General features: G+C 41.6%; 79 protein-coding genes and 1 riboswitch (1 of these 80 cut by a window edge). Of the genes, 32 read left to right on the forward strand and 47 right to left on the reverse strand.

Annotated features, from left to right (window positions below):
* The 5 genes from QUD85_RS09615 to QUD85_RS09635 all read right to left on the reverse strand — a co-directional run.
* Positions 1-1363: the 5' portion of a right-handed parallel beta-helix repeat-containing protein gene (locus QUD85_RS09615; protein WP_093328366.1), read on the reverse strand. 323 nt of this gene lie to the left of the window's left edge; the window shows 1363 of its 1686 coding nt (coding positions 1-1363); it begins with the start codon at positions 1361-1363; its stop codon lies beyond the left edge, outside the window.
* 114 nt (positions 1364-1477) lie between these two features.
* Positions 1478-2845 carry an MFS transporter gene (locus QUD85_RS09620; RefSeq protein ID WP_093328365.1) on the reverse strand — a complete coding sequence of 456 codons (1368 nt, stop codon included), beginning with the start codon at positions 2843-2845 and terminating at the stop codon, positions 1478-1480.
* 22 nt (positions 2846-2867) lie between these two features.
* A complete protein-coding gene (locus tag QUD85_RS09625; RefSeq protein ID WP_093328363.1) occupies positions 2868-3872 on the reverse strand; it encodes a LacI family DNA-binding transcriptional regulator in 1005 nt (334 codons plus the stop codon).
* A gap of 170 nt (positions 3873-4042) precedes the next feature.
* Entirely contained in the window at positions 4043-6514 is a 2472-nt protein-coding gene (locus QUD85_RS09630) for a sugar-binding domain-containing protein (protein WP_093328362.1), read from the reverse strand.
* Between the two features lie 193 nt (positions 6515-6707).
* The gene (locus QUD85_RS09635) at positions 6708-9653 is read right to left on the reverse strand and encodes a TonB-dependent receptor (protein WP_177168855.1); all 2946 of its coding nucleotides are present in this window, start codon (positions 9651-9653) and stop codon (positions 6708-6710) included.
* A gap of 418 nt (positions 9654-10071) precedes the next feature.
* Between QUD85_RS09635 and QUD85_RS09640 the strand changes: the two genes are divergently transcribed.
* The 3 genes from QUD85_RS09640 (at position 10072) to QUD85_RS09650 (ending at position 15177) form a co-directional block, all read left to right on the forward strand.
* Positions 10072-11976: a sulfatase family protein gene (locus tag QUD85_RS09640; protein WP_093328359.1), complete on the forward strand. Its 1905-nt coding sequence runs from the start codon at positions 10072-10074 to the stop codon at positions 11974-11976.
* 150 nt (positions 11977-12126) lie between these two features.
* A complete protein-coding gene (locus QUD85_RS09645) occupies positions 12127-13782 on the forward strand; it encodes an FG-GAP repeat domain-containing protein (RefSeq protein WP_177168854.1) in 1656 nt (551 codons plus the stop codon).
* Between the two features lie 42 nt (positions 13783-13824).
* Positions 13825-15177, forward strand: coding sequence for an MATE family efflux transporter (locus tag QUD85_RS09650; protein ID WP_093328356.1), 1353 nt, complete (start codon positions 13825-13827; stop codon positions 15175-15177).
* Between the two features lie 21 nt (positions 15178-15198).
* Here the strand turns inward: QUD85_RS09650 and QUD85_RS09655 are convergent, their stop codons facing one another.
* Positions 15199-16080, reverse strand: coding sequence for an ATP-grasp domain-containing protein (locus tag QUD85_RS09655; protein WP_093328355.1), 882 nt, complete (start codon positions 16078-16080; stop codon positions 15199-15201).
* 256 nt (positions 16081-16336) lie between these two features.
* On the opposite strand from QUD85_RS09655, the gene QUD85_RS09660 reads away from it, so the two are divergent.
* Positions 16337-17242 (forward strand): hypothetical protein, encoded by a 906-nt coding sequence (locus QUD85_RS09660; protein WP_093328353.1) that lies wholly within the window; start codon positions 16337-16339, stop codon positions 17240-17242.
* A 62-nt stretch (positions 17243-17304) separates the two neighbouring features.
* On the forward strand, positions 17305-18744 hold the full coding sequence (sbcB, locus tag QUD85_RS09665; protein WP_093328352.1) for an exodeoxyribonuclease I: 1440 nt from the start codon (positions 17305-17307) through the stop codon (positions 18742-18744).
* Positions 18745-18761: 17 nt separating this feature from the next.
* Here sbcB and QUD85_RS09670 read toward each other — a convergent pair whose 3' ends face one another.
* Both QUD85_RS09670 and QUD85_RS09675 read right to left on the reverse strand, forming a co-directional pair.
* Complete coding sequence (locus tag QUD85_RS09670) at positions 18762-19625, reverse strand: NAD(P)-dependent oxidoreductase (RefSeq protein ID WP_245732075.1); 864 nt, start codon at positions 19623-19625, stop codon at positions 18762-18764.
* 53 nt (positions 19626-19678) lie between these two features.
* The gene (locus QUD85_RS09675) at positions 19679-20233 is read right to left on the reverse strand and encodes a transposase (RefSeq protein ID WP_093328349.1); all 555 of its coding nucleotides are present in this window, start codon (positions 20231-20233) and stop codon (positions 19679-19681) included.
* A 149-nt stretch (positions 20234-20382) separates the two neighbouring features.
* Between QUD85_RS09675 and QUD85_RS09680 the strand changes: the two genes are divergently transcribed.
* Positions 20383-20865 carry a glutathione peroxidase gene (locus QUD85_RS09680; RefSeq protein ID WP_093328347.1) on the forward strand — a complete coding sequence of 161 codons (483 nt, stop codon included), beginning with the start codon at positions 20383-20385 and terminating at the stop codon, positions 20863-20865.
* A gap of 27 nt (positions 20866-20892) precedes the next feature.
* Here QUD85_RS09680 and lysC read toward each other — a convergent pair whose 3' ends face one another.
* On the reverse strand, positions 20893-22239 hold the full coding sequence (lysC, locus tag QUD85_RS09685; protein WP_093328346.1) for a lysine-sensitive aspartokinase 3: 1347 nt from the start codon (positions 22237-22239) through the stop codon (positions 20893-20895).
* 162 nt (positions 22240-22401) lie between these two features.
* A riboswitch (Lysine riboswitch) is annotated at positions 22402-22586 on the reverse strand.
* Positions 22587-23087: 501 nt separating this feature from the next.
* The gene (locus QUD85_RS09690; protein ID WP_093328344.1) at positions 23088-23591 is read right to left on the reverse strand and encodes an energy transducer TonB; all 504 of its coding nucleotides are present in this window, start codon (positions 23589-23591) and stop codon (positions 23088-23090) included.
* A 210-nt stretch (positions 23592-23801) separates the two neighbouring features.
* On the opposite strand from QUD85_RS09690, the gene QUD85_RS09695 reads away from it, so the two are divergent.
* A complete protein-coding gene (locus QUD85_RS09695) occupies positions 23802-24518 on the forward strand; it encodes an ElyC/SanA/YdcF family protein (RefSeq protein WP_245732074.1) in 717 nt (238 codons plus the stop codon).
* Between the two features lie 8 nt (positions 24519-24526).
* Here the strand turns inward: QUD85_RS09695 and QUD85_RS09700 are convergent, their stop codons facing one another.
* Together QUD85_RS09700 and QUD85_RS09705 are read right to left on the reverse strand one after the other, a co-directional pair.
* Positions 24527-25285, reverse strand: coding sequence for a Nif3-like dinuclear metal center hexameric protein (locus QUD85_RS09700; protein WP_093328341.1), 759 nt, complete (start codon positions 25283-25285; stop codon positions 24527-24529).
* Between the two features lie 20 nt (positions 25286-25305).
* On the reverse strand, positions 25306-26046 hold the full coding sequence (locus QUD85_RS09705; protein ID WP_245732073.1) for a class I SAM-dependent methyltransferase: 741 nt from the start codon (positions 26044-26046) through the stop codon (positions 25306-25308).
* Positions 26047-26142: 96 nt separating this feature from the next.
* On the opposite strand from QUD85_RS09705, the gene gloB reads away from it, so the two are divergent.
* The 3 genes from gloB (at position 26143) to QUD85_RS09720 (ending at position 29035) form a co-directional block, all read left to right on the forward strand.
* The gene (gene gloB / locus QUD85_RS09710; RefSeq protein ID WP_093328340.1) at positions 26143-26952 is read left to right on the forward strand and encodes a hydroxyacylglutathione hydrolase; all 810 of its coding nucleotides are present in this window, start codon (positions 26143-26145) and stop codon (positions 26950-26952) included.
* Between the two features lie 101 nt (positions 26953-27053).
* Positions 27054-28676 carry a lytic transglycosylase gene (locus tag QUD85_RS09715; RefSeq protein WP_286218667.1) on the forward strand — a complete coding sequence of 541 codons (1623 nt, stop codon included), beginning with the start codon at positions 27054-27056 and terminating at the stop codon, positions 28674-28676.
* A gap of 29 nt (positions 28677-28705) precedes the next feature.
* Positions 28706-29035, forward strand: coding sequence for a hypothetical protein (locus QUD85_RS09720; RefSeq protein ID WP_093328338.1), 330 nt, complete (start codon positions 28706-28708; stop codon positions 29033-29035).
* A 70-nt stretch (positions 29036-29105) separates the two neighbouring features.
* On the opposite strand, the gene ligA is transcribed toward QUD85_RS09720, so the two are convergent.
* Genes ligA through smc form a run of 3 tightly spaced genes read right to left on the reverse strand, consistent with a single transcriptional unit; the run spans position 29106 to position 35775 of the window.
* Positions 29106-31154, reverse strand: a complete 2049-nt coding sequence (ligA, locus tag QUD85_RS09725) for an NAD-dependent DNA ligase LigA (RefSeq protein WP_093328336.1) — start codon at positions 31152-31154, stop codon at positions 29106-29108.
* Positions 31155-31204: 50 nt separating this feature from the next.
* Entirely contained in the window at positions 31205-32272 is a 1068-nt protein-coding gene (gene zipA / locus QUD85_RS09730; protein ID WP_093328335.1) for a cell division protein ZipA, read from the reverse strand.
* An 11-nt stretch (positions 32273-32283) separates the two neighbouring features.
* Positions 32284-35775, reverse strand: a complete 3492-nt coding sequence (gene smc, locus QUD85_RS09735; RefSeq protein WP_093328333.1) for a chromosome segregation protein SMC — start codon at positions 35773-35775, stop codon at positions 32284-32286.
* 204 nt (positions 35776-35979) lie between these two features.
* On the opposite strand from smc, the gene cysZ reads away from it, so the two are divergent.
* From cysZ to QUD85_RS09755, 4 genes are all read left to right on the forward strand, one after another.
* Positions 35980-36726 carry a sulfate transporter CysZ gene (gene cysZ, locus QUD85_RS09740; RefSeq protein ID WP_093328332.1) on the forward strand — a complete coding sequence of 249 codons (747 nt, stop codon included), beginning with the start codon at positions 35980-35982 and terminating at the stop codon, positions 36724-36726.
* Between the two features lie 199 nt (positions 36727-36925).
* On the forward strand, positions 36926-37330 hold the full coding sequence (locus QUD85_RS09745; protein ID WP_143047927.1) for a hypothetical protein: 405 nt from the start codon (positions 36926-36928) through the stop codon (positions 37328-37330).
* Between the two features lie 163 nt (positions 37331-37493).
* Complete coding sequence (locus tag QUD85_RS09750; RefSeq protein ID WP_093328328.1) at positions 37494-40100, forward strand: ATP-binding protein; 2607 nt, start codon at positions 37494-37496, stop codon at positions 40098-40100.
* 11 nt (positions 40101-40111) lie between these two features.
* A complete protein-coding gene (locus QUD85_RS09755) occupies positions 40112-41017 on the forward strand; it encodes a mechanosensitive ion channel family protein (RefSeq protein WP_218139581.1) in 906 nt (301 codons plus the stop codon).
* A 27-nt stretch (positions 41018-41044) separates the two neighbouring features.
* Here QUD85_RS09755 and ggt read toward each other — a convergent pair whose 3' ends face one another.
* A complete protein-coding gene (gene ggt, locus QUD85_RS09760; protein ID WP_093328327.1) occupies positions 41045-42799 on the reverse strand; it encodes a gamma-glutamyltransferase in 1755 nt (584 codons plus the stop codon).
* 6 nt (positions 42800-42805) lie between these two features.
* The gene (locus tag QUD85_RS09765; RefSeq protein WP_093328325.1) at positions 42806-43387 is read right to left on the reverse strand and encodes a tRNA-uridine aminocarboxypropyltransferase; all 582 of its coding nucleotides are present in this window, start codon (positions 43385-43387) and stop codon (positions 42806-42808) included.
* A gap of 149 nt (positions 43388-43536) precedes the next feature.
* Here QUD85_RS09765 and rrtA point away from each other — a divergent pair, with 149 nt between their 5' ends.
* Positions 43537-44148, forward strand: a complete 612-nt coding sequence (gene rrtA / locus QUD85_RS09770; protein ID WP_245732072.1) for a rhombosortase — start codon at positions 43537-43539, stop codon at positions 44146-44148.
* 49 nt (positions 44149-44197) lie between these two features.
* On the opposite strand, the gene QUD85_RS09775 is transcribed toward rrtA, so the two are convergent.
* Positions 44198-46651, reverse strand: a complete 2454-nt coding sequence (locus QUD85_RS09775) for a S9 family peptidase (RefSeq protein WP_093328324.1) — start codon at positions 46649-46651, stop codon at positions 44198-44200.
* Positions 46652-46911: 260 nt separating this feature from the next.
* Here QUD85_RS09775 and QUD85_RS09780 point away from each other — a divergent pair, with 260 nt between their 5' ends.
* The 3 genes from QUD85_RS09780 to QUD85_RS09790 are packed head-to-tail and all read left to right on the forward strand — an operon-like array spanning position 46912 to position 51034.
* Complete coding sequence (locus QUD85_RS09780; protein WP_093328322.1) at positions 46912-49137, forward strand: YgiQ family radical SAM protein; 2226 nt, start codon at positions 46912-46914, stop codon at positions 49135-49137.
* Between the two features lie 3 nt (positions 49138-49140).
* Positions 49141-49413, forward strand: a complete 273-nt coding sequence (locus QUD85_RS09785; protein ID WP_093328321.1) for a TMEM165/GDT1 family protein — start codon at positions 49141-49143, stop codon at positions 49411-49413.
* Between the two features lie 31 nt (positions 49414-49444).
* Complete coding sequence (locus tag QUD85_RS09790; protein ID WP_093328319.1) at positions 49445-51034, forward strand: ABC-F family ATPase; 1590 nt, start codon at positions 49445-49447, stop codon at positions 51032-51034.
* A gap of 16 nt (positions 51035-51050) precedes the next feature.
* Here QUD85_RS09790 and QUD85_RS09795 read toward each other — a convergent pair whose 3' ends face one another.
* The 16 genes from QUD85_RS09795 to QUD85_RS09870 form a co-directional block, all read right to left on the reverse strand.
* Positions 51051-51785 (reverse strand): DNA alkylation repair protein, encoded by a 735-nt coding sequence (locus QUD85_RS09795; RefSeq protein WP_093328318.1) that lies wholly within the window; start codon positions 51783-51785, stop codon positions 51051-51053.
* On the reverse strand, positions 51772-52227 hold the full coding sequence (locus QUD85_RS09800) for a hypothetical protein (protein WP_093328316.1): 456 nt from the start codon (positions 52225-52227) through the stop codon (positions 51772-51774). Before QUD85_RS09800 ends, QUD85_RS09795 begins: the two co-directional genes overlap by 14 nt.
* Before the next feature lie 77 nt (positions 52228-52304).
* Complete coding sequence (gene pyrD, locus QUD85_RS09805) at positions 52305-53315, reverse strand: quinone-dependent dihydroorotate dehydrogenase (RefSeq protein ID WP_093328315.1); 1011 nt, start codon at positions 53313-53315, stop codon at positions 52305-52307.
* A gap of 51 nt (positions 53316-53366) precedes the next feature.
* Positions 53367-58205 (reverse strand): NAD-glutamate dehydrogenase, encoded by a 4839-nt coding sequence (locus tag QUD85_RS09810; RefSeq protein ID WP_093328313.1) that lies wholly within the window; start codon positions 58203-58205, stop codon positions 53367-53369.
* 307 nt (positions 58206-58512) lie between these two features.
* On the reverse strand, positions 58513-60831 hold the full coding sequence (locus QUD85_RS09815; RefSeq protein ID WP_093328311.1) for an efflux RND transporter permease subunit: 2319 nt from the start codon (positions 60829-60831) through the stop codon (positions 58513-58515).
* A gap of 4 nt (positions 60832-60835) precedes the next feature.
* Complete coding sequence (locus tag QUD85_RS09820; RefSeq protein WP_093328310.1) at positions 60836-61846, reverse strand: WD40/YVTN/BNR-like repeat-containing protein; 1011 nt, start codon at positions 61844-61846, stop codon at positions 60836-60838.
* 206 nt (positions 61847-62052) lie between these two features.
* A complete protein-coding gene (locus QUD85_RS09825) occupies positions 62053-63414 on the reverse strand; it encodes a DUF1329 domain-containing protein (RefSeq protein ID WP_093328308.1) in 1362 nt (453 codons plus the stop codon).
* Between the two features lie 21 nt (positions 63415-63435).
* Positions 63436-65511 carry a DUF1302 domain-containing protein gene (locus tag QUD85_RS09830; protein WP_093328306.1) on the reverse strand — a complete coding sequence of 692 codons (2076 nt, stop codon included), beginning with the start codon at positions 65509-65511 and terminating at the stop codon, positions 63436-63438.
* Positions 65512-65952: 441 nt separating this feature from the next.
* Entirely contained in the window at positions 65953-68517 is a 2565-nt protein-coding gene (gene pepN, locus QUD85_RS09835; RefSeq protein WP_093328305.1) for an aminopeptidase N, read from the reverse strand.
* A 47-nt stretch (positions 68518-68564) separates the two neighbouring features.
* The gene (gene nhaC / locus QUD85_RS09840) at positions 68565-70025 is read right to left on the reverse strand and encodes a Na+/H+ antiporter NhaC (RefSeq protein WP_093328303.1); all 1461 of its coding nucleotides are present in this window, start codon (positions 70023-70025) and stop codon (positions 68565-68567) included.
* A 64-nt stretch (positions 70026-70089) separates the two neighbouring features.
* Complete coding sequence (gene prc / locus QUD85_RS09845) at positions 70090-72123, reverse strand: carboxy terminal-processing peptidase (protein ID WP_093328301.1); 2034 nt, start codon at positions 72121-72123, stop codon at positions 70090-70092.
* Positions 72124-72137: 14 nt separating this feature from the next.
* Positions 72138-72782: an RNA chaperone ProQ gene (proQ, locus tag QUD85_RS09850; RefSeq protein WP_093328300.1), complete on the reverse strand. Its 645-nt coding sequence runs from the start codon at positions 72780-72782 to the stop codon at positions 72138-72140.
* A gap of 19 nt (positions 72783-72801) precedes the next feature.
* Entirely contained in the window at positions 72802-73083 is a 282-nt protein-coding gene (locus tag QUD85_RS09855; protein WP_093328298.1) for a hypothetical protein, read from the reverse strand.
* A 1-nt stretch (position 73084) separates the two neighbouring features.
* Positions 73085-73543, reverse strand: a complete 459-nt coding sequence (locus QUD85_RS09860) for a GAF domain-containing protein (RefSeq protein ID WP_093328296.1) — start codon at positions 73541-73543, stop codon at positions 73085-73087.
* Between the two features lie 120 nt (positions 73544-73663).
* Positions 73664-74716 (reverse strand): aldose epimerase family protein, encoded by a 1053-nt coding sequence (locus QUD85_RS09865; RefSeq protein WP_093328295.1) that lies wholly within the window; start codon positions 74714-74716, stop codon positions 73664-73666.
* A gap of 18 nt (positions 74717-74734) precedes the next feature.
* Positions 74735-75427, reverse strand: coding sequence for an SIR2 family NAD-dependent protein deacylase (locus tag QUD85_RS09870; RefSeq protein ID WP_093328294.1), 693 nt, complete (start codon positions 75425-75427; stop codon positions 74735-74737).
* 170 nt (positions 75428-75597) lie between these two features.
* Between QUD85_RS09870 and QUD85_RS09875 the strand changes: the two genes are divergently transcribed.
* The 4 genes from QUD85_RS09875 to QUD85_RS09890 all read left to right on the forward strand — a co-directional run bounded on the left by QUD85_RS09875 (position 75598) and on the right by QUD85_RS09890 (position 78331).
* A complete protein-coding gene (locus tag QUD85_RS09875) occupies positions 75598-76299 on the forward strand; it encodes a CoA transferase subunit A (RefSeq protein ID WP_093328293.1) in 702 nt (233 codons plus the stop codon).
* Positions 76300-76302: 3 nt separating this feature from the next.
* A complete protein-coding gene (locus QUD85_RS09880; RefSeq protein ID WP_093328291.1) occupies positions 76303-76959 on the forward strand; it encodes a CoA transferase subunit B in 657 nt (218 codons plus the stop codon).
* Between the two features lie 103 nt (positions 76960-77062).
* Positions 77063-77848 carry a hypothetical protein gene (locus tag QUD85_RS09885; RefSeq protein WP_093328289.1) on the forward strand — a complete coding sequence of 262 codons (786 nt, stop codon included), beginning with the start codon at positions 77063-77065 and terminating at the stop codon, positions 77846-77848.
* A gap of 156 nt (positions 77849-78004) precedes the next feature.
* On the forward strand, positions 78005-78331 hold the full coding sequence (locus QUD85_RS09890) for a hypothetical protein (RefSeq protein WP_143047926.1): 327 nt from the start codon (positions 78005-78007) through the stop codon (positions 78329-78331).
* Positions 78332-78356: 25 nt separating this feature from the next.
* On the opposite strand, the gene QUD85_RS09895 is transcribed toward QUD85_RS09890, so the two are convergent.
* Positions 78357-78896: an NADPH-dependent FMN reductase gene (locus tag QUD85_RS09895; RefSeq protein ID WP_093328286.1), complete on the reverse strand. Its 540-nt coding sequence runs from the start codon at positions 78894-78896 to the stop codon at positions 78357-78359.
* A gap of 109 nt (positions 78897-79005) precedes the next feature.
* Between QUD85_RS09895 and QUD85_RS09900 the strand changes: the two genes are divergently transcribed.
* The 3 genes from QUD85_RS09900 to QUD85_RS09910 all read left to right on the forward strand — a co-directional run bounded on the left by QUD85_RS09900 (position 79006) and on the right by QUD85_RS09910 (position 83367).
* Entirely contained in the window at positions 79006-79890 is an 885-nt protein-coding gene (locus QUD85_RS09900; RefSeq protein WP_093328285.1) for a LysR family transcriptional regulator, read from the forward strand.
* Positions 79891-80026: 136 nt separating this feature from the next.
* Positions 80027-82057, forward strand: coding sequence for a glycoside hydrolase family 97 protein (locus QUD85_RS09905; protein WP_093328388.1), 2031 nt, complete (start codon positions 80027-80029; stop codon positions 82055-82057).
* A gap of 284 nt (positions 82058-82341) precedes the next feature.
* Positions 82342-83367, forward strand: a complete 1026-nt coding sequence (locus QUD85_RS09910) for a LacI family DNA-binding transcriptional regulator (protein WP_093328283.1) — start codon at positions 82342-82344, stop codon at positions 83365-83367.
* Positions 83368-83609: 242 nt separating this feature from the next.
* Here the strand turns inward: QUD85_RS09910 and QUD85_RS09915 are convergent, their stop codons facing one another.
* Positions 83610-85061 carry an MFS transporter gene (locus QUD85_RS09915; protein ID WP_093328282.1) on the reverse strand — a complete coding sequence of 484 codons (1452 nt, stop codon included), beginning with the start codon at positions 85059-85061 and terminating at the stop codon, positions 83610-83612.
* Positions 85062-85122: 61 nt separating this feature from the next.
* Positions 85123-86745: an alpha-glucosidase family protein gene (locus QUD85_RS09920; RefSeq protein WP_093328280.1), complete on the reverse strand. Its 1623-nt coding sequence runs from the start codon at positions 86743-86745 to the stop codon at positions 85123-85125.
* A gap of 274 nt (positions 86746-87019) precedes the next feature.
* Here QUD85_RS09920 and QUD85_RS09925 point away from each other — a divergent pair, with 274 nt between their 5' ends.
* Positions 87020-88768 carry an alpha-amylase family glycosyl hydrolase gene (locus tag QUD85_RS09925; RefSeq protein ID WP_093328278.1) on the forward strand — a complete coding sequence of 583 codons (1749 nt, stop codon included), beginning with the start codon at positions 87020-87022 and terminating at the stop codon, positions 88766-88768.
* A gap of 54 nt (positions 88769-88822) precedes the next feature.
* On the opposite strand, the gene QUD85_RS09930 is transcribed toward QUD85_RS09925, so the two are convergent.
* Together QUD85_RS09930 and QUD85_RS09935 are read right to left on the reverse strand one after the other, a co-directional pair.
* Positions 88823-90313 carry a tryptophan halogenase family protein gene (locus QUD85_RS09930; RefSeq protein ID WP_093328277.1) on the reverse strand — a complete coding sequence of 497 codons (1491 nt, stop codon included), beginning with the start codon at positions 90311-90313 and terminating at the stop codon, positions 88823-88825.
* A gap of 109 nt (positions 90314-90422) precedes the next feature.
* Positions 90423-93221, reverse strand: coding sequence for a TonB-dependent receptor (locus QUD85_RS09935; protein WP_093328275.1), 2799 nt, complete (start codon positions 93219-93221; stop codon positions 90423-90425).
* A gap of 413 nt (positions 93222-93634) precedes the next feature.
* Here QUD85_RS09935 and pulA point away from each other — a divergent pair, with 413 nt between their 5' ends.
* Complete coding sequence (gene pulA, locus QUD85_RS09940) at positions 93635-96322, forward strand: pullulanase-type alpha-1,6-glucosidase (protein ID WP_177168853.1); 2688 nt, start codon at positions 93635-93637, stop codon at positions 96320-96322.
* Here pulA and QUD85_RS09945 read toward each other — a convergent pair.
* Positions 96315-98588 (reverse strand): reprolysin-like metallopeptidase, encoded by a 2274-nt coding sequence (locus tag QUD85_RS09945; RefSeq protein ID WP_177168852.1) that lies wholly within the window; start codon positions 98586-98588, stop codon positions 96315-96317. The genes pulA and QUD85_RS09945 overlap by 8 nt on opposite strands.
* Positions 98589-98656: 68 nt before the next feature.
* Positions 98657-101749, reverse strand: coding sequence for a reprolysin-like metallopeptidase (locus tag QUD85_RS09950; RefSeq protein WP_093328271.1), 3093 nt, complete (start codon positions 101747-101749; stop codon positions 98657-98659).
* A 570-nt stretch (positions 101750-102319) separates the two neighbouring features.
* Between QUD85_RS09950 and QUD85_RS09955 the strand changes: the two genes are divergently transcribed.
* Positions 102320-103717 carry a sugar porter family MFS transporter gene (locus QUD85_RS09955; RefSeq protein WP_093328269.1) on the forward strand — a complete coding sequence of 466 codons (1398 nt, stop codon included), beginning with the start codon at positions 102320-102322 and terminating at the stop codon, positions 103715-103717.
* 27 nt (positions 103718-103744) lie between these two features.
* Here the strand turns inward: QUD85_RS09955 and QUD85_RS09960 are convergent, their stop codons facing one another.
* The gene (locus tag QUD85_RS09960; RefSeq protein ID WP_093328268.1) at positions 103745-105580 is read right to left on the reverse strand and encodes a M1 family metallopeptidase; all 1836 of its coding nucleotides are present in this window, start codon (positions 105578-105580) and stop codon (positions 103745-103747) included.
* Between the two features lie 221 nt (positions 105581-105801).
* On the opposite strand from QUD85_RS09960, the gene rnt reads away from it, so the two are divergent.
* A complete protein-coding gene (gene rnt, locus QUD85_RS09965; RefSeq protein WP_093328266.1) occupies positions 105802-106479 on the forward strand; it encodes a ribonuclease T in 678 nt (225 codons plus the stop codon).
* 5 nt (positions 106480-106484) lie between these two features.
* Here the strand turns inward: rnt and QUD85_RS09970 are convergent, their stop codons facing one another.
* The 3 genes from QUD85_RS09970 to QUD85_RS09980 form a co-directional block, all read right to left on the reverse strand.
* Entirely contained in the window at positions 106485-106850 is a 366-nt protein-coding gene (locus QUD85_RS09970) for a hypothetical protein (protein ID WP_093328265.1), read from the reverse strand.
* 136 nt (positions 106851-106986) lie between these two features.
* Positions 106987-107592 (reverse strand): peroxiredoxin, encoded by a 606-nt coding sequence (locus QUD85_RS09975; RefSeq protein WP_093328263.1) that lies wholly within the window; start codon positions 107590-107592, stop codon positions 106987-106989.
* 84 nt (positions 107593-107676) lie between these two features.
* Positions 107677-108015 (reverse strand): Grx4 family monothiol glutaredoxin, encoded by a 339-nt coding sequence (locus QUD85_RS09980; RefSeq protein ID WP_093328262.1) that lies wholly within the window; start codon positions 108013-108015, stop codon positions 107677-107679.
* 297 nt (positions 108016-108312) lie between these two features.
* Here QUD85_RS09980 and sodB point away from each other — a divergent pair, with 297 nt between their 5' ends.
* Complete coding sequence (sodB, locus tag QUD85_RS09985) at positions 108313-108894, forward strand: superoxide dismutase [Fe] (protein WP_093328260.1); 582 nt, start codon at positions 108313-108315, stop codon at positions 108892-108894.
* A gap of 85 nt (positions 108895-108979) precedes the next feature.
* On the opposite strand, the gene fadR is transcribed toward sodB, so the two are convergent.
* On the reverse strand, positions 108980-109693 hold the full coding sequence (fadR, locus tag QUD85_RS09990) for a fatty acid metabolism transcriptional regulator FadR (RefSeq protein ID WP_093328259.1): 714 nt from the start codon (positions 109691-109693) through the stop codon (positions 108980-108982).
* Positions 109694-109916: 223 nt separating this feature from the next.
* Here fadR and nhaB point away from each other — a divergent pair, with 223 nt between their 5' ends.
* Positions 109917-111512, forward strand: coding sequence for a sodium/proton antiporter NhaB (gene nhaB, locus QUD85_RS09995; RefSeq protein WP_093328257.1), 1596 nt, complete (start codon positions 109917-109919; stop codon positions 111510-111512).
* 22 nt (positions 111513-111534) lie between these two features.
* A complete protein-coding gene (gene dsbB / locus QUD85_RS10000) occupies positions 111535-112050 on the forward strand; it encodes a disulfide bond formation protein DsbB (protein ID WP_093328256.1) in 516 nt (171 codons plus the stop codon).
* A gap of 76 nt (positions 112051-112126) precedes the next feature.
* Here dsbB and QUD85_RS10005 read toward each other — a convergent pair whose 3' ends face one another.
* Complete coding sequence (locus QUD85_RS10005) at positions 112127-115111, reverse strand: TonB-dependent receptor (RefSeq protein ID WP_093328254.1); 2985 nt, start codon at positions 115109-115111, stop codon at positions 112127-112129.
* Between the last annotated feature and the right edge of the window lie 232 nt (positions 115112-115343).

The following is a 115343-nucleotide window of genomic DNA, read 5'->3' on the forward strand; positions in this document are numbered from 1 at the left end:
CTGGTACATACTGATCGCCTTTGACTAGCTGACTGTCGCCCATAATATGAAAGATGTTGTTTGCAATAAGCGCGCCTTCCGCAACTTTTGTGACAGCTATTTTTGCCGTGATTTCGCTATCAACAAAAATGGTGTTGTTGTATATGTAGCTATTGTAGGGACCATGCCTTTTACGTGGCTTTCGCTTATTACCGATTTTTTCTGAACCGACAAAGCCGCTAAACCAAAACGTTTTACCCTCTTGAAAGGCAACGCCTTTTTCCTTAACACGATGACCGTCGTTAACGCTGACGTTGTATCGGTAGGTATTGTTAAAGTTATTACCCAGTATTTCGATAAAGCCACCAGCATTGTTAGCCGAAAGGTTGTATTGAACAATCACATTACTGCAGTTGAAATCGATATGAAAACCGGCTGAATCTCCCGGCCCATTAGCGTTTAAAAATTGATTGTGCTCGACAATAATATTGTCACTACCCCAGGTCCACATTCCGCTACCTCGCGCCCAATTTCGACTGTCTTGCGCGCTGCCAGAGCTATCTACGATATTATGTTTGACCTTTGCACCAGCGACACCGCCCATTTGCATGCCGGGACCGCCAGTATGGATAACGCGATTGTTATCAAGCAACACATTAGTGATATTTCGTTTACCACTAAACTTAATACCTGTATGCCCTACCGCTTGTACTTGGCTATTAGAGACTGAAATATTCGTCAGTAGCGTTTGTGGCAGACTGATAAAGTAAATACCAAAGCCGTATGCTTCGGTTCCATTAGCCGTTACTGTTTCTTGATAAGAACGCTGATAACCTTCATCTTTGGCATAGATGTTGGTTACTTTGACTTTATTCATGTGAATCTGAGCGTATTCACCTGCGTCACTTGTAATTACGGCTATACCAACTCGCATGTTAGGCTTTTTGGCCTTTCTCATCTTTTTTAATAATTGAGCAGGCAAAACAATATCGCCACCACCGTTTGCGGTTATTGATAGGTTTTCGACAATAATATGATCGCTATCAGCCAATAAAATTCCAGCAAACTCGCCTTTAGCATTGATTGTCGCAGGAGTCGCTGAAGATGTAGTCTCATAGGAAGAGATAACAATAGGCTTTTCGATAGTGCCAGAAACGTTATAGAGGCTAATAGAGCCTTTAAATGTTTGACCCGCTGCAAGCAGAATCTGATCGCCTGCAGAAATTTTTGCCGAAGTTAACCGAGCAAGTGATTGCCAAGGCTGGCTTGGTTCTGTGCCGAGATTATCATCACTGCCCTGCTGACTATTAATATAATAATTTGTTGCATCGACAGATATCGAAAAAGTGATAACTAAGAGCGCTACTAGCTGTCGTATATACATGAATTTGTCGTTTTATTTTTATGCATTTTTAACAGATTCTACACAATCAAAAACAAAAAGGAAAACGTTTTCCCAAATTTAACAAAAATACCCTATTATCGATTTATTTAGTAATTAATGAAGGTGTAAATGCTGATACTTTTCACGGTACCGAGCAATTAAAAACAAAGCGATTAAGGCAGGAATAACTGTGCCAAGAGAAAGTATAATCTTCATGCAATACAGTGCGTCTAGTGGTTGAGCGGCTCCTAAATTAGCATCAAAACCAATACCATTTAAACTCAAGCCTGTTATTAGTAATGCAAACACAATCGAAAAGGTTAAAACCATATGATGCAGCGCTGCAAAACCACCCGCTCTGCCTGTAGTTTTATGCTTTTCGTCATTGTCACTGGCCTGGGCTATTAACGCAGGAATGATAATCGTCATTGAACTCCAAATGGCAGAACAAAAAATGGGGTCTAAGATAATTAACCAAGTATTGCCTTTTTCGTAAATGAACCATTTTACAATGCCGCCGATAGCGGTTAATACAAAGATAACTTGTAAGGCATTTAACTTGCCATAGCGACGAGATAGCAGCGAAACGATAGGGATGTAGATTGCCGCCGAAATAGCATAGGCGGTAGATAATACAGCTTTCCATACCGTGCCCTGTGCAATATCACCTTCAAACATAAGATAGACTAGCACATAGTAGTCCATTTTAGCGGCATAAGCAGCAATACCGACTTGCAGAAAGATGATAAGACATACAAGTTTCATCAGAGGGACTTCTATGATTTGCTTAAACGTAGTGAGCATTGATGTTTTAATGTCGTCACTTTTGTTCAAGTCTACTTTTCTATCCGGAATAACTAAGGCAGGAATGATACCCATGAGGGTAATAATAAATATAGCTACAGACCATCCAACAACTTTTACACCCAAGTAAATACTGCCAAACAAAGCGAGTGCAGCCAACGGGTAAAGCCACTGGCTAGAAAAAGAGGCCAGTTTGATAAAATAACTATTGATTTCCATGACCTTGATGCGTTGCTCATGGTCAGACGTAATTTCATAACTCAGCGAAGTTAACGGCACATTGTAGAAACACACACAACAATGAAAGAGCACAGATAAGCACAAAAAATAAGAAAATTGACTGGTTGACGTCCAATCCTGAGGAACCATCCATATTAAGCCAAACAGCACAGCAGATAAGATAGCAAAGGCAAAAATAAACGGTTTACGTCTACCGAAGCGGCTTTCACAATTATCAGAAAGTTTACCCACTACAGGTGATAATATAGTAGATACAAAGAGTGGCACCATAAGGGCGAAATTAAACAGTACAGGGTCGACGCCAAGCGTCATTTGATAAAATGGGATGGCAAGAATTTCGGCCGCCTTCTCCATATAAAACAACGCAAATATACCGCAGCCTAAAGCTAGCTTTTGCTTAAGAGACGGTATCGCTGTTGTTTCTGTGGTATTGCTCAATCTGTTCTGGTCTTTTTTTGGATCAAGCCAGCTTGATCACAGAATCGCGCGTGACTAAATGCGGAATAAACAAATGTGTTCTTCCCGCTTCCTTTTGATTTTCCGATAGTTCTATCGCTAAGTTTGCTGCGTATTGCGCCATTTCTTCAATCGGGTAATGCATCGTTGTTAACTGCGGCAAACAAGCCTTTGCAATCAATAAATCATCAAAACCAATAACTGACACATCTTCTGGCACTTTTAATCCATTGGCGCTAAGCTCATGTACTGCACCTACCGCCATATTGTCGTTATATACAAGCAATGCAGAAAACGTATGTTTGCGCGCAAGTAACGCTTTAACAGCACCTCTACCACCATCCATATCAGCAGTTTGCGCACCGACCAGTAGGTCTTCATTTAGCGGAAACCCTGCTGTTGAAAGTGCTGTTCGAATACCTTCTAACCTAACGATTGCATCTGGGTTTTGATCTTCACGGGTGACAACAGCAATGTTCTCATGGCCATTAGCTAGTAAAAATTTGGTTGCTTCTTGCGCACCTAAATTATTATCCAACCATACGCAGCGATGTGCTAGCTGTGGAATCAAACGATTGATAAATACCAAACCAGGGATTTTTTCAGCTAACTCTATCAACTGTTCGTTTGAGCAATGAATACTATGAAAGACGATTGCGGTACAACGATGTTGCAATAATGAATCAATAGCATCTAATTCCGCTTGTTCGTCGGCTAACGCATTACTAATGAGGACTTTAAAATGATTATCTTTAGTAGATTCTTCTGCCCCGCGTGCCAGCGCACCGAAAAAAGGCATGGAAACTTGCGGAATAACGATACCAAGAGAGTCTGATTTTTTACTGACCAAAGCTTGCGCATTAATATTAGGTTTATACCCTAAGTCATCGATGACCTTTTGCACTCTAGCACGGCATGCTTTGCCAACCTTGCCTTGTTTTCTCACTACGCGAGATACGGTTGAAGTAGATACGCCAGCAACGCGGGCAACGTCCTTAATAGTTACCATAAGTTTTCCTTGAATGCCCGAGACAAGCTCAAACAATTAAATGATTAAAGCCCTGATGATTATAGGGAAATTAATAATGTCAACGTTACCATTATTATTTCCCTTTTACCAGCCATGATAGCTCTTTAAATGCTTTATACCACTAAAGTACCAAGGCTAAGACAACCCAGTTATTTGCTACTTGATATAACGACTGTATCTTGTGATAAGTCTTTACTTTTCACGGTGACAACTATGTCACCGGGCATGTCAGTTGTCTGAATCAAGGCAAGGGCTTTACCCATAAACGCTTTTCTATTTCTAGCTTTATGAGGTTCAAGATCGAGTATGTCACCATTTTCAACACCTAGCAGGGTTGCAGGACCACTGACTTCAATTTCAAATCGATGATCGGCTTCTGGCAACATCACACCTTTTTCATCAACAATTTCTAAGGTTAAACGTACAATGTCACGTTGATTAGCCGTTACACTCTCTCTGTTTGCAGTTATCGACACAGCATGCGCTTTCTGCGCTGTATTTAACGCCTTTGTTACTATCGTTTTGCCGTTGCTCTTCGCCACAACTTTAAGTTCACCTGGCTGATAAGGCACCAACCAAACCAGTTGCATATCGTCAGTCATAGTTTTCTCGCCCAACGATTCACCATTTAAAAACAGCTCTGCCGATTGTTGATTGGTGTATACAACAACGGGGATTACCGTGCCCTCTTTACCGTGATGTGTCCAATGCGGGTCTAGGTGGACCATTGGCTCAGTCGACCATTGACTTTGATACAGGTAGTAAGGCCCTTTTTCAAAACCTGCCAAATCAATGACACCAAAGTTCGCCGTTCTTGCTGGCCAGCCAAATGATTCACCTAAGTAATCAAATGCTGTCCACCGAAACGTACCCAATAGATAAGGCAACTTGCGCGCTAGTTTAATTTCATCACGAATTGGCATTCTTACCACAGAGTTATCAAACGATGAACCATACGCCGTTGGTACATCCGGAAAGACTTCGTTTTCCGTTAAATTTGGAATTTTATATACTTTGCTTTTAATACGATTCCATTTTTTCATTGGCTCGTGCTTTTCCCACGGCGCAGGAAAATCGCGTACTCGGTAGCTAGTTTTTGTTCTGTAAACACCTCTGGTATGAATGGTATGCGTCATTTCGGTACCAATTACAGGCGTATTAGGGTTTTTACGATGGAATTTTTGAATCGCCCCTTTAAACTCGCCATGGCCATTGAAACCAGCAATGGTTAAGTGCCCGCCTGCATAACCTCTACCTTGAGTGATAGGTCTTGTATCATCTATAGACTTAGCAAAATCCACCATAATTTTTTGTTGCTCTGGCGTATAGTTAGGTACTTCGTTTCCTACCGACCACATAATGATACTTGGATGGTTACGATCGCGACGCATAAAGTCGGTTAAATCTTTTTGCCACCATTTATCAAAATATAAACCATAGTCATATTTCGCTTTTGCTTGCCACCAACCATCAAATGCTTCATTCATTACCATAAAGCCCATTTCATCAGCCATACGATAGAACTCAGGAGAAAATGGGTTATGCGTTGTTCTAATGGCATTAACACCCATTTCTTTTAACATTTTCAGGCGGTATTCAAGCTCATCTTCAGGTACGGCAGCGCCTACTGGACCAGCATCGTGATGCATGCTTATGCCTTGCAACTCGACTGCTTGACCATTTAACAAGAACCCTTTGTCCGCCGTAAATTCTATACTTCTAAAACCTGTTTTTGTTCGTTTAAGATCAACAATATTGTCACCACTTAATACGGTGGATTGCACTGTATACAAGTAAGGTGAATTAGGAGACCACAATTGTGGAACTTGAACCGTGGTTAGTTGCTCAACTGTTTCTGTTTTGCCAGCAGCAACAATAATATCAGATGACGTTGAAGCAACTCTGCGATGCTCAGCATCTAATACATCCGTCTGCAGAACAAAGCGTTGGTTTTTATCGCTGTCATTAAAAATTTCGGTAGACACATTCACCGCCGCAGATTCTTTATCTACGTTTTCACTTCTAACAAAAACACCATCTTTAGGAATATGAATTTTGTTAACCGTAGTGAGCCATACATGTCTATAAATACCAGAGCCCGTATACCAACGGCCGCTCGGTGCTAAGCTATTATCTACCTTAACGGCAATTATATTGTCGCCCTGTACAAGATAGTCTGAAATGTCATAGCTAAAACTTATGTAACCATAAGGACGCTTACCCAAATAGTGACCATTTATCCAAACTTCACTATTCATATAGACGCCATCAAACTCTATAAATACCGCCTTGTCTTGCCATTGAGATTGCCACTCTATGTGTTTGCGATACCAACCAGTACCCGTTGGCAAAAAGCCCCCCGCAATCCCTGCAGGATGATTTTCATCATATTTTCCTTCTATTGACCAATCGTGCGGTAAGTTAAGTTGTCGCCATTCGCTATCATCATATTTAGGTAAATTCGCGTTTTCTGCGTCACCTAATTTGAACTTCCAATCAAAATCGATATTTGATTTCGTGCGAACAGTTTCAGAGTCAATAAAAGTTGATTTACTTGTAGCTTGGAGTGGCAACGTTACCACTAAAAGAAAAAAAAGCTTTACGATGATTTTATTAAACATATTTCATTCTTATTTGCTGTTATTTGCAGGTACTGCGATAAATCGAAATACCCGATTGTGTAGCAATTTACTGCGTTGGTAACTGACGTATACCAAGAAAAGGGCCTTAAAAAAGCTCTAGAGAAAACGGGAACATTCTAAAGAGCTTGAAGATAAAACCGGTGGGAAATTATTCCCACCGAGTCATTTCGCGTTAGAAATTAACGCGTACACCAGCATAGTAGCTAATACCACGAGCACTTTGTTGGGCAACAAAATCTGTTGCAGCAAAGCCTAGATGGTCACCTGATAGATACCCTTTAGTTTGAGTTTCATCAAGTAAGTTACTTGCTTGGGCAAAGACAGTAACGCTTGGAATAATCTTGTATCGAATATTCATGCTCAAGTTTTTACTTGGCCATTGCGTAAAGTAGCTTTGTCCGTCACGCGTTGCTTGGTAGCTTTGTTGGTTCAAGTTAATACGTGCAGAGAAACTTTTGCCAATATCATAAGTTAACGCAACGTTATAGGTGCTATCGATCCAACCTAAAGGTTGATACCAAATTTCCGTAGGGATGGTTAATGGGTTGTCGCCTGGGTTACGAATATTGTAATCCTGATGAGCACCATGGAAAAAGTCCATGTAGTTACCCGATAACGCTAGACCTTTAAGATAATCTGAAATAAAACCTAGATCTTGACGGAAAGAGAATTCCCAACCTTTAACATTACCGCCTTCGCCTTTAACCTCAGAGGTAACCGGCATAGAAATTGGGTAGCCTTCGCTATCCACTGCACCCTCTACAGGAATATAGTTAGCACCCGTTTGATACAAACCATCTAAATCTTTATAGAATCCTGCAATCGCATAGTAATCCCACTGTGTAGGATAGTATTCAAATGAGACATCTACTTGATTTGAGATAATAGGATCTAAGTATGGGTTACCTGCATCGGCAAGCGTCTTAGATTGCAAATTAACTTCAGTATCGAATTCTTGGTCACTGTTACTTTTCAGTTTCAATGCATTGTTCACATCACCCAAACTTGGACGAATCATTGCTTGACCAGCACCAATTCTAATAAAGAATTCATCTGCAGGAATGATGTTCACATTAAGCGATGGTAATACGCCTGAATAGTCGTGCGTACTAGTAACAAAGTCAGCACCTTCACCAACTATTAGCTGGAATGTACCAGGAATTGGTTCCCCTGTTTCATCGTTGATTTTTTCTTGAACGATGAATTCACTTTGGTAACTTGTTGATTCAAGCTCTGTTGAGTAATAGCGTAAACCGAATGTACCGTTGTAGTAGTCACCTGCGAAGGCGAGTTGTACATAGGCTGCATCAGTATTTTCTTCCAACTCATAGCTTGCGAATCTATCTTCGTCAGAAATTGTTCTGTTAGCAAAAAATTCAGGCATTGAACCAATGATGTCACCAACATCTACATAGTATAAATCACTAAAGCCCTGAATATACTCAAGCTTTCTGTAGTTCTCGTCTTTCAGCTTGGTCGCTAACGCGTTGAAGTCGAGGTGACCAAACGCATCTGCCCATTCTTCATCCGTCATCGTACGGTTTTTAGGGTTCTTACTATACTTTTCGCTATCATCAAGATGATCTTTTGTGTTTTGAGAACGTCTATAACCAAATTTAATCTGATGTAGTGGTCCTAAATCGACATCCCAGATAAAGTCTAACTTAACCGCTGATACCGCGCTTTCCATGAAGTTTTGGCTATTATTAACACTATGAAAATCAAAGTTGCTTGGATCGCCCAAGTTGTTTTCCAAAATACGTTGATTGATAGCATTACGATCCGGATCATAGGCTGTACCAGTAAAGTCAGCACCCAAATAGTAAAGGCCATAGTTTGACGTATTAGCGTCAAACGCAATGTAATGATCAGCCGCGTCGTCTATGTTACCTGACGCGGTTCTGTAACTGTAAAAACGATCTGCCGCCGAGTGCGCAATATCAAGCTCGGCTCTAAAGTCTTCCGTAATTTGATAGGCAAAGTTGATACCAAACACATCCGTTTTATCGTTATTTAGAACGCTGCCGTCCCACTTACCCATACCACCGCCAGGCTTGCGAACAACACCACTCATTAAAAAGTTATCGTCTGATACGTCAACTTCGTCTTGAGGCACTAACCAATCAACGCCCCAAAAGGTTGGAACCGATAAGGTAAGTACATTTTGTTTATAATCGTATTCAGACGTTAGGTAGTCAGCAGAAATTAACAAATCATCAGTTAATTGCCACTGCGCAGCTGCAAAGATAGCATCTTGTTCAATGGTAAATTTCTTTGAGTTCAATACCGATGCTGTACTTGCGTATTCACCAACTCCATCACCATTTCTGTCTGGTAACCATGCATGATTACCAACCACTTTATCGCCATTTTTGATGCCTTCTAGGTAACGAATGTCATCACGAAATGCTGCGCCGACAGAAAAAGCAAAATCATCACCGATATGCTGGCTAATCATACCATCGATATTGGTACCATATTTGTCGCCTTCGGTAATATCTTTGTACAAAGAGTTACTGTTAACTGTTGCTGAGAACGTTCTCACATTCTTGTCAACTTCCAGAGGTTTAAACGTCTCCATGTTTACATGACCAGAGATACCACCTTCTAAACCATCTGCCCTAGCTGTCTTGTATACTTGTGCTCTACGAATACTTGCTGATGGATACAAACTTAAGTTAACTGAGCGAGAACCGAATGAACTTACTACCTCACGGTTATTTAATGTGGTTAACGTATATGCACCACCCATACCACGAACAGAAACGGTATTACTACGGCCGTTATCTTGGTTACCTGTTACACCTGTCAAACGCTCTAACGATTCGGCGATACTTTGGTCAGGCAACACACCAATTTCTTCAGCTGATAAGTTGTCAGAAATGCTATTTGCAAACTTTTTCATGTTGATGGCCGCAACTTCACTTGAACGCATACCACCTACAGTAATGACTTCAATTTCAGCTTTCTTTTTTTCAGCTTCTTTAGCAGCTTCTTTTTCTTTTGCCGATTGAGGCTTTTGGATTTCAGCTTCTTCTGATTCTGCAGCGAACGCAATCGATGGTAATTGCACAGATAATGCCGCTAAGAGAGCTAAACTAATTTTGGACTTGTTCATAATTCCCCGCCAGGTTTCGTCACATATACTTATTGTTTTTGAGTTTTGATTTATTCTTGTAAATATTTCCTGCGATCGTAAAAGCATCCACTTCTACTAGGGACAACGTTACCACCTGAATAATAAACATTCAACAATGTTTATCGATAAATCTCATTTATTCTAGTTTGCACACTATGTAATAGCATCTAATTTACAACTTAAGTTGTTGTTTTTATATGTTTTTATTTAGCCAATTTAAAAACATTAAAAAAATTCAAAATTTTAGGATAACGTTTTTCCTATTGTTGTGATAATGTTGAAAATAAGATACACAAACAAAGCAAGCAAACCATTCGCTTTTGCACCGTTTTATTTAGTACTTAACTGGCAAATGATAAGTACATAAGCACATAACTAGATATTTAGGCATCACCACATGATGAGCATGCAACGAACAACATACTATATTTCTCTTATACTAACCGTAGCGATTTTGTTAATTAGTAACCAGGCAATCGCCTCTAATACAAAGCAGCCAAATATTTTGTGGATCATCTCTGAGGACAACTCGAAGCATTTTCTTAAACTATATGACGAACAAGGCGCTTCAATGCCGGCTATTGAAGCCCTAGCAAAGCAGGGCTTAGTATTTGAAAATGCCTTTGCCAATTCGCCAGTATGCTCAACTGCTAGAACAACGTTAGCAACAGGCTTTTACGGTACAGAATTAGGCACCAACAATCACAGAGGACTGGAAAGGGTCAAGCTTCCAGCCAGTATTGTACCGGTAAGCAAAGTACTGTCAGAACATGGTTATTTTACGTCAAACAACGTGAAGACTGATTATAACTTTCTTGGTGATCAAGAATTCTGGGACGCGTTATCAAATAAATCAGATTGGCGAGGTAGAGAAACAGGCCAGCCGTTTTTTCACGTGCAAACGTTCGGCATTACCCATGAAGGAAAACTCCATTTCCCTGAAAAAGCTGTAACTAAGCAGAAAACGCGTCACAATCCGAGCGATATTGAACTTCCACCTTACCTTCCTGATACTGAACTATTAAAATATACCTATGCCAGATCGTTAGATAATCATTTAAAAGCTAACGCTCAAATCACACAACTACTAGCCAAACTGCAGCAAGATGGAGAGCTAGAGAATACTTTCATATTCTACTTTGGTGACCACGGTGGTGTGTTACCTCGCAGTAAAGGCTATGTTTTTGAAACCGGGTTAAGCGTGCCTCTTGTAGTAAGAATTCCTAAGAATTTTACGCATTTGGTTGATGCGAGTCTGACTAGCGGCAACACACACGTAGATGGGATAGTTAGTTTTATTGATTTCGCCCCTACAATTTTAACACTTGCGGGCATAGATAAGGCGCAGCACTATCCTGGTAAAGCGTTTTTGAGTGAAAGCATATCGCTTAAGGAGCTTAACAAAAGAGACGAGGTATATGCGCAAGCTGACAGATTCGACGAAAAATCGGATTTCGTCAGAAGTGTTCGTAAAGGTAAATTTAAGTATGTGCGCCATTACCAGCCGTATTATCCAGATGGATTAGAAAACTACTATCGATACAAGCAACAAGCCTACAAACAATGGCGAGATCTTTATCAATCGGGTGAACTAAATCAGCAACAATCAGCGTTTTTCGAACCTAAAACCGCTGAAGCACTTTACGATTTACAAACAGACCCTTATGAAACAAACAATCTAGCAACTTCCGCGCAATACCAGAATCAGCTCAAAAAAATGCGTGAGCTATTGAAGAAACATCAGTCGACCTACCCAGATTTAGGCTTTATGGCTGAATCTCGCGTTGTTGCAGAAACCTTTTCAAAAACACCTTATGACTTTGGGCAGCAACATCATCAAGACTTAATTTCTATGTCGGATATAGCTGACCTGCAATTACTCTCTTTTGCTGAGGCCCAAGACGAATTAGTGCAGTACTTAAATAGTAATAACAGTGACTTTGCCTATAGAGCGCTTATTAGTGCCACAAGTTTTGGTGATAAAGCAAAAGGGCTGTTGCCTCAGGTGAAAAACTTGCTTAGCCGCTCGAACAGTATTGCGGTAAAAGGGCGAGCAATTGAATTTATTTCTATGGTAGGTAATGAAGACATTACACAAACATTTTACGACGTGTATGCGCAAGCACAAAAGCCATTAGAAAAAGTTGAGCTGTTAAACATCGCCACACTGTTGAAAGAACAAAGGCAAGTCAAATTCGTAAGATCTAAAGCTATCAAAATCCCTGAAAAAAGTGACAACAGACAGAACAATAAAATGCATGTTTGGTTAACAAACCGCTGGACTTACCTAACCGCAGGTTAACAATAGATTTATTCCGCGTTGAAATATGATCTTTTTCATCCCTAGTTTTGAGATCTATTTTTACGCGGGATTTCCTTCTCCTCGCAGATAATTCTCATTAAATTTGAACTAAACTATATAAACCTGTTTCAATACTTGTTGAGTTTGAATTTGAAATTAAATGCATCTTTCGTCGCTCTTATTGCGATCTTACTAGCGAGTTATGCAAGCCTACGTGCATTTGACGACAATAAACCCGATAGCATTGTAAACACGAATAATAGCAATGCGATTGGAGGGCTAAGATTAGAAAGAAACTTACTCGTTGAACAAGAAATTAATGCCATTATTTCTCAGTGGTTTGATGATGAACTTGAACGCCAAGGAGGCAAGTTCAAATCGCATGGTTGGTGGCCATGGGGCGTCAATGGCTTTGACTATGATAATGACGGCGACATTGATCTGTACCTGTCACATCACGGGAAACCTGGTGGAAAGCTATTGACCAACCTTTTGCAACAAAAAGGCGCACTTTCCTTTAAACCATTCCCACAAATACGTTTACCTGGTGCCGATGACAACCCCGAATTTTTCGACTTTAATGGTGACGGCTTTTTGGATATTGCTGGCCTATCAGATGAAGCAAAAGCCCCCTACTTGTTTAACCTGCAAGGGCAAGCATTTGAGCGAAAGACGCAACACACATTGAGGCCTCTTTCACGGTTTAATCAACTGACAGATTTTAATCAAGATGGTTTCTTAGACATCGATGGCGGTCGCAAAGGCAAATGGCTTTATATTCCTAGTGAACAACGTTTTAAACGCGACAAAACACCGCAAACAGCACAAATATCTGATCTTCCAACAGACTACCAAGACTTTGCCGCTAAACGGAAAAAGGCGAGTAGTAAAAATCGATTTCTAACCATCAATTATCTTGTTCATGCGCAAGTGTATCGCAAGCAATTATATAACCACCAAGCACCGCTCGATCTCAATCATGACGGACACACGGATATACTGATCAATGGCGCTGGTAGTTATGGCGGCGAATACCATTCAACTGTATTGGCTTATACGCCAAATGGATACGTAAAGGCCAACAAGCGCCTTAAACTGCCAGACAATGCGCTGATTATTTACGTCGGTGATATTAACTTAGATGGTCGACAAGACGTACTTATGGCAGGCGACAATGGTGGCCTTTTTATCAACTCCCCTACTGGATTTATAGAAAAACGAAATGGTCTATCCAAATTTATTTCAAGGCGAGCACCTTATGCTATTCGTGCTTTTGCTGTTGATTTTGACCTAGATAAAGATCCTGATTTTGTTCTAAACAATCCAAGAAAACGAGAAACAGAAATATATGAAAATCTAGGCAACGGTGATTTTAAGCGTATTTTTAAAAGCTTTTCTTGGGAAGCAAATGCTATTTGGATAACCGACATAAATAACGACAGTATGTATGATGTGATCATTGGCGGCGCGGGTAAACAATTTAAAAAGTCGGTCGCGGTGCTCGTTAATCAATCGAAAGCCAAAGGCAATTTTCTCACCTTATATCCAAGAGCTTCTTTTCCCAATTTATACGCCGTTAATGTGCTCATGAAAGTTGCCTGTAACGATACAACGCTAATGCGAGAACCATACTGGCATGGAGCGCCATTGATATTTTCAATTGGCAGTAGCAGCCAATGCGATGTCGAAATAGATTATGGCAACAACCAAATCGTTACCTTTGACAAGTTGAAAGCAAATCAAACATACACCTTGTACCAGAATCAAAAGAAAGTCGTTGGATATCAACCAGCTCATAGCGAATAGGTGTTATAATTAACTGCACTTTCCATTCACAAGAATAATTCCTTGAACAAAACCAATGCATCCATCGCCGATCGTAGCCTGTTTAGTTTAACGTGGCCGATTTTTATCGACTTGTTTTTTGTCTTTATGGTCAATATAGCCGACGCGTGGTTTTTAAGTAGGATCTCAGACGCGGCGGCTGCTTCTGTAGGCGCAATTATGCCTATTCTAGGTATTGCATTCTCTGTATATAGCACGCTTTATCAAGCCGGCAGTGGCGTGGCGTCACAACGAATTGGCGCCAATGATCACAAAAAACTGTCGCGCACTTATGGCGTAATCATGCAGTTAGCAATTGGTTTCGGTCTTGCCATGTCATTGTTCTTCTATTTTGGCGCTAGTTTCTTTGCCAACGTTATGGGCCTTGAGGCTGAAATGAATACCATGGCAAGCATCTATATGAGCACATTAGGCCTTGGTAGTTGGTTGCTGGCATTGCGCTTCGCCGCAGCGGCGATTTTAGCATCGCAGGGTAAAACCCATTGGAATATGTGGTCTACGGCGCTAATGTCGGTGATTAACATCGCCTTAAATTACGTGTTGATAGATGGCAAATATGGTTTCCCTGCTCTTGGCGTACAAGGTATAGCGATTGCTTCTGTAACGGCATGGGGGATTAGCTTTTTATTTAGTCTTGCCGTGATTTTATGGGGACAAAAGATACGCGTAAATATTCCTTGGAGTTTACCTAAGTTTACGGATATGGCTCGCCCGATTATGCGCATCGCCTCGCCAGCAGTAATAGAGCCTTTGTCTTGGAATTTCACGCAAATTATCATGACAGCGATGGTTGTTACTATGGGTGAAGTGGCATTGGCCACCCGTATTTATGCATTTAACCTATTATTCACCGCAATTTTATACTGCGTAGCCATTTCCGGTGGTGTACAAATCAAAGTCGCCTTCTTTGTGGGTGGCGGGCGTTTTGAAGAAGCGCATAAAGCGCTCATTTCAGGGCTAAAAATAGCAATCGTTGGCGTAATTGTTTTTATGTCTACGATGATCTTAATCTCCGACCAACTGTTTTCAATATTTACCGACAATAAAGCAATTTGGGCGTTAGGTGCGAGTGTGCTTATGATCGCCTTTATTGGTGAAATCGGTCGGGCATCTAATCTCATTGTAGGTGCAGCGTTGCGCTCCAGTGGAGACTCAAAGTATATCTCGGTTTATGGTTTTACTATGATGTGGTTTGTAGCGCTGCCGATGACCTACATCTTTGGTATCTGGATGGGATTAGGTTTGATAGGAATATGGCTTGGCACCTCAATTGACGAATGTATTCGAGGCACCATTAACTACCGCCGTTGGCTTTCGAAAAAATGGCAAGATAAAGGCGTTTATGCGCAACAATAGTTGCGCAAAACTATTACCTAGCTAGCTAATGTTATGCATGGTTTGCATACGTTTATCAAACGCCTGCGCAAATCTTTTAGCCGATTGCTCGTCCATATTAAAGTATAGTGATGGTTCGATGAGTTCGGCTTCCATCATTGCAAAACAATCCCCCATTCGCACGAAATCAAGGCGAGCATATGCCAAGGATTCACTTATTTGTGCTAGCGCGTGAGACGCCTGTTGCTTTAGTTTCGCTTCAGGCGAAACTGAGGCCAAACTACCGCCATGCTCCTCTTGTACTCTAAAATCATTTTTCTTTGGCGTTTTCAAAATGGTATGACTGTATTCACCATTAAAATAGAAGCAGGAATACTCACCCTCTTCTACCACGTTTTTGACAAATGGTTGCACCATGAAATCACGAGCTGCGAACGTTTCAGACAACGCCGTTGAAGACTGTTCAAACAAACCTTTAGTGAGTCTAAACGTATTATCTGCATTTGCACTAACACATGGTTTAACCACGATTTCATCAACGTTAAAGTGAGTAAAAGCTTGTGCTATTGCATCTTTATTGTATTCGTCGAACCACAGCGTAGGTACAATATTTACACCTTTTTGCTGCAAGTCTTTTAGGTATTTCTTATTAATATTCCACGTTACAATATTAAGGCTATTTTCTAACTTAGCGTTACTTTCCTCTATCCGTTGCAGCGTATCCATAAAGGCATCCGCGTCATCTTGATAATCCCAAGGCGAGCGAATCAGTACCACGTCAAAATCATTCCAATTAACGGATTGATCGCGCCAAGGTACTTCACTAACTTGCCAACCAAGTGCTGTTAAATGAGGATAAAAAAGCTCGTCGTATACTTCAAATTCGTCGAGATTCTCCATGGTTAAAATCGCGCAACGCTTCATTGTTTTACCTTAACTTGTTGTAGTGTGGCGATTTTAGAGGGAATTTTCATTGAAAGAAAGGGGGAAATGGGTCAAAACTACTGACCCAGGGGAAATGTCCCGCATTTTGGCCGAAGCGAGCATATTTTCTGTGCTTTGACACACAGCCGTATTATTTACGCCTAGCTCCTTATGAAAGATCACTTTAATTCAAAAATTGGCAAAATCTCAACGTTTTACTAGCTTTAAAGTATCAAGCAAGGATGCGGAGGCCCTGATGCGTCATCTCAACATAGTAGTTTTCTCACTTACTTTAACTTTGTTATCAGTTCAAAGCTTGGCTGAAGAAGAACGCGAAATAAAACTTCAATCGTTTGAACCGAATACGATAGGCATAAACTATACTCGTGACGAAGCATTCATCGATGTGCTGTTATCACAAATGTACCCTATGTTTCATTCTGGCATATACAGTGAAGACAATAGCCACGGCCTGTACTTTGCAGTATCGGTAAGATTTGGTTTCTACTGGGGAACACGCGACTCATCGCCGGTGATAGGCAAACGATTTAATCCAGAAATGTTCTATCGATTCTGGTTGGGAAAACAAGATCACTATATAGACGCAACCTTTGGGCATGAATCAAACGGGCAAAGTATTAACTCCGAACAAGCATACTTGCAAGCACAACAAGACTTAGATGAGCCCGAACATGCCATAGACTATATTAGCCGCGGTTATGACTATGTTGGTACTCGTTATTTTTATGAGCATAAAAATGCCTTCAATATTAACTTTGATGTTAGCCACATGGTCAATTTACGATACTTTTTAGAGGATGGACCACTACAGGGAGAAATTGAACAATACTATCCGTTTGAAGATCAACATAATCAACTCGAAATACGACAAGTGAACGGCATATTTTATCAAGCGCGGCTATCGAGTTTTGCCAGTGAAACATTTCGCGACCTTAAAATTAACATCAACTATATAACAGGCTATAAAAACCCGTTTAAATACAACACCGTTGAACTTGAATTAACTAAAGGCATATTTGACGATATTCCCATCACCTTATTCTTTAGAACAGGATACAACAGCGATTTGGCACATTTTTACGTGCAAGATAATTCTTATGGTATCAAGTTAGAACTTAAAACCTTTTTAGATGAAATCTAGATCATAGGTTTTAGCGCTAAATCATGATAAATTAAGCGCAAAATAAAAATGATTTTTGCCTGATGACAACAAACCAACCCACCATCTTGTGGCACGATTATGAAACTTGGGGTGTCAGCCCGAAGTTTGATAAGCCTTCTCAATTTGCCGGTATTCGCACAGATTATGATTTAAACATTATTGGCGAACCTGAAGTGTTTTATTGTAAGCCGCCAGCTGACTACTTGCCTCATCCGGAAGCTGCATTGGTAACAGGTATTACCCCTCAAAAAGCATTAAATGAAGGGCTAACAGAAGCAGAATTTGCAACGCGTATTCATCAGTTAATGTCTCAGCCAAATACCTGTGTCGCAGGGTACAATAGTATCCGCTTTGACGATGAAGTATCTCGCTATCTATTCTATCGTAATTTTTATGATCCTTATGCGCGCGAATGGCAAAATGGTAATAGCCGTTGGGATATTATTGATATGGTAAGGGCATGCTATGCCTTAAGACCAGAGGGAATCAATTGGCCTGAAACAGAGGAAGGTAAGGTCAGTTTTAGACTAGAGTTACTAACCCAGGCAAACGGCATCAGTCACGAAGCTGCTCACGACGCAATGAGCGATGTATATGCAACTATTGCAATGGCTAAGCTGATCAAAGAAAAACAACCCAAGTTATATGATTTCATTTTTAACCTAAGAGACAAAAAAGAAGTTAATAAACACATTGACGTATACAACTTAACGCCGATTGTACATACGACATCTCGCATTCCTTCAACACATGGTTGCACCTCATGGTTTGCGCCAATAAGTTATCATCCGAGTAATAAAAATGCGTATATAGCGGTTGATCTTGCGTACGATCCTTCACCGTTAATAGACCTAGATGCTGAACAAATAAAAACGCGACTTTATACAAGGCGCAGTGAGCTTGCCGAAGGTGAACTGCCTGTTGCGGTTAAGTTAATTCATGCCAATAAATGCCCTGTGGTTGCGCCAGCTAAAACGCTTTTACCAGAAAACGCGGCGCGCTTAGATATAGACAGAGAAAAGTGTTTAGCGCACCTTGAGCTGTTAAAAGAGCATGCTTCTGAAATCCGTGAAAAGCTTGTCGAAGTATTTAATGAGCGATACGACGAAGATGTAGAGGTGGATGCTGAACACGCATTGTATAGTGGCGGTTTCATATCCAATACCGACAAAGCGCAAATGGATATTTTACATCAGATCCCTGTTGAACAATTAGCAACTCACCCTTTTCAATTTACCGAAGCGAGATTTGAAACCATGTTGTTCCGCTACAGGGCGCGCAACTTTCCTTTGACGTTAACGAGCGAAGAACAAATGAAGTGGCAACAGTATTGTCAGCAAAAAATGCAGTTTGGCGAAAAGGGTGCCCTCACGGTCGACGAATACATGCTTAAGATTGAGAACATGGCGTATGAACATGAAGGCAACGAAAAGAAGATGGCAATCTTAAAAGCGCTTGCCAGCTACGTAGGGGCTAACTAAAACGTTTAGCTGCTCGATTACGATTTGAATCGAGCGATTAAACTAGAGGTATCCCAGCGATTGCCGCCCATTTTCTGTATTTCACTATAATAGCTATCAACCAGTTGAGTGACAGGCAGTGCAACATCATGCTTTTTCGCTTCTTCAAAGGCGATAGCTAGATCTTTTCTCATCCAGTCGACGGCAAAACCAAAATCATATTCACCGGCAAACATGGTTTGATAACGATTTTCCATTTGCCATGACCCTGCTGCTCCTTTACTGATCGTATCGACGAGTTTCTTAGGATCTAAACCGACTTTTTCAGCAAACGAAAAACCCTCCGCCAAGCCCTGCACTAACCCAGCTATGCAAATCTGATTAACCATTTTGGCGAGTTGTCCGCTACCTACAATGCCCATTAATTGGCTAAATCTTGCGTAAGCATCCATAACAGGTTTAACGCGCTCGAAGGTGGCTTCATCACCACCTACCATAATTGTTAAAACACCGTTTTCTGCACCTGCTTGGCCGCCAGATACTGGCGCATCTAGAAAACCGATAGATTGCGCAGCACATTTATCTGCTAACTCTTTAGCAAGTTCAGCTGACGCTGTTGTATGGTCTACTAGCACTGCACCTTCCGACGCACCAGCAAGTATACCTTGGTCTCCGTAAACAACACTTCTGACATCATCATCATTACCAACACAGCAAAAGATAATGTCTGCATTTTCCGCAGCCTCTCGCGGCGTATCAACCGCCTGACCACCATATTGCTGTGCCCAACGCTGTGCTTTTTCTTTTGTGCGGTTATACACCGTCACATCATGACCTGCGTTGACTAAATGCCCTGCCATTGGATACCCCATGACACCTAACCCTACAAATGCTAATCTCATCATCTATCCCAATATTTGGGGTCAGAACATGTTCTGACCCCAATTTTCAATAATTATTGCTCAATACCTTGCTTAACAAAGTCGCGATAACTTGTGCGGCGACGTTCGCTATTTTTAGACAGCCTAGTATATACATCGTGGGGATTACATAAACTAGAATTTTTTCCTAACCCGTTCACAACATAGCTAGACCATTGGTAATGTTCGGGCAATTGTACAATGTTTGCACGCACCGGATTCAACTCAATGTAGCGATAGAGCTCAAGTAAATACTCTTCCTGCTCGACTGCAAAAGACTTAAAACGTCCTTCCCACAATGTTCCTGTTCTTTCATGCATGTAATTGAAATACCTAACATATCTTCTGCCAATCGATTGCATCATTTTACTGATTGCTTGTTCATTTTTAGCAGTACAAAGTATGTGTACGTGGTTTGGCATAAGTACCCACGCATGAATCTCAACATGCTCAATAGATGAATAAACCTTTAGGTAATTCAGGTAAGTGACAAAGTCTTGTGGACGCATAAAACAGCGTTGTCGATTGTTGCCACGTTGAATAATGTGCTGCGGTACACCTGGGGTGATGTTGCGAAGTGATCTCGCCATAAGTTTCCTCCTTGAAACAGTTGAACTTGTTTAAGCATAGTCCATTTTTAATGGTTGGGGTCAGAACATGTTCTGACCCCAAATATTTGTGGGATTACTGATCCAATTGAGCTACATTGAACGTACATTTTTCATTTTTTGAGGAAGATATGAGTCAATCCATCTATCAGTTTTCCGCCAAGAACTACAAGGGCGAAGACGTTGCATTAGAAAAGTTTGCAGACAAAGTATTACTTATCGTTAATACGGCAAGTGCATGTGGTTTTACGCCACAGTATGAAGGCTTACAAAATCTTTACGCAGAGCTTCAAGACAAAGGCCTTGAGGTGTTGGCATTTCCTTGTAATCAGTTTGGTAAACAAGAAAAAGGTAGCAACGAAGAAATCGCCTCGTTTTGTGACTTAAATTTCCATATTACCTTTCCACTGTTTGAAAAAATTGATGTCAATGGTGACAACGCACATCCTCTTTACAAATACCTGAAACAAGAAGCTAAAGGTGTGCTAGGCAGTGAAAAGATAAAATGGAATTTTACTAAGTTTTTAGTGGATAAGTCTGGCAAGGTGGTAAAACGTTACGGCTCGATAACAAAGCCAGAAGCTATTAAAGCTGACATCGAAAAATTACTATAAAAAAGGCGACTATTGTCGCCTTTTTCTTTAAACAAACAAGGTGTCGTGGAGCTTCTCGACGACGCCGTTGGCCGCTTGCTCTGGCACAAGAAAGCAGACATTATTCGGGCTCGCACCATGGCAAATCATACGAATAACCGTATCTTCCACCTTATCAAAAATTTGCTCACCTAAATCACTGGTTTGATGCAGGTTATTGCCAATTACGGCCACTAACGATAAACCGTGCTCAACAGAAACCTCACACAACTGTTCTAACTCTTTAACCACAGTGGAATTGATTAATGCTTGTGTCGAACCGGTTGGATTATCAAAGGTTAAAGCAACACTAATTTCACTTGTGGTGATCAAGTCTACACTCAGCTCATGCTTGGCAAGAATGGCAAATACCTTCGCCAAAAAACCGCTCGCATGTAACATCGCAGGGCTTTTTACTGTCACTAAGGTTTGTTCTCTGCGAAGCGCAATAGAACGATATGTTGGATTTGATGCTACCGTTTGTTGTATGCGTGTGCCGCCTCTTTCAGGTTCTTTAGAAGAGCCTACAAATACTGGGATATTACAACGCATCGCCGGAATCAACGTTGCAGGGTGCAATATCTTTGCGCCAAATGTTGCCATTTCCGCCGCTTCGCCAAAACTAATTTCGTCTATCGCTCGAGCTTGTGCGGTAATGCGAGGATCTGTCGTAAAAATACCGACTACATCCGTCCATATTGCTAAATTATCTGCGTTTAACGCTTCTGCAAGTAATGCTGCACTGTAGTCTGAGCCGCCACGCCCAAGCGTAGTGGTATTGCCGAGGCCATCTCTACCAATAAAACCCTGTGTAACTACAACTTTATCTGCAAGCTTTGGCAACAATTTCTGTTGCGCTTGTGTCGCTAGTAGATCAACCTCTACCACTGCTTTACCGTACAAGCTATTCGTAGCCATGACATCACGCACATCAAACCTTTCGCCATCAACACCTACCGAGCGCAACACTTGGGTGAATAGCAATGAACTCATTTGTTCACCGAAACTCATAATTGCGTCCGCTGTTTGGCCTGTGTGCTGCATAGATTGTTGTGAAGCAAGCTCGGCAAGTTCAGTCAATAATGCCTCGATTTGGCCCAGCAATTTCTGTGGTTGCTCTAATTGCTCGATAATATTGACCTGAATGGCTTTGATTTCTGCAATGATTTGCTCACGCTCTTGCGTTGAAACGTTTTCTTGGCTTAAGCGTACAAGATGGTTGGTCACACCTGCGCTCGCTGACACAACAACGACGCGAGTTTCAGGTCTGTTTTTAACAATATTGGCACAACGCAACATCGCTTGATGATCTGCGACACTGGTTCCACCAAATTTAGCGACGGTAAGCTGACTCATTAAGCCACCCCCAAAAGCTGAAAAATACAATTACGGCTACTTAAACCCGCATTTAAAGTAAAAAACATAAAAGTCTCCCTATATGCTAACGTGCATAAGACAAATAAGGAAGAGCATGACTGATAAGGTGCGCTGACAATAGAAAAGGTGCAACAAACATTTTCAGCCAGAAGCCCTCCACCTTGCTCTTTTGATTAGAGCGGTGACAGCCCCAAGGATTCAGCCTTGGCGACCGAAACTCAACATCCACTGGGTTAAGTTCCTCGGCATTAGTCCCCCTCTGCAACCTGCATAGAAATAGTGGTTTCTTCAGTTGCATACCTGGCTAATGCACCTCTTCTGGTGCCTTGGTTAATTTTTAATACATTAACCGAAAAGCGGCGTTATTTAACCGTATCTATTGAACAAATGCAATAACTTATCTGCACTGTTAACTATTTTTTTGTTATAAGCGCTGTTTTTCTATGTTTTTACTCATACAGTTTATAAAACATTAGGCTTATAAGGCGATGTAGGCCAACCATAGTTTTACATTTATTTACTATAATACATAAATTAAAGCACAAAGTACGAAAAAACAGGTAATTTTATTTTGACTATTAATGAATTCGTAGTAAGGTAGGGTTGATTGATATTTACTCAGTAGTAACGTTTAAGAAAGGACTAATCAAATGCGTTTGAGTACATTACTAAGGCACTTTTTGTGGTTTTTCGTGTTATGCGTTGTATTTGCCGCCGCAAGTTAACATGTATCAGTAGCCTAGAGCGCTAATCAACTGCGCCACTAATTGCTATAAAAAACGGGCAAATCAAGCGATTCTAATTTACCCGTTATCATTCATTACTCACTAATGACTAAATACTTCATCACTCGCTCTTTTTTGAGCCGCAGTGTCTCTTAGTTTAGCCACGCAATAATTAGTTAACGCTTTATTACTTCTTCCCTTGTGCTGTTTGGTCGAAAATTCAAACTGAACAGAGGTTAAAACAGGTTTGTAATCCGCATTCGATGGCGCTGGTTTCCACTGCCACTGTTGCAATGCCGCGATAGTTGCTTTTTCGAAATCTGCCGGAACGGTAGATCGTCTAATATTAAACTTTTCTGGATAACCCGCACTATTTATAAGTACCTGCACATCAATACAACCTCTCAACCCTTTTAATTCATAAGCTGGTGGGTAAACTGGGTTTGGTGTGTGCTTTTTCAGCCAAAACATGCGCGTTAGGTGAACTTCATCAAAAGAAGACACGTCGGTTATTTTAACTTTTTCTCTAGGTTTTATTTCGACAGGTTCGGATGCACTACATGACATTAGTAAAAGACTAGACGCCGCAAGCCAAAATTGTTTCATATTCCCTCACAATCTTATTAAATTTTTATTATTTATTAAACATTTGCACAATAACGAAAGGATTAGTACTTTTCAAGAGCTTTACGTCTTTAACACAAGTTTTCGTGGTAATAATGTGGCTAACGTTGCTATAGTCTATTAAAACAATCGTCAAATACAGTTATGGATCTGTTTCTACTTAAAAAATTCATTGGTTTTATGGTCATGCCAATGAATATTATCTTAATTTTTCTGATCATTGCCCTGTGCTTTTTTCGCGCCAACCCAAAGCTCAGCTTTAAATCTTTAGTCGCCGGCATTGTTGCTTTATGGCTAGCAGCGACGCCCGCAGTTGCAGACTTTTTACTCAACCCCATTGAAGACAATTACACCGCGTTTACTTATCCAAATAAGCCAATAGATTACATTGTTGTACTGGGCTGTGATCATGTTGAAGATCCAGCTTTACCGCCAACGAGCCAGTTAAGATACTGCTCGCTTGCTCGGTTGGTAGAAGCGGTAAGAATTTACCAACAAAATCCTTCAAGTGAATTGATAACATCTGGCGGAAGTTATAAGGGAGGTACGCCAAATGCAGAAGTTGTTAAAAATGCAGCGCAATCATTAGGCATTCCAGAAAGTAAAATAACGACAGAAGTTAACGCTTTTGACACCTACGAAGAAGCACAATTACTTGCACCACGTTTACAAGGAAAATCTGTGGTTTTAGTGACCAGCGCGTCTCATATGCCAAGAGCGATGGCCTATTTTAAACGTTTTGGTATTGACCCAATGCCAGCGCCTGCAGGCAATTTGGTTAAAAACTACTATGGCGATAAATCTTGGACGTATTACTTGCCTAACGCCGCGACACTCAATAAAACCACAACAGCTTGGTATGAAACGTTAGGCCGGATAGTGCAGTGGTTTACTGCACTTGTTGACTAATTTAATTATTAGGCTGGATTGTCGATATCAACAAAGGTCACATCAAGATCATATTGTTTGGCAATATATTCACCCAATGCTTTAGCACCGTAGCGCTCTGTTGCATGATGGCCAGCGGCAAAATAATGTATACCCATTTCTCGTGCTGTATGCGTCGTTTGTTCGGATATTTCACCTGAGATAAAGGCATCGATACCCTGCTCTGCTGCCAAATCTATATATCCTTGCCCGCCGCCAGTACACCAAGCAACCGTTTTAATGGTTTGCTTTTCAGGTGCATCAATATGTAGACATGGGCGTTCTAGCGCACTTGAAATGCGCTGCTGGAGCTCATTTGCTGATATTGCTTGCTCAAAGGTGCCGCGCATAGAAACACTTAAAGGGTTCCCTTGCTCTAGCGGCTCTATATTGGCTATTGATAATAGTTTGGCCAATTGAGCGTTATTGCCCAATTCTGGATGAATATCTAACGGTAAATGATAGGCAAACAAGTTTATGTTGTTATCTAGCAACGCTTTAATGCGATTGTATTTCATACCACGAATAACATACGATTCATTTTTCCAAAAGTAGCCGTGGTGAACTAATAGCGTATCTGCACCCATTGCAATCGCTTGATCAATTAACGCCTGAGAAGCAGTCACTCCAGTGACAACTTTATTGACCTGGTCGCTACCTTGTATTTGTAAACCATTAGGACAGAAGTCCTTGATCATTTCTGGTTTCATTAATTGATTCAGGGCAAATTCAAAATCGGATCGTTTCATTATTCTACTGCGCTATTTGCTTATGAGTTTCGGTTCATTGGCGACACTTTTACCGGCGAAAATCCTGGTGCTATGCGCCATTTAGGTTTGATTGGTGTCAATGGTAACACGCGTTTTTTAGCAACGATAATATAAATACTGCCAAACGGTGTTAAATATTTATTTGCGAGTGAATGCCAAGCGCTAGTGACCTTACCTGGCGTGGTATTTGACGTTAAAAAACTTGGCATACAACGAATGTCATCGAGAATTTCATAGCCCATCAAGTTTAGCCAGTCTTTAACCCGCCCAGCAGAGAAAAATCGTGCATGCCATGGCGACTTCTTGCGTCTTATGGGAATAAAACGATTTAACCCCGCTAATGAAAAAGGGTTGTAGCTCGTCACGACCATATAGCCGTTAGGAATGAGCACACGATTAGCTTCTCGCAGCAAATGATGAGGATCGGGAGAAAAAGGTAGCACATGGCTCAAAAGGCACATATCAACGCTGTGTTCTTGAAAAGGTAAATCGTCTAATTCTGCGCGAATATCAACATTACCAGGGGTACTATTAACCCTATGCTTTCGTTTAATTGCGCAAGCCTTGTGATCAAAAGCGGCACTAAGAGGGCCTATTTTTAAAGCATGATAGCCAAAGAATCTTGGCATCCATTGTTCAAGCTGAAGATTAATCTCGTCAAAAATTAAATGGCCGGCAGGTATAGAACCCCAGGAGTCGGGTGAATCGAATTGATAGGAGGACAGCGCCGGTTTTATCATTTTAGGTTACTTATTTAGCAAACAACTTTATAATCAAATGAATGGGATTAATATTGACCCATAATGCAAAGATGATCAATTAAGGTTAACGATTCAATGGCAGAAACCGCAGTATACAGTCAGCCAACATTTATTGTAGAACCCATAAAAGCGTTCAACGATAACTATATTTGGGCATTAAAAAACACCACAGATGATATCGTGTTAGTTGATCCTGGCGATGCAGCGGTGTGTATCGACTACTTGCAGCGCAATAACGCCAATCTGGTAGCAGTACTTATTACCCATCATCATAGAGACCATGTAGGTGGTTTACCTGAGTTAAAAGCGTATCAAGCACAGATAAATGAGAGCCTGACTATCTATGGCCCACACAATGACAATATTGCCTTACTAGATGTAAAACTTACTGAGGGGCAAACAGTAAATTTAACAGGCTTTGGTAGCTTCGATGTAATAGAACTGCCTGGTCATACGCTCGGCCATATAGCCTATTATGACCAGCAACACCTTTTTTGTGGTGATACCTTGTTTTCTGGAGGCTGTGGCAGAATGTTTGAAGGTACTGCAGAGCAACTGCATGGCTCCCTCACTAAGTTAAGTCACTTACCTGGCGACACACAAGTATACTGCGCTCATGAATATACGTTATCTAATTTGAACTTTGCGAAGGAAGTAGAGCCTAACAACCAGGCGTTACAGTCCTATTTTGATGAAGTTGTACAAAAACGTGAAAGAGATCAAATTACCTTACCTACCTCGATAGCCATAGAGAATAAAATCAATCCATTTTTGCGCTGCCATATAGAGCAGATTAAGCAGTCTACAGCACGTAAAAAAGGTGGTAGTATTAACTCGGATGTCGAATGCTTCGCGATTTTGCGCGCTTGGAAAGACAACTTCTAACCTACTGATTTAAATATAAATAACAAACAAATATAACGATGAGCTTGAATAAGCTTAAGAAATAAGTAAAACTTTTGTTAACCACGGTATAGAGAGAATACATGAAATATATCAGCGTAGCTGTTTCTGCTGTTATAGCGCTAACCGCTTGTCAAAGTACCACTGACAATGCATCAACAGCAAATAACACTAATCAAGAGCTTGATATCGCAAGTCCATCAGATATAAACCAAGCTTTATTAAAGGATGAAACGATAGACGTTATTCATCCCGTTGCTGATGTCGAATTCTCTATTCCCCACGACAATGTCAACGTTGATTATGATGCATGGCGACGTATTCGCGATGGTCTTTCTTTCGACGTGCCACAAAATCGCCGTGTTATTGCGCAGCGAAATTGGTACGCAAAACACCCGTCATACTTAGATAGAGTAGCCAAGCGAGCGGAACCATTTATGTTCTATATTCTTGAAGAATTAGAAGCAAATGATATGCCGCTGGAAATAGCTCTATTACCTATAGTTGAAAGTGCCTTCGATCCTTTTGCCTACTCTCACGGTAGAGCGTCTGGCATGTGGCAATTTGTTCCTGCAACTGGTGAACGTTTTGGCATGAAGCAAAACTGGTGGTATGACGGCCGCAGAGACGTTATTGCATCAACAGAAGGTGCAATTCAGTACTTGAAACGTTTACATAAATATTTTGATGGCGACTGGATGCTTGCACTTGCTGCATACAACTCCGGTGAAGGCCGCGTGATGCGAGCCGTTAAAAACAATGCCCGAAAAGGAAAACCAACCGATTTTTGGTCACTTGATTTGCCACGAGAAACACGTGCTTATGTACCTAAACTATTAGCGCTAGCGGATATCGTTAAGCGCCCAGCAGATTTCGACCTTACGCTTTACGCTATCGAAAATGAGGCGGTTATTTCTAAAGTCGACACCGGTTCGCAAATCGATTTAGCAAAAGCGGCTCAACTTGCAGACTTAACGCTAGCTGAGCTTCAGCGTCTCAATCCAGGTTTCAACCGCTGGGCGACAGATCCAGACGGCCCACATTATTTACTATTGCCAAATGATCGCATAGAGCGCTTCAAAACCGGTTTAGATAAACTAGAACCGAAAGACCGCTTGGCTTGGCAGCGATATAAAATTAAAAGTGGTGATACCTTAGGGACTATCGCTCAAAAATTTAATACCCGTGTTAGTTTGATCCAAGAAATTAATGGTATTTCAGGACACCAAATTCGTGCTGGTAAGCATTTGATGATACCCGTGGCTGCGCGTTCAGCTGATAGCTATACGTTTTCGCAAGAGCAACGTTTGGTAAAAACTCAGAATCGTTCACGAAATGGTTATAAATCAACGCATATTGTTAAATCGGGTGATAATTTCTGGGATATCAGCAGAAAATATAAGGTGAACCATCGCTCATTAGCTAAATGGAATGGCATGGCCCCAACAGATCCACTGCAAATTGGTCAAAAGCTTGTCGTATGGCAAGAAAATCCATCTACTGCAAAATCGCATCAGCCTGTTGAAAATGCTGTGATGAGAAATATCATGTACAAAGTGAGACGCGGTGACTCATTGGCGCGGATAGCAGATAAGTTTAATGTCTCGATAAAAGATATTGAACGATGGAATAATTTGAATCGAAAAACATATCTTCAACCGGGGCAAATGTTAAAACTCTCGGTTGATGTTACCAATAACATATAACAACATCATTTAATAAGGGACACATATTCATGGAAGATTACATTGTTATTGCGGTTATCGCGGCAGCGATATTACTAATGGCTTTTTTAACGAGATACATCGAAAAAGAGTCATTAGTAGACAATGGTGACTATGTCATTATCAGAGGCACATTGATGTCTCGCCTATTCGACATTAACTTCAAGCGCGTTTTAAAAACCGACATAATCAAGATTCAAATTGCAGGCAATACCGTCAGCTTGTTTAATAAAAGTGACAACGCTTACGATATATTCTTGTATGGTGAAACGGTTAACGAACTTATTAACATCAGCGATAGACTCTTTCCCAACGCTAAGACCATCGAATTTAAGTGTTAAAAAGACAACATAAAAAAAGCCAGCATAAGCTGGCTTTTTTATCTTCGTAATAGCGTGAGCATTCAAATCACTATATTGCGCCATGTTCTTTAAGTAGTGTAACAAGGTCGTCTTCTGTCATTACACTTACACCTAAGTCTTGCGCTTTAGTTAACTTTGAACCAGCTTTTTCACCGGCAACAAGAAAATGTGTTTTAGCCGATACGCTGCCTGACACTTTAGCACCTAAGCCAACAAGCAGCGCTTTTGCTTCGCTTCTTCCCATTTGACTTAATGTACCAGTAAGCACGAACGTTTGCTCAAGCAGTGGTTGCTCGTCACTCGACTTTTGCTCCATAACCGGCCAAGTAATTAATTGCTCCAGTTGCGAGACAACTTCAAGGTTATGGCTTTGCTCAAAAAAGCTAACAATATTGTGTGCTACTACTGAACCAACATCAGGCACCTCTTGTAATGCCTCTTCAGAAGCTGACTTAATGGCTTCAAAGCTAAGAAAATGTTGCGCTAGATTTTGCGCCGTTGTCTCACCGACCTCTCTTATCCCCAGTGCATAAACAAATTTTGCTAAGGTTGTGGCGCGAGATTTGGCGATGGAGGTAATCAAATTCTGCGCAGATTTTGCCCCCATGCGGTCCATTGTCGATACTTGAAGTTCCGTTATGCTAAACAGATCGGCAGCCGTTTCTATTAGTTTTTCATCAACTAACTGCTCCACCAATTTATCGCCTAGACCGTCAATATCTAACGCTTTTCTCGAGGCAAAATGTTTAATCGCTTCCTTACGTTGGGCTCCGCAATACAAACCACCTGTACAGCGCAATACAGCCTCACCTTCAGGTTTATCAACATCGGAATGACAAACAGGACACTCAGTTGGAAAAATGATCTCCTTGGCGTCGTCTGGTCGTCTATCTAACACCACACTGACAACTTGAGGGATAACATCACCTGCGCGGCGAATAACTACGGTGTCGCCAATGCGAAGGCCCAATCTATCTATTTCATCTTGATTATGCAGCGTGGCATTACTTACTGTTACACCACCGACAAACACAGGCTTTAATCGAGCAACTGGCGTGATTGAGCCAGTACGCCCAACCTGAAAATCTACGTCTTCTAAAATTGTTAGTTCTTCTTGCGCAGGAAACTTGTACGCGGTCGCCCAGCGAGGCGCTCTTGCGACAAAACCTAATTGCTCTTGCAGCGCAATATCGTCTACTTTTAGCACTGTGCCATCTATTTCATAAGGTAGCTGATCGCGTTTTGCCAAAATATCTTGATAAAACTCATCACATCCCTCTTCTGTCATTAATAAGACGACCTCTGGGCACATGGGTAGGCCTAGCTCTTTCAATTGAACCAAGCGCGCAAAATGCGATTGAGCCAACCACTCTTCACCCACTTCGTTACTATCGCTAGCACCAACATAACCAACACTATAGGCGTAAAACGCTAAGTTTCTTTTTGCTGTAATTTTTGAGTCTAGTTGTCTTAAGCTACCGGCTGCGGCATTGCGTGGATTAGCAAATTGTTTATCGCCGGCTTTGGCTGCTTTTGCATTCAATGCATCGAAGCTAGCTTTTGGCATAAACACTTCGCCACGTACTTCTAGTACACCTGGGTACTGCTCACCATAGAGCTTCAATGGTATCGATTTGATGGTGCGAATATTATCGGTAATATTTTCGCCCGTCGTACCGTCACCTCGAGTCGCTGCTTGTACCAAAACACCGTCTTCATATCTTAAGCTCACTGCTAAGCCATCGAGTTTAGGCTCGGCACAAAAACTAATAGATGCTTGGCTTCCTAAACGGTCTTGAATGCGTTTTACAAATGCCTGCCATTCTTGCTCGGAAAAGACATTATCCAACGACAGCATGGGTATTTGATGGGTCACTTGTTCAAATGCTTTAAGCGCCTCACCGCCCACTTTTTGGCTTGGTGAATCAAGCGTTTTTAAATCCGGATGTTGCGCTTCAAGCTCGATCAATTCGCGCATCAAGCGATCATATTCGGCGTCTGGGACCGTGGGGTTGTCGAGTACATAATATTCATGATTGTATTGATGGATTAATGCTTTAATTTGATCAATACGTAAGGAAGGCGATTCTGTCGTCATAGTTATCTGTATCGTTAATGAAAAGACCAGCATTCGCTGGCCTTAAAAAGTTATGCGGTTGAGATTCTGTTTTTTCGCTCAAATTCGCGAATTTTACTCACATAATGTTGTTCAGTTTGTCGAGTTAAAACACTGCGTTTATCGTCTAATAACTGACCATTAAATTCTTGTGCAAGTTGCTTAGCTGCATGCAACATTTGCTCAAACACCTCGAACGGGTCGCCCGCATTTGGCAAGGTCATAAACAAACTAACCCCCTGTGTTGCAAAGTTTTCCATATTATCGAGGTTAAAGGTGCCAGGATTCATCATATTGGCAAGGCTGAAGGTAACTTTACCGTTTCCTGCATTGTCTTGATGACGATGAAAAATAGACATATCGCCATATTTCATACCTAAGGTTAATAGGCTTGGCAGTAAAGCAGCACCTTGCATTACTAGGCCTTCTGGCATCACCACTGAAACGACAAGCACTTCAGGATCGACAGCAGGCTTTTCATGTTTGTCGAAATCCATCTCCAGCTGATCTTTCTGCGCCTTTTTCTTTACCGGCGACTTTCTACGTGCGACTGTTTTTTTAACTTCAGGTTTTGGCTGAATAACCGGCGCTTCGTATAAAGGCTTTTCTTCTTTTTTTGGTGTTTCTTCTTGCTCTTGCGGCAGTGCATCTTCCGGCAAGGCCAGCGCATCATTAACGCCTGCGGTTTGTGTCAGCGAGAAATCATCTTCTTGAGGATCATCAGCGACAAAATTTAAATTGTCGATATTGTCTAACGCTGGCTCTTCCGCAATTGTCGGTTTTAATTTTAAATCTGCAGGAATTGGATCTTCATTGTATTGTGGTGCAGGTGCGGGTTGACCAGCAATTTCTTCTTCTGCTGGAGGATTGTCTATTTCACCGGTTAAACTATTGGCGCCAACGACACGAGCTTCTGATACGCCGTCTTGATCAAAACCAGACGAATCAAAGTTTCTTAAATCTGGTTCGCTTTTATTCTCTTTCGCCTTCAATTTGTACGGATTTTTGTTTTTTCTTATAGTCCACAATCCATGCAGGAAAATCGCTGTGATCACAACAGCGGCTATGATGATTAAAACGAGTCTAAAATTATCTTCCATTTTGCAACCTGTTACGACAATTCTGCCATGGCTATTGCTTCATCTATGTCTACTGCCACCATGCGAGACACACCGGGTTCAAACATTGTGACACCGGTTAAATGAGAAGCCATTTCCATCGCTATTTTATTATGACTTATATATACAAATTGTACCGTTTGAGACATTTCCTTAACCAAATTACAAAATCGGCCAACATTAGCGTCATCCAACGGCGCATCCACTTCATCTAACATACAAAATGGTGCTGGATTCAATCGAAATATCGCAAACACCAATGATAAAGCGGTTAACGCTTTTTCTCCACCTGATAATAGATGAATCGTGCTATTTTTTTTGCCTGGCGGTCTTGCCATTATCGTCACGCCAGTATCAAGCATATCATCGCCGGTTAAGTCTAAGTATGCACTACCGCCGCCGAAGACTTTAGGGAACAATGATTTAAGATCAGTATTCACTTGTTCAAAAGTTTCTTTGAATTTTTGTCGTGTCTCTCGATCTATTTTTGCTATCGCCCCTTCAAGCGTTTCGATAGCGTCATTCAAATCTTGGTCTTGCTGATCTAAATACTCTTTGCGGGCAAGTTGCTCGTCATATTCATCGATCGCTGCCAAGTTGATGGGACCCAAACGGCCTATATCTTTGCTAATGCGCGCTAGTTGCGCCTGCCATTGTGATTCTTTTGCTTCAGCAGGCATTTCAGCTTGAACATCTTTTAGGCGTACATCGAGTTCATCAAGTTGCTCCAACGCTTGTTGCGCTCTTAATTTATAGCTCTCCGCATCTAAATGCTGTTTAGCCACTTGTTCTTTTAACGTAATCAGTTGATCGGTTGTCGCTTGTTTATCGCGCTCCAACGCCTCTACTTCTTGCTGCGCACTTGATAGATGTTCATTAATGTAAGCCAATTTTTCATCAACTTCGACCACATCTTGTAACCAAATTTGTAATTGTTCTTCATCTTCTAATAAAGGCGCTGCTTGTTCTTCAAATTGTGCACGTCTCGTTTCTAGTTGTGCTTTGAAGTGTTCTAACTGCTCTTCTAATCGAAGTTTGTGCTGTTCGCTACTATGCTTTTGACTTTTTGCCTGTTCAATTTGGGCTGTTAACTGATGGCGCTTTTGGTTCGCTTGTTGCAATTCATGTTGCAATGTCTTAGCTTTTGATTGCAGCTGTGCTTGTTCGTCTTCATTATCTATTTCAACATCATCTTGCTCAGCACCTTCAGCCACTAACTGTTCTTCTTCCAGCATCAACAATTGCATTTGCTCTTGTTCTATTTGCTCTTCTACAAAAGCCAAATCATCCACGAGTTGTTGTCTTTGCCCTGTTTGAAGCTCGAGTTCCTGCTCCACCAAAGCCAGAGACTGTTTGCATTGTGCCATTTGTGAGGATAGTTGCTGTAACTGTTGTTGCAGCGCAAGGCGCTCTTCGCGTGCTACCTCTAAACGACTGGCAATTAACTGCGTTGAATCTTGATGATCATCTAGCCATTGACTTAACGCCTGTTGTTGTTCAGTTAAGGACTCTAGCTCTTGATGCAAACTCAATACACCTTGGCTGCTATCTTGGCTGCCTTTACGTACGAAATGGTTTGACATCCATAGGCCATCTTCTGTCACAATACTTTGGCTTTCTGACAAATTGCCTAGCATTGTTTTAGCCTGCTGAAAATCTTTCGCCAGCAAAATATTATTCAACAAATAGTTTAAGCCCGACGCGCCAGTGACCTGACTAGCGAGTGTATTTGCTTTTGCTGCAACCTCGTCCTTATTAAGCCCTAGTACCAACGACACTGAATCGCATTCAACGCTGTTTGGCAATTCGTTAATCACATGAGCACCAAGCCAATCAAACAACACAAGCTCCATAGCGCTTTGCCATTTAGTTTCTACATTTAGCTGCTCGGCCAATCCTTGTTGCAGCGCCACCCCTTGCTCAGAAAGCCACTGCGCTTGTTGCTTTTGCCAGTCTTGTTGAGTGCTGAGCTGCTGCGACAACTTTTCTGCTGAATTAGAGACAAACGTATGACTTGCTTGCTTAGCTGAATAAGTTTGCTGATGCTCGCTTAATTCACCTTGCAATTGCTCAATGCTTGCTTGACTTTCCGCCAGTGACTCTTCTATTTGGGCATGTTGCTGACTCAACATAGCGTGCTCTTCGCTAAATTGTTGTTGCTGTTCTTTTATTACTTCATCCGTCGATAGGCTTGCGAGGGCGTCATTTATCTGTTGTTGACGGTTTTTCGCCGCCTCAATCAGCGCTTTTGCAGCATCTATTTTGCTCTGAAGCTGCATGGCCATTTCTTTGCGCTGTGTTTTGGCTAAATGTTGTTGTTGCCATTTTTGTTGCGCAAGTTCTTGTGCTTGTAATAACTGTTCTAATGCATCTTGAAGCGTCGCTATTTCTTCTTCGTTCTCCATTAAGTCTGGCATTTGCATCGAGAGTGTTTCAGTCAACAAAGCCACTTTCTCTTGTTCCGACTCTATCGCTTGACGCGCCTGACTTATTTGCTCATTGGCATTAGCAGAATCTTGCTGAGCAATTAATTGTTGCTGCTTTAAATGCTTAATATTTTGTTCCGCGCGCGCAATATTCTTTGAAAGCGTTAGCTTCTTTTGTTGTAACTCACCAATGTTCTCGCCACCAACTGTCAACTTTTGCTTAGCTTGAAAAAGATCATTGTCACGCTTGTTTTGCAGTACTACTAAATCTTCAATTTGCGCTTGCGTTTTTGTTAAGCGCGCCTGATGACTATCACTTTTCTCTTGAAACTGTTGCCAACGCAAAACTGCTAATTCGGCCTTAAACTTGCGTTCATCAAACTTAAGTTTTTTAAAGCGTTTTGCAGCTTCTGATTGTTGATGCAATTTGTCGATTTGAATGGCAAGTTCGGCTCGTATATCTGACAAACGTTCAAGGTTTTCTCGTGTGTGGCGAATACGGTTTTCGGTATCACGGCGGCGTTCTTTGTATTTGGAGATACCCGCTGCTTCTTCAATGAAAATACGAAGCTCTTGTGGTTTCGATTCGATCAATCGCGAAATCATGCCTTGTTCAATAATGGCATAACTTCGTGGACCTAGTCCTGTACCTAAAAAGATATCAGTAATATCTTTACGGCGGCATTTAGCACCATTAAGGAAATAGGTATTAGTAGCGTCTCTTGTGACAACGCGGCGGATGGATATTTCGTTACGTTCAGCAACTTTACCGGCTAAGGAATCTTGTAAGTGGCCTGCTACGTCTTCAAAAACAAGTTCTACACTAGCTTGACCGACGGGTTTGCGCGAAGCGGCACCGTTAAATATGACGTCGGTCATGGCATCACCGCGCAAATTCTTTGCACTACTCTCGCCTAGCACCCAACGCACTGCATCGATGATATTTGATTTACCACAACCATTAGGACCCACTACCGCTGTCATTTGTTGTTCAAATGGCACCTTAGTCGGATCGACAAATGATTTAAAGCCCGCAAGCTTAATATGCTTTAATCGCATTAAATGATAAACCTTTGATATTTATTATAATTTTAATAATAGCAAGGTGAAACAAAGCTACCGAATAAAGCTTGCACTTTCACCCTTGTAGACAACTTTACCACGAAAAAAAATACTTTGTAACAGCTCAATACTGTTCATTCATCAATTAGCTCTTTATACTGCTTTGACTGATGTAATAACACGCAATTTTATAAAATAATTATGCAACAAAATTACCGAACGGATATTGATGCAAGTGGTGCAAACTACTTCATGAAAGGTTTTGAATTAATTCGCTTAAAAGGCATTAGGCGTTTCGTATTTATTCCCCTAATCGTCAACCTTTTATTTTTTAGTCTCGCGTTTTACTACATCTATTTGCAGCTTGATGTTTACATTGCAAAACTTGATAGCTTTATCCCCGATTGGCTCGACTTTATTCATTACATAATCTGGCCGGTCGCCCTGATCGCTATCCTGATTTCCTTTACCTTTATCTTTAGCGCAGTAGCCAATTGGATTGCTGCGCCTTTTAACGGTTTGCTTGCTGAAAAAATGGAAGCAATGTTAACGGGTGAGCCTGCACCAAACACTGGATTTACTGCCGTTTTAAAAGATATTCCAAGAACGCTGTCACGTGAATGGACCAAGTTTATCTACTATTTACCACGTGCTATTGGTTTCTTTTTACTGTATTGGTTTGTTCCCGTGATCGGGCAAGTGCTGTGGTTTTTGTTTTTAGCATGGATGATGGCTATACAATATAAAGATTACCCTTTCGACAACCACAAAGTACCTTTTTTCGAAATGCGACGTATGTTGAAAGAAAACAAAGGCACTAGTTATAGTTTTGGTGTTACCGCGGCAATCTTTTCAATGATCCCTATTATCAACTTAATAGTAATGCCGGTAGCTATTTGTGGCGCAACCGCACTTTGGGTTGACCGCTATAAACAGTATTACGATTAAAGCTTGCTCTCTTTTAAAGGTTTTCTATCGCTACAGCCCTGATAGCTTGCTTGGTTTGTAATGAAATAGGTAAAATTTCGTAGTTTGTTCGATAAGTACTTCATATCTATTAGAATTAGGTTTATATTGTTAGCTGTGTATTAGCCAAAATGCACGTCGGATTAAAAAAATAAAGCGAGCATACATGGAGAACGCTGAAATGAACCTTTTTAAATCGCTCAAACTCGTAGTTGTATTTTGTGCAAGTATGGTTTCCTTTAGCACCTTAGCGAATGATCATGCTATTAGCATTGCCAAACTAGACGATGCGCAAGTCTTTGCTGAATATACAGACGAATTACCGGCTGTACTTAATTTCTATACAAGTGCAGACAAAGACACAGTGCTTGAGTTTTACCAAACGCAATATGGTGAAGCGATAAAGCAAGAAAGAAAGTATGACAGGCTAGTTGTCAATTATGCTGTCAGTGGCCAAGCGATTCGCCTAGTGCTATCTAAACAAGATGACAAAACACAAGTAGATATCATTGTAGAAGAAGGTGATGTGATTGAAGCTGAGACTGAAGAAGTCGCAGAAAATCCAGAAGAAGAAATTCAACCTTAATACATTCGATTTTCGAAAAGGCCTGCTTAATGCAGGCTTTTTTGTTTAAACCTAATAATCATGCAACAGCAGTGGTAACAAACCTTAATTAACAGCCAATTAACAACTCGTTAAAATTTCTGATAAACTCTGTTATATAACAACAAATTAACGGAGTTAGACAATGCCCAAAGGGACTTTACTCTTAGCGGTTGCTTTCTACTTAACCTGCGCTAGTAGCCAAGCCTCTCAGTTGGTGCTGCCGGCGCCTTCGTTAATTTTGATTGAACAAACACAAACACCAACAGACGACACTGACCCAAAAAAACAAACGCCACCACAGAGCACTGACGTTCAAGCCGAAGAAAAGCAAACAGAAGCGCAAATTCAAGAACAAGAAGATGCTGAACCTGTAGAGAAACCTCAGGCTTTAGATGCCACCTCTGAGGCGCTAGATTCTCTTAAACAAACGCAAGAAAAAGATAGCAGCGGTTTAAAATCGGCAAGCGCCACACAAGAAGATATTGAGTTCGTGTCAGACGGTCAGCTACACGCCTTTGAAGAGGAGTTTGATCAGCTCTATGACAAGGTAGTCGCATTAAGTCGAAGCCCAGAAGACTATAGCGAACTGTATTCACGTATACGCCCGGTTATTTTGGAAAAAACTGCCAAGCTCAAAGCACAATTAGCATCCTCTCCCAATCTTACCTTGATGGCGCAAGTCAACAATTATGAAACCTTTCAACAATTGGTTTATCAGTATGCTGAATTAAAGAACTACTTTTTATTGCGTCAGAATTTATTCTCAGAGGCTACTGATGCATTTGTAAAACTGCATACCAGCACCAAACTTAATGGATTTAAAGAAGCGGAACTCGAATTTAACTACATGTCGCTGCAAGCTATGGTGATGTATGAAGCGGCTAAACAACGTACGTTAGAGTTGCCAACGCGAGCGATAGAAGCACCTCTGGGGCTAGTCACCACATTCGTCACCTTCTTTTTAGCGGTTTTTGTCTTTATTTATTGGCGCAAATGGGCAAAACAAGGCTTGCCAGATTTTAGAAATAAAACGCTATCTCAGCCTCCTCGCACAGGGTTAAAACAGCAACTTATCAAGTTCACATGGTATTTAGAACAAACAAAAACGCCGATTGAATGGTATTTACTGCTCACTTTTTTACTTAATAATATCGATTTCCTACAAATGCCGCTGCTGAGTGACATTCTGCAATCAAGCGTGTTCTGGCTTTGTACGACGGTGTTTGCGTTTAAGTTACTCAATAAGATTATTGAACGTAGTAGGCAAGGTGTACTTAATGAGCTCAGTAAAAAACAATCGGTGTCTGTTAAACTGCTGTTGTGGTGGGCAGGTCTATTTTTATTAACCACTGAGCTATCGGCGCTGTTTGTTTCGCATGGTGCACTACTAAGTTGGCTGACTACCGGCTTTATCTACGCAATCGTGCCTATTTATATTTTCATCATCTATCAATGGCGTAGTGATGCCTTTGAGTTTATCGAAAAAGACCGAGACTGTGCACCGCAGATCAAATCTCTTGCTGCTCATAAAAAGGGCTTCAGAGGATTTATCGTTGCCAACATATGCATTGCTTATGTGATTTATTTCATCGTATCCAAAACAGTACTGAAAATGCTGTCTCGCCTAGAGTCAGGCCGCAGGTTAACTACAGAGCTCTATCGCAAGCGACTAACTGAAGACAATAAAGCCTTTATTGATTCGCTTAAAGAACCAGAGCTTGTGAGCGATGAAATTAAAGACATCTTTGTTAAAGGTACCCGTTATATTGATAAAGAAGTGCTTGCCTACAGCCAAGATAAAATATCGTCTATGCTTGCCCTTAATGAGAAAAGCCATGTAGCGATAATAGGTGAACGCGGTATCGGCAAAACCACATTGCTCAATGAAATCGCCAAAAGCCAACCACAGGCACTGCAAATTAACTGCTCGGAAGAATTTGACGATGTCATCGCTCAGCTTGCCACTTTACTGAATATTGACGCTGAAACGGTCAAGACAGAACACATTGCAAAAGCGCTCGAAGAACAAGAAATTCAACTCATATTGATGGACAATTGTCATCATTTGGCTACGGCAACACCTGGAGGGCAAAGAGAACTTAAACGCCTCTATGGCCTCATTAATGAATTAAAAGGTTTATGCCTTTGGGTATTGAGTTTTGAACAAAACGCTTGGCAACTAATTAGTGCGCTTAACATTGCCACCGGCTTTTTCAGTCAAAAAATATCGCTTGGACACTGGAGCGAAGATCAAATCGCTAAATTGTTGTCAGCAAGGGCGCAAGAGGCGGAGCTTCCGATACAATACAACCATTTGCACATTCCTAGGCAGATTGCCGATGTCGAACAACAAAGCCTAGAAAAGCGCAATAAAGCGGGCGTATTTCGCATACTTTGGGGCTACGCAGATGGTAACCCTGCTATCGCATTAAGAAGCTTTGCAAAGTCAATTTACAAAAGCGAAGAGCAATACTATGCAACGCTGCCGATTGCGCAAAATATCCATGTTATTGAAAGTTTTGATATTAACACCCTGCTAGTGTTGCGTGTTATTTGTCAGTTTGGGCGTGTAAGTACCGCTGACATTGTTAATAACTTGCGCCTGCATGGGCTGGTTGTTAATTCTGCTATCGCCACCTGCATGGCGCAAGGCATTATTGAGTTGGTTAATGGCAGATACCAAGTGAGTTGGAATTGGTATCGTGTAGTCGCGCGCTATCTTGCACGTCAAAACTTATTGTCTAGCTAAGGAGATACTTAATGAATACTCGACCTATGTTATTTATCGCCCTAGCCTGCTTTTCCAATGTCGCAGTTGCTCAAGAGTCAAAAGAATTGCAAGTGATTACTACCTTGGCTGAAATGATTAAACCGGGTGGTATCTTTCTATCTATTATTTTAATCACCCTTGTTTGGGGTGTGCTAAAAGTCGTTAAAACAGTGGTTAATGACCTAAGCGAAGTATTCGCCGAGCGACGCATGTTATTGCAAAAAGCATTAGTGTTTTTTCAGTTCATTGCTTACTTTTTTACTATTACCACGTGCGTTCTATTAAGTTTCGAATTTAGTAAAGAACTACTGGCAATACTAGGTGGTACTGTAGCTGTGGCTGTTGGTTTTGCGTTGAAGGATATTGCCGCTTCTATTGTCGCCGGTATTATCATCATGTTTGACCGTCCTTTCCAAGTAGGTGACCGTGTGCTGTTTGGTGGTGAGTATGGCGATATATTGGCGATAGGATTACGCTCTGTAAAAATGAATACCTTGGATGACAACGTAGTTACCATCCCTAATAATAAATTTCTCAGCGATTTAACATCTTGTGGTAACTATGGCGAGCTTGATATGCAAGTTGCCATCAGTTTTTACATTGGCATCGATCAAGACTTGAGTGAAGCGCAGAATGTCATACGAGAATCAGCGGCACTAAGTAAGTTTGTTTACTTGAAAAAGCCGATTAACGTGTTGATTACGCAAACGATTACCAACAACTTTATCTGCTACAAACTCACGCTAAAGGTTTATGTTCTAGATACAAAATATGAAAAACAACTCGAAACGGACATTACCATTCGTGTTAACGAACAATTTAGAAAGCTGGGAATTTTGCCGCCAGTAATGCACTTCCAGCCCAATCCAGAAGCAGAAGCTGTGGTAACAAAGTAACGCTAGTCACTTTGTTACCTATGTTGTTTATTTAGCATCACCCATCGCAAGCCCTTCTCGTCTTGGATCGGCGCCACCAATTAACTGCCCTTCTTTAATTTGAATCACATGGATACCTGAGTTTAAATCTCTGACAGAGATTTTGTGTCCCATCGCCTCTAAAGCAGGTTTCAATTGTTCGAGTGATGTGCCTTTTTCAAGCGTTGTTTGCCTATTACGATTGGTAATACGCGGCAAATTAACCGCTTGTTGCGGAGATAAATTATGATCGACCATGGCGCTAATGGTTTGTGCCACATAGTTAATAATTCGGCTACCACCTGGCGAGCCCACCAATATCGCTAACTTACCCTCTTTAAATAGCATCATTGGCGCCATTGAACTGCGCGGACGTTTGTTTGCTTGTACTCGATTAGCAATCAATTGGCCGTCACTAGTGCGTGGCGATAAAGAAAAATCCGTTAACTGATTATTTAGCAAAAAGCCGTTAACCATAACCGCACTACCGAAACCCATTTCAATACTAGCAGTCATCGACACTGCATTACCGTCTTTATCGACGATAGAAAAATGCGTGGTTGAAGGCAAATTGTAGTCTTGTGCAGTTAGGCGAGTTAATCCATCAAAACTGCCAGGTTTGGCTAGTCCCATGTCTTTTTTAGGATTTATCAAAGTGGCGCGCTCGGCTAAATAATCGTCTGCAATCATTTGCTTTGTCGGCACTTTAACAAAGTCGCTATCGGCAACATAAGTATCTCTATCAGCAAAAGCTAAGCGGGAGCTTTGTGTGAATAAATGAAGTGATTCAATACTTGTTGGCGAGTATTTGGCCATGTCGAAACTATTCAAAATACCTAGTTGTTGCAATACAGCCAGTCCGCCTGAGCTAGGTGGCGCCATACCACAAACATTGTAGGTTCTGTAAGGCGCGCATATTGCGTCTCTCACCTTTGGTTGATAAGCCTTCATGTCCTCCATAGATAATGTACCCGGAGACGCTTGTGCATTGTTCACCGCATTAACAATATCTTGTGCAATCCAACCTTCATAAAACGGAGTAATGCCCTCATCGGCAACAGCCTTTAGCACTTTCGCTAGTGGTTTGTTTACTAGGATATCCCCTGCTTTTAGTGGTTTTCCGTCTGGATAAAAGTAAGCTTTTGCAGCAGGCAATTGTGCAATACCCGGATTGAATTTCAGTGTGACTAGCTTTTCAAGCCTTGGCGACACCACAAAACCATTTTCGGCCAATTCAATTGCATCGGAAAATAATGTTTTCCATGGTAATTTACCATGCTTTTCATGCGCCATTTTCATCATTGCGAGCACACTTGGTACACCGACACTATGGCCACCAACAACCGCTTCAATCCATCGCATTGGTTTGCCGTCATCTGATAAAAACAATCTTTCATCAACACTGGCAGGTGCAGTTTCTCGGCCATCATAAGTTGTTAGCTTTTGCTCATTCGCTTGCCAATAAAGCATAAAAGCGCCACCACCAATGCCTGATGATTGCGGCTCCACAAGTGTAAGCACTAATTGTACTGCTATTGCTGCATCAACAGCACTGCCCCCTTGACGAAGCATATTAATGCCCGCTTTAGTTGCATAAGGATTAGCTGCCACCACCATGTAATTAGTTGCTAAAACATCATTGTTTTCACTCAGTCCTGTCGCAGCTTCAGGCTCTCTATCTTCGCGCACAGTGGTTTTATCTTTTGCCTCACAGGCAACCATTTGGCTAAGCAATAGAGTCAGCAGCGCTATTTTCTTTATCATGTTAGATCACTTCTTGTGGTGTGCGGCTGGCACATGGGTTAAATGCATTTGGTTAAATTTATCAAAATTATCGAGCAAAGGTTGATATTTTTTTGTCTGGTTTTCCAATAGGCCTAATGCATGTGACGTTGCCTCTAACGTAGACAAGGCATTTTCTTTACTGGTGCGACGAATCGCGTACTTTGATTCAATACCCGCTGGTAAAGAGACTTGTTTAAGCGCCTTCAAAACTGGTGTGCTTTGGTAAATTTTATACGCTTTCTTCCAGGTACCATCTAAAACGACAAGACCATCGATAACAAGATTACCATCAGCAGTTTGGGCATTTTCGCCTGGATACAACAATGCTGCACTCGGATGTGATTGCAACCATTGCTTTAGCGCTTGATTATTCTCAAATGAATCTCCGCTTAACACAATGCAGTTTGAAAGCGAATGCGATAGCAAGGTCACCGACCCCTTTGATTGTTTTACTTCGCTCGAATGTTGCAGCACCAACACGTCAATATCATTGGCGATATCGCAAAAAAGCGCACAAATGCAGGCTGTCTTCGGCCGCTGGCAGTTTGTACATATTTCTCGAGGCATAATTCAGGGTAACTGTTACACAGGCAATATAGCTAGTTTAAGCGATTGAAAGCGCAAAGGCATTTACTTTTATAGCTAAGTTGCTACAGTGGCAATCAGTTCAGGGGACATCTGCCAATGTCTTATCAGTTGACGTCTAAGGATATATTTTGTTTACGTTTTCCTTAAAACAATGGCCATTAAAAAAACAACAATGTTTACCACCCATTGCAATTGCGGTTATCGCGCTTTGCTTTTGGATGTTCGAAAGCGCGCTGTATCAAGACTTAGTTTGGGATCGACAAAGTATCTCGCTAGGTGAATATTGGCGTCTTGTTACCGGACATTTTTTTCATTCAAATACCATACATTTGTTATTGAATTTAGGCGCGCTAGCACTGCTTTGGGCCCTGCAGGGCAATCACTATACCGCTAAGCAATACTTTACTTTGGTCTTTGTAAGCGCGCTTGTAATTGGCATATTGATGTTCTATTTTTCACCATCGATACAACGTTACGTTGGGCTGTCGGGTATTTTACATGGTATTTTTGTCTACGGCGCGATAATGGATATTAAAGCGCGCATTGCAAATGGCAAATTACTGTTTGTGTGTTTGTGGATTAAAATAGCATACGAACAATTTTCCGAACCCAATAAAGCACTGGCTAATCTGATCGAAGCCAATGTTGCCATAGATGCACATTTGTTCGGCGCTATTGTAGGTACTATATTCACCTTGGTTTACCTCGCCTTAATCCACGCAAAAAAGCAAAACAAATAGCATTTGTAGTCAATCTATATATTAAAAAAGGCGCCTAAGCGCCTTTTTTTTACAATGTTTCTTCAAACAATTTGTATATTCTTCGATATTCATCCAACCAACTACTTGGTTGCACAAAGCCATGAGGTTCAACAGGATAAATCGCTGTTTCAAAATCTTGTTTTTCCAGTTCAATTAATCGTTGAACTAGGCGCACAGTATCTTGGAAGAATACATTGTCATCAATCATTGGTGCGTTGATAAGCAACGGTTTTTCCAACCCTTCTGCAAAGTAGATAGGTGAACTGCGCTCGTAAGCGATTGCGTCATCACCCGGCGTATTTAAGATATTCGAAGTATAACCGTGATTGTAGTATGCCCAATCTGATACTAATCTAAGTGCAGCACCGGACTGGAACAAATCTGGCTGGGTAAACATACTCATCAAGGTTAAAAAACCACCATAAGAGCCGCCATAGGTGCCTATGCGCTGACGATCTACATTGGCATTGTCTACCAACCAATTGACGCCATCTCGCATGTCTTCCACTTCAGGTTTACCCATATGGCGATAAATAGCTGTGCGCCAATCTCTGCCATACCCTTTTGAGGCCCTGTAATCCATATCAATAACTACGTAGCCTTGCTGCGCAAGCATAGAATGGAACATAAACTCTCTAAAGTAACCAGACCAACCTAAGTGAGAATTTTGTAAATAACCTGCGCCATGCGAAAACATAACTGCTCTGTGTTTTTGTCCGTCTGATGTCGTTGGACGGTACACACGCGAATAGATCGGCTCAGCTTGGTTTGAAGACGGCACTGCAACTACCTCAGGTGCTACCCAAGGCATACTTAAAAACGCTTCGCTAACAGTAAATGTCATGCGTGTTGCTTCTGCATCAGCTGTTGCGTCTTGAACATATAATTCAGGCGGCATTGTGACTGTCGAATGCTCGATCAGTAACCTAGTTTCGTCTGGACTTAATGCGTAGCTGTTATTTCCACCTAATTGTGTGATTGCTTCGACCGCAGCTGAAGACACATCAACACGATAGACTTCATAAATGCCTGGATGTGTTTTGTTACCTTTAAAGTAAAACGCCTGCTCGTCATGCGTTAGCGTTAAATCGCTAACTTCATATTTACCTGAAGTTAGCTGACGTGCTTTGCCCGATAAAGGTTTTATATACAAATGCGAATAGCCACTTTCTTCAGAAAGATAAAATAAACTATTTGATTGATTTAACCAGCCAAACTCATTGAATGTCCAGTTTATCCATGCATCGTCATGTAATCGGTGTTGCGATACTAAGCTAGGGTTTTCAAAATTAACCGTTGCTAACCAACGATCTTTGTTATCCCAAGCTTCAAGCAATACAGCGACTTGTTCACCATTTTTTGACCATTTAATAGGTCGACTTGCCGACATCACGTGAATGTTGCGAGGCGACTTTTCACTGCTGTAAGTTTTGCCTGCTCGGGCATAGTTTTCTTTTCGTACAGAAGCAAGCACGTCTTCGTCAAAACCTGGCAGTGTATCGTATTTTAGCTTTGATAAATTACCGCTCTTTAAATCTACCAAATAGAGGCTTTGTGAATACTCGCGATTTTCAGCCACTCTAGCGCGCACACGCTCTGCATGAATGTCACCATCGTTGGTCACATAATTAGGCATAATATCGGTATTTTTACGAGATGACTTCGCCACACTAATGCTAACAATCAACTTGTCGCCATTTGGAGAAAGTGACGCGTGCGAGACTCTATTGCCTTTACCAAAATAGAAGGCATTGTCGGTAATGGTATCGTTTTCAGATTTTATCGCTTGATTCTGCTTTTCTTGCAATTTCGCATTACGGTGTTGCAAGGCAATATAGTCGATTAATTTATGTTGTTCTTTTGCCAGATAGCTATCTGGTTCTTGAATATCAGACGGTGCCGCCGCCATTTTCAAGTTAGCGAGTTCTTGAACTTGCCCTGTGTTGATGTCATGAGCAAAAAATGCATTGCCAGCTCGATACGCGACACGACCATCATTAAGGAACATAGCTTGGCTTTCTCTTACTGACGTATGAGTAAGCTGCTTTACATTGCCACTTGGCAAAGACTTAATGAACACATTACCTTTGTAGGTATAAACGGCCTTTCTGCCTGATTCATGCTTAACAGCGTAGCGGTCGTTGACCTGGTGTAGCTGATTTAACGGCACCTGATTTGTCGCTGGTTCACCTGCGATGTTCACGGAAAACAAATCGGTTACCGGATTACCTTCCCTTTTTTGCTGGAAGTAAACAGTTTCGCTATTTGCACCCCAATACCAACTTTGCGGTGAGCGTGCAATCCAATCAGGATCAGACATAATTTTCTCAAGCGTAATGGTAGTATCACTTGCATGACCTGCTGCTTGCTCACCTTTTACCACTGCAGGTGCAGGTTGAGCGGATGTTTGCGTTGGTGCAACTGTATTGGCGCACGCTGCAACGGTTAGCGCTATGGTAGCGACTAAAAAATGCTTCTTCATAGGTAAATCTTTTTTGTTTATGTGCTCATTATTATAGAGGATGATAATCGATACCGATTAACACACTTTCTTCAGCATACAGGCTAATCTGTGTTAACGCATTTGTTTATTACATTTCGATAAAGAGTCGGGAATAAACGGTAAACAAACGTAATCAAACATCGCGAATCGCTATTATTTTGTAATTAGGCTACATAACGTAAACCTATCGCGAGAAAACTGATATAATACGTGCCGATTTTTATTGAACAGATACACTTATGCTAGCGACACCAGATATAGGCTTATTTGATTACCCAAAATATTGGGCGGAATGTTATGGCGTTGCGCCATTTTTACCTACGTCTCGCCAAGAGATGGATGCCTTAGGCTGGGACAGCTGCGATATTGTATTAGTTACAGGTGATGCTTATGTAGATCATCCTAGCTTTGGCATGGCTGTTATTGGCCGCATGCTCGAAGCGCAAGGATTTCGCGTCGGTATTATTGCGCAACCCGATTGGCACAGCAAAGATCCATTCCAATCTTTAGGTAAACCTAATTTATTTTTTGGTGTGACCGCTGGCAACATGGATTCGATGATCAATCGCTATACCGCCGAAAAGCGATTACGCCATGACGACGCTTACACACCGCACAACGAAGGTGGAAAACGGCCTGATCGCGCTGTTATCGTCTATAGCCAGCGCTGTAAAGAAGCATATAAAGATGTACCTGTTGTTATTGGCGGCATCGAAGCGAGCCTGCGAAGAATTGCACACTATGACTATTGGTCAGAAAAAATTCGCCGCTCTATTATTTTTGATGCAAAGGCAGATATCCTCATATACGGTAACGCGGAAAGGCCACTTGTAGAAGTTGCACACCGCATTGCAAAAGGTGAACTTGTATCAGAAATTACCGATGTTCGTGGCACAGCCTTTATTGCTAAAACGGCCCTGCCCGGCTGGAAAGGTATTGATTCTAGGAATATTGATAAGCCAGGTAAAATTGATCCAATTCCAAGTCCATATCAAGACACGTCTGCTCAAAGTTGTGAATCGAATAAAAGCGAAGCTTTTGCCGAGGACAAAGATGTCACTAAATCTGCGCAACCTATTACAGTAGCGGATTATCAAAACAAGCCTTGGGAGCAAAAGCTTAAGCCTTGGGAAACAACCTATATTAATTTGCCAACATTTGATCAAGTCAGTGCAAATAAAACCTTATACGCGCACGCGTCACGTATTTTTCACCAAGAGGTTAACCCACATTCGGCAAAGCCTTTGGCACAAAGCCACGGTGATAGAATTGTTTGGTTAAATCCGCCTGCAATTCCTTTAACAACACCTGAAATGGACGGCGTGTTTGACCTTCCCTATCAGCGCGTACCGCACCCGATGTATGGCGACGCTAAAATACCGGCTTATGACATGATCAAAACCTCGGTCAATATTATGCGTGGCTGTTTTGGTGGATGTACGTTTTGTTCTATTACAGAGCATGAAGGTCGCATTATTCAAAGCCGCAGCGAAACGTCTATTTTAAATGAAATTGAAGCGATAAAAGAAAAAGTACCAGGCTTTACCGGGATCATTTCGGATCTTGGAGGTCCAACAGCCAATATGTATATGTTGCGTTGTAAAAGTGAAAAGGCAGAAGCAACCTGCCGTAAACCTTCTTGCGTATGGCCAACAATATGTGGCCACTTGGATACCGATCATAGTCCAACCATTAACCTTTATCGCAAAGCACGAAAAATTAAAGGCATTAAAAAGGTATTAATCGCCTCTGGTGTACGTTATGACCTTGCAGTAGAAGATCCTGCCTATGTAAAAGAGCTTGCTAGCCATCACGTTGGCGGTTATTTGAAAATTGCACCTGAACACACCGAAGACGGGCCACTAAACAAAATGATGAAGCCTGGCATGGGTAGTTATTATCAATTTAAAACCTTGTTTGATAAGTATTCAAAAGAAGCCGGTAAAAAGCAGTACCTTATCCCCTATTTTATATCAGCTCACCCGGGTACAACTGATTTAGATATGGTAAACCTTGCTCTGTGGCTAAAAGAAAATAACTTTAAGCTCGATCAAGTACAAAACTTTTATCCATCGCCACTTGCGAATGCAACAACGCTTTACCACACGGAAATTGATTCGCTGCGTAAAGTGAAAAAAGATAGTCAAGTTGTCCCCGTACCTAAGGGTGGCCGCAACAGAAGATTGCACAAGGCCTTGCTGCGCTATCACGATCCGGCTAACTGGCCAATCATTCGAGAAGCATTGAAAAAGATGGGGCTTGCTCGAAAGCTTATTGGGCATAAAGCGGAATGTTTAGTGCCGCCAGAGCGCAAAGGTGAGCAAAATTACCAGCACTATAAACATGGTGGCAAAGGAAAAAACAATAGCCAAGGATTTAAAACATCACCTGGCCAAAAGCGCACAAAGCCACATAAAAAAGGGTTAACGCGCTTTTCAGATAATCAATTTAAAAAGAGAAAGTAGCGCATGGACTGGAAAATATTCTTCACCATTTTTGCTTCTGTCTTCCTGGCAGAACTTGGTGACAAAACGCAATTAGCAACCATGCTATTTGCCGCTGACAAAGCAGTAAGCAAATATACTGTCTTTATTGCCGCCTCGGCAGCGCTAATCGTTGCAACAGCAATAGGCGTGTTGGCCGGCAGCTTGCTTTCACAATACATTAACCCCAAATATCTGCACTATATAGCGGGTATTGGATTTATCATTATTGGCGTTGTAACGCTAGTAAAAGCCTAAATAATCAGCCTCAATTAAGGAACTATCGTTAATGCTTCAGGCAAACAATATTACGCAGCAGTTTGGTGCAAAACCACTGTTTGAAAATGTCTCGCAAAAATTTGGTGGCGGCAACCGCTATGGTCTAATCGGTGCTAATGGTTGTGGTAAATCTACCTTTATGAAAATTCTAGGTGGCGACTTAGAGCCTACGTCTGGCAACATTAAACTCGATCCTAATGAGCGCATTGGTAAATTGAGACAAGACCAATTTGCCTTTGAGCAATACAGCGTTATCGATACTGTAATAATGGGCCACACTGAACTATGGGCGGTTAAAGCTGAGCGTGATCGTATCTATGCGCTACCTGAAATGAGCGAAGAAGAAGGTATGTTGGTGGGTGACCTCGAATCTCAATATGCCGAGATGGATGGATATAGCGCCGAAAGCCGCGCCGGTGAGCTTTTATTAGGTGTTGGTATTCCTGTTGAACAGCATTATGGATTAATGAGTGAAGTTGCACCTGGATGGAAGCTTCGTGTATTGCTTGCTCAAGCCTTGTTTTCAGAACCTGACATACTGCTATTAGATGAGCCAACCAACAACTTGGATATTCATACCATTAACTGGTTAGAGGATACCCTAAACGAACGTGACTCTACTATGATCATCATTTCGCATGACAGACACTTTCTAAACAGTGTTTGTACACATATGGCTGATTTAGACTATGGTGAGCTACGCGTATTTCCGGGTAACTATGACGAATATATGTTAGCGGCAACGCAAGCAAGAGCTCGCTTGCTTGCAGACAATGCAAAGAAAAAAGCACAAATAGCCGAATTGCAATCATTTGTTGCGCGCTTCTCTGCCAACGCTTCAAAAGCAAAACAGGCGACATCAAGACGCAAGCAAATGGAGAAAATCCAAGTAGAAGAAGTTAAAGCGTCAAGTCGTGTTAACCCGTTTATTCGTTTTGAACAAGAAAAGAAACTATTTAGAAATGCACTTGAAGTAGAAAGCGTATCGAAAAGTTTCGATGACCAATCAGTGCTAACAGACATTAGTTTAATGGCTGAAGTGGGTGAACGTATCGCAATTATCGGCGAAAACGGTGTCGGTAAAACCACGCTTTTACGTACCTTGCTCAGTGAAATAAACGCTGATAGCGGCGAAATTAAATGGTCTGAAAACAGCAATATTGGCTATTACGCCCAAGATCATGCCCATGAATTCGAGACAGATATGAACTTGTTTGACTGGATGAGTCAGTGGCGTAATGAAGGCGATGACGAACAAACCATTCGCGGCTTTCTAGGTCGTATGCTGTTTTCTGCCGATGATATTAAAAAGTCGGTTAAAGTGCTGTCTGGTGGCGAGCAAGGGCGCATGTTGTTTGGTAAGTTAATGATGCAAAAGCCTAATATTTTGGTAATGGATGAACCCACTAACCACCTTGATATGGAGTCGATTGAATCGTTAAATATCGCCTTGGAACAGTATGAAGGTACATTAGTTTTTGTTTCTCACGACCGTGAATTCGTGTCGAGTTTGGCGACACGGATTATTGAACTTAAAGACGGTGGCTATACTGATTTTGCTGGGAGTTATGACGAATACTTGGCTGCTCACCAAAAATAGTAATTAACGGCGCTGCTTAGGCGGCGCCACTCGCTAAAAGATAAGCTTTTCTCTGCTGCGCCGGCAGTTTCTCTATTGCATATCGCAACATCGTTCTAGGCATTTGATAAGCATGCTTGTCTAAAAATGCCGTCATCGTCTCTAGTGAACGATTACCTACTTCCCTTAACATCCAGCCAACAGATTTATGTATTAAATCTTGTTGATCAAACAACAACTGTTCAGCCAGTTGCAAGGTTTCCTCGAAGCGCTGCTTACGAATAAAGTAAAGGGTAGAAATTATTGCGATGCGGCGGTGCCACAAATTGTTAGATTTGGCAAAATCAAAAAGTTGCTGACAATCCAACCCTTGCTCATATAACCACCGTCCTAAAATGTAGTAACAAGAGCTATCCACCAAATCCCAGTTATTAACAAAATCAATGTGGGCTAAATAACTCTCCACTATCAGTTGCCGCTCTAGTTTTTTGCTATTAAAGCGCTTTACCATCGCGAGTAAGGCAAACATCCTTACTTCATGATATTGATGTTGGATTAGTTGATTACAGACCTCTAGTGGAACTGGATGCACCTCTTTCAACAAGGCTCGCAGCGCCGGCATTCGGATGCCAATAAATACATCTTCATGGCCGTAACTACCCTCGTCCGTTTTAAAAAACCGCGTGACTTGCTGCGCATAACCTGCATCAGCCAATGCGACAATATCTGCCAATACAATTGCCGCATCGGGCGTTAATCTATTGTTTGTCATCCATTGGGTCGTCTACGTCTTCGTCAACTTCGTCTTCGTTGGCAAACTCTACATCAAACACGTGGGCGCAGCCGCCATATTCGTTCAGTTTTTCGTTCCAACGCCAAACGTCGTTGGCTCTGCGCCAACGTTCATGATAAAACTGCATTAAACAGGCCCCGTAAGGGATCTCTAACAGCAATAAATCAAATTCTTGCGCTTGTTCATACGGCGGGTATAACGGACCTGTGTACTTATATCCGCCATAATTATCTTGTGCAAAGGTGCGCCAAAAATCCTCCACCTGCATCCATTGTTGACTTGGCCCATAGTAGATTTCCATCGTCGGTTTATGGCCATTTCGAATATCACCATGTTGCGGATTATTATTTTCAGCTTCCTGTTGCGGCTCATTGGACGAACACGCAACTAAACAAAACAAAAGAGGCAAGTATTTAATCATTAACGGCTCCTAGTGCTAAATGCCTAAAACAGTTACTTAAGTAATAGCACAAAAAAACGCGCCTAAGCGCGTTTTCTTTAAATACTTGTTAGTATTTCTTTAATTAAATCAGGTCCTTGATAAATGAAGCCGGTATACACTTGTAGTAGAGAAGCGCCCGCATCAAGTTTTTCCTGAGCGTCCTTAGCATTCATAATGCCACCAACGCCAATAATTGGCATCTTGCCTGCTAACGCAGTAGAAAGCATTTTGATCACTTCAGTACTTTTATCTGTTACCGGTGCCCCTGACAAACCACCGGCTTCGTCAGCATGGGCTAACCCTGCTACTTTATCTCTATCTAGTGTAGTGTTGGTTGCGATCACCGCATCAATATCGTTATCTAATAGGCACTGAGCGATACCTTGAATTTCTTCTTCAGTCGAGTCTGGTGCAATTTTTACTGCAAGTGGTACATACTTGCCATGTTTTGCCGCTAAACTTGCTTGTTCAGCTTTTAGCGCAGCCAATAGTTCATTTAATGCTTCGCCATATTGTAAAGAGCGAAGACCCGGCGTATTAGGCGAAGAAATATTAACTGTGATGTAATCAGCATGCTCGTATACTTTGCGCATACAAATGACATAGTCATCTTTTGCATGTTCTTCTGGCGTATTTTTGTTTTTACCGATATTAATGCCAACAATGCCATTACGCTTTGCCTTTTGCACTTGGTCGACAAGGTAATCTACACCTTTGTTATTAAAGCCCATGCGGTTAATAATCGCTTGCTTTTCTTCTATGCGAAAAAGACGTGGTTTTTCGTTTCCTGGTTGTGGCCTCGGCGTTACCGTCCCCACTTCTACAAAACCAAATCCCATCGCTAAAAACGCATCAACACATTCACCATTTTTATCTAAACCAGCCGCTAAGCCGACAGGGTTTGGAAAGGTGATGCCCATCACTTCAACAGGTTTTTGAATCGTTTTTTGTGAGTAAAACGCGTTGAGTGGCGTTTTGCCCGTATTCTTTAAACTTTTAATCGTTACATCATGAATTGTTTCTGGATCGAACTGAAACAATACTTTTCTAAGCTTTGAGTAGAACATTTAGACCTCACTAAAAAAAATCCCCACCTTTTCGGGCGGGGATTCTATCATTTATTTCGTTGGATCGCAGTTTAAACTTAACAACATTAATTCTCGCAGTGCGACTGAGAATTTTGCGAAGTCATGAGACGTTGATGTTCTGAAATCTGCCAGTATATTTTGCCATCTACCCAGCGGCTGACAACTAAAGTTATACCAGTTCTCTATCATTTCATCGGTGTCTTTACCTTCTTGGTTCATGCGTAAGACAACTGATGTTAGTGAACGTTGTTGCCAATCAAGCTCTTCTCTAAATGAAGCTCTAGCAAGTGCTTGCCAATGATTCTCAACACCCTGTTTGTTAATTTGATCTAAGAACCAATGTAGCTCCAACTTGAAGCCCAATTTATAATACAGATCCGCGACAAACAAGATAGAGCGACCATCCGCCTCAGCAACTTCAGCAATATCCATTGTTGAGAACAAAGTAGTTAAGCGAGAAAAACGTTGTGCAATTGTTTTTGGCACACCTTTGTCAATATAAGCTTCTTGCGTTTTGTTGAAACCAGTAATTTCACTCGCCACGGTCACTTTTTCAAGGTCTTTAGCAAGCGCTTTAAAGGTTTTACCATAGAAAGCAATTGCTTGTTCTATCGTTTGCGACTTGTTGCGATGGCGCAAGAACCAGCGCGATGCGTGGCGCACAGTGCGACGTAATTGAAACAGTAACTCGGTTTGTACATCTGTATCAATTTTATTATCTAGCGCTTCTAATTTTCGCCAAAAATCAGGTAATTCAAAAATTTCTGATGCGATCACATAACAATTCGCTATTTCCGCTACCGTTGCACCCGTTTCTTCTTGCATACGAGCAACAAAGTTTAAGCCCATATCATTACCAATGTTATTGGCGAGTTTAGTCGCAATAATTTGGGCACGTAGCGGATGGTTTTCCATTTGCTTGCTGTATTTTTCTTGCAGCTGCTCTGGAAATGCACCAATCAATAGTCTGTCGTAGTAGGCATTATTAGTGATTTCATCTGTAACTAAATCTTCTTTTAATACCATCTTAGCGTACGCCAGTAGTACCGAAAGTTCTGGTCTCGTAAGTCCTTTGCCTTTTGCTGCGCGTTCAGCTAACTCTTCATCATTTGGAATAAACTCTAGTTCTCTATCAAGCTTATCAGCGCGTTCTAGGGCATGAATAAAGCGCATATGCTCTTTCAATGCATAAGGTGCCTTGCGTTGCGTAATAGACAGCGAGTGTGTTTGACGGTAACAATCATTTAGTACGATATCAGACACTTCATCTGTCATGTCATACAATAATTGATTACGTTGTTTAATCGTTAAGTCGCCGTTTTGCACTAAGCCATTAAGTAAAATCTTAATGTTAACTTCGTTATCCGAGCAGTCTACACCACCGACATTATCAACAGAGTCAGCGTTGACTCGTCCCCCTGTCATAGCATATTCAATACGACCTAATTGGGTTAAACCTAAGTTACCACCTTCACCGACAACTTTAGCTCTAAGCTCTTTACCATTGACACGTAAGCCGTCATTGGCGCGATCCCCTACTTCCGTATGGGTTTCGCCACTGCCTTTAACGTAAGTACCGATACCGCCATTCCACAGCAAATCAACGTTCATTTTTAAGATAGCGTTAATCAAGTCGTTAGGCGCCATGCTTTGCTTGGTAACCCCTAACATTTTCTTCATTTGTGGCGACAATTTAATCGACTTAGCACTACGAGAGAAAATACCGCCGCCTTCTGAAATTAGGCTTTGATCATAGTCTTCCCAAGTACAGCCTGGCAGGTTAAACAAACGTTCACGTTCTTTATAGGTTTTTGCAGCATTTGGATCTGGGTCGATGAAAATGTGCATGTGGTTGAACGCTGCTTGTAAGCGAATATGCTTAGAAAGGAGCATGCCGTTACCAAATACATCGCCTGCCATATCGCCGATACCCGCAACAGTAAAGTCGGTAGTTTGGCAGTTTATGCCCATTTCTCTAAAGTGACGTTTTACCGATTCCCACGCACCCTTAGCGGTAATACCCATACCTTTGTGGTCGTAACCAACACTGCCACCAGAGGCAAATGCATCACCCATCCAAAAGCCGTATTCTTCTGAAATACCATTGGCGATATCAGAAAATGTTGCTGTACCTTTATCCGCCGCTACTACCAAATAAGGGTCGTCTTCGTCGTGTCGTACCACGTTTTCAGGTGGCACAATCTCTCCGGCAACAATGTTGTCGGTAATATCAAGCAAAGCGCGTATAAAGGTGCGATAACACGCTTTACCTGCTTCAAATATTTCTTGGCGACTGCCATTTGGCAGTTGTTTACAAACAAATCCACCCTTAGCGCCAACCGGAACAATTACCGTATTTTTTACTTGTTGAGCTTTAACCAAACCAAGCACTTCGGTACGGAAATCTTCTCGTCTGTCCGACCAACGTAAACCACCACGTGCTACTTTACCGCCGCGTAAATGCACACCTTCCACTTGTGGCGAATAAACAAAGATTTCGAACGCTGGAATAGGCTGCGGAATATCAGTAATTTGCTCTGGCAAAATTTTGAACGAGATATATGGCTTGTCTGTGCCTGCTTCTGTTGGTTGGAAATAGTTGGTACGAATTGTCGCGCCGATCATTTCTTGGAAACGACGAATAATACGATCATCGTCTAGGTTAGCAACGTTGTCTAATGACGCTTCAATGTCGCTATTAAGCTTATTAATGGTTTTTTCAACCTGTTTGCCCTTCGGATCAAAACGCAGTTCAAACAAACGGATTAACTGCTTTGCTATATCTGGGTAACGAGCAAAAGTATCTTCTACATATGATTGGCTAAAGGTACCACCAATTTGTCGCTCATATTTGGCATAGGCGCGAATGATAGATGCCTCTCGCCCTGCTATTTCAGCAGTTAATACTAAGCGGTTGAAGCCATCATCTTCTAAGTCACCCCCCCATACTTTGGCAAACGCATCTTGGAACAAGGTTTGTACTTGGCGCATGCTAAATTCGCCATCACCAGTAAGCAACATTGAAAAATCAAGTATCCAACACGTTTCGCCACCGTGCGTTTTGACCATGTATGGACTTTCACCGATAACACGTAAACCAAAATTTTCTAACATTGGCAGTACGTCAGATAGGTGAAGCGGCTCACCTTTGTGGAACAGCTTTAACTTAACAAATCGACTACCGGCTTTTTCTTCTTGCGGTTGGTAGAATAACATTTCTAAAGCATTGTCTTCGTTTAATGCTTCAAGCTTGTCGATATCGACAATAGCTGAACCAGGCAGTACTTCGTCTTTATAGTTTTGTGGGAAGCTCACATATTTACGCGCTAGTGCTTTCCCTTGTGCTTCACCTGCATGGTCTTTTAAAGCCACGGCAAGTTTGTCGTCCCAACTTTTAGCTGCATCATTCAGATTTTTTTCTATTTCTTTCACGTTGATATCCGCTTTCATGTCGTTAACTCTAACAATGTAGTGTGTTCTTGCTTGAGGTGATTCAGAGAAGTACGTTGTAAACTCTACCTCTCTGTCACTACCAAGAGAGGTTTGTAATAACGCTTGTGTTTTGATCCTAAGCGCTGTGTTATAGCGCTCGCGAGGCACGTAAACCATACACGAGTAAAAACGACCAAAGTCATCTCTTCGCATGAATAGGCCTGAATAGTCGCGCTCTTGCATGCGCAAAATACCTAGCACATTCTTCAATAACCCACTGACATCAGACTGAAGAATTTCATCGCGCGGATAAGTTTCTAGAATATTGATCAGGGTTTTATAAGCATGACTACCTGCAGCGAAATCAGAGGCTTCGCATACTTTCGCGATACGCGATTTAACAATCGGTAAATCTAGCGCGCTATTGGTGTAAAAAGCGCTCCCAAACAAGCCGATAAATCTATCTTCGCCAACGACATTGCCTTTGCTATCAAAACGTTTTACACCGATGTAATCAAGGTGTGCAGGTCTATGTACGCGAGAACGAGAATTGGTTTTAGTCAGAATAAGGACATTTTTTCCAGTCGCAATCTCTTTGGCTCTTGGGTTTAAATCACTCAGTAAACGATGTTCGGTGCCAAGTGACTTTTTCATTAAACCAAGGCTGGTTTTGTCATCGGCAGACAAAGCCATGTCGCCTTTGAGTGTTTTAACGTCGTATGAGCGATAACCCATTAACGTGAAATTGTTATCTAATAACCAGCTCAAAAACTCTAGCGCGTCCTGCTGCTCTGCTTTGTCGCATGGCAACTTAGCCGTTTTTAACCCTTTGATAATCCCTGTCAGTTTGTCACGCATTGGCTGCCAATCGTCGACTGTTAAGGCAATCTCCTCAACCACTGAATTCAATTCATCCTTAATTGTAGTTAATACTTCTTGATCGGATTGACGATCAATTTCAATAAAAAATACTGTCTCAATAGAGGTTGCTTTTACTCGTGAGCTTGGTGACGCAAGCTTAGATATTTTGTTTTGCTTATCACGAACAATTTTGATTGGACAATTAAGCATAAGATGCGGCGATAAGCCTAATCGATTTAACGCAATACGGATTGAATCAACCAAAAACGGCATATCTTTTACGATTAATTCAATAATAGTGTGGCTCGATTTCCAACCATGTTTTGATACTTGCGGGTTAAACACGTTAATAACGGGTTTTGCATCTTTGTGCGCAACCAACGCATTCCACAAACTCAACGTCGCGCCGTACATATCGCTGTCGTTACGATGAGCTAAATCGAGATTTGAAATATTGCCGTAGAGCATAGAGGAGAATTGCTCTACAAGAGGAGCCGTGTCGGCTGGAACTTTCTGTTGGATTAAACTCGCAACATTTTCCAGAATGACTGAGGGTAAACCGTCTACTAACGCCATGCCGCTTTCCTTTTTTTGTTTTCATTGATAGGCGGACAAAACCTAAAAATGAGGAACATGAATTGCTGTTGTAATGTGTGTGTTTATCTTGTCTATTAGCATAGACTATTTTTTAGCCATGATGGCTTGAACATGCGAATTTTATTAGGAATTTTAAGCTATTGCGAGGAAATTTTAATGGTTGAACCAGTCAAAAAAGTAAACAAAAAAGAACGTTAATCACTTAATCTAATTTATTATTCACCAGCTGATAAAAGAAAACGACCTTTCGGTCGTTTTCTTGGGTATTTATTCACTTAAAAAAATTTTACTTTTTTTCCTTCCAAAGGAAGGTTGCGAGCGCTGGGATGACCATAATGGCCGCTAACATGTTTACTAAGAACATAAAGGTTAGCAGGATACCCATATCTACTTGGAATTTAAGTGCTGAGAAGAACCAAGTTGAGACGCCAACAGCTAACGTAATACCCGTAAGTAATACTGCACTACCGCGCTCTTTTAACGCCGCTAAATAAGCATCTTTAACAGCAACGCCACTGCGCAATTGCTGACTCATTGTAGAGAGTATATAGATACCATAGTCGACACCTATACCAACACCTAAGGCAATTACAGGTAACGTTGATACTGTTAGACCAATATCAAGCATTGTCATTAACCATTGTGCCAAGGTTGAAACCACGTAAAGCGGTAACACAACAACAAATGTCGCACGCACACTCTTGAAGCTGATTAAACAAAGCAGAATTACCGCGCCATATACATACAACATCATAGGTGTTTGCGCTTCTGCAACGGCTTCATTCGTCGCTGCCATAACACCAACGGGACCAGAGGCAAGTTTGAAGGTAATATCGTCTGTATTAAATTCAGCGGCTGCCGCTTTAACTTCTGCGACAATGCGATCGATGGTTTCTGCTTTATGATCTTCAGTAAATAGAATCACCGGCATTACGCTGCAGTCACTGTTTAACAAGCCACTAGACGATGGTACTCGCGCGATCGATTGTACTAAGGTTTGTTGGTTACGAGGTAGCGTACGCCATTTTAAATTACCTTCGTTATAACCAGCGTTAACAACCTTGGCCACTGACGCTAAGCTAACAGCAGATTGAACACCCGGCACATTTTCCATTTTCCATTGGAACTGGCTAATGGTGTCCATAATGCGATAGTCGGTACAGGCATTCTCAGTACTTTCTACAATCACAGACATGTAATCAACATTGATGGTATATCGGTCAGTAATCAAGAAAGTATCTTGGTTATAGCGAGAATCTTCATGCAGCGCGGAAGCACCAGCATGTAAGTCACCTATTTTCATGCCTTGTGAAAAATAGAAACCCACCAAATACAAGATTGCGACAATAATCAAAACTGTTGTTGCAGGACCTTTGGTTGCAAGTTTCGACATATTTAACCAAAGGGCATCATACTTTTTAGTTGCAGCTTCATTTTCACTCGGCGCTCGTTTTGCCATATTGACATAAGAAACCAATACCGGCAGCAAGACTAAGTTAGTTAAAATAATAAGCGCAACACCAAGCGATGCAGTAATCGCTAGCTCTCTAATAATACCAATGTCTATCGACAATAAAGTAATAAAGCCAACCGTATCTGAAAGCAATGCAACACCACCAGGCACAAGCAAGGCTCTGAAGCTCATTTGCGCCGCTTCTTTACTAGTAAAGCCTTTAGCAACGTTTTTACCAACAGCGTTTATCATTTGTACGCCGTGACTCACACCAATGGCAAACACCAAAAATGGAATCAAAATTGACATTGGATCTAAACCAAAGCCTAACGTCGACAGCGCGCCCATTTGCCATACAACGGCAATCAATGAACAGGCAATTGGCAGTAATGTTAAGATTTTTGATTTACAGAAAAAGTAAACCATCACAGCTGTGATAGCGATGGCGATAGCAAAAAACAGCACCACACCCATAGCGCCATTTGCAACGTCACCCACCATTTTGGCAAAACCAATGATATGGACGCTTACGCCATCTTTTTCATAGGTAGTTCGTAGATCTTCTTCAAGTTGCTTTGCAATTGCTAATGTATCTAGCTTCTCACCCGTTTGCGGGTTGATATCTAACAATGAGGCACGTAATAGTGAACAGCTATAGTCGCTAGCGACCATTGAACCTACAATACCCGCCTTTTCGATATTGCCTTTAACTTTGTTTAAGCCACGTTCATTTGGCTTAAAATCACTTGGAATAACTGGGCCACCAGCAAATCCGCCTTCAACAATCTCGACAAAACGGGTACTTGGTGAAAACAGTGATTTAACTTGCGTGCGGTCTACACCGGGAATAAAGAATAGTTTGTTATGTACTTCTTCAAGTGTTGTAAAGAAGCCTTCACTAAAGATATCGCCGTCTGCCGCACATACAGAAACGAGTATGTTGTTTGCACCACCAAAGTTTTCCTGATGCTTCAGGTAAGTCTTCATGTAGGTGTGATTTAACGGAATATTTTTAGTGAACGCAGCATCTAATTTAATGTGTGATGCTTGTTGTACAAAAAATGCGGTTAACAACACAAATAGCGTTAATACAAACGCGCGATGGCGAAAAATTAAAATTTCAAAACGGTTAATAAATGCGTCGATGCTCATAATATTATTTAATTTCTTCTATTACTTTTACGCCGTTTTCGGCTACTACAATCAGTTGGTTGTTATACCAAACACCTGCGATTAACGCTTTACCATCGTCCTGATTACGCGCTCTAAAACTGCGTCCATCATCAAAGCTCTCAAGAATAACGCCGTTATTGCCTAGTACAAATAAGCGCTCTTCTCCCGCTAGCACAACAGCATTCAATAAGGCTGTTGTATCAACATCAATTTGTTCCCAATGTGAGCCATTTTTATCGCTATGGAACATATTACCGCGCAGACCAACTGCCAATAAGTTGCCCTTATGAGTGCGCGCTATATCAAAAAATGAACCTTCATAAATTTCATCTAAACGTTGCCAAGTATCGCCAAAGTCGTTGCTTTTAGCGAGTAAGCCGATTTCACCTGCCAAATACATAGTGCGGCCATCTAAATAAATACGATTAAAATGAGGAAGGATAGACGAACGCTCATCGAGGTAAGCCTCTTCATCTTCTAGTTTAAGCTCATTTAGATATTCTAAATCTTCAATATAAAGCAGCTCTTCTTGGAATACATCCGTCCAAGTATTACCGCCGTCATTGGTGACGAAAAACAGACCATAAGCACCTACAGCTATGCCCTGTTTGTCATTTTTAAAAACGATATCAAGCAACGGCTTTTCTAGTTCAGGCATATGCTGCTGAACTTTCCAGCTATAGCCACCATCCGTTGTTGCTAAAATTGTTGCGTCATGTCCTACTGCCCAACCAAGACTTGGGTTAACGAAAGTTACCGCGGTTAATGTGCTTTGCACAGGCACATTGGCTTGTTCCCACGTTTGACCATTTGAAGAGTGTAAAATATTGCCATGCTCACCAACGACAACCAACTTTCCACTGCTTGTTACGGCAATATCTAGTAACAATGATTTATCTGCTAGTGGAGCAGTTATTGCTGGTTTAATCTGACTTTCAGCAATTGCGGTTAAGGAAAATAATGACACTATGGCCATTGCAAGAAAACGCTTCATTTACAATACTCAATACCTATTCAATCTACACTCAATAAATACAACATTTAACGCCTATTGTTTTAATACGTTTAAACAAACCGCGTTAATCTATTAAATGCCTTCGTTTATGAGGTTACATGATTTAATAAACACAAAAACGGCTGACCTAAGTCAGCCGCTTCACCAATCACTAGTCCTGTTTCAAGGGCTAGTCGCTCACGTTTTTATCGACGTCCGTCGCGGCTTAATGCGCGTGAAGTAAACTGTGAGTCTTTAAGTTTAGCAGAGAAGTCGTACATTCTCGTTTCGTTATCTAAACCGATAGCAATGTAACGACGTGAGTTCAGATCATGAAATACTTCAAGCGTAGACCATTGCGTAGGAACTTCATAGTAGTTAATACCATGAGCAACACCCACACGATATAGCTCGTCGTTGTTATCATAAATATCTGTTACTGCAATTTGCCAGCTGTCTTCATCAATAAAGAATACACGTTTCTTATACTGATGACGCGTGCCGTCTTTTAAGTTAGCTTCTACCACCCATACACGGTGCTTTTCATAACGCACATGTTCAGGGTTGATATGACCCGCTTTGATGATGTCGTCATACTTAAGGCTGTCGCTATGTAAACGATAGTCGTTGTAAGGAATTAACAACTCTTGCTTACCTTTAAGTGTCCACGTGTAACGATCTGGTGCACCGTTAAACATATCGAAGTCATCTGTTGTACGTAAACCATCTGACGCTGTACCTGGTGCATCGTAAGCTACGTTAGGTGCACGACGAACACGGCGTTGACCTGTATTGTAAGTCCAAGCTTGACGTGGCGTTTTGATTTGATCCATTGTTTCATGAACAAGTAACGCTGTACCCGCCAAACGTGCTGGCTGGGTCACTTTCTGCTTAAACTTAAACAAAATATTGGTTTCTTGTAGCTCAGCTGCATCTGCGCCCTGAACGTTGTAAGGCAACATCAATGACTCATCAAAACCGATGTAAGTGTAGTTGCCGCCTGCTGTTGGCGCCGCTTGACCACCTTCACGCGTTAAAGCTTCACCACGATAACGTAGAATGTGGTTCCAAATAGCTTCCAAACCATTTTGTGGCACAGGGAATGGAATACCAACCGCAGCACCTTGAATACCGTTGCCTTCTTCAATTAGTTCTGCATTTGTTGCATTCACTATAGTCGCATCATAAACGTGTTGTGGATACGACGCACTGCGACGTGTTTGATAAACATTCATTTTGAATGTGTCAGGGTAAGTTTCAAATAATTTAATTTGACCTTCAGTTAAAAGCGACTTGTATTGATCAAGGTTCGCTTTTGTTACTGTGTACATTACTTGATCGTTAGGAAACGGATCAGGGTGATGATCACCAGGCGTATATCCTGCTGGTGCCGACGTAATACCGCCAGTCCATGCTGGAATAGAACCGTCTGCATTCGCACCTTTTACGGCACCAAATGGTGTTAATTCACCTTGTAATTTAGCCGCTTCTTCAGAGCTAATTTTTGCTAACGCTGCACCTGAAAGTACCAGCGACACTGCTGCTGATAATAGTGTAAGTTTTTTCATTAATTTAGCCTCTACCTGCGATTAAATTGAATACTTGATATTAAATGATACGAAGTCACGGTCTGATAGCTGGTTTGTTGTACCAACACCATCGAAGAAGCTGTTGTAGCTTACATCTGCAGACCACTTGCTTTGGTAATCAAACGATACACCTAAAGAAAGTGACTTACGGTCTTCAATAAATAAGAACAATGGATCAGGAGTAATACCCGAAACGTCATGCGCAAATACAGCACGTGGCGATACGTTAAACATACCAAACACGTTGGTGTAATCTAATTTACCGACTAAACGATAACCCCAAGCAAATTCAGTTGGGAATGGGTTAGTTTCAACACCATCCTGAATGAAGTCGTTTAATCCCGGCGCACTTGCAATACCACCACTCCGTGCAGTACCTGGGCCATTTAAACGCAATACATCTTGTTCTGGCATATCATTAATGTTGATACCACCTACCTCTAATAGTGTCGTAAATTGACTTGCACCAATCGTTGGACCCCAAAGGTTTGTGAACGTCATTTGTGCCTGAACAGTGTCAGATAAAATGAATCCATCTGCGACTTCACCTGAACCGTATGGCTGGCCTGTTGCAGGATCATTTAATTGCGAAATACCATCTAATGCTGCAAACGCTGGGTCACCCGTGTTTGCTAACTGTTGTGGCATTGCTGCGAAAATAAGCTCTACGTCATCAATTTGCAGTGGCTCGTCTTGACGGTAAGAAATTTCACCCGCCCACGATGTTGCACCTAATGTCGTATTGAAACTCATCGCGTACATTTTGATATCTTCAGGATATGCAAGTACAAGTTGCGAGAACATATCTAAGTTTGTGAAGTTTGACTCGTCTAATACTTCACCACGTGCCGCTAGACGCGCTAGCTTGGTTACGTTGTTTTCTGCACGAGTAAAGTCCGCTGTTTTACCAGAGAATAATGGGCGACGGCTATGATAGTTCATGTAGTATGCACTTAGCTCAGTGTCGTTCAAGCTTGGTAGGTACCAACTTAAACGTAGACCATACTGACCACCATCTTTAGGCTCGCTTTCTGCAACTGCACTGGTACCACGAAGGGTTACTTTAGTTGCATAGCCTGTTAATGCTGTACCTGCTGTTACTGGGTCAACTACACCCGCAGCAACACCTTGTCCTAATGCATTTAAGTTTGCTAGTAAGTAATCTAAGTCAATATCTGGGTTTGCAGCAAAACCTAATTGAATTAGGTTATGTTGACCGCCAAAACCAGCGAAGTCGTTGGTAGAAAAATAGCTACCCGGTGGTGGTAAAATTGTTTTTTCCCACTCATATTGGTAGAAAGCTTCAACGTTGAAGTTTTCCGATACACCTAATGAAGCCCACACAGCACCCGCTGGAATAAACGCTTCTTTAAGTTCTGAACCCGGTGCACGTAAAATCGCAATATCTACCGCGTTTGTTTCACTAATACCGTGAGAGATAAGCGTAGACTCACCCCAGTTGATAACTTGTTGACCAACACGGACAGAAAATGGCATTTCGCCAAGTTCAAAGTCACCGTAAACAAACGCATCTAATAGACGTACGTCTGAACAAATACGCTCTGCTGCTTCGTCGTCGCGACAAGGGTCATTTGTAATACCAGTGAGTTGGTTTGCCCAAGGGCGGTCGCTGTCTGACATAGCGAAATCGTAGAAATAGGTGCCACGAACAAAAAAGCCAATATTTTCGTATTGAACTTCTAATTCATGTGTACCTTTAACTAAACTTGAGAACTGTTCGCCAGAGTCGAAGTTAAGGTTGCCCAAGTCGCCATTGGTTGAATAGCTACCTAAGCCATCCCATACTTGTTGTTGACCTGGTACTTGGTTAGCGATAGTCCAGTTGCTGAAATCAAAACCGTTGTTCAAGTTGTTTGATTTACCAACTTGATTTGTCCAGTCTCTGTCTTCAACACGCCATGCACTACCATATGAAAATGTTGAGTCAAAGCTAATATCGACATCACCGACTTGCCATTTAGCAGCAAGTGCTTGTGGTGCTGTTGTAGCCATTAGCGCTGCCGCAATTCCAACCGCTAGCGGTTTACGACAAAACGTGCGCACGCAATGTTTCATTTACACTCTCCCCGAACTCTTATTGAGCTTCTTTATTTATCGTTCTTCACTGTTTCGCAGTGACCTACAAAACAACATTAATCTAATACTTAGTGAAACAATGATTACATCATTTAACAAGCTAAGCAACCCTTTTACATTATTACGGGAGTAGCATTTTTACTAGCTTGCCCGTTATTTAACCAAACTTTCCACACCCCCGTTTTAAACAACCGTTTAAAACAATTTAAGTATAGTACACAAACACGTAAAAGCTATTAATTATGGGTGCTAGCAATGAATCGATAAACACAATAAATAGTGTGCCATGGTCTGACCACTGTTTAAAGTTAAAACTCTAAAGCAGGGTTAATAATCATTATTCATATTCGTTATAAAAATGTACTGGGCTAACACAACTGTTGCAATTGTTGAATTGCTTCAATAAGTTAGCCCATAACATTAGCTTGAAAGCGCAGCACTGACTTTTTCTTTAAGGTCTCGTGCTAGCTTGTCAATACTAGCAATACGGCTAATTTCACGCTTCATTTTTTGCTGTGTAGCTTGATCAAAACGACCAAATTGAATTAATGGTGTAATCAAGCGAGCAGCAACCTGCGGGTTTATAGCATTTAGCTCAATCACTCTATCTGCCAAAAATCTATAACCTTGGCCACTTTCACAATGAAAATGTTGTGGGTTATTCATAGCAAACGCCCCGATTAGCGAGCGTGCTCTGTTAGGGTTGTGCAAGGTAAAAGACTCTGAATCGAGCAAAGCCTGTAGCTTGGTAAAGGTATCTTGTTGCTGCTGAGCCATAACTGAATACCATTTATCCATAACCAAAGTCGTATCTTTCCACTTATTAGCAAAGTGTTCACTAATAGCAGATAAATCAGGCAAGTTAGCGATTACTGCTGTTGAAAATGCAGCAATGCCATCGGTCATATTATCAGCTTCATAGTATTGCTTGCTTACCATCGATGCGTACTGCTCTGAACGTGCCATGTAGTTTAGACAAACATTTTTCAATGCTCGATTGGCAATAGATTTTGCATCCTTGCTATAAGTTGTTTGCTGATTTGACGTAAATACCTGCTTAAATTCGCTAGCTAACTCACCAGCAATAGTCTGTTTCAAGGTTTCGACCGCTCGGCAAATAGCTTGTGGCTCAACACTATCGCAAAGCTCTGCGATCTCATCAAAGCTTGGTAAAGTTAGCATTTCTGCTTTTAGCGCATTGTCACCCTCGCTGTTCAAGATAGAACTAACTGTCGCCAATAATGTTGCTGAGACAGCTTTTGAAGGAGCATTAATCAGAGCAAAGATTTCTCGCATAAATAGACTTTGGCAAGCATCCCAGCGGCTAAATTCGTCTTTTGCATCAGTAATAATGGTATTTAATGCTTGGTCTGTTTGTTCAAATTCTACTTTTACTGGCGCAGAAAAATCAGTAAACAATGCGACGACAGGCTCGTTTTCTAAGTGCTTAAACGTGAACGTTTGTTGCGCTTGGCTGAGCGTAAGTAGGTGCGACTGACTTCCCGCTTGCGTTATAAGTTCAATAGCAATAGGAATGAGTAAATCTTTCGTTGTTTTATTTACTGGTAAATCTGGGTGGTGCTGAGAAACGTGAAGCGTTAATTCATTCTTGGCTTGATCAAACTGCTTTTCAACCTTAACTGTTGGTGTACCTGCCTGCTCGTACCAAACTTTAAACTGTGACAAATCAACCTGTGATGCATCAGCCATTGCATCGACAAAATCATCGCACGTTACTGCGTGGCCATCGTGACGCTCGAAGTAAAGCGCCATACCTTTTTTAAAGCCATCATCTCCCACAATTCGATGCAGCATACGAATTACTTCCGCACCCTTTTCATATACAGTCATGGTGTAAAAATTATTCATTTCAACCACTTTTTCTGGACGTATAGGGTGAGCCATTGGAGAAGCGTCTTCAGGAAATTGCATCCGGCGAAGCAAACGTACATTTTGGATTCGACATACTGCTTTTGAATGCATATCAGCAGAAAAAGACTGATCTCTAAATACCGTAAGCCCCTCTTTAAGACTCAATTGAAACCAATCGCGACAGGTTACTCGGTTACCGGTCCAGTTATGAAAATACTCGTGGGCAATTACCGCCTCAACATTGAAAAAGTCAGTATCGGTTGCTGTAGCGTTGTCAGCCAAAACAAATTTACTGTTGAACACATTAAGGCCTTTGTTCTCCATCGCGCCCATGTTAAAGAAATCAACAGCGACAATCATGTAGATATCAAGATCGTATTCTAGGTTATAGGTTTGCTCATCCCAAGCCATCGATTTTTTCAAGCTCGCCATCGCATGATGCGCTTTTTCAATATTACCTTTGTCCACAAATATCTCTAACGCAACTTGTCTACCGCTTGCGGTTTTATAAGTATCCGAAAGTAAGTCAAAATCTCCAGCAACAAGCGCGAACAAATAACTTGGTTTAGGGAACGGATCATGCCATGTCACACTATGGCGACCATTTTCAACAGAGCTCTCAGCTATCTTATTGCCATTAGCCAAAAGGTACGGGTACACATTTTCGTCAGCAATTACTGTAGTTGTATACTCAGCTAGCACATCCGGTCTGTCGAGAAAATAGGTAATACGGCGAAACCCTTCTGCTTCGCACTGGGTGCAAAAAGCGCCACCAGATTTATACAGCCCTTCAAGCGCTGTATTGTTTTCTGGGTCAATCTTGGTCTCAATTTCTAACGTAAAATCGTCCTGTTCAATAGATAAGGTTAAGCTAGAATCATCTAATTGATATTGGTCAGCCGCCAGTAATTGCCCATCGATAGCAACGGAAACTAATGTTAAATGCTCGCCATCTAAACGCAATTGCTTTGATGATTTGTCTATTCGTGATACCTGCATAATGGCGGTAACAAGGGTATCGTTGTCATATAGGTCAAAAGTTAAATCGACTTTTTTAATGGTGAATGCGGGTGATTGATAATCTGATAAAAATCGCGGTTGAAACTCTGCCATAAAAGGTGTCCTGCATTAAAAAGCCAGCATTTGCTGGCTTGTAAAAATTAATTCGTTGAAAGCTTTTTAATGTTAAAGCCAATGAAACCATAAAGGATGGCTACAAAAGGATTAATCAGGTTAAAGAAGCAATAGAAAATATACTCGTATGACCCAAGTGCCATTGCACCTATCATAAAGGCACCACAACTATTCCATGGAATTAACGGTGACGTAATCGTGCCGGAATCTTCAAGCGTTCGACTCAATACCAGTGGATCTAAATTTCTATCTTTATAAGCTTGTCGATACATACGACCTGGCATAACAATCGCCATATATTGGTCGGCTGTCACTAAGTTTGTACCAAAACAGGTAGCAACAGTACTTGCTATTAATCCGCCTACAGATTTAACAGAAGACAAAATTGACTCTACTATTTTACGCAGCATACCTAGATGCTCTAGAACTGCGCCAAAACTTAATGCCGAAATAACAAGCCAGATGGTATTAAGCATGCTCGACATACCGCCACGGCTAAGTAAGTCATTAATCTCGGCATTGTCAGATGCAATTTTAATGCCGTCGAATAATGCAGTCCAAACCACAGTTGCCGTTGCAGTAACGCCTGACAAACCGTCGCTAGCTAATTGTGCAATTAGATCCTGTTGGAAAATTACCGCCCAAACAGCGCCAACTAGTGCGCCAATGAAAACGGCAGGAAAGGCAGGCATTTTTTTGTAGGCTAAAAATAGCAACATCGCCAATGGTAGAAGGTTTAATACGCTAATGTGATATGTTTCTTGTAGCGTTTTAGTGAGTACTTCAATGCGCTCAGAATTACCTGCCATATCAGCATTTTCACTTAGACCTAAAATCAAAAACAGTACTAATGCGATTAATATAGAAGGTACCGTTGTCCATAGCATGTAACGAATGTGCGAAAACAACTCGCTGCCGGCTACCGCTGGCGCCAAGTTTGTGGTTTCAGACAACGGCGATAACTTGTCGCCAAAGTAGGCGCCGGAAATTACAGCACCTGCCGTAATTGCAGGCGACATATCAAAACCACCAGCAATGCCGATGAAAGCAACACCAATTGTCGCTGCAGTCGTCCAAGAACTGCCTATACTCATAGCGACAATACCACAAACTAAACACGCAGCAGCGTAAAACCAAGCAGGGTTGATGATTTGTAATCCATAATAAATCATCGTTGGTACAGTACCTGACAATAGCCAAGTACCAATAAGTGAACCAACCGCCAATAGAATCATGACCGCGCCTAGCGACAATGAAATCCCTTTAACGATGGCCTTCTCCATCTCATGCCACTGATAACCGTTTTTAAGACCAATCAGCACAGCTACGCCCATAGAACATAAAAGCGCTATCTGGTTTGGGCCATATGATGAATTGTCACCAAAGAGTTGAAAGGAAAAGAATAAAAGAATAATTAACGACACTAAAGGTATCAGTGCGTCAAGCATCGAAGGTCCCGATGCGTTAGTTGCTTGTTTGTCTGTCATTGTGTTCTAGTTTTCTTGTTATGAAAAAGCCGCTAAAGCAGCGGCTTTCTTTGAGATGTTACTATTATTGCTTAGCAACTTTATCGAATTCAACTAAATCAAAGGTAATTCGAGCGGTTTCGTCTAAAAATGGATCTAACTCGTCTAATTCTTCAGGCAAGTCTTCTAGTGTTTTCACAGGCTCTTTGCCCATTTTAGCTAAACGTTCATTGGCTCGAGCCAATTGTTTTGTTTTACGCTCTTCTTTCTTCGATTTGCGCTCTGCTAAGTTCAGCGAAATAGATTTATCGTCTTTTTCTGCCTTGTACTCAGCAATATCTTCAAGCATGTAATTAAATTCAGGGTTATCTTTTACACGTGCTTTGTAGTTATTGTTTAAGTAAACAATTTCGTCACTTAAGTCATGTAAACGCTTGTAAGGTGCTTTGGCTATCTGATCCCATGGCAATGCATTTTCTTCTTTACTCTCGCCCCAATCTTCTGGGTCAATGGCTGTCGGAAACTCAATATCCGGCAACACGCCTCGATGTTGCGTGCTGCCGCCATTAATGCGATAGAATTTGGCAATAGTGTATTGAATACTTCCTAGCGGATTTTCATACATATCGTAAACACGACCTAAGCCTCTATGCTGCTGCACTGTGCCTTTACCAAAGGTATGTTCGCCAATAATGATGCCTCTACCATAATCTTGTATCGCTGCAGAGAATATTTCTGATGCAGACGCGCTATATCTGTCTACCATTACTGTTAATGGGCCTTGGTAGTAACTGATACCGTCATTGTCACTGTTCACTGAAACACGGTTTGCTTGGTTTCTAACCTGAACAACGGGACCTTTTTCGATAAATAGACCTGTTAATAACGTAGCTTCTGATAATGAACCGCCGCCATTGCCGCGTAAATCTACAATAACGCCTTCAACTTCGGCTTCAGCTAATTTGGCTAATTCTTTCTTAACATCATTAGACAAATTGTTGTAGAAACTTGGAATGGTGATCACACCTAGTTTCTTGCTAGTTTCATCACCAGGCACTTGGTAGTATATTTCAGACTTAGCCGCGCGATCTTCTAGCTTAATTTTTTCGCGCACCATAGTAACAACTTTAATGCTATCACTGCCGTCCGCGCCACCTGGTAGCACTTGCAATCGCACCGTGCTGCCTTTAGGTCCTTTAATTAGATCTACTACGTCGTCTAAACGCCAGCCAACAACGTCCTCAAACTTTTCGTCACCTTGTGCAACACCAACAATGCGATCTTTTGGCTTCAACGCTTTAGATTTGTCCGCTGGTCCGCCAGTTACTACGCTTTGAATCACAGTGTAGTCTTCCTCTGCACGCAACACAGCACCTATACCTTCCAATGACAAATTCATGTCCATTTGAAAGCGTTCTGCATTACGTGGCGATAAATAAGAGGTGTGTGGTTCGACAACGCGAGCAAAGCTGTTCATCACAATTTGAAAAACATCTTCGCTTTCACTTTGCTTTAAACGTTTGATGGCGTAGTTGTAGCGTTTGGTTAGCGTTTCTTTTACCTTGTCCCATTCTTTGTCTGCCAAGGTTAAATTAAGTGCGTCATACTTGACTTTCAAACGCCATAATTCATCTAACTCTGCTTTGTCTTTCGCCCAAGGCGCATCTTCACGATCAAAGACGTAGTTTTCTTGCTTAGTAAAATCGAATGGTTTATCAAGTTGGGTCAGCGCAAACTCATAACGCTCTAGGCGTCGTTGCATGTTTAAATTGAAAATCTCGTAGGCCGCATCTAATCGACCACGTGCGATGACTTTTTCGAAATCAGGACGGTATTTTTGAAGCGCTTCAATATCAGACGCTAGAAAGACAATGCGCGAATAATCTAATTGTTTGATGTATCGGTCGAACACTTCATTCGACAGCTCTTCATCAATTTTAACTTTTTTATAGTGCGCTCGTGTGAATTGAGCAGTAATTCGTTTACTGGCAGTCGCATGTTGAGGTTCAGGCATCAACACCGGCAATTCTTCAGGCTCAGATTCGCTTGCAAAGGAAAGTGGATTTAACAATGCAAAGGTGACAGATACCGTGAATGCGATGCGTGCAAATTTCAACATACGACTACTCCATATTACAAAAAGATGTGTTCTAACTGCGTCTTAACAATCATACCAGACGTTAACTGGACACTAATGTCGCTACCAGCAATTTCGGTGATAACGGCAGGCATCGGGCTATTGCCGACTTTAACTCTCACTTGAGTACCTACTTTTAATGCGTCCGACTCTACTGGTTTTAACGGTTCGACAGGCTTTTTAGGACCACGTTTAGGTGATTTAACTGATTTAAATTTAGCGTTCTGCTTATTTTTATCAGACCGCTTATCACTAACTTTAGTTCCTTTATACGATTTTTTCGCCTGAGAATCGTCTGATTTTTTGTTACCAAATTTTTCTTGGCTTTCTTTTAGCGTCTTGGCCGCGTAATCTGCTTGCTCTTTATCAATTTCCGCAACCTGCTCGCCCGCTAGATCAACGCGAAACGCACCAGCCTTAACTGACTTTAGGTAACGCCAGCTACTAGTGTAATGACGCAATGCTTGGCGTAAACGTGTTTTGCTTACTTGTTCATCTTCAGCAAGTTGCTCCGCTAGATCTTGAAAAATACCAACTTTTAATGGTTTTGCTGGTCCTTCAACAGAAAAACATGCAGGAAATTTTTCCGCTAAATAGCTAATAATTTCCTTAGTGGTTACTTTTTTAATTTCAGTTTCCATAAATACTACTTTACTAATTTTAAGTGTCTAAATACTGGTCTCTGTTTTCCAATACATGTCGACACCAGTCATAAATATCTTCTGACTCAAGCTCTACTAACGTTTCTTGGCCAATCCAATTGTCCCACACTAACCCTAACAAACCTGTTAGTTGCTCGGTGGGTATATCTTCTTCTGCTAAATCATATAACGTGTGATAAATCTCATTAATACGTTCGGCAGCTAAATCTTCTTGCTCATCCCAATCACCTACGACTTCAGCGGAAACTAGGTAATCATGGATTACAACGAATTCTTTCATCTTAGTTTAGATTGTTTTCTAATACTTTAACGAGTGCTTCCAACCCTGTTTGATCGTCAGCGTCAAATCGTTCAAATTGTGGGCTGTCGATGTCCAACACTGCAATCACTTTTCCGTCTTGCATCACTGGCACAACGATTTCCGAATTACTTGCTGCATCGCAAGCAATGTGACCGTCAAAAGCGTGTACATCGGCAATACGCTGCGTCGTTGCAGTCGATAAAGCGGTACCACACACACCTTTACCGTAAGGTATCCTTATACAGGCTACTTTCCCTTGGAAAGGACCAAGTACAAGTCCTGATTCTGCTGTGCGATAAAAACCAACCCAGTTTATATCAGTCAATTGCTCGAACAACAATGCGCTAATATTTGCCATATTTGCGATAACATCTGTTTCACCAGCAATTATAGCTGAAACTTGTTCATTCAGCGTTTGGTAAAATGATTCTTTAGACATTTACGTTCACTATCGCCTTAAGGCTCAAAAAGGGCATAACATACCTGTAAGTGCTGCGGAATAAAAGCAATTATTGTCGAAGTCATGCACTTTTTTAGTCTGCCTCATTCCTTTGTAGCCTTAACTTATTGAAAACGCAAATATAGTTGTGGTTGTAAACGGTTTGTTCGGCGATATTACAACACTTGGAAATTCAGGCTGATTAATCGCGTCTGGAAAATGCTGTGTCTCTAAGCAAACCGCCTGCCTAGGCTTATATTGCGCGTTTTTCTTACCTTTTAAATCGTCAAGAAAATTAGCGGTGTATACTTGAACGCCAGGTTGATCGGTATAAACCGACATTGCTCTACCTGAATGTTCGTCGAATAATTGAGCCAATGGCGCAGAAAACGGTTGCCCAGTGGTGTCAAACACCCAGTTGTGATCATAGCCACCACCTAAGCGAATTTGATCATCGTCAGCATCGATATCTCTAGCTAACGGCTTAAACGACATAAAATCAAACGGCGTATCTTTTACAGGGCGTAATTTCCCTGTTGGAATTAAATGCTCATTAACTTCTGTGATATGAGACGCTTTCAACTGCAACTGATGCGCTAAAACATCTGATTGATTGTGCCCAGCCAAATTGAAATAGCTATGCTGTGTTAAATTCACAATACTTTGCTGATCGCAGGTTGCGTGATAACGCACCATCAGCTGATTGTCTTCACTAAATTTATAATCAACGGTAACCACCATGGTCCCTGGGAATCCTTGATCGCCATCAGGACTGACTAACGACATGGTAATATGCCCATCGTTAATGACTTCTACTTGCCAAAGGCGACTTTCAAATCCTTGCGGACCACCATGTAGATTATTGGGCCCGTTGTTTTTCGCCAGTTGATACTTCTTCCCTTCTAGTTCAAATTCCCCATTTGCTATGCGGTTAGCAAAACGGCCAACAATACAACCAAAATAAGGACTTTCATTTTCGTACTGCGCGACATTATCAAAACCGAGGACGACATCATCGTGCTGACCTTCTCTGTTAGGTAAATACAGCGATTGAATAATGCCGCCAAGGGACAATATAGTGACCTTACTGCCGATATTATTTTCTAGGCAATACTGCATTACCTGTTCACCATTTGCCATGGTACCAAAAGGTGAAATCACAATAGGTTTCATTTAGCGAATTTCCTTACACTATGCTTGATTTATCAGTTGCTCTACGAGTTTTGGCAGCCCTTTAGCCGCAGAATCTTGTATAACAGTGATTTGGTCTGAGTGGTCAAACGCATGCAATGCGTCTGGTTTAGGGTCAATATAATAAATTTGTTTTGCCCGTGATGCTACATTTACCAGCCCTGCTGCCGGATAAACTTGTAATGAAGTACCTACCACGATAAGTATATCCGCTTGCGCTACTTTCAATGCGGCATCTTCCATTTTAGGCACAGCCTCTCCAAACCAAACGATTGCTGGCCTCAATTGGCTTTTGTATTCACAGAGGTCGCCTATTTTGATGTCGTCATGGCACGGATAAATGCAATTTTCGTCGATACTGCTTTGCGCCAACAGTAATTCGCCATGTAAATGCACCACGTCGCTAGAGCCTGCACGTTCATGCAAGTCATCGACATTTTGGGTAATGATATTGACAGTAAAAAATTGTGCGAGCTTCGCTAAAGCTTCGTGGCCATCGTTGGGTATTACAGTCTTAAGTTGGCGGCGTCTTTGGTTATAAAACTCCAGCACCAAAGCTGGGTTTGCCAACCAGCCGTCGATTGAAGCCACTTCCATAACGTCGTGCCCTTCCCACAGGCCATCAGCATCTCGAAAGGTTTTCAATCCACTTTCAGCGCTCATACCTGCGCCTGACAATACCGCTATATTCATTGATTTCGTTGCTATTTATTTTTTGATGTTCACTTTATCAGAAGGCAATACTGTTAGCCATGCTTTACACTGATTTACGTTAAGTGAACAAAGGTAGTATTGATTAAACGATCCTTGATTCGCTACCCTGATTAAAACAACAAGCATTCCTGCTTAAAAGGAGACTATAAATGTCAGGATTTAATAAAGTCGTCCATAGCTATGAAGAGGCTATGGCTGGCTTAGAAGACAATATGACGATCATAGCTGGTGGTTTTGGGCTATGCGGTATCCCGGAAAATCTGATCAATCAAATAGAAAAATCTGGCGTTACTGGTCTAACTGTTGTCTCTAACAATTGTGGTATCGATAACTTTGGTTTGGGCGTTTTGCTACGCGACAAACAAATTAAAAAGATGATCGCGTCTTACGTTGGCGAAAACAAAATGTTTGAAGACCAACTGTTAAGTGGTGAGTTAGAAGTTGAATTAACACCGCAAGGTACCCTAGCTGAAAAGATGCGAGCCGGTGGTGCTGGCATTCCAGCGTTTTACACAGCTACAGGCTTTGGCACATCAGTCGGTGATGGCAAAGAAGTTAAAACATTTAACGGTCGTCAATACATTCTAGAAGAAAGTATCACTGGCGATTTTGCTATTGTAAAAGCGTGGAAAGCCGATAAATACGGAAATTTAGTGTTTCGTCATACTGCACAAAATTTTAACCCTTGTGCCGCGACAGCTGGAAAAATAACAGTTGCAGAAGTTGAAGAAATTGTTGAACCGGGCGAGCTCGATCCGACACAAATTCATACACCAGGCATTTATGTTAATCGCGTCATTCAAGGTACTTTTGAAAAACGCATTGAGCAACGTACAACGAGAGAGGGCTAGCACATGGCATTGTCGAGAGAGCAAATAGCGCAGCGCGTTGCACAAGAATTACAAGACGGATACTACGTCAACCTAGGCATTGGTATTCCTACCTTAGTCGCTAATTTCGTGCCTGACGGCATGGAAGTAATGCTGCAATCTGAAAATGGTTTACTAGGTATGGGGCCATTCCCTACAGAAGATGAAATCGATGCAGACATGATAAATGCAGGAAAACAAACAGTTACTGCAATTGACGGTGCTTCTATATTTTCTTCTGCAGAAAGTTTCGCTATGATCCGTGGTGGTCACGTTGATTTAACCGTACTTGGCGCATTTGAAATAGATGTTCAAGGCAACATCGCGTCATGGATGATTCCTGGCAAGCTAGTCAAAGGTATGGGCGGTGCAATGGACTTAGTAGCTGGTGCAGATAACATTATTGTCACCATGACCCACGCAAGTAAGCACGGTGAGTCAAAGCTATTAAGTGAGTGTACTCTACCTCTAACAGGCGCTGGTTGTATCAAAAAAGTAGTGACTGATCTGGCGTATATTGAAATTGAAGATGGTAAGTTTCATCTCAAAGAGCGCGCGCCAGGGGTGAGCGTCGAAACAATACATTCGTTAACGGCCGGGGAACTCGTGGTTCCAGATAACGTCCCTGAAATGCAATTTTAAAAAAAAGCGCCGATAGGCGCTTTTTTTTATCTTGTTGTTTTACTTGCAAAGTTACTTCAGCCCTTTAATATTGTTAACGTACTGTTAATGATTGAGGTATGCGATGAAAGTAAATACGGTTGTAACGTCTTTGTTGTTTTTGCCTGTTATTGCAATAGCACAAGAGAAAGAAGTGCAAGATATGTCAGACCCGCTTGCTGTTTATACACAGGCTGGCGCAGGCTACACCGACAAAGGATTAAACTTTAAAGTAGGTAGAGCCTATGATACTGGCTCTGATACAACGGCGGCGATGCATTTAATCGAAGTAAAAGGATTATTAGGTGATACCTTAGGTTGGAGTGATTCGTTTATAGTAGATAACTCCATTGACAGTTTACGCTATCGACATTTTTCCGTTAATTTAGAAAATGGCCGTGGTTCTCAAATTGACGTTAACTACTTTTTCGATCCAAATGCCATTTCTCAAGAGCATGGTGATGCTTCTTGGTCGTTTATTCAAGCGCTCCCAAAAATGGGGCCCGTCAACATCTACCCTTTGGCTGGCGTTGGTGTCGCATTTGGTAAAGACAACTTAAAAGAAGACGGAAGTTTTGATGACGGTTTTGGCTACCAAGGTGGCTATGGTCTTATTGGCCTGTATGGCAAAGTCGCGATCACGGATAAATTTTGGCTAAACTACAATCCGTTCTATGTTCATACTTTGTTTGGTGACGATGTGTATAAAGACAATGCCTATGGCATAGCTGAGAGCGGTACCTTGCTACACGAATTCGTTGTAAGTTATCAGTTTACGCCTACTTTTAATGTCCGCTATTTTGCTAACTGGAACTCTAATCTTGATATTGGCGATGGCGACCATCGCATCGAATTTAATTATCAGTTGTAGTCAACGTTAAAGTTTAACCCCAAAAAAGTCAGCAATTGCTGGCTTTTTTGCTATACCTAGCTTAAACGCCATTACTTGCTAAAGATGGTGTTAGAGCCACAGCAAGTTCAATTAACTTCTGTGTTATTGCTACAACAATTGAAAAGGATTTCAATAATGTTTCATTTAAAAAACAATACGCTTAGTGCGTTAACCTTTAGATTTACCCAGCCCAATGACTGCGTGATCGCTATTAGTAGTCGAGGAAAAGCGTTAGAAAGCGTTTATTTTAATCACGTACTGGTCAGTCAAAAGCCCTGCTTACTGCGCCGCTCGATACATACCTTTATGGTGGGTGATATACGATATGAAGTTATGTTTAACTACATTGATGTGGCACAAGATACGCTCAACTGTAGCTTGTTTAAAAACGCACAGTTAGTCGATCGCCAAAACAGTGCACTCAAAAGAATTAAAGCTCGTATAAAAAAGGTGCCAATTTAGGCACCTTTAATGTTCGGAGAACTCGCTAGGCCTTTGCCGTCTGCTGTAATGACGACATAGTATCATTTAGCGCTTTCTCTATGTCGCTGTTAGTGACACGATTGGTGGCCAAGTCAAAGTTGTCGTAAAAGCTTGGTATAGACAAGCTCGCCTTAACATCCATACCAAAATACGGTGCTGATGTTTTGGCCGTGTTCAATACTGTTTGAGCGCCACCTGGGCCAGGTGATGTTGCCAACAATATTACTTGCTTGTTTTGATATACCTTCATATCGATGCGTGACGTCCAGTCAAACAAATTTTTGTATGCTGCGGTGTACGAGCCATTGTGCTCTGCAAATGAAATTACGATGGCATCTGCTTCACCTAGTTTTTTGTAAAACGCCTGTGCTAATGCTGGTTGGCCTAGTTCCTCTTCCCTGTCCTGACTAAACAGCGGCATTTCATAATCGTTGATATCGAGTAACTCGACATTTGCGCCATCCACAAGAGATGCTGCATATGCTGCTAAAGATTTATTGATTGATTTTTTACTGCTACTTGCTGCAAACGCTAAAATGTTCATCTAACTTCCTCCAAATGCTTTAAGGCTATTTTAATTGTTCTTTTAATATGTACAAGATGGCATTTAAACAATACACTGTTCATAAAATAGAACAATAGAAAACACGCAAATGGTCGATTTAAATGACATGGTGATATTCGCTAAAGTAGCGGAATTTGGTGGCATTTCAAAAGCTGCAAACGAATTGTCAATGCCTAAATCTAAAGTAAGCCGCCGTATGGCTAATCTTGAATTAGCGCTAGGCGTGCGATTGCTTGAACGCACGACTCGGTCAGTCAGGCTCACGGAAATAGGCAAAATCTATTTTCAACACTGCAAAAAAGTTGTAAATGAAGCTAAGCAAGCGGAGAACAGTGTCAATCAACTGCTAAATACGCCTACAGGCCACCTCAAAATTAGTACCTCAATATCCATTGGGCAACACATTGTTGCACCACATCTGGCAGAGTTCCTAAGTAGATACCCCGATATTACCATTGAGCATATTGTTACCAACAGACGCGTTGATTTGATTTCAGAAGAGTTCGATCTAGCGATTCGAATTGGCGCTTTAGAGGACTCATCGCTGATCAGTAAAAAACTGTCAACTAGTCACGCGCTATTGGTTGCCTCTCCCGTGTATTTGGCAAGCGCGGGCGCTTTAACGGATATCAGCGATTTAACGCAACACAAAGCTTTGTGTATGGGAGATTCATCGATTGCGGACCAATGGCGCTTTGTAAACGCAAAGGGTAAAGAAGAGCAAGTTAAAGTAAAACCTGTAGCTACGGTTAATGATATGACTATTCTTCGGACATTATGTATCGCTTCAGCGGGTATCGCTATCCTGCCGAGCTATATGTGTGAAGACGCACTCAAACAAGGACAACTAGTGCGTGTATTAGAACAATGGACATCGGTTGAAGTCCCCTACTACGCGATTTATCCCAGCCACCAAAGCATGACGCCAAAACTGCGCGTACTACTTGATTTCTTATCTGAAAAAACCGCTTGAATACGTATGCAAACCACTGATTAAACAGTGTTTAGACAGTTATAGTATAGCTACGCATTAAGGTGTAAAAAACGCACAAAGCCCGCGCGTTTTTTGTACCACATATTACAAAGAGCGGAACTACAGTATGAATAAAATTATTACCTCAATATCGCTTTTGTTGAGTCTGTCGACAGTTGCACAAGCAAAAGACATCGCGTTGTTTTCCCCAGACAAAAACATCAAGGTAACCATTTCAGACGATGCACATGCAAACTATAGCGTAGCCTTTAAAGGTGAGGATATTATCGCGCCTTCTAAACTCGGCTTAGATTATCAAAACACCCATCGCATGGGGCCTGACTTTAAAATCATTTCGCAACAATCGAGCTCTCATGACGCGACTTGGGAGCAACCTTGGGGTGAAAAACAGACGATTCGAGATCATCACAACGCAACGACTGTGGTTTTTCGTCACGAACGTGATGTTACTAATACCTTTAGCGTAACCTTTAAGGTGTTTAACGATGGCATTGGTTTTCGTTATGAAGTGCCTGAGCAAAAAGGTTTAGCGAAGCAAATTAACATCACTAATGAACTTACCGAATTTAACGTCGAGCAGACCAATGATGCGGCGGCATGGTGGATACCAGCAAGAGATTGGAATAGATATGAGTATATCTATACAGAATCGACATTAGAGCAGGCGCGTCATGTTCATACACCTTTTACCTTCAAATTAAAAAGTGGTACACATGTCAGTATTCATGAAGCGGCGTTGGTAGACTATGCTGGTATGACACTGAAACAGGGACGCTCAGGCATGCTTAAAGCGGATCTGACACCTTGGTCTGACGGTATTCTCGTTAAAAAGACAGGGGCATTTAATACGCCTTGGCGCACGATACAAATCGGCGAAAATGCCGCTTCACTGATCAACTCTAGCCTTATCCTGAACCTGAATGAACCAAACAAACTTGGCGACGTTAGTTGGGTGAACCCTGGCAAATACATGGGTATTTGGTGGGGAATGCATATAAACGAAAACACATGGGGCAGCGGTGAAAAACATGGTGCAACCACTGCTGAGACAAAACGATATATGGATTTTGCTCAAAAACATGGTTTTTCAGGCGTGCTAGTAGAAGGATGGAACATAGGCTGGGATGGCGATTGGTTCCACAACGGTGACATCTTTAGATTTACTCAAGCGTACCCAGATTTCGATATTGATGCCATTGGTGCACATGCGAAAAAGACCGGTGTGAAGCTTGTCGGCCACCATGAAACATCGGGAAATGTTAGTAACTATCGTAACCAAATGGAAGCTGCGTTCAAGTTGTATCAAAAGCACGGTGTTGAGCAAATCAAGACGGGTTATGTCGCAGACGGTGGCAACATCAAACGCGTTGATGAAAATGGTGTTGCGCACTATGAATGGCATGATGGTCAGTATATGGTGAATGAATACCTTTACAACATTAAACTCGCTGCAAAATATGGCATTAGTATTAACACCCACGAACCGATTAAAGATACGGGCCTAAGACGCACGTATCCTAACTGGATCTCTCGAGAAGGTGCTCGTGGCCAAGAATACAACGCTTGGGGTTCACCGCCAAACCCTCCTTCTCATGCCGCTATTTTACCTTTTACTCGTATGCTGTCGGGCCCAATGGACTTTACCCCTGGCACATTTGATATGAGCTTTAACGGTCTGGGTGCAGATACAAACAGACCGCAAACGACATTAGCGAAACAATTAGCTCTCTATGTAGTCATTTACAGTCCAATTCAGATGGCATCGGACCTGCCGCGCAACTATGAAGCGAACTTACCAGCTTTTCAATTTATAAAGGATGTAGCTGTAGACTTTAAAGATAGTATTGCTGTGGCTGGTGAAGTGGGTGAATTTGTTGCCATTGCGCGAGCTGATCGTCATTCAAACGATTGGTATCTAGGTGCGCTAACCAATGAAAAAGCGCGCTCTCTTTCTGTTGCATTAGACTTCTTAGATAACGAAAAGCGATATACAGCGCAAATCTATCGAGATGGTGACAACGCTAACTGGATAGATAAGCCTTACGATATTGTGATTGAGGAGAAAATAGTAAAAGCAAGCGATACATTAACACTAAATATGGCTACAAGTGGTGGCTTTGCTATTCGTTTCGTTGCTATAGACTAGGGCTGGTTGTACGTTGCAGCCTGGATGCATAACTTCATAGAGTGATGCAATGCAATCATTGTTTTCTGCATTGTGAGGCTGTTGGTGTATTTATCTACACCAACAGCCAATTATCAGAAGGCGTAAGAAATGTCAGCCAACGTGTTCCTCTAAATTCTCTGTAAATATAAAAACAAAGCGTGGTTATATCACGCTTGCTGTTTTTTTTATGCAAAATCACCTCTTGAATTGAGTATAAATTGTGAGCTAAGCTAGCTTGCAATGGTCTAACTTGTGAGCATTTAATGAAATCTAAAATTACCTCGTTTGATATAGCGTATAAAGCGGGCGTATCGCAGTCTACGGTTTCTAGGGCATTGAGAAATAGCCCTTTAGTCAATGAAGAAACTCGCCTGAAAGTGCAAGCGATTGCGCGTGAATTAAATTATAAAGTAGATAAAAACGCGTCAAATCTTCGATCCCAACAAAGTGGCACTATCGCACTATTGCTGTTTGAAGATCCTACAAACGACGATTCAATGATTAATCCATTTTTTCTGGCAATGCTAGGAAGTATCACTCGTGCCTGCGCTAACGCTGGCTATGACCTACTTGTATCCTTTCAACAAATGGCGAATGACTGGTATGCCGATTATGAAGATACTCATAAAGCCGACGGCATTATTTTACTGGGCTATGGTGATTTCGTTGATTACGAAGAAAAGCTAAAACAGCTAATAGAGCAAAATACCCATTTTGTTCGCTGGGGTTCGGAAGTAAAACATTTACCTGTGGTATCGGTTGGCTGTGATAACTTTTTGGGTGGATATGATGCAACTAACCATCTAATAAAATTGGGCAAGCAACATATCGCCTTTATAGGTGAAGCATCTGAGCATGCGCCAGAGTTTCAAGATAGATATTTGGGTCACTGCCGCGCGTTAGATGATGCCGCAATAGGTCACCCAGAATCACTGCAAATAGATGCTGTATCTACCGAAGATTCTGGCTATCAAGCAATGAAAGAACTGCTTGAATCGGATACTAAAGTTGATGCTGTATTTGGTTCAAGTGACTTGATTGCTATAGGTGCAATGAAAGCAATTCACGACCATGGTTTGAAAGTGCCGAACGATATCGCCGTTGTAGGTTTCGATGATATACCAATTTCGGGCTATACATACCCTCCACTAACAACAGCAAAGCAAGATACTACGTTAGCTGGAGAGTTGCTCGTTGATCATCTACTGAAGATGATAGGCGGTGAAATGGTAGGCACTACATTGATGCCAACCACTATGGTGGTAAGAAAATCTTGTGGCGCAGCATAATCGACATACGAACACGAGGATGATGCATTTGCGTTTCGCTAACGTCAACGGATTCAATAACATTGCGAAAATAGGGGCGTGATAAAGCAGTGCGCTTTGCTTAAAGGAACAAGGGGCGTGGAGTCTTTATATCACGGAGCTCGAAGCCCAAAACTCGTAGCTCGTAATTCTTGGTTTTAGTTTTCAAGGCTATTAATAAAAAAGGCGACTAACGAGTCGCCTTTTTTATTAACTAATACAACTTATTCTGTCTTATCTTTTACAAATATCACGGCGATCGCCGCAGCAAGCATACAAACACCTGCGAGAATAATGATATTAACCGCCTCGTTGTCAAACACCGTTGACAAGATTAAGCCAGCTGTTAATCCAGAGACTATCTGAGGCGCTGCAATGGTAAAGTTGAATATACCCATATAAACACCCGTTTTATCTGCTGGCAGTGAGCCGGCTAAGATAGCGTAAGGCATAGCTAGGATTGCCGCCCAAGCGATACCGACACCAATCATTGGAATAATCAAATAAACCGCTGCTTGTGGTACGGTTACCGAAGTAATACCCAGGTTAACCGCTACAGCTTCACTTGGCCCGAAGAAGCCAAAACTCGTATAGCCAACAGCACCCGCTAGCAATGACAGACCATAAACCATTTTACGACCGAATTTGTCAGCAAGTTTTGATAAAAATACAGCGAATACAGCAGCAAACAAGCTGTAGGCAGCAAACAAAATACCTACCCAATCACCAGCCGCGCCTTTTGCTTGTACGATATGCTCAGGAACTTTTTCAAATGTAGCCAAGTAATCGTGATCAAACCATTTTGTTTCTAGTCCCCAAATTTGTTGCGCAATTGCTGGATTCGTATAAACCCACATGACGTATAACGCGAACCAAGAAAAGAACTGAACAACCGCCAATTGCTTCATCGTATCAGGCATGGTTTTCATTAATCCAAAAAAGTTAGCTAGTCGCTTAACTAGTGGTAATTTTTGTTGTTGCTCTTTAGCCACTTCCTCTGCATCCATGCCTTTATAGGCATAGAAGTCTTTTGGTTTGTACTCTTTTGTGCGAATTACCGTCCAAAGCACACTACCAAGTAGCACTGTACCACCGATATAGAACGCCCATACCACTGAAGGAGCGACTTCACCCGCTTGTGCGGTATTTTCTAAACCTACCACGTTGGTTAACACAAACGGTAAAATAGAACCAAAAATAGCGCCAATATTAATTAGCAAGGTTTGTACAGAGTAACCAATATTGCGTTGTTTATCCGGTACCATGTCAGACACTAACGCACGAAACGGCTGGAAACACACGTTAAATGATGCATCCATTATTGCGAACATCATAATGCCGAATAACATAGGCATCATGAAGGTGACGAAAAGAGGTGCATTAGGCATTAAAAACATGGCTATAGCTGAAACTATAGCCCCGCCTAAAATATAAGGTTTTCTTCGCCCTACTCTATTCCATGTTCTATCAGATGCACTACCTACAATCGGTTGCACAATTAAGCCCATTAAAGGAGCTAGAATCCAAAAGTAAGAGAGTGAATGAAGGTCTGCACCAAGGTCAGATAAAATACGTGAAACGTTGGCGTTTTGCAGCGCAAATCCAAACTGAACACCTAAAAAGCCGAAGCTTACATTCCAGATTTGCCAAAAGCTAAGTTGCGGTTTATTTTGCATTTTTTTCCCTTAGATAAAAAAACTGCCCAGCGATGCTGAGCAGTAGTTTAACATGCTTGTATTAGATTTGAACAAAGGCTGCGCCATGCGCATCGAGTGTTAAGTTACCATCTGAAACACTTGCTTGTGCAAGTCCGTGTCCAGACAATAGTTCACCTTGCATTGATTGATCTAATGTGACGGCTTGCGGCTGTCCTGAGAAATTAAATGCAACAAAGATAGTTTGTCCGTTGTAACGGCGGAAAAACGCAAGTACATTTTCATTTAAATCAACAAACTCAATATCGCCTGCAACTAGTGCTGGATACTGTTTACGCCAGCTATAAAACTGACGATAGCCATTAAGTACAGAATCGGCATCATGCTCTTGCGAAGCAACTGAAAAACCATTGTGTTTATTTGATACAGGTAACCATGTTTTATCAGCTTTAGAAAAACCAGCATGAGCTTGGTCTTCTGTCCATGGCATTGGCGTTCTACAACCGTCCCTGCCTTTAAAGTTTGGCCAGAATGCAATACCAAATGGGTCTTGCAATTCTTCAAATGCAATATCTGCTTCTACTAGGCCTAGCTCTTCACCTTGATAGGTACATAGGCTACCGCGCAATGAACCAAGCATGGCATTAAGCATTTTAGGTAATTGATTGCCTGTTGCGTTTTTGCCCCAACGCGTCGCTACACGTTGAACGTCATGGTTACCAATAGCCCAACACGGCCAACCTTGATCTAAGTTTGCTTCTAAATCTTCTACCGTTTGGCGAATGTAAGCAGGGCTAAAATCTTCAGTCAGTAATTCAAAGCTGTAAGCCATATGCAAACGTTTATTGTCTGCCGTGTATTCCGCCATCGATTTCAGTGAATCTTCTGTCGAAATTTCGCCTAAGGTTGTTGTGCCCGGATACTTGTTAATTAATGCGCGAATCTCTTCCATAAATGCCAGATTTTCTGGCTGCGTATTATTAAAGTAGTGATATTGGAACGCGTACGGGTTATCTTCACTGAAACCACGTCCTTTACGATCTTCTGGTGCTTTAGCAGGGTTATCACGCAATAGCTTATCGTGAAAACAAAAGTTAATTGCATCAAGTCTAAAACCATCAACACCCTTTTTAAGCCAATACTCAACATTAGCTAGTACAGCTTCACGCACATCAGCGTTGTGGAAATTTAAATCAGGCTGTTCTGTTAAAAAGTTATGCAAATAATATTGTTGACGACGTGGCTCCCATTGCCAACCACAGCCACCAAAAATAGATAACCAGTTGTTTGGCGGTGTGCCATCTGGCTTTGCATCAGCCCATACATACCAATCAGCTTTAGGGTTAGTACGATCTTGGCGGCTCTCTTCAAACCAAGGGTGTTCATTTGAGGTATGGCTTAATACTTGGTCGATTACGATTTTAATGTCCATGCCTTTTGCTGCAGACATTAGCTCGTCAAAATCAGCTTTAGTACCAAACATTGGATCTACGTCACGATAGTCACTGATATCGTAACCAAAATCTTTCATTGGAGATTTGAAAAACGGTGATAACCAAATCGCATCTACACCTAGCGACTTGATATAAGGTAATTTAGCGATAACGCCTTGAATGTCTCCAACGCCATCACCATTGGCGTCCATAAAACTACGCGGATACACTTGATAGATGACTGCTCCACGCCACCATTCTAGCTGACTCATTTACTCCCCCTGGGGCTCTCTCATACAGTGGCGCACATACTGCTTACGCCTAATCATTGCGTGTTACGTTGTACACGCATTTATAATATTTGTTACCTACGGTATTAGCTGAGGTTAGGATAAGTAGAGGTAAGCTATACTGCAATGATTATGCATACGTATGCATACGTTTTATGGGGCCTGTAGCCTTTGCATACGTATGTAAACTTTATAATTTGCGCTTAAATATCAGTAAACTGAGTACAAACAACCCTAAAAGTGAAAGACAATTATTATGACAATAAAACAAAAGTTTAAGCAGTTGTCGTTAGCAGCGTTATCTATTTCGTTGTTTGCGTGTTCAGAGCAAGCCGCTGAAGTAGAACAAACAGTCGAACAAGCGGCACCAACTGCAAGCGTTTTAGCAAAAGACCTTGCCCCTTATTCAGAGCGTGGCATTGAACAAGAAGTTTTCTATTTTGTGATGCCAGATCGTTTTGATAACGGTGATACTGACAACGATATGGGTTCTAAAACTATCGCGTTGTCACGTGGTGGATTTGAACCAGAAAACCCTAAGGCATTCCATGGCGGCGATATGCAAGGTCTTATCAACAACCTTGATTACCTTGAGAATATGGGTATCACAGCAATATGGTTAACACCAATCCTGCGCAACCAAGCACAGCAGGGTGAAATATCGGGTTACCATGGTTATTGGGTTCTAGATTTTACTGAAATCGATCCTCATTTAGGCACTAATGATGACTTGAAAGCATTTATTGATGCTGCGCATGCAAAAAACATGAAGGTTTATTTCGACATCATTACGAATCACACGGCTGACGTTATCAAGTTTACAGAATGTCACGGTGAAGATGGTTCAGGTTGGTCACAAGGTGGTCAAGAATGTCCTTATATTTCACTAGCAGAAATGGCTGAAGGTAAAAAATACACAGCGATCGTGCCAGAAGGTAGCCTAACAGCAAAAACACCAGCATGGTTAAACGATCCTAAGTATTATCACAACCAAGGCGACACCTTCTGGGAAGGTGAAAGCTCATTAAATGGTGACTTCGCCGGTTTAGATGATTTATATACTGAAATGCCTGAAGTAGTTGAAGGCATGACGGACATCTATAAAAACATCATCACGCAATTTAAGCCTGATGGCTTTCGTATCGATACTGTTAAGCACGTTAATATTGAATTTTGGCAACAGTTTATTCCTGCGCTAGAAGCGCACGCTAAAGCTGAAGGCATCAATAACTTCTTCATGTTTGGTGAAGTATATGACCCAGAGCCTGCGGCGCTAGCACGTTTTACAACTGAAGGTACACTGCCGTCAGTCCTAGACTTTGGCTTGCAGTCAGTTATTTATCAAACCCTTGTTGAAAACAAAGGTACAGAAGCATTTAAAGTGCTATTTGACCAAGATCATTTATACAAAAATGCGGATCAATTGCTTACCTTCACGGGTAACCACGACATGGGTCGTTTTGCTTATCTGCTTAACAAAGACAAGCAACAGTATGATGAAGCTGCGGTTATCTCGCGCATCAACTTAGGTCACGCAATGATTTACTTCATGCGCGGTGTACCTGTTGTTTATTACGGTGACGAGCAAGGGTTTGTTGGTGACGGAAATGACATTATGTCGAGACAAGACATGATGCCATCGAAAGTACCTAGCTATAATGACGACGATCTGATTGCGACCGATAAAACGACAGCGGACAATAACTTTGATCCTACCCATCCGTTCTACATCGAATTAAAGCTATACGCAGACTTATATCAACAATATGAAGCGCTGCGTAGTGGCAAACAAGACGTTGTGTTTACAGAAGCGTCTGCTGGTTTAGTCGCTGTAACAAGAACAGCTGGTAGTGAAAAAGTATTAGCTGTATTTAACACAGCAACTGAAGCTAAAACACTTTCATACAATGTAAGTGGCGGTGAAGTGATTTACCCAAGTAATGCGACTATCACGGAAGAGTCAGTAACAGTGGCGCCGTTAAGTTTCGTGCTAATAAAGCTTTAATAGTTATTCTTAATCATAAAAAAAGCCGGTAATACCGGCTTTTTTTTTTGGCTTTTACAGCTGTTTTAAGAATTCATCATGTGTTGGCATTTTAGCAACATCACGCGCAATCAAGGTTTTTAAACTATCAATCAAATCTTCCATTTGTTTTTGCGTTAAACCATCGACCAATGGGTGATGGTCTTGTGGAATAATGCCTTGTCCTATCATCACTTGTTGCCACGCGACTTCTGTGAACAGTTCATCAACATCCCGATAAATCTTACCAGTCTCTTTAAATAGCGTAATGCGCTTAGCTAGAGATTCAGGAATTTCCATGCGCTGGCACTGTTGCCAAAAATCACTGTCACTACGCTCATTTACTTTGTAATGCAAAATGATGAAATCGCGGATTCGCTCTAATTCAAATACAGACAATTGGTTTAAGGTATCAACTTCACTCTGTTTAATGCCTTGGTGCGGGAAAAATTTCAACAACCTAATTGCAGCCGTCTGAATCAAGTGAATACTGGTGGACTCCAATGGCTCCAAAAAGCCACTCGATAAACCAATACTGACAACATTCTTGTTCCATTGTTTACGGCGGCGCCCGGTTTTAAAAGGAATAACACGAGGTTCACCTATGGCTTGGCCATCGAGGTTCGCCAGTAGAAGGGCTTTAGCGTCTTCGTCGCTCATATGTTTGCTTGCATAGACAATACCGTTACCAATTCGATGTTGTAGTGGTATGCGCCACTGCCAGCCAGCTCTATGAGCAGTAGAACGGGTGTACGGCGTTGTTGGGCTCACGCTTTCACAAGCGACTGCCATCGCTTTGTCACACGGTAAATAGTGCGACCAGTCCTCAAACCCGGTATTTAACGTTTGTTCAATAAGCAAAGCGCGCATGCCTGTACAATCAACAAATAGATCGCCTTGAATGTCGGTACCATCTTTTAACGTTATTGCCGTAATATGTCCTGATTGCTGACATTGCTCAACGGTATCAATAATACCTTCTACGCGTTTAACGCCATGTTTTTCGCTAAATTCACGCAAAAACATAGCGTACAGGCCAGCATCAAAATGATAAGCATAGTGAATGCCTGGCAAGTTTGTGCCGGTAATATTTGGCAAAGGGGCAAATTTGTTTTCTTTCGCCGCCTGATAATTAAGTGAAAAATCACCGAGTTCTTTGGTCATTCCTTGTTGGTGTGCTTTCACCCAAAAGTGCTGAAAATCACAAAACGGGAAATTTTTGCCAATACCACCAAAGGCATGCATGTAACTGTCTTGTTCTGTTTTCCAACCATCAAATTCAATCCCGAGTTTAATGGTGCCCTTTGTGGCCTTTAAAAAAGTCTTTTCGTCGATGCCAAGTGCCTGATTAAACTGAATCATTGGTGGTATGGTGGCTTCACCAACACCTACAATACCGATCTGCTCTGATTCAACGAGCGTAATATCAAGTGTTTTACCCAGCACTTTAGCCATCAACGCAGCAGTAATCCAGCCTGCAGTACCACCACCACAGATGACGACTTTGTTTACATTATCTTTATTCATTTACCTTGCACTTCAGTGAATTATGTAAGCTTAATTAGCATACAATAAAAAAGCCCTTGAACCTAAATTCAAGGGCTTTCCAACAAGCAAACTCTAAATCGAGGGGAGATTAAAGTTTGTAAGAGAAACCAAGTAAGTAAGTGCTACCGTAGTCTTGGTAATCACGTACTTGTAACGCATTGTCTCCAGAAAGCGTAGTAAATGGTTCTTTCGTTAAGTTGTAGCCCTGAAGGAATACAGATAAACCGTCTAAGCTTTCAAAACCACCTTCACCGAAGTCGTAACCGATTTGAGCATCAACTACTGTTTCGCCTAGGATGTCAACTTGTACTGTGTCAAAACCTACACCGTAGATATCACCTTTAAAGTCGCTACGCTTACGTGCACTTGCACGTAATTGCCAGCCAGCACGCTCAAAGTAAACTGTTACGTTTTGGATGCTGTCTGAAAGACCTGGTAATTCAAAGTCGTTACCGTTTGGATCTTGAATGTCTGATTCAATGCCTGTGTGACTAGCAATCAAACCTAAACCATCTAAGCTATCTGAGAATACGTTAAATGGTAATGTTACAGAAAGCTCATAACCCCAAAGGTTACCATTGCCACCGTTGATCTTACCGCTTTGAGTACCTTTTGAGTTCTCTGGTGGTGGAACGATACCAGTGTTTGGATCTGCTACACCTGTCATGTCAACTTCAAACTGACCGTCGAAAATCCAGTTGTCTAACTTTTTGTAGAACAATGCAGCTGAAACATAACCTTCTTGAGAGAAGTAGTTTTCGTAGCTTAAGTCTAAGCCTGTAGCTTCTTTTGGCTCAAGCTCAATGTTACCACCGCTAACAGACCAGTAGTTACCTTCTGAGTCAGGCGTTTGGCTGTATGACGTTAACAATGATGCATTCATTTCATCAAGACGCGCACGTGCGATTGTCTTAGCAAGACCTAAACGAAGCGTTTGCTCTTCAGTAATTTGAAGCGCTAAGTTTAAGCTTGGAAGTACGTGGTTGTAATCATGGCTTGCTGAAACAGGTGATGTTTGAACTACCCCATTTACGTTTTCAGAAGCTGCACCATCAGAAGATTGCTTAGTGTAAACATAACGTACACCAACATTACCTGTTAACGGCATGTCAGCAACTTCTAAGTCTAAATCCGCTTGGATGTAGGCATTAGTTACTTCTTCAGTCACCTGCCAAGATTTAGACGCGTGGCTTGTGTTTGTTAAGCTTTCAGCAAGTAAGTCGTATTCACCGTTGCGTAACATTGCATTTGAATCATATGCAATCATGTTACCCATACCGATAAAACCAAGGTCAACTGTACCTAAACGATATTGCTCTGGTACTACTGGCGTATCCGGGAAAGAATTGATTGTCATGAAGTAACCTTCAGAATCTTTTGTCTTTTCACGAGTACGATGTGAGATACCGTATTTAACTGCGCTTACAAAGTCATTATCTAACTCTTGCTCAGCAGCTAATTTAAGTGTTACTAACTCGTCATCAATTGATGGCGTGTTTAAGAAACCGTCTTGCGCTGTGTTTTCAAGTGGCGTACCAACGATGCCATACTTTTCATTAAGCGCTGAACTCCAACCCCATGTTAATGGACCACCTAGTTTGATTAGGTCGTAGTCACCATAGTCTAGGCCTGGGTTAAATACTGCACCAGTGTTGCCACCGTTGAATTCATAACCGATGTCGTCTGGAATACCTACGTTGTCACCACGACCAGTACCTGAGTAGCTCTCTAGAGACCAGATAGTACGTTCAACCGCAGAGTAACTTGCGTCAAACTCTAGGATAAACGTTTCGCTTAGTTGATAAGAGGTATTGAAACCTAAAGACGTTAGGTCTGCATCACGCTCTTCGTAGTCATTACGTACTACAACTCGTTGACCTTGAGTAACAGCTGATGTGATAAAACCAGTTTCTTGGTCAACAACAACTGAATCAGGATCGATTGTGCCTTGACCCCAAGCAAATGGTACTTCGATACCACGTAAGATTTTTTCATCTGTGAAGTTTACATATAACGCATCTAACGTCATTTGTAATTTATCTGTAGGTTGTGCTTCCAACACCAACATCGCTGAATCACGGTTTAATGTTGAAGAACGAACGAATGGTTTTGCACCACCTAAGATAGAGTAATTGTTGCCATCAGGGCCTGTAAACTCTGGGTAACCCCAAGAGTTCCAACGCTTCTCTTGGTTAGGAGAAGTCATTTTTGAGTAAGCAAATGCAACACCAAATGTGTCACCTGCAAACTGATCGATATATGAGAAAGTACCACGGAAACCAGTGTCATCACCGTCTGGGTTAAGCTTTTCGAAGCTTGTTTTCTCAAATTGACCGTTGAACTGAATCACTTGACCATCTTGGCTTAATGGCTTAACTGATTGCATATCAACGATACCAGCAATACCTTCCGCTTCTAAGCTAGCACTTGGCGTTTTGTATACTGTAACGCCTGCCATAACTTCTGAAGGATATAAGTCGAACTCAACGCCACGGTTGTCACCGATTGACACTTGTTCACGACCGTTAAAAGTTGTGCCACTTTCGTTTTCACCAAAACCACGAATCGATACTTTACTTGCACGACCGTCTAGACGCTGTGCAGCTAGACCTGGAAGACGTGCAATGGATTCTGCGATTGAAGAGTCTGGCAATTTACCGATATCTTCTGCTGAAATTGATTCAACAACTTCTGATGAATAACGCTTTGTGCTAATTGATTCGACGATACTGCCACGGAAGCCTTTAACTTCAATAACTTCTACGTCTTGCTGTTCCGCTTGGTTTTCATCTTGCGCTTCTTCTGCTGCGAAAGATGATGCGCTCATGGCAATAAAACCGCTAGAAAGCATAGCAAGCGTCAATTTGCTTGGCTTAAACTTTAACATGGATGATTCTCCCCTTGCATCGCTGCTTAGTAATTGTATAAACCTTATCTAGTAAGGCTTTTATGTTGTTGTTTAATTTACATTCAACGTTAATTGAGGCTCCTAATATAAAGAGGCATCAAGGCAAAACCTACTTTTTGCATACGTATTCAAATTTATGCAAAACCGCAGAGGTTTAGTTACAACTACTTACAAAATGGACCGTCATTATAACATTTTTATTGCTATAGCCCTTTATCCACAAAGCCTTTGCAACTCGACTGTTTTTAGAAAGCGTTTTTAAAAGTTTACAGATGTAAACGTTTACCCCTTCATTTTTGAATACGTATGCAAAATGGAACCTAGACTTGGTGTATCGGCTAAAGCAAGTAAAAATGGCTATGCTTATAAAGACACAAGAAACAGAGAAAGCAATGAAAAGATCTTTGACACTTATTACAGCTAGCTTATTAGCCGCGTGTAGCGACGCTCCCGTAAATAATTCGCTATCGCCTTCAGAATATTCGGCACACTGGATTTCTCAAGACACCTTGCTGGTGCCCAGCGACCAAGGTGAAAACTTAACGTTAGTTGCTCAAGACCAACGTATTGTATTTACACGCGAAACGGACGCCATTGTTGATAGTAACTATCCTCATTTATCAGCGTTTTCTGTATATAAAGCAAATATTACAGACGATGCAGCCAAAGCTGCGTTAAAAACAGCATTGGTCATTACCAATGAATCACAAGACTATGTGAGCAAAGTGCAAAAGGCCGGCGTAATTGATTTACTCTATACGGCTGGCGAAAACGATGCGAACGAATACAACCAATTTGGCGCAATGGTAAAACAAGATGCTGTTTCCTTCGCACTTTGGGCTCCTACGGCGCAATCTGTGAAGGTTAAGCTGTACAACAAAGATAAAAGCTTAAAACATACTCAGCAACTAGAGGAAGATGCTGCAACAGGCATTTGGCATCTAGATACTAACCAAGCAGTAGCCACCGATTTTTATCGTTATGAAGTCACGACTTATCATCCACAAACCCATAAGGTAGAAGTTATTGACGTAACCGACCCTTATTCAATCTCTTTATCGACCAATAGTGAATTTTCACAGATCGTCGATCTTTCTTCAGCGCAATTAAAGCCAGAAGGATGGGATAACCACGTTGTCCCAGGTATTAACGATCCGTTAGATAATATTTTTTATGAGTTACATATTCGTGACTTTAGTGCCAGCGATAAAACACAACCTGCAGCCGATCAAGGCAAATATGCAGCGTTTAGCAACAGCGAAACCGATGGCGTAAAGCATATTACCATGTTGAAAGAGGCAGGTATTAACACTATCCACTTATTACCTGCTTTCGATATTGGCACGGTTAATGAAGAACCAACGCAACAGTTTGATCAGCAATCTAGCATTAGTGAAATTTGCGCTATTGTGCCAGATTTTTCTCTGTGTGATAGTGACATCGACAAGCAACAAAGTTTGCAACAAGTCCTTGTTTCAGCACCTTCAGATACTTTTGCCCAAGATATCGTTTCTCAACTGCGAGCCCACGACAAATACAACTGGGGATACGACCCATTCCACTACAATGTACCAGAAGGTAGCTACGCTAAGGACAGTGACGGCTATAGCCGTATCATTGAATTTAGACAAATGGTACAAACCATACACGAAATGGGCATGCGCGTAGTGATGGATGTTGTTTATAACCATACCCATGCAGCTGGCCTTGCTACAAACTCTGTACTCGACAAAGTTGTGCCAGGTTATTATCACAGATTAAATCCGCTCACCGGTGCGATAGAGCAATCAACATGCTGCGACAATACGGCAACAGAGCACGCAATGATGGATAAACTAATGTCTGATTCGCTTGCGCTGTGGACTGAGCAATACAAAATTGATGGTTATCGTTTTGATTTAATGGGGCACCAGCCTAAAGCAGCCATGCTTGCCGCACGCGATCGCGTTCATGCGATTGATCCAGACAATTACTTTTACGGCGAAGGCTGGGATTTTGGCGAAGTGGCAAAAGACGCAATTTTTGAACAAGCGAGCCAATCTAATTTAGGCGGCACAGATATTGGTACCTTTACTGACAGATTACGTGATGCCGTGCGCGGCGGCGCCTTTAATGCACAAGGTGAAGATATTCGTAAAAGCCAAGGTATAGGCAGTGGCTTGATGCATATGGAAAATGAGCTTATCGCAACAGATACACGTGCAAAATACGACGAATATCAAGACATTATTAAATTAGGCCTGGCCGCCAATTTGAAGCAGTTTAGTTTTACCTCGGCACAAGGTAACAAAGTAAAAGGTACAGATGTACCTTATGGTGGCACTATAGCAGCCTACGCGTTAAAACCCGCTGATACCATAAACTATGTCTCTAAACATGATAATCAAACGTTATGGGATAACAATCAATATCGTTTGCCTTATGACACGACAACAAAACAACGTGTGCGAATTCAAGCGCAAAACTTAAGTTATCCATTGCTCGCTCAGGGAATTCCATTTATTCATATGGGCAGTGAATTGTTGCGTTCAAAATCTTTCTTACGAGACAGTTACGACTACAGTGACTGGTTTAACAAAGTAGACTTTAGTTACAACACGAATAACTACAATGTAGGGTTGCCGCCGGCAGAGAAGGATGAAGCAAACTGGGCAATTATCAGAACGCTACTTGAGCAAAATGATGGTCGAGATCACGTGACAAAAGAAGACATTGTTTTTTCACGAGACGTATTTTTAGATTTTGTTCGCGTAAGAATGAGTAGTAAGTTATTTAGATTAAACACTGCTGAGCAAATCGTTGAAAAAGTAGATTTTATTGAGGGTAACAATAATGTTATTGCGATGCGCCTAAGCGACTCAGGAGAAGCACAAATTGACCCAACAATAGACGAAATTATTGTTATATTTAATCCTCGTACTCAGCCACAAAGAGTATCAGTTGAACAGGCAAAGGCCTTTGAGCTACACCCTGTCCAACAAGCGGGTAGCGATGACGTTGTTAAGCAAAGCAAACTGCTAGACGCAGCCATCGAAGTGCCAGCACTAACAACGGCTGTATTTGTAAGAAAAGCTAGCTAACGCTAGCTTTTCTGCGAAGCACGAATATTAGTAGCGGTAATAGGTATAAAACGCCACCACCGCTGCTACTTTCCTGTGGTCTTTGTCGAATCGTCACTCGAGCACTAAACACCTCGCCAGCATAGCCATTGATGCTAGGTTCAATATCTATCGTAAGCACCCCTTCAAAACTTGTATCGGCAACAATACCATTAGCATTTACGCGATAGTTTTCGCCATCAAAAATTCTGATTTGATCAGCAACAGAGTCTTGATAAGTAAACGTGCTAGGCGAAATTGCAATGAGATCCCCTGCAAAACCAGACAAAGGGCTTTGACCGGTAATTTGGGGCAGCACCAAATTGTCTATTTCGAAGTCACCATGGCTTACCGCAAAGAACGGCGCGGTAGAGCACTTAACGAGTACTCTAGCTTGCTCTGTTTTACCGGCAGGCATCTCGGTTAAGGTATATGCACCATTGTTCGGCACATTGGCGGCAAGTTGCTGGTCAAAGACGCCAACCTGGGCACCAGACAAGAAAATATCGACAGATGCACAGCTTATCGGTGCGCGATCTGTACCGGCGACATTCCATAAAATCTCTGTACTGCCCGCTTGCCAAACTTCATCTGTTGTCGGTTTAGTTACGTCAAAAGCCTCACCTGTATTAACAACAGTTAAACGGGTATCTTCAAACGCGACATAGCCATTACCATCTCTAACTGTTAGTCTGAAATTAAGTGTTCTGTCTGTTGTCGGCAGTGACTCACCTAACGTAGATACTTCATTTAAAATATCCGACATTTGAGGGAAGAAGCGCTGCGACACGGTTAAAGGGGCAAATACTCTAAACAGCGGACGTGTGCCATCATCAATCATTTGTGCTGCGCTATTGGAAGCTGAGCCTAGATCGCGTTGCTCCCAACTATATGACAACTGGTCTCCATCACTATCAGCAACTTCTGCATCAAGCACAAAGGGCGTATTTGCAGGAATCGTATATTCAGCGGTTACATTTATCGTTGGCGCACTGCCATCTATATTCTCAGACACACCACAATCAGTCATATCGGCGCGATTAACAAATGCGTGAATCTGTTCTATTGAGCCTGCGTTAAAAAATGGGTCGACAAAACGCTGTAAATTTTGACTGCCACATAAGCCCGCATAAGACATAATTGTTGAGCCACTACCCGGTTCATAAGCCGAACCAGCCACTCTATTACCTAGACAATTGCTCGCTTCACCATTAAAACTATGCTCCGCACCAAATTGATGACCTATTTCATGAGCGACATAATCAATATAGAAGCTATCATTGATTGGACTTGGGTTACCTGAAACACCATCACCTTTAAAATTTGCATCACACACAGCAGAAATTACGGCTAAGCCCCCTGCTCCCGTGTTAACAACGTGACCTATATCGTAATTGTTAACGCCAATGATGTCGTTTAACAGCGCCGTGTTTAAGCCACCGTCTTGACTATCATTATTAAATGGGTCTGTGCTGGCATCTTCATAAATAATCTGGTCGTTGTTTTCAACAAGCTGAAAAGAAATTGCTAAATCTCGTTCAAATACTTGATTGACTCGATTTACCATCGTCGTTATTTCAGACAAGGCTAATTCAGTGGCGTTAGTTGCTCCATCGGCATGATACTGCGTGTATTCACCAGCCGCGGCTACCGCTAAACGGTAGGTTCTGCGCAGATTATTAGCGGTACGCGCGGATTTTTGGGCGCTATTAACTTGCTGTGTTAAATAGTCGACCATTTTCGGCGGCAGTTTTTGTGGGGCAAGCGCACTGTCGTTGCGCTTATCGCTCTGAAAATAACTGTAGTAAAGGCCTTCAAATCCAGGTTTTGGCTCGATAAACACGGTATCTTGTTGGTAGTAAAACATACCGTGGAAACCCTTGGCGGTGATATCAAAACGCCCTATAGCATCGCTTTGTCCGTCCGCGTAGGCCTTAAATGTTTTAATGCTGCCATATTTTTGTTGCAATGGCTTGGGCAGAACATCATAGGGAACCAGCGATAAACGAGTTAACGTACCGCTAGGTGTCGGCACTTCGATAGAAATGGTAGCAACGTCAGCATTCAATCGTTGCTGCAAGCCATTAAAATCATTAATGGAAAAACTATGGTATGACGAGGATAAATCTGATGTAGCCGGTTGAAATAATGGCGCCTGCTCTGCTGAAGCTAGAGTAGGTATAGTGCACACTGCGAAACATACAAAAGACGCAAAAACAGTGCTTAATGGTCTACGTGGATAAATCATAAAAATAGCCGAGCTAGTTAACATCAGTTTTAATATTAACAATGCTCGGCCAATTAACCAATAAATAACTACGCCTTTACATTTCTTCTCAAAAGACTAAGTGCCATAACGCACAACAACCACCAAACACTACCGCCACTGCTTGAACTGCTTGCAGCTGGTGCTTTTACTTCAGTTTGTGACTGGTTTTGCTGATTACTATCAGTTTCGTTACCTTGGCTCTTATCGCCATTGTCACTATCACCGTTGTTATCTGATTGGTCTTGTTCATCGCCGTTGTCATCAGTAGACGAATCATCTTGCTCTCCGGCGTCATCTCCTTCTTGCTCATTGCCGCCGTCTTGTTCTTCTTCTGTGCCGTTATCTTCGCCACCTGCTTCTTCGCTCGGTGTTACTGCAATTGAAAAGTTAAACGCTTCGCCCTCTCTTCCCTGATAGACAGGGATAACCTTCACAGACAAATCACCAACAAACGCCTGATTAGGCGTAACCGCATTGCCGTTGACGACATAATTTTGGCCGCTTAAAATCGCTATTTCTTCTGCCACAATATCTTCAAATTCAAACATATCGACAGACACCGTAATAGATTGACCTTGAACAGTAGACATTTGCTCCGCTGCAACTATTTTCGCGACAGCCGGCGCTACAACTTCAATAGTAAAACTGTAGACTTCACCTTCTAGAGAGCCTGCACTCGGTATAACTTGTACTGATAACTCACCGACAAAGTCATTTGATACAACAAGTGCATCCCCTTCCACCTGATAGTTGTCGCCTGACAGCAGCTTGACAGCGTCAGCCTCAATATCATCGTAGTCAAACAGGCTTGGCTCTATAACTAACTTTTCTCCACTTTCTATCGCTATATTAAGGTGACCGACAATAGCTGGCGCTTGCAACGCTTCAACAGACACTTTTGCTTGATAAACCTCGCCTTTATCGTCCCCTTTAACAGGTCGCACACCAACGCGTAATTCGCCATAAAAATCATTGTTCGGCGTAACCACTTTATTACTAAATGTATAGTTGTCACCTGGCACAACCTCAAAGTCATCCGCAGGACCATTAACATAGTAGAAGTGCCATTTCTGCAAGGTTAATGTTTGCTGTTGTGCTACAGAGATGTTTTTCTGACCAGAAATAGAAATCATCGGTTCTGGCTCTGGCTCAGGTTCTGGCTCTGGGTCAGGCTCTGGCTCAGGTTCAGGCTCGGGTTCTGGTGCGGGAGGCGTCACGTCGGCATCTGTACTGATAGAAAACTTACCTTCGTTAACGGCAAAAAATACATTATCACTACATTTAACTTTTACCCGAGCATTTTCTGTACTCGTTACACTTTCAATAGAAAATGTTGCCGAACCGCTATTTGCAGTACCTTTAACAAGATCTAGATCAAAGTTTTCACCGTCTGTAGCAAGGGATATATCGACTTTTTGACAGCTTATGTCGCCACTACTGGTACCTGCTACATTCCAATGAACAGTAGCCTCAGTGCCAGACCATAGTGCATTAATCGCCGGCGAGGTAAGTTTAAAAGATTCGCCAGTATCGACGACATTTACGCGCATCTCGTCGAAGCTGTTACCACCTCGACCATCTCTAACCTGCAGTCGAAAATTTAATTCACGTGTCGTAGTCGCGTATGTTTCGCCTTTAGATGTGCTATTGGCTAATACATCGGTCAATCGTGGGAAGGAGCGAACGGCATGATCTACCGGCGCGTATACACGAAAAAGAGGACGCTCACCGTCATCAATCATTTCTGCGGCACTACTTGACGCGGGGCCTAAATCACTTTGTTCCCAGCTGTAAGATAAGGTATCTCCTTCGGCATCTGTTGCACTACCTATTAATTCAAATGGTGTATTAGCTGGGATGGTATAATCGCCACCTGCATTAACTACTGGCTCTGCGTTTTCTTCATCTTCAAAACGTCCACAGCGCTTACCATCTTTGTTTTCGATGTAATTACGAATTTCGCTAATCGTGTGACTGTTAAAAAATGGATCCGAATCTGTCTGAAGATTTTGATCGCCACATAACCCCGAATAACTCATGATAGAGGAGCCACTGCCTGGTTCATATGCAGCGTATGAACGACGACCACTACCACAATGGTTTTTAGTGCCATTAAACGAATGATCTGCATCTAACTGGTGACCAATTTCGTGGGCTACATAATCGATATAAAAAGCGTCATTATCAGGCTTCGATGCCCCGGTCACACCATATCCTTTAAAGTAAGTGGAACACACACCTCCGATTGAGGCGAAACCGCCACCTTTGGTTGTCAGCACATGGCCTATGTCATAGCCGTCAACACCAAGAATTTCATTTAAAGTATCGGTGTTGGTGTTGCCATCCGACGTGCTGTTATTGTACGGATCCGATCCAGCATTGGTGAAAATGATTTTGTCGTTATCGTCGACTAACTCAAACTTAATACCAACGTCCTGAACAAATACCTGATTCAATCGATTAACAATTGTTGTCATTGCTGACAACGCGTCTTCTTTTGTGCCGCCATGATAGTTGGTGTATTCACCTGTTGCAGCCATAGCGAGTCTATATACTTTGATTCGTTTTTTAGACACTTCTACCGACGTGGTGTCACTAGCAACAGCCTTCGCAGAAACGGTTTTTGCTTCTATTGCTCTGCGAATTGGTTCATGTCTGACAAACGCATCACTTACTTCTGACGAAGACGGCTTTCCGCTGTATACGGCATAGTTACCCTTACTCGCTTTTATCGCATCAACGTAATAGATTTTGTTTTGATGACGAAACATCGCATTAAAACCATGTGCGGTAACATCAATAACCGCCGTTGAACCATTCGAAGAACGACCAGTAAACGTTTTAAGCTGAGGAAATTTAGCGGCTAATTTTGGGGTGAGTACATTGCTGGGTGTAAGCGAGAAATACACCAGGTCACCGTTAGGTAAAGGTAATGCAATCTGTTGTTCTGTTGATGATTGGTTGAAAAACTCAATGAGCTGGCTTTCATCCGTTGAAAAGATGACTTTACCATTTATTTGTTGCTGACCTTTTGCCGCAACGACAGTTTTTGACCATTGATTAAATGTGTGTTGATTTGCTGTCGCCGTATTTATGCTAACAACAAAAATAATAAAAAATATTCGAAATACTCGAATCATTCTGCACCCCAAAGCTCGCGCACCTGATTACTTTGCATGCAAACACATGCAAAACAGCTGGAAGCTCACGCACAACTGGGTTGCTGCAAAAAGAATTGTCGTTCAAACACACTACTGCACAACCACGCAGATCAAATGGTTTGAAAAAGCCACACTACTTTTTACGAAGAAATCGTTTTATACTCCAAAACGCATAAGATGGTTAAAACTTCTCGTTTTATTTTTATTCTTAGCACCTAGGAAAGAAACCGATAACACAAAACAGCGGTTACGTAATTCTTCCTCCTATTTCTCTTATTTATTGTTATTTTTACGACAAGCATTCTACGTAAAGTTTCGTGTAGAAAACAACCCCAAAATGTAAAATATTTGTTAAGTTTTGATCATTTTTTAACCAATTTATTTACATAACAATAACTTAGGTGATGATATTTTTTTTCATTTTTTTACATTTAGGCCTTATTTCTAGGCGGTTTGTAACAAAAATGTAGTGTTTGAACGACAAATTTTGTTGCAAAAATTCAGTTAAACATGCAATGTAAGCGCTTTCAATTAGTCAAGGAATTGAGCATGCAGTCGCAAAATAATAATCTATTTATCGTCCTTATAGCGCTCGTCGCAACCATTGGTGGATTTCTATTTGGTTTTGATTCGGGTGTTATCAACGGTACCGTAGACGGCCTAAAACTAGCTTTTAACTCAGATAGTATGGGGACAGGATTCAATGTCGCCAGTATGTTACTTGGTTGTGCGGTTGGCGCATTTTTCGCCGGCACACTTGCTGATAAATATGGTCGTAAAACATTACTAATCGTCAGTGCCGTATTTTTTATCATCAGTGCTTGGGGAAGCGGTATTGCTGCTTCTTCAGGTGAATTTATTGTTTACCGCATTATAGGTGGTATGGCGGTTGGTGCAGCTTCTGTGATGGCGCCAGCCTACATCAGCGAGATAGCACCTGCGCAGCAACGAGGTATTTTAACCAGTATTCAACAAGTGGCCATCATTTCCGGTTTGTTTATGGCTTTTGTCAGTAATTACCTACTTGCCGACTTAGCGGGAGAGTCTACAGCCCTACTTTGGCTAGATTTTGAGGCGTGGCGATGGATGTTTTGGATAGAGCTGATCCCTGCTAGCCTATTCTTTGTTTTACTTTTCCTGATCCCTGAAAGTCCGAGATTTTTAGTTGCAAGCAACAAAAAAGATCAAGCACAAAAAGTACTAGCGTCTTTATATGGCGAGAAAGAAGCAACTGACAAAATAGCAGAAATTCATGACTCACTAGCCAGTGACCACCATAAACCTCGTCTTAGCGATATCTTTGTAGAAAAGACCTTGCGTGTGCGCAAAATAGTGTGGATTGGTATTGGTTTAGCAACATTTCAGCAGCTTGTTGGTATCAATGTTGTCTTTTATTACGGCGCGGTATTGTGGCAAGCCGTTGGCTTTTCTGAAAGCGACGCACTGATGATAAATATCATCAGTGGCGGCATTAGTATATTAGCCTGTTTTATTACCATGGTTGTTATCGATCGTATTGGCCGTAAGCCATTATTAATAATTGGCTCTGTTGGCATGACGGTAACCTTAGCGCTAGTTGCGTTCGCGTTTAGTAACGCAGAAACCACAGCAGATGGAAGTCTCGCGCTTGGCGACTATGGCACGCTTGCGCTGATTTCTGCGAATGCCTATGTGTTCTTGTTTAATATGTCTTGGGGTCCTGTGATGTGGGTTATGTTGGGCGAAATGTTCCCTAATCAATTACGTGGCTCGGGACTTGCGGTAGCCGGTCTGATGCAGTGGTTAGCAAATTTTGCTATTACCATGAGCTTCCCTATCATGCTAGCTACAATCGGTTTAGCAAGTGCCTACGGCTTTTATGCAGTATGCGCACTACTAAGCGTAGTATTTGTTATTAAGTTGGTTCAAGAAACCAAAGGCAAAGAACTCGAACAAATGGAAGGTTAAAAAAAAGGAGCCAATTGGCTCCTTTTTTTATTTTGTTTGAAAGATTGCGTCAACCGTACCTTGTGCTAACGGGTGATACCCTGGTCGCGCTTTAGCATACACTTGTTTCGCCCACGCTTTATTACCAGATTCAGCGAGCATTTTATATAAAGGTACAATCAGCTTTCTGCGGCCGATCCCAACCAAATATTTTTCCAATGCAGGCTTAACCTCTTCATAGCCATTGCTCAATGCTAATTTATACCATGCATGCGCAATCTCGGCATTAGTGCTATTTGTGAGGTTATAAGCTTTATCGAGTGAAACCATTTTTTCTTTAGGTAAGTCTCTAGGCAAATTATTAATAAAGTGCAACCACTCATGAACCGTCCAATTTTGGGTATTAACCTGTGCAGTTTTACCCGCTACCCACTGTTGTGATTGTTCGTCGACTTTTACAAATGCATCCGACGTTGGATTTGGCGCATCTTTTGGCAACCCTTCACCATAGATCCATTCGTTTAATTTCTTGTCACTAACCACACCTTTATATTTGTGCGTTAAGTTTTCTTTGATGTATTTTACAAACCCTGTTGTACCTATGCTCTGAAACGCATGGTCATTAAAGTACTGCAATAAAAATGCATCAAACTTTTCACGGCCAAACTGTTGTTCTAAGTAAATAAGGAATAACTGCCCTTTTGTATACGGAATACTTGAAAACGCGTCATCAGGGTCTCTGCCAGCAAGATCGATATACAATATGGTATCTTTAGGCGGAAGCGCTTTTATTTGAGCTTTCAACCCTTGCGTATCAAGTGCCTGCTCCATAATTGCTCGCTCTTTACCAAACACGGCTTCCATGATGCGGTTTTCAACATAACTGGTAAATCCTTCGTTTAACCACAAATCACGCCAACTTTCATTGGTCACCAAGTTACCCGACCAAGAATGAGCCAATTCATGCGCAATAAGATTCACTAAACTTTTGTCTCCTGCCACAACGGTAGGTGTTATAAATGATAACCGTGGATTTTCCATACCACCGAAAGGAAAGCTAGGCGGTAGGATAAGTAAATCGTATCTCCCCCAGCGATAAGGTCCAAACAACTTTTCCGTTTCATCTATCATTTTCTGAGTATCATCAAACTCAGCCACCGCTGCATCGACCATTGAAGGCTCAGCATAGATACCGGTTTCATCACTCATTGGCTTAAATGAGATATCTCCCACCGCTATAGCTAGCAAATAAGGCGGTATAGCTTGAGGCATTTCAAAATAGTAATCACCATCGCGCTCTTTCTTTGGATCATTGTTGGCACTCATTACCGCAAAAACATCGTCTGACGTTCTAATGCGAGCATCATAAGTCATGCGCACAAATGGTGTATCTTGAATGGGAATCCATGAGCGGGCATGTATTGCCTGGTTCTGACTAAACATGAAAGGTAACTTTTTGCCTGCCGTTTGCTCGGGTGACAACCATTGCAAGCCAGACGCCTTATCCGTTGATTTGTAATAAACGCGAATTCCCTTGGCCTGAAAAACTGGCGATATTGTCAATTTCGCACCAAGTACATCATCGCGAGCCGCTAATTTATATTTTACTTGCTGCCAGACGTTGCCATCATCCTTTGCCATAACCTTACTGATCACAAGATCTCTTGTGTCGAGCACAATATCCTTGCTGTTTTCATTTAACCATTGCAACTTTAATTCAGCGTAACCATCCAGTGACTTTTGCTCGAAGTCTACAGACAAATCTAAATGAAGGTGGGTTGCAACAACCTCCTCATAATTGGCATAGGTGTACGCATCTATCGGTTGTTGTGTAGCAAAGCTATTAAACGTGATAAAAGCAATTAACACTAAAATCTTTTTCATGAAAGTGACTCTTTTAATATAATCTTGTTTTAAGCGTAATGAATGTATGAATAGGCATCAAGGTTATCGCCCGACTAATCAACATTGTATACAATTTAAAATGCGAACTCGAGAAATTAATTTGGTTGTATCAGGGTCTTAACACCAAAATGATAACTACCGATTTTTTCGTGGAAACTAGTTTGGCATAATGTCGGTTTTTAAAAATAAGACAGTAATTTATGAACAAGACAACAACGCAAGAACAACCAGCTACATTCGCGCTAAGTGAACGATTTCGTGGCTACTTCCCTGTTGTTGTCGACGTAGAGACTGCTGGATTTAATGCGCAAACAGACGCTTTGCTTGAAATAGCAGCCACCATGCTAAAAATGGATGAATCTACCGGCGAGCTTAGCAAAGATGAAACCATTCATTTTAATGTCGAACCTTTTGAAGGCGCAAATTTAGAAGCATCCGCCCTTGCTTTTACCGGCATAGATCCCACAAACCCTTTGCGCGGCGCTGTTGAAGAAAGCGATGCACTAAAGGCGATGTTTAAAACAATTCGTAAAAAAATGAAAGCGGCAGGATGTCAACGAGCCATCATGGTAGCTCATAATGCCAGTTTTGATTTAGGGTTTGTGAATGCCGCAACGCAACGATGTTTGATAAAGCGCTCCCCTTTCCACCCATTTGCAAGTTTTGATACAGCGACGTTATCAGGATTGGCATTTGGCCAAACCGTATTAGCGAAAGCGTGTCAAAGTGCAGGCCTTGCTTTTGATAACAGCGAAGCACATTCAGCACTATATGACACCGAAAAAACAGCAGAGTTATTTTGTTTGATCGTCAACAAATGGCAATCTCTTGGCGGTTGGCCGTTACCCGTACCACCTGAAACAACAGAGAACGACTAAGCGCTCTAAAATTTTGACGGTAATTTGCTACGGTTCACGTGACGACAAGCGATATGACGAATCCCAATAACCAGCAGTACTAAGCCACAAAATTGCCAGTAGTAAAGAATACTTTCTTTGATGAGTCCAACGCCAAAAGCTATGTAGAGATAAGGCATATATTCATATATGCGCTGCGGTACAACATGTTTTCTTAACAAGGGACTGTCGTTGCGAATGTCTTTCGACAATGCGATTTGAATGGTCGCCGCTAACAAAAAGCAGATCCCTGCTAGCACATACCAAAGTAGATGTTGAAAGCTAAACGTAAGGTAGCAAGAGATGCCTACCAGTAAGTATGATAGCCACTTAAGTGCTGATTGATTGTCCATGCGCGCCCTCCTTGTCGCACTATTGCCTACTAATAGGTTTAGCGCAATTTCACAAAAGATCAATGAAGCGGGATGTTGCACTAACATTTAGACAAAAAAAAGGCCGCTCATCGGCGGCCCTTTTCATCGCAATAAATTATAATTGCTCAGAGTTTTCAGCTAAGTATGAAGCAACGCCTTCTGGAGAAGCGTCCATACCTTTGTCACCCTTGTTCCAACCAGCAGGACATACTTCACCGTGCTCTTGGTGGAATGCTAACGCGTCAACCATACGTAACATTTCATCAACGTTACGACCTAAAGGTAAGTCGTTTACTACTTGATGACGTACTTGGCCGTCTTCATCGATTAAGAATGAACCTCGGAAAGCAACACCAGCTTCTGGATGCTCTACGTCGTATGCTTGACAGATTTCGTGTTTAACATCAGCAACAAGTGTGTATTTAACTGGACCAATACCACCTTCGTTTACTGGTGTGTTACGCCATGCATTGTGAGAGAACTGAGAGTCGATTGATACACCAATTACTTCTACGCCACGGCTTGCAAATTCTTCAAAACGGTGATCAAATGCGATCAACTCTGAAGGGCAAACAAAGGTGAAATCTAACGGGTAGAAAAAGATAACCGCTTTTTTACCTTTAATTGCTTCAGCTAAGTTGAAGTTGTCTACGATTTCGCCGTTTCCAAGTACCGCTGCTGCAGTAAAATCAGGTGCAGGACGACCTACTAATACACTCATGTTTTTCTCCATTGTTTATTATTGTTGTGTAGTTGTTACACAGTCAAAAAATCAAAATATGTAGTCAGGTTACTACTAAGCGAATTACTCTGCTTCTTGAGTAGCAGCGCGCTCAGCAGCTTCTTTAATTAATGGTTGCAATTCGCCTTGCTGATACATTTCCATGATAATGTCACAGCCGCCGACTAATTCACCTTCAACCCACAATTGAGGGAAAGTAGGCCAATCAGCATACTTTGGTAATTCAGCACGAATATCTGGGTTTTGTAAAATATCTACGTACGCAAATTTTTCGCCACACGCCATTAACGCTTGAGACGCTTGAGAAGAGAATCCACAGCTAGGCAATTTAGGTGAGCCTTTCATGTAGAGTAAAATACTGTTTTCAGCAATTTGCTGTTTGATACGTTCAATAGTATCCATGGTAACCTCTTAAATTTAGCAGATACTAGTTCAATGGGGACCACTTCCCAAAATTCAACCAGTGGGCAAAGCATTTACGCAAATAATTGCGAATTAGTTTATTTTGCATAATTTAAAACAAAAAAATTGCTATAACATCATCAATACATTGATAAATGCCCTAGCAATACCTATAAATTTAAGTAAACTATGCAAAGGATTTAATACCCGAGTATTTTACTTGGTTTTTTATAAAAGCAAACACTTCTTTTGCTTTAATTTAAAATAAAAACTTATAACCCCATTTTGGAGAATATCATGGCGATCGAATTACCAGCATTACCTTATGCTCAAGACGCACTAGAGCCGCACATTTCAGCGGAAACGTTAGAGTATCACTACGGTAAACATCACAATACTTACGTAGTTAAGTTAAACGGCTTAATCGAAGGTACTGAATTCGAAGGTAAGTCTTTAGAAGACATCGTTAAAACATCATCAGCAGGTGTTTTCAACAACGCTGCTCAGATTTGGAACCACACGTTTTACTGGAACAGCCTAAGCCCTAACGGCGGCGGTGAACCATCTGGCGCACTTGCTGACGCAATCAATGCAAGCTTCGGTTCTTTCGCTGAATTCAAAGCAAAATTCACTGACATGGCGATCAATAACTTTGGTTCTAGCTGGACTTGGTTAGTGAAAAAAGCAGACGGTTCTTTAGATATCGTAAACACTTCTAATGCGGCAACTCCATTGACTGATGAAGGTGTTACACCATTATTGACTGTAGATTTATGGGAACATGCATACTACATCGATTACCGTAACCTTCGTCCAAGCTACATGGAAGGTTTTTGGGCACTAGCTAACTGGGATTTCGCGGCACAAAACTTCGCGTAATTACAGTTGATAATGACTCAATAAAAAAGCGGGCTAAGCCCGCTTTTTTATGTCTTTTTATACGCTGATGAGCGCCACACTGTGTTTAGTCGTCTGAAAGCTCTTTCAGCACGTCATCTTTTAATTCAGCCCAAAGTTTACCCGACTCTAAACCAAACATACGTACAGCTAACACTGCTTCGTCGTATTTACCGGCTTGTGCTAACTCAATCAAGTTCTCGTAATAACCACGCGAGATTTCTCGGCCTTTCGGATGAGAGAAGTACATGCCACCGATACGAGAATACAAACCCTTGAAACCATTTAACACCAATAGATAGATCGGGTTACCTGAAGCCACCGCTAATTCTTTATTCAAGGTGTAATCAAATTCTGCGTATGCATCGCCGTTATCTTCAACATCTTTATAACCGCTAAGTAATTCAATGGTACGTTCAGGATTGTTTCGAATTGCACCTCTAATATAGATGGCACTGATATTGGTACGTGCAGACATTAGGTTGTCGACCAGATCCGGAATGCCGTCTTGATCCAGCTTCGCTAATGTTTCTAAGATATTAAGCCCTGACGTTTCCCAAAAGTTATTAACTTTAGTTGGTTTACCGTGCTTAATCGTAAGCCAGCCATCTCTGGCAAGGCGTTGCAGAACCTCGCGTAACGTTGTACGCGTTACCCCAATTAACTCTGAAAGTTCTCTTTCTGCTGGCAATATTGAACCAGGAGGAAAGCCACCATTCCAGATAGATTCTACAATGTATTGTTCAGCGAATCCCGCTGGAGAATGTGCTTTAATAACCATGACTACTGAGTGTTCCCTAGCGTTATTATCATTATTTGTTCAACTGATTGTACCAGAAGAAATGTTATGTACAAGCGCTGTCTATTTATGCTTTTTAGAATAACCCTAAATTCCCTGCGCTTTCATAGTTTTGTTGTGATATATTAGCCGCCAAATTTTTCACCTCCCAGTTTTACCTTCGACATCCTAAGCAGACGTTGCTGGTTTAAAGGATATAAAATCAATGCAAGAATCGGTCTTGAGTGCCTTTTATAAGAACTTTTTAGGGCAATCACCTAAATGGTATAAAACGGCTATTTTATCTTTTTTAGTAATCAACCCAATTCTCTTCTTTTATGTAAGCCCTTATATCGCCGGTTGGGCGCTTGTGCTGCAGTTCATTTTTACGCTTGCTATGGCATTAAAATGTTATCCGCTTCAGCCAGGTGGTCTACTTGCCATTGAAGCTGTTGCCATAGGGATGACATCACCTGCGCAGGTAATGCACGAAATACAGGTGAACATTGAAGTACTGCTGCTACTGATATTTATGGTTGCAGGCATTTACTTTATGAAGAACTTGCTACTGTTTTTATTCACTAAGATTATCACCAAGATTCGCTCTAAAGTCGCTGTTTCACTGATGTTTTGTTTTGCTAGCGCCTTCTTATCAGCATTCTTAGATGCGCTAACAGTGATAGCCGTTATTATCTCTGTGTGCGTTGGTTTCTATTCGGTATACCATAAAGTCGCTTCAGGTAAAGAAGTTCATCATGATCACGACCACACAAACGATGAATCAGTCGCTGAATTTTCTCGAGAGGAACTTCAGCAGTTTCGTGCCTATTTAAGAAACCTATTAATGCACGCCGGTGTAGGTACCGCTTTAGGCGGCGTATGTACCATTGTTGGTGAACCGCAAAATCTTATTATTGGCGCACAAGCCTCTTGGGAGTTTGCTGAATTTGCTATTCGCATGTCGCCTGTCACTATTCCGGTTGTTATTGCTGGTTTATTTACCTGCTATCTATTGGAGAAGGTAAAGTGGTTTGGCTATGGTGTGCAATTACCAGAAAACGTGCGCAATATCTTAATTGAGTATGAGCGTGAGCAAAGCGATAAACGCAATACTCGCGAAAAAGTAAAGCTTTATATGCAAGGTGCCATTGCTATCTGGTTAATATTAGGCCTTGCCTTTCACCTGGCGGCCGTTGGTCTTATCGGCCTTTCTGTTATTATCCTAGCTACCACATTTACTGGCGTAACAGATGAACATCAAATAGGGCATGCTTTTGAAGAGGCATTGCCTTTTACCGCCCTATTGTCGGTATTTTTTGCCGTCGTCGCCGTTATCATTGATCAAGAGTTGTTTACTCCAGTGATCAATTGGGTACTCACCTACGAAGGCAATATGCAGCTTGTACTGTTTTACCTTGCTAACGGCTTCCTATCTATGGTGAGTGACAATGTTTTTGTCGGAACGGTTTATATTACCGAAGTAAAAGATGCGTTAATTAACGGTCAGATCACAAGAGAGCAATTTGATATGCTTGCTGTTGCTATTAACACAGGTACTAATTTACCTAGTGTTGCTACGCCAAATGGACAAGCGGCATTTCTATTCCTATTAACGTCAGCATTGGCTCCCTTGATTAGATTGTCATATGGCCGTATGGTGATTATGGCGTTGCCTTATACCATTGTACTGACCATTGTTGGACTGCTTGCAATATCATCTGGATTCTTAGAAAGCCAAACGCAAAAGTTCTATGACCAAGGCGTTATTACTAAATATGAAGACAAAGCCGTCGAAATAAACACAACACCAGCAAAACACTAACAAAAACTGAAGGATAAACCACATGCGATTTTTAAGTGACCTAGTAACCAATAAATATGCTTGGTGGACACTAGCGGCAAGTGCACTTTTACTTGAGCTTACGGCACTTTATTTTCAATATGCAATGGATTTAGCGCCATGTATCATGTGTGTTTATCAACGTGTTGCAGTGTTTGGTTTGTTGTTTGCGGGCTTAATTGGTGCGTTTAGTTATCGTCATGTCATTGGACGAATCGTAGCCTACATAGTGTGGGGTATTAGCGCTATTTGGGGTCTAATAATTGCGCAAGAACATATCTTGATGCAGGGCCCGGACGGTTTTTTATATACCTGTGAATACATCCCTAATTTCCCTAAATGGGCGCCTCTACATGAATGGTTTCCAGCTCTATTTGAAGCGACCGGTGACTGTGGTGAAATTAGCTGGCAATTTTTAAGTTTGTCTATGCCACAATGGATGTTGGTCTTCTTTTCATGTTTCGTGTTAGCGCTTTTTATTCCTATTTTGGCCAAACTAATCAAAGACAAAACACTTTAGTAATAAAATCAAAATCTAAAACAAATTCACAAGACAAAAAAGGGACCATTTAGGTCCCTTTTTTAGTTTAGGCTTATTAGAATGTACCTCTAATACCAATGTTGTAGCGCGCTCCAAATTGTTGAGCGCTAATTAGTTGGTTTGACAAGCGACCATGCAATCGCAACGTTGATTCAGTTAAGTTTAAGCCTTCTACGAAAACCGTTAACTGTGGCATTATTTCATAGCTCACATTTGCATCGAGCTGCCCATAAGCTTCTGTAAACACAGGCTCATCAGGCGCTCGTAGTTGGTCGGTTGCGGCTAAAAATTCATCACGCCAATTGTAAGCAATACGTGCTTGTAAACCATTGGCTTCGTAAAACGCCACTACGTTAGCCGAGTTACTTAAACCGATCAGAGCTGTTTGTTCTTCAACACTGGTCACGTCATATTCGACATCACCGTCAACAAATGTCGCATTAATTTGTGTACCAAACCCTGAATTGCCAAATAGATGCTGAAGGGCTACTTCTATACCATTTACGCTCGCAGATTCTTTGTTAACCGGCGTAGTTATTAACCAATTTACATCAGGCGCATTTGGTACGACAGTACCATCACATGCTGGAATGTCAGAACCACTTTCTGGACAGCCTGTACCCGGATTACTATCTGGCGTTAGTGTTCCTTGGCTAGGGTCTGTATATGCAACACCATCGGCATTGTAAAGTTTGCCAGAAGTTGTATCGTTCGAAATATAGTTATCTACCCACTTCTGAAAATAACCAATTGAAGCATAGCTACCCTCGTCATAATACCATTCAAATGACAAATCTAAGTTGGTTGAAAGGTATGGCTTTAATGCTGAATTTCCTTGGTAAGCTAGATAAGGGCCCGCTGGACGCGAGTTTGCAAGGCTTACCGCAGGTCGTAGAGCGGTTAAGTCATTTCTCGTTAGGCTACGCCCCACACTGATACGCGTGATGATATCGTCAGTTAACTCTAAAGAAGCGTCTATATTAGGCAGGATGTATGCGTAATCCCCTTCTAGCTCTGCGTTACCATAAACAGGGATATCGTCAAATTGTGGACGTAATTCAGTTAAGCTCTCATAACGTAAAGCATAAGGTGTTACCTGCCTTGTAGCGCCCGTCACATCGGTCTGCTCGTAACGAAGGCCTGCGACAATCTCAAGAGGCATTTCGCCTATATCCATTTCAAAGTCAGCAGACACATATGCCGAAAGAGTAGTTTCATTTACCTCATTATAAACTTCTGGGTTATATGAAGGGCCTCCCGCTACTTCAAGCGATTGGTCAATCAGTTTTTTAACATCAAATTGATAAAAGTAAGGGAATAAGTTAGCGTCACCACCAAACTCACTGCCTACGTCACCGCGATCTACCAACATAAGATCTTCCGCTGCTGGCACAAAAGCTTGTATACCGGTCAAATGCATACGCCATGTCGTGTCATACTGAAAGTCGATATAGCCGACACCGTATTTAAGACCTTTAAATACGCTATCACTATCATTTATCCAATCAAAATCTACTTTCACTTGGCTAATAGTGTTTTCAACTTCGTTCCCGCGACCAATAGATAAATTACCTGCAACCCAAGAAGCGTCGTACGGTCCAAGGCCTGAATCGGCATAATCATACAGATAATGAATATTGCCGTTAAAATTAACATCTGACCAACGATCCGGATCATTTAAAATAGGTAGGTCACTACCCATTGCATAGTCTAATGTGAACTGACCGGCATAACAGACCTCATATGCATAACATGCAAAATTTGCATTTGTAAGTAAAATAGAATTCTCAGAGATATTACCATCTGGTTGCGCGTGCGATGAAGAAGTATGTGCGTCAAGTGTCATTGCTAATGTTTCAGAAATCTGCCACGCAAAATTTAATCCGATAGAATCATTTTTCGTCTCAATTTCATCGTAGTATCCAATAAAGTCAGTACCACCACCACCATTGGTAATCGATGCCAAAGTACCATTTTCATCCGCCGCTGCTGTTACCCAGTTCCCGATCCAGTGCGCCGTTTGAAAACGTTCAACGGTTGTTGAATAGTCAGATGCGAAATAATCTAAGGTAAATTCTATGTTTTCCATTGGCGCAAATTGTACGACAAGTTGAGCGTTTGTGCGTTCACGTTCATGGTTAGATATATCCATATTATAATTTTGGGGTAGCCAAATATTACCGTCTGGATTTCTTAATGGATCAATACCACTAACATCAACACTACCCCCTGCACCACCACAACTCGGACTAAAAGGTGTATTGTACCCTAGCTCACAATTACCGCCGGTTTGACGCAACCAGCCGTCAGTAGCAATTATTTGTTGCGCGCTATCACGTTTTGAATATGAATACGCTGCTAAAACACCCAAAGTTCCATCCATAAAGTTGTTACTTATCATGCCTGAAATTTCAGGTGTAATAGAATCACCCTTTTCAACAGATGTATCTGCGATTCCCTTTATCGTATAGGCAGCTTTGAAACCATCAAAGTTGAAAGGCTTTGCTGTTTCTATGTTGACAGTTGCGCCAATTCCACCCGAAGCAACTTCGGCTTTTGCTGTTTTGTAAATTTGCACACCACTTACAGACTCTGAGGCAATTTGTTCAAAGTTGAAGCTACGATTTTGTGTACCACCTGCACCTTCTTGTTTAGGTGAGTCGGCAAAAGGCATTGAACGTCCATTTAGCGTTACTAAGTTAAAACTTGGACCAAAACCACGTACTGTAATTTGATTACCTTCGTTGTTTTTTCTGTCAATGCTTACCCCTGTAATTCGCTGCAAGGACTCAGCTAGGTTTGTATCTGGAAATTTACCTATATCTTCAGCATTAATAGCGTCTACTACGCCACTTGCTTCGCGTTTGATATCTGTGGCTTTAATTACAGAAGATCGTATACCAGTAACTTCAATTACCTCGGTATTGTCAGCGGTTTGTTCAGCTTCTTCGGCAGCAAAGGCGTTAACCGATGTACCTGCCAATATCGAAGAGATAGTCAGCGACAATAATTTAGGTCGCATGAACTTGTTGCTTGTCATATATCCCCCTCAGGATTTTTTGCTTTTTTTATTGTTAATTGAACTGCTCAAATCAAATAACAGAATCAATTCAGTGTTAACGCTAACACGAAAAAATCATTTTGCCAACAAGTGACGTAAATAAATCCAATTTCCCAATGACCCAACCACTCTTAATTTATTAATTAAAATGCATTTTTATATATAAATACATCGTCACAGACCAATAAAAGCAACAACTTAAGCTCATGCA

It is taken from the genome of Thalassotalea agarivorans (genome assembly GCF_030295955.1).
In the GTDB taxonomy this organism is placed as follows: domain Bacteria; phylum Pseudomonadota; class Gammaproteobacteria; order Enterobacterales; family Alteromonadaceae; genus Thalassotalea_D; species Thalassotalea_D agarivorans.

Excerpts from the sequence above, each read along its gene's own strand:
- QUD85_RS09625 (WP_093328363.1), bottom strand. The coding sequence starts at position 3,872 with ATGGTAACTATTAAGGACGTTGCCCGCGTTGCTGGCGTATCTACTTCA.
- QUD85_RS09630 (WP_093328362.1), bottom strand. The coding sequence starts at position 6,514 with ATGTTTAATAAAATCATCGTAAAGCTTTTTTTTCTTTTAGTGGTAACG.
- QUD85_RS09635 (WP_177168855.1), bottom strand. The coding sequence starts at position 9,653 with ATGAACAAGTCCAAAATTAGTTTAGCTCTCTTAGCGGCATTATCTGTG.
- QUD85_RS09640 (WP_093328359.1), top strand. The coding sequence starts at position 10,072 with ATGATGAGCATGCAACGAACAACATACTATATTTCTCTTATACTAACC.
- QUD85_RS09655 (WP_093328355.1), bottom strand. The coding sequence starts at position 16,080 with ATGAAGCGTTGCGCGATTTTAACCATGGAGAATCTCGACGAATTTGAA.
- QUD85_RS09660 (WP_093328353.1), top strand. The coding sequence starts at position 16,337 with ATGCGTCATCTCAACATAGTAGTTTTCTCACTTACTTTAACTTTGTTA.
- sbcB (WP_093328352.1), top strand. The coding sequence starts at position 17,305 with ATGACAACAAACCAACCCACCATCTTGTGGCACGATTATGAAACTTGG.
- QUD85_RS09670 (WP_245732075.1), bottom strand. The coding sequence starts at position 19,625 with ATGAGATTAGCATTTGTAGGGTTAGGTGTCATGGGGTATCCAATGGCA.
- QUD85_RS09675 (WP_093328349.1), bottom strand. The coding sequence starts at position 20,233 with ATGGCGAGATCACTTCGCAACATCACCCCAGGTGTACCGCAGCACATT.
- QUD85_RS09680 (WP_093328347.1), top strand. The coding sequence starts at position 20,383 with ATGAGTCAATCCATCTATCAGTTTTCCGCCAAGAACTACAAGGGCGAA.
- lysC (WP_093328346.1), bottom strand. The coding sequence starts at position 22,239 with ATGAGTCAGCTTACCGTCGCTAAATTTGGTGGAACCAGTGTCGCAGAT.
- QUD85_RS09690 (WP_093328344.1), bottom strand. The coding sequence starts at position 23,591 with ATGAAACAATTTTGGCTTGCGGCGTCTAGTCTTTTACTAATGTCATGT.
- QUD85_RS09695 (WP_245732074.1), top strand. The coding sequence starts at position 23,802 with ATGAATATTATCTTAATTTTTCTGATCATTGCCCTGTGCTTTTTTCGC.
- QUD85_RS09700 (WP_093328341.1), bottom strand. The coding sequence starts at position 25,285 with ATGAAACGATCCGATTTTGAATTTGCCCTGAATCAATTAATGAAACCA.
- QUD85_RS09705 (WP_245732073.1), bottom strand. The coding sequence starts at position 26,046 with ATGATAAAACCGGCGCTGTCCTCCTATCAATTCGATTCACCCGACTCC.
- gloB (WP_093328340.1), top strand. The coding sequence starts at position 26,143 with ATGGCAGAAACCGCAGTATACAGTCAGCCAACATTTATTGTAGAACCC.
- QUD85_RS09715 (WP_286218667.1), top strand. The coding sequence starts at position 27,054 with ATGAAATATATCAGCGTAGCTGTTTCTGCTGTTATAGCGCTAACCGCT.
- QUD85_RS09720 (WP_093328338.1), top strand. The coding sequence starts at position 28,706 with ATGGAAGATTACATTGTTATTGCGGTTATCGCGGCAGCGATATTACTA.
- ligA (WP_093328336.1), bottom strand. The coding sequence starts at position 31,154 with ATGACGACAGAATCGCCTTCCTTACGTATTGATCAAATTAAAGCATTA.
- zipA (WP_093328335.1), bottom strand. The coding sequence starts at position 32,272 with ATGGAAGATAATTTTAGACTCGTTTTAATCATCATAGCCGCTGTTGTG.
- smc (WP_093328333.1), bottom strand. The coding sequence starts at position 35,775 with ATGCGATTAAAGCATATTAAGCTTGCGGGCTTTAAATCATTTGTCGAT.
- cysZ (WP_093328332.1), top strand. The coding sequence starts at position 35,980 with ATGCAACAAAATTACCGAACGGATATTGATGCAAGTGGTGCAAACTAC.
- QUD85_RS09745 (WP_143047927.1), top strand. The coding sequence starts at position 36,926 with ATGAACCTTTTTAAATCGCTCAAACTCGTAGTTGTATTTTGTGCAAGT.
- QUD85_RS09750 (WP_093328328.1), top strand. The coding sequence starts at position 37,494 with ATGCCCAAAGGGACTTTACTCTTAGCGGTTGCTTTCTACTTAACCTGC.
- QUD85_RS09755 (WP_218139581.1), top strand. The coding sequence starts at position 40,112 with ATGAATACTCGACCTATGTTATTTATCGCCCTAGCCTGCTTTTCCAAT.
- ggt (WP_093328327.1), bottom strand. The coding sequence starts at position 42,799 with ATGATAAAGAAAATAGCGCTGCTGACTCTATTGCTTAGCCAAATGGTT.
- QUD85_RS09765 (WP_093328325.1), bottom strand. The coding sequence starts at position 43,387 with ATGCCTCGAGAAATATGTACAAACTGCCAGCGGCCGAAGACAGCCTGC.
- QUD85_RS09775 (WP_093328324.1), bottom strand. The coding sequence starts at position 46,651 with ATGAAGAAGCATTTTTTAGTCGCTACCATAGCGCTAACCGTTGCAGCG.
- QUD85_RS09780 (WP_093328322.1), top strand. The coding sequence starts at position 46,912 with ATGCTAGCGACACCAGATATAGGCTTATTTGATTACCCAAAATATTGG.
- QUD85_RS09785 (WP_093328321.1), top strand. The coding sequence starts at position 49,141 with ATGGACTGGAAAATATTCTTCACCATTTTTGCTTCTGTCTTCCTGGCA.
- QUD85_RS09790 (WP_093328319.1), top strand. The coding sequence starts at position 49,445 with ATGCTTCAGGCAAACAATATTACGCAGCAGTTTGGTGCAAAACCACTG.
- QUD85_RS09795 (WP_093328318.1), bottom strand. The coding sequence starts at position 51,785 with ATGACAAACAATAGATTAACGCCCGATGCGGCAATTGTATTGGCAGAT.
- QUD85_RS09800 (WP_093328316.1), bottom strand. The coding sequence starts at position 52,227 with ATGATTAAATACTTGCCTCTTTTGTTTTGTTTAGTTGCGTGTTCGTCC.
- pyrD (WP_093328315.1), bottom strand. The coding sequence starts at position 53,315 with ATGTTCTACTCAAAGCTTAGAAAAGTATTGTTTCAGTTCGATCCAGAA.
- QUD85_RS09810 (WP_093328313.1), bottom strand. The coding sequence starts at position 58,205 with ATGGCGTTAGTAGACGGTTTACCCTCAGTCATTCTGGAAAATGTTGCG.
- QUD85_RS09815 (WP_093328311.1), bottom strand. The coding sequence starts at position 60,831 with ATGAGCATCGACGCATTTATTAACCGTTTTGAAATTTTAATTTTTCGC.
- QUD85_RS09820 (WP_093328310.1), bottom strand. The coding sequence starts at position 61,846 with ATGAAGCGTTTTCTTGCAATGGCCATAGTGTCATTATTTTCCTTAACC.
- QUD85_RS09825 (WP_093328308.1), bottom strand. The coding sequence starts at position 63,414 with ATGAAAAAACTTACACTATTATCAGCAGCAGTGTCGCTGGTACTTTCA.
- QUD85_RS09830 (WP_093328306.1), bottom strand. The coding sequence starts at position 65,511 with ATGAAACATTGCGTGCGCACGTTTTGTCGTAAACCGCTAGCGGTTGGA.
- pepN (WP_093328305.1), bottom strand. The coding sequence starts at position 68,517 with ATGGCAGAGTTTCAACCGCGATTTTTATCAGATTATCAATCACCCGCA.
- nhaC (WP_093328303.1), bottom strand. The coding sequence starts at position 70,025 with ATGACAGACAAACAAGCAACTAACGCATCGGGACCTTCGATGCTTGAC.
- prc (WP_093328301.1), bottom strand. The coding sequence starts at position 72,123 with ATGTTGAAATTTGCACGCATCGCATTCACGGTATCTGTCACCTTTGCA.
- proQ (WP_093328300.1), bottom strand. The coding sequence starts at position 72,782 with ATGGAAACTGAAATTAAAAAAGTAACCACTAAGGAAATTATTAGCTAT.
- QUD85_RS09855 (WP_093328298.1), bottom strand. The coding sequence starts at position 73,083 with ATGAAAGAATTCGTTGTAATCCATGATTACCTAGTTTCCGCTGAAGTC.
- QUD85_RS09860 (WP_093328296.1), bottom strand. The coding sequence starts at position 73,543 with ATGTCTAAAGAATCATTTTACCAAACGCTGAATGAACAAGTTTCAGCT.
- QUD85_RS09865 (WP_093328295.1), bottom strand. The coding sequence starts at position 74,716 with ATGAAACCTATTGTGATTTCACCTTTTGGTACCATGGCAAATGGTGAA.
- QUD85_RS09870 (WP_093328294.1), bottom strand. The coding sequence starts at position 75,427 with ATGAATATAGCGGTATTGTCAGGCGCAGGTATGAGCGCTGAAAGTGGA.
- QUD85_RS09875 (WP_093328293.1), top strand. The coding sequence starts at position 75,598 with ATGTCAGGATTTAATAAAGTCGTCCATAGCTATGAAGAGGCTATGGCT.
- QUD85_RS09880 (WP_093328291.1), top strand. The coding sequence starts at position 76,303 with ATGGCATTGTCGAGAGAGCAAATAGCGCAGCGCGTTGCACAAGAATTA.
- QUD85_RS09885 (WP_093328289.1), top strand. The coding sequence starts at position 77,063 with ATGAAAGTAAATACGGTTGTAACGTCTTTGTTGTTTTTGCCTGTTATT.
- QUD85_RS09890 (WP_143047926.1), top strand. The coding sequence starts at position 78,005 with ATGTTTCATTTAAAAAACAATACGCTTAGTGCGTTAACCTTTAGATTT.
- QUD85_RS09895 (WP_093328286.1), bottom strand. The coding sequence starts at position 78,896 with ATGAACATTTTAGCGTTTGCAGCAAGTAGCAGTAAAAAATCAATCAAT.
- QUD85_RS09900 (WP_093328285.1), top strand. The coding sequence starts at position 79,006 with ATGGTCGATTTAAATGACATGGTGATATTCGCTAAAGTAGCGGAATTT.
- QUD85_RS09910 (WP_093328283.1), top strand. The coding sequence starts at position 82,342 with ATGAAATCTAAAATTACCTCGTTTGATATAGCGTATAAAGCGGGCGTA.
- QUD85_RS09915 (WP_093328282.1), bottom strand. The coding sequence starts at position 85,061 with ATGCAAAATAAACCGCAACTTAGCTTTTGGCAAATCTGGAATGTAAGC.
- QUD85_RS09920 (WP_093328280.1), bottom strand. The coding sequence starts at position 86,745 with ATGAGTCAGCTAGAATGGTGGCGTGGAGCAGTCATCTATCAAGTGTAT.
- QUD85_RS09925 (WP_093328278.1), top strand. The coding sequence starts at position 87,020 with ATGACAATAAAACAAAAGTTTAAGCAGTTGTCGTTAGCAGCGTTATCT.
- QUD85_RS09930 (WP_093328277.1), bottom strand. The coding sequence starts at position 90,313 with ATGAATAAAGATAATGTAAACAAAGTCGTCATCTGTGGTGGTGGTACT.
- QUD85_RS09935 (WP_093328275.1), bottom strand. The coding sequence starts at position 93,221 with ATGTTAAAGTTTAAGCCAAGCAAATTGACGCTTGCTATGCTTTCTAGC.
- pulA (WP_177168853.1), top strand. The coding sequence starts at position 93,635 with ATGAAAAGATCTTTGACACTTATTACAGCTAGCTTATTAGCCGCGTGT.
- QUD85_RS09945 (WP_177168852.1), bottom strand. The coding sequence starts at position 98,588 with ATGATTTATCCACGTAGACCATTAAGCACTGTTTTTGCGTCTTTTGTA.
- QUD85_RS09950 (WP_093328271.1), bottom strand. The coding sequence starts at position 101,749 with ATGATTCGAGTATTTCGAATATTTTTTATTATTTTTGTTGTTAGCATA.
- QUD85_RS09955 (WP_093328269.1), top strand. The coding sequence starts at position 102,320 with ATGCAGTCGCAAAATAATAATCTATTTATCGTCCTTATAGCGCTCGTC.
- QUD85_RS09960 (WP_093328268.1), bottom strand. The coding sequence starts at position 105,580 with ATGAAAAAGATTTTAGTGTTAATTGCTTTTATCACGTTTAATAGCTTT.
- rnt (WP_093328266.1), top strand. The coding sequence starts at position 105,802 with ATGAACAAGACAACAACGCAAGAACAACCAGCTACATTCGCGCTAAGT.
- QUD85_RS09970 (WP_093328265.1), bottom strand. The coding sequence starts at position 106,850 with ATGGACAATCAATCAGCACTTAAGTGGCTATCATACTTACTGGTAGGC.
- QUD85_RS09975 (WP_093328263.1), bottom strand. The coding sequence starts at position 107,592 with ATGAGTGTATTAGTAGGTCGTCCTGCACCTGATTTTACTGCAGCAGCG.
- QUD85_RS09980 (WP_093328262.1), bottom strand. The coding sequence starts at position 108,015 with ATGGATACTATTGAACGTATCAAACAGCAAATTGCTGAAAACAGTATT.
- sodB (WP_093328260.1), top strand. The coding sequence starts at position 108,313 with ATGGCGATCGAATTACCAGCATTACCTTATGCTCAAGACGCACTAGAG.
- fadR (WP_093328259.1), bottom strand. The coding sequence starts at position 109,693 with ATGGTTATTAAAGCACATTCTCCAGCGGGATTCGCTGAACAATACATT.
- nhaB (WP_093328257.1), top strand. The coding sequence starts at position 109,917 with ATGCAAGAATCGGTCTTGAGTGCCTTTTATAAGAACTTTTTAGGGCAA.
- dsbB (WP_093328256.1), top strand. The coding sequence starts at position 111,535 with ATGCGATTTTTAAGTGACCTAGTAACCAATAAATATGCTTGGTGGACA.
- QUD85_RS10005 (WP_093328254.1), bottom strand. The coding sequence starts at position 115,111 with ATGACAAGCAACAAGTTCATGCGACCTAAATTATTGTCGCTGACTATC.